Source organism: Streptomyces sp. NPDC043812, assembly GCF_056436245.1.
Genome location: NZ_JBWKCY010000030.1, coordinates 1 through 83,393 on the forward strand (window position 1 = coordinate 1; position 83,393 = coordinate 83,393).

Genomic DNA, 83,393 nt, shown 5'->3' on the forward strand with positions numbered 1-83,393 from the left:
CACCATGCCCAAGCCCGGAGAACTCACTTTCGTCGCGCCCCGCGGAGCCAAGAAGCCGCCGCGGCATCTTGCCGACCTCACGCCCGCCGAGCGCAAGGACGCCGTCGCCGCGATCGGCGAGAAGCCCTTCCGCGCCAAGCAGCTGTCGCAGCACTACTTCGCGCGGTACGCCCACGACCCCGCGCAGTGGACCGACATCCCTGCCTCCGCACGCGAGAAGCTCGCCACGGAGCTGCTGCCCGACCTGATGTCCGTCGTGCGGCACATCTCGTGCGACGACGACACCACGCGCAAGACCCTGTGGCGGCTGCACGACGGGACGCTGGTCGAGTCCGTTCTGATGCGTTACCCGGACCGGGTCACGATGTGCATCTCCTCGCAGGCGGGCTGTGGGATGAACTGCCCGTTCTGTGCGACCGGGCAGGCTGGGCTCGACCGCAATCTGTCGACCGCCGAGATCGTGCACCAGATCGTCGACGGCATGCGCGCCCTGCGTGACGGCGAGGTCCCCGGCGGGCCGTCCCGGCTGTCGAACATCGTGTTCATGGGCATGGGTGAGCCGCTGGCCAACTACAAGCGGGTCGTCGGCGCCATCCGCCGGCTGACCGACCCCGAGCCGGACGGCCTCGGTCTCTCCCAGCGTGGGATCACCGTCTCCACGGTCGGCCTGGTGCCCGCGATGCAGCGTTTCTCCGACGAGGGCTTCAAGTGCCGTCTCGCCGTCTCGCTGCACGCACCGGACGACGAACTGCGCGACACCCTCGTCCCGGTCAACACCCGCTGGAAGGTCCGCGAAGTTCTCGACGCCGCCTGGGAGTACGCGGAGAAGTCGGGCCGCCGTATCTCCATCGAGTACGCGCTGATCCGCGACATCAACGACCAGGCGTGGCGAGGCGACCTGCTGGGACGCCTGCTCAAGGGCAAGCGGGTCCATGTGAACCTGATCCCGCTCAACCCGACCCCGGGTTCGAAGTGGACCGCGTCGCGCCCCGAGGACGAGAAGGCGTTCGTGGACGCCATCGCCGCCCACGGCGTGCCGGTCACCGTCCGGGACACACGCGGCCAGGAGATCGACGGCGCCTGCGGACAGCTGGCGGCGCAGGAACGGTGACCGCAGGGCCCTCGGCCATGGCTGATACTGTGCCCTGTGCATTCGCACAATCGAACAAAGAAGCATTCCGACAGGGGAGCGCAGAACAGCGCTGAGAGTGCGGCGAGGCCTTCACGGCCACGGGCCGCAGACCCTCGGACCTGATCCGGGTCATACCGGCGTAGGGAGTCAGCACCATTATGAACAGCCAGCTTCGGCGTGCCATCGGCACCGCGCTCGCCGCCGCCGTCGGCGTCACCACCCTCGCGGCGTGCGGGGAGGAGTCCAAGGATTCCGGCACGGGCAAGGGGTCCAAGACCGTGACGCTCGTCAGCCACGAGTCGTTCGCCGCCTCCGACGCGGTGCTCAAGGAGTTCACCAAGCAGACCGGGTACACGGTCAAGGTGCTCAAGAGCGGGGACGCGGGCGCCGCGCTCAACAAGGAGATCCTCACCAAGGGCTCCCCGCAGGGCGACGTCTTCTTCGGCGTCGACAACACCCTGCTCTCACGGGCCCTCGACAACGACCTGTTCGTCCCGTACGAGGCCGAGGGCCTCGGCCAGGTCGCGGACGCGGTGCAGCTCGACGCGGACAAGCACCGTGTCACGCCCGTCGACACCGGCGACATCTGCGTGAACTACGACAAGAAGTACTTCGCCGACAAGAAGCTCGCGCCGCCGAAGACGTTCGCGGACCTCGCGAAGCCCGAGTACAAGAACATGCTCGTCGTGGAGAACGCCGCCACCTCCTCGCCCGGTCTCGGCTTCCTGCTCGGCAGCGTCGGCGCGTTCGGCGAATCCGGCTGGCAGGACTACTGGAAGAAGCTCAAGGCCAACGGCGTCAAGGTCGTCGACGGCTGGGAGCAGGCGTACAACGAGGAGTTCTCCGGTTCCGCGGGCGGCAAGAAGGCCAAGGCCGACCGGCCCCTCGTGGTCTCGTACGCCTCCAGCCCGCCCGTCGAGGTCCTCTATGCTGACCCGCAGCCCGCCGAGGCCCCCACAGGGGTCGCCACCGGCACCTGCTTCCGGCAGATCGAGTTCGCCGGACTGCTTCAGGGAGCCAAGAACGAAAAGGGCGGCAAGGCGCTGCTGGACTTCCTGGTCACCAAGAAGTTCCAGGAGGACATGCCGCTGAACATGTTCGTGAACCCGGTGATCGAGGGTGCGCAGCTTCCGGAGCTGTTCACCAAGCATGGTGTCGTCGTCGACGAGCCCGAGACCGTCGCCCCCGGCACGATCGCCGCGAACCGTGAGCAGTGGGTCCGGTCGTGGTCCTCGCTCGTCCTGAAGTAAGGAAGTCCCTGCGCGGGAACGCGGCGCGGCTCGCCCTGATCGCCGGGCCCGTCGTGTTCTTCGCCGTCTTCTTCGCCTACCCCGTCACCGCGATCGTGGGCAGGGGACTCCGCGCCGAAGGAACCTGGCAGTTCGGCCGGTTCGGCGAGGTCCTCGGGCGTTCCGACATCCTGCACGTCCTGTGGTTCACCACCTGGCAGGCCCTCGCCTCCACAGTGCTCACCCTGCTGATCGCGCTGCCCGGCGCCTATGTCTTCGCCCGGTTCGACTTCCCGGGCAAGCGGGTGCTGCGTGCCGTGGTGACCGTGCCGTTCGTGCTGCCGACCGTCGTCGTCGGCACCGCGTTCCTCGCGCTCCTCGGCCGGGGCGGCCTGCTCGACGAACTGTGGGGGCTGCGGCTGGACACCACGGTCTGGGCCATCCTCCTCGCACACGTCTTCTTCAACTACGCGGTGGTCGTCCGCACCGTCGGCGGCCTGTGGTCGCAGCTGGACCCGCGCCAGGAGGAAGCCGCCCGTGTGCTGGGCGCCGGACGGTTCGCGGCCTGGCGGCGGGTGACGCTGCCCGCCCTCACGCCGTCCATCGCGGCCGCCGCTCTCATGGTCTTCCTGTTCACCTTCACTTCCTTCGGCGTGGTGCAGATCTTGGGCGGCCCGGCCTTCTCCACGCTCGAAGTCGAGATCTACCGGCAGACGGCGGAGTTCCTCGACCTGCCGACGGCTGCCGTGCTCACGCTCGTGCAACTCGTGGCGGTCGTCGCGGTCCTCGTCGTGCACGCCCGGACCGTGCGCAAGCGGGAGAGCGCGCTGAAGCTCGTCGACCCGGCCCGCACGGCCCGCCGACCGCGGGGTGCGGCCCAGTGGTCACTGTTCGGCGGTGTCCTCGTCACCGTCGTCCTGCTCCTGATCGCACCGCTCGTCGTGCTCGTCGAACGGTCCTTCGACACCCCCGGCGGCTATGGCCTCGACTACTACCGCGCGCTCACCCGTCTCGACGAGAGCGGCGGGGCGTTCCTTGTCCCGCCGATCGAGGCCGTGGCCAACTCCCTTCAGTACGCGCTCGTCGCGACCGCCGTCTCGGTCGTGGTCGGCGGGCTCGCCGCAGCGGCGCTCACCGTCACCCGGACTCCGTCCGGACGGCTCGTGCGCGGGTTCGACGCCCTGCTGATGCTGCCCCTCGGGGTTTCGGCCGTGACCGTCGGCTTCGGCTTCCTGATCACCCTCGACGAGCCGCCCCTGGACCTGCGGGCCTCGTGGATGCTGGTGCCCCTGGCGCAGGCGCTGGTCGGCATCCCCTTCGTCGTACGGATCATGGTTCCGGTCCTGCGTGCCGTGGACGACCGGCTGCGCGAGGCAGCGGCCGTGCTCGGCGCATCGCCACTGCGGGTCTGGCGTGAGGTCGATCTGCCGCTCGTGCGCAGGGCGCTGCTGGTGGCCGCGGGATTCGCGTTCGCCGTCTCCCTCGGCGAGTTCGGTGCCACGGTCTTCCTCGCCCGCCCGGACAACCCGACCCTGCCCGTCGCCGTGGCTCGCCTCCTCGGCCGCCCCGGCGAGCTCAACTACGGGCAGGCGATGGCGCTCAGCACGATCCTGATGGTCGTGTGCGCGGTCGCACTGCTCCTCCTCGAACGAATCCGCACCGACACGACCTCCAGGGAGTTCTGATGACGCTGCTGGAACTGGAGGGCGTCAGCGTACGGTTCGGATCGCGCCCTGCGCTCGACGCGGTGGACCTCGAGGTCGCCGAGCACGAGATCGTCTGTGTGCTGGGTCCCAGCGGCAGTGGCAAGTCCACCCTGCTCAGGGTGGTCGCGGGACTTCAGCAGGCCGACGCCGGACGGGTGTTGCTAGCGGGAGCCGACCAGGCGGGCGTGCCCGCCCACCGGCGCGGCGTCGGGCTGATGTTCCAGGACCATCAGCTCTTCCCGCAGCGCGATGTGGCGGGCAACGTCGCCTTCGGTCTGCGTATGCGAGGCGTGGGTAGGGGCGAACAGGGCGGACGGGTCGACGAGTTGCTCGAGCTGGTCGGTCTGCCGGGGGCGCAGCGTCGCTCCGTCGCCGCACTGTCCGGTGGCGAACAGCAGCGGGTGGCGCTCGCCCGGGCGCTCGCGCCGGAGCCGAAGCTGCTGATGCTCGACGAGCCCCTCGGCCAGTTGGACCGCGGGCTGCGCGAAAGGCTCGTCGTCGAACTGCGCGGGCTGTTCGGCCGGCTCGGTACCACCGTGCTCGCCGTCACCCACGACCAGGGCGAGGCTTTCGCACTCGCGGACCGCGTCGTCGTCATGCGGGACGGGCGCATCGCCCAGGCCGGCACTCCGCTGCAGGTGTGGCAGCGGCCGGCGTCGGGATTCGTGGCCCGTTTCCTCGGCTTCGACAATGTCGTGCCCGCGACGGTGAGCGGCTCGGTCGCCGACACCGTCTGGGGCAAGGTCCCGGTCCCGGACGGCTCGCCGCAGGGCGAACGCACCCTTCTCGTACGGCCGCCCGGCGTCCGCCTCACGGAACCGGGCCAGGGCCTGGAGGCAGTCGTCGCCTCGCGCACCTTCCGCGGCAGCCATGTCGCGGTACGGCTCCGGCCCGCGGACGGTCCCGCGCTGGAGGCCGAATGCTCCCTGCGGGACGCTCCGGAGGAGGGGGCGGCCGTCGGCGTCGTCTTCGCCGCGGACGACGTGGTGGTCCTGGACCGGGACGACTGACGGACCGTATTCGGCGCCGTCCCTGTTACGTGCCGTCCCGCAGCCGCCGCAGCGCCTGCGGCGCCTCGTCGACCGAGTCGACCAGTGCGATACGGGTCTCCATCGACCGGTCCCGGGCGAGCGACTGCAGCAGCGGCCAGGCGGGCAGACACTCCGTCCAGTGGGCCCGGTTCACCAGCACCATGGGAGTCGGCTCGCCGCGCGATTCGTAGTAGTTCGGGGTCGCGTTGTCGAAGATCTCCTGCACGGTCCCGGCAGCGCCCGGCAGGAAGATCACGCCCGCGCCGGACCGGGCGAGCAGACCGTCCTCGCGGGTGGCGTTGGCGAAGTACTTGGCGATGTGCCCGGCGAACGCGTTCGGCGGCTCATGACCGTAGAACCAGGTCGGGATGCCGACGGAGTCACCGCCGTCCGGCCAGCGCCGGCACACCTCGAAGGCCGCCTGCGCCCAGTCCGTCACCGAAGGGGTGAACGACGGTGCCTTCGCGAGGAGTCGCAGCGCGTCCTCCAGCATCTCCTCCGGATGCGGGGCGGCGTAGGCGCCGAGGTTGGCGGCCTCCATCGCACCGGGCCCGCCGCCGGTCGCCACGGTGAAACCGCCGCGGGCAAGGTCCCTGCCCAGCCGCGCGGCACCCGCGTACGCCGGGGTGCCCCGGCCCATCGCGTGCCCGCCCATCACGCCCACCACCTGTGCGCCGACGAGGAGTTCGTCCAGGGCGTCGGAGATGGCGTCGTCGTGGATCGAGCGGAGCATCGAGGCGAAGATGTCACCGTCGGCCTTGGTGCGCTGGAACCATGCGTACGTGAGGGCGTCGGGCGTGGCGTCGTATCCGCCGTCGAGTCCCGAGAAGAGCTCGTCGGCGGTGTACAGCAGTCCGCGGTACGGGGAGAACGGCAGATCCGGCACCGGCGGGAAGACGAGTGCACCATCCGCGCGGACCTTGGCCGCCGCGTCGGCTTCCATGGCACATCCCAGGAACACCGAACCGCCGGTGTCGCGATCGAGCAGTGCGGCCGTGCGGTGCGTGAGATCGACCGCCTGAACCCGATGCCCGGTGAGCGGACCCCGCGAGACGACCTCGTCGAACTCCTCGAGTGATTCGATCTCGTTGTCGTGTGCATGGCTCCCGGAGTGCGTCATGGGCCCACGATAGGCATCCGGGACGGGTACGCGGCGCCGGGGCCCACGCCCCGAAGAGCCCGGACCGTCGGATCGGTCGCGGGCACGGGCTCCCGGGACGGGGCCTAGCCCTTCAGCGGCGCCGCCGCCAGGGCGGCCACCGTCCATGTCAGCGGCCCGAACAGCAGCAGCAGGGCCAGGGCGCGCAGCGCCGCCGCCTGACGCAGCGCCGTCGGGTGCGCGCCCAGCTGCAGCAGGGCGGCCGTCGTCGCGGTGCGCGACTGCCGGGCCTCCAAAGCCGCCGTCAGCAGCGTCGAGATGGTGCAGACGATGATCAGCGTCGCGCCCAGCGATGTCAGGGGACCCCAGGGGCGCGGCGTGTTCCCGTACAGCACGGTCGCCGCCAGCGTCCCCGAAGCCACCGCGCACACCACGCCGAGGGGCCGGCCGATGCGGCGGGACTCCTCCATGAGCACACGGCCGGCCAGCAACCGGGTCGCGCCGGGACGCACTGCCTGCAGTACGCGGCCGCACAGATGGGTGAGAGCCGGACCGGCCAGCCAGAGTCCGATCGCGGTCAGCGCCCAGCCTGCGAGCACACCGGCGGGGTGCCCGGCGACCTGGCCGGGTACGGGCAGTTCGTCGCCGGACGGGCGGCCGCTCGCGTACGTCTCGACGGCGAGTCCCACGGCAATCAGGGCGACACCCCACGGCAGCCCCGCGGGGGTGGTCGCGGGCGCCCCGTCCTCTCCCTGTTCGGACGACCGGGGCCGCAGCGCAACGGCGGCCGAGACCGACGCCGCAACGGGCACGAGCGCCAGCAGAGTCAGAGCCGCGCCCAGCGGAAGCGATTCGTCAGCCGCGAGCAGTTCGGCGGCCGCCCCGTCGAACGGCAGCCCGGCCAGGTCGCCCCGCAGATGCAGGAAGAACAGCAGGGCGACCGCGCTTCCGAGCGTCGCGGCCACGGCGGTGGTCGCCGCAGCGAAAACGGTCAGCCGGGCGGGGCCGAGGCCCACGGCCGACAGACCGGCCCGCGGGCGGGTCCCGGGGTCGGTGCGGGCCACGGCCACCGCGAAGTAGACCGTCGCGGCGAGCGGGATCAGGCACCACAGCAGACGCAGAGTGGCGGCCCCGGAGTCGGCCGGGTGGGACAGCGCGTACGTCAGCGTGCACAGAAGCAGAAACCCGACGCCCGCGGACGCCGCGGCCACCATCAGCCGCCGCAGTTGTACGAGGGCATCGGCGCCGCGGGCTAGACGGAGAGCGAGCACGCGGCGCGGCCTTCCGCGTCGTAGGAGGCCGGGGAGCCCGCCCGGCGCCCGTCCGCGATGACGACGGTCCGGTCGGCGATCGCCGCCACGTCGGGGTCGTGCGTGGCGAGCACCATGGTGATGCGGTGCGACCTGGCCGCCGCGGTGACCGTACGCAGGACATGGGCCCGGTCGATGCTGTGCAGCGTCGCGGTCGGCTCGTCGGCGAACAGGACGGATGGCGTGGTGACCAGGGAGCGGGCCACGGCGACGCGCTGCTGCTCGGCGCGGACGAGGGCGTAGGGCCGTTTCTCGGCAGCCGCGCCGATGTCCAGGCGCTCCATCCACTCCATGGCGGCGGTCTTGGCGGCGCGACGGGAGACCCCGCGCAGCAGCAGGGGGAGCGCCGCGTTCTCCCATGCCTTGAGTTCGGGGACGAGGGTCGGTTCGGGGTCGATCCAGCCGAACCGGTCGCGACGCAGCCGCTCGCGCTGCAGCGGGGGCATCGTGTGCACAGGGGCGCTGTTGAACCACACCTCGCCCTGCTGCGGGACGAGTTGGCCGGACAGGCACTGCAGCAGCGTGGTCTTTCCGCTGCCGCGCGCACCGCACACGGCGAGGATCTCGCCCTCCCGCACGCCGAGCGACACACCGACGAGCGCCGGCGAGCCGCGGTGGGCGTGGTGCAGGGAACGAGCCCAGATCACATCGTTGTCCGGCGGGGCAACCATGGCGTACACCTCGGTTCTGATCAGATTTCCGGCCCCCCGTACGGGGGAACGAAGACAGGGCCGATCGGTCACTGGGCACGCTAAGGAGTCACTGCCGGGGTCCTGGGAAGCACGCGGCCCGGGCACCGTCCATCTCACTCGGATGGAGGTACCCGGGCCGGTGACGCAGGGGCCGCAGCGGGGTCGGCGGGGAGACTAGAGCTTCGTCCACGCCTCTGTGAGCACGGCGCGCAGGATCTGCTCGATCTCGTCGAACGTCGACTGGTCGGCGATCAGCGGCGGCGCGAGCTGGATGACCGGGTCGCCACGGTCGTCGGCGCGGCAGTACAGGCCGTTGTCGTACAGCGCCTTGGAGAGGAAGCCGTACAGGACGCGCTCGGTCTCCTCGTCGTTGAAGGACTCCTTGGTGGCCTTGTCCTTCACCAGCTCGATGCCGTAGAAGAAGCCGTTGCCGCGGACGTCGCCGACGATCGGCAGGTCATGCAGCTTCTGCAGCGTGGACAGGAAGTTGCCCTCGTTGTCCAGGACGTGCTGGTTGAGGCTCTCGCGCTCGAAGATGTCGAGGTTGGCGAGGCCCACGGCTGCGGAGACCGGGTGGCCGCCGAAGGTGTAGCCGTGCAGGAAGGTGTTGTCGCCCTTGTAGAACGGCTCCGCCAGGCGGTCGGAGATGATGCAGGCGCCGATCGGGGAGTAGCCCGAGGTCATGCCCTTGGCGCAGGTGATCATGTCCGGCACGTAGCCGAACTTGTCGCACGCGAACGTGGTGCCGAGCCGGCCGAAGGCGCAGATGACCTCGTCGGAGACGAGCAGCACGTCGTACTGGTCGCAGATCTCGCGGACCCGCCGGAAGTATCCGGGCGGGGGCGGGAAGCAGCCGCCCGCGTTCTGGACGGGCTCCAGGAACACCGCGGCGACGGTCTCGGGCCCCTCGAACAGGATCTGCTGCTCGATCTGGTCGGCGGCCCAGCGGCCGAAGGCCTCGGGGTCGTCGCCATGGATCGGGGCGCGGTAGATGTTGGTGTTCGGCACCTTGTGCGCGCCGGGGACCAGCGGCTCGAACGGCGCCTTCAGGGCGGGCAGACCGGTGATGGACAGGGCCCCCTGCGGGGTGCCGTGGTAGGCCACCGCACGCGAGATGACCTTGTACTTGGTGTGCTTGCCCTGCAGCTTGAAGTACTGCTTGGCGAGCTTCCAGGCGGTCTCGACCGCCTCGCCGCCGCCGGTCGTGAAGAAGACCTTGTTGAGGTCGCCGGGCGCGTGGTTGGCCAGACGCTCGGCCAGCTCGATCGCCTTCGGGTGCGCATAGGACCACACCGGGAAGAAGGCGAGCTCCTGGGCCTGCTTGTAGGCGGTCTCGGCGAGCTCGTGCCTGCCGTGACCGGCGTTGACGACGAACAGGCCGGCGAGACCGTCCAGGTAGCGCTTGCCCTTGTCGTCGTAGATGTAGGTGCCCTCGCCACGCACGATGGTGGGCACGGGTGCGTGCTCGTACGACGACATGCGGGTGAAGTGCATCCACAGGTGGTCGTAGGCAGTCTTGGAGAGGTCCTGGCTCACGGCTATCGGGTTCCCCACATATAGGTCTGCTTCTTGAGCTTGAGGTAGACGAAGCTCTCGGTGGAGCGCACGCCGGGGAGCGCGCGGATCCGCCTGTTGATCACTTCGAGCAGGTGGTCGTCGTCCTCGCAGACGATCTCCACCATCAGGTCGAAGGAGCCCGCGGTCATCACCACGTACTCGCATTCGGCCATGGCCGTGAGCGCATCCGCCACAGGGTCGAGGTCGCCCGAGACCCTGATGCCGACCATCGCCTGGCGTCGCAGGCCCACGGTGAGCGGGTCGGTGACGGCGACGATCTGCATCACGCCCTGATCGAGCAGCTTCTGGACGCGCTGTCGCACGGCCGCTTCGGAAAGGCCCACGGCCTTGCCTATCGCGGCATAAGGACGGCGGCCGTCCTCCTGGAGCTGTTCGATGATTGCGAGGGAGACCGCATCGATCGTCGGGGTCGACGAACCGAATCCGGTCCCGTTCCTGGAGTCTGCGCTACGACTGGCCACGACGACACTCTGCACTGGGACTCGTCGGTCTGGCAAGCCCTGAGTGATGAAATTCGTTGTTGAAGGGCGCGAATCTCACGGAATCCGAAGGAGCAGGGGGTCGGGCCTGTTGAAAACGTCTGAGAAGCGTTTAGGGTGGGGTGTCTCACCCATCGGACATCTCAAGGAGGGGTGGCAACAGTGACCACCGAGCCGCGTCGTCTGCGCAACTACATCAACGGGGAGTTCAAGGACGCCGCCGACGGACGGACGATCGACGTCGTCAACCCTGCCACCGGCGAGGTGTACGCCACGTCGCCGCTCTCCGGCCAGGCGGACGTCGATGCCGCCATGGACGCTGCCGCGGCCGCTTTCCCCGCATGGCGCGACACCACGCCGGCCGAGCGCCAGAAGGTGCTGCTGAAGATCGCCGATGCCTTCGAGGAGCGCGCCGAGGACCTGATCGCGGCCGAGTCGGAGAACACGGGCAAGCCGCTGGGGCTGACCCGCACCGAAGAGATCCCGCCGATGGTGGACCAGATCCGCTTCTTCGCGGGCGCCGCGCGCATGCTCGAGGGCCGCTCCGCCGGCGAGTACATGGAGGGCATGACCTCCATCGTCCGCCGCGAGCCGGTCGGTGTCTGTGCGCAGGTCGCACCGTGGAACTACCCGATGATGATGGCGGTGTGGAAGTTCGCCCCGGCGCTGGCCGCGGGCAACACCGTGGTGCTGAAGCCGTCCGACACCACGCCCGCGTCGACTGTGCTGATGGCCGAGATCATCGGTGCGATCGCCCCCAAGGGCGTCTTCAACGTCGTCTGCGGCGACCGCGACACGGGCCGCGCGATGGTCGAGCACCCGACCCCCGCCATGGCCTCCATCACCGGCTCGGTACGCGCGGGCATCCAGGTCGCCGCCTCCGCGGCCAAGGACGTCAAGCGCGTCCACCTGGAGCTCGGCGGCAAGGCTCCGGTCGTGGTGTTCGAGGACACCGACATCGCCAAGGCCGTCGAGGACATCTCGGTGGCGGGCTTCTTCAACGCCGGACAGGACTGCACGGCGGCGACGCGCGTGCTCGTGCAGGACTCCATCCACGACGAGTTCGTCGCCGCGCTCGCCAAGGCGGCGGCCGAGACCAAGACGGGTGCGCCGGATGACGACGACGTGCTCTACGGGCCGCTGAACAACGCCAACCAGTTGGACCAGGTCACCGGCTTCATCGACCGGCTGCCGGCGCACGCCAAGGTCGAGGCGGGCGGCCAGCGGGTCGGCGACAAGGGCTACTTCTACGCCCCGACCGTCGTCTCCGGCCTCAAGCAGGACGACGAGATCATCCAGAACGAGGTCTTCGGCCCGGTCATCACCGTCCAGTCCTTCTCGGACGAGGCCCAGGCGCTGGACTGGGCGAACGGCGTGGAGTACGCGCTGGCGTCGTCGGTGTGGACGAAGGACCACGCGCGTGCCATGCGGATGTCCAAGTCGCTGGACTTCGGCTGCGTGTGGATCAACACTCACATCCCGCTGGTGGCGGAGATGCCGCACGGCGGCTTCAAGAAGTCGGGCTACGGCAAGGACCTGTCGTCGTACGGCTTCGACGACTACACGCGGATCAAGCACGTGATGACGTCGCTCGACGGCTGACCGGGCGCGCGGGACGCGGGGCGGGGAGTTCTTCCCCCGCCCCGCCTCTTGGAACACATCGCCGGCATACACATCTGGTCCGCACGATGGACCGAAAGAAACGCCCTAGCTAGCTTGAGAGGGTGTAACGGAACATGTGCAGGGTCCAGGATGGCTCGGCGGTCGGCTTCGTCGCATACTGCACGGCCCCCATGGCTGCGTAGAACGGAGCGGCGTTCGGATCCGAACCAACGATGAACTCCGATCGCCCAAGCTCGCGCGCCGTCTGGATCGCATGCTGCCAGAGAAGCTTGCCGTAACCCTTGCCGATCTCATCGGCGTCAACGAAGAGCTTGTCCAGGAGCAGGTCACCGTCCTCCTCGGTGAAACCGTAGAAGCCAAGACTCTTGCCGTCCTCCTCCAGGACGAAGACCGGGTTGTTCCGGACATAGGCATCTGGAATCGCCCGAGCCTCACCCGCCCAGTCGAAGTAGCCCGGTGGGTACCCCCAGTGGGTCGACGATCGATCCTGGAGCCCTTCAAGCTCGCCGGCCTCGTCAGGTTCGGCGCGTCGGATCCGCCAGGCACCGTTGGTTGACACGGCACGGACCACCCTTCTCGATCGCTGCCTGAAGCCGTCGATCCGACTAGATCACGGTTCCATGCCGGCGAGCCGCACCACCCGGAGAAGAGGACCAGCGCCGTCTACTACGCGAGCCGACAGGGAAGCGCGTATGGCGGCAGGTGGAAGACGACCAGCCAGTCCTTGTGCTCCTCGGCGAAGTCGAACAGCTCCTGCTGCAGGAGATCGCCACCCAGCGCACCCGCATCGGCGAACTCCTCGGTGAGATCCGAGACTTGGAAACCGCGTGGACCGAGGAGACCGTCCAACGGATCACCACCGACAACACCACCCTCAAGCAGCGGCTCCGACAGATCACCGCCGAAAACCGCACCCTCGACGAGCGACTCAAGGCCGGCCGTTCCAACCTCCGCTTCCAAGACCGGCGAGTCGCCGACCTCGAAGCCCGCCTCACCGAACCGGGACCCCCGACTGACCCTGTCCGGCCGGGCCCGCGGATGTCAGTGCTGCGGGCCATACTCGTGCCGCGGCGCCGCTCGGGCACCGGAACGAGGGGAGCAACATGGCTGAGGTGCTGGTCTTCCACCATGGACACGGGCTGACCGCCGGCGTTCGCGAGCTCGCCGAGCAGCTGCAACGGGCCGGACACACCGTCCACGTTCCAGACCTGTACGAGGGGCAGGTATTCGACAGCTTCGAGGAAGGCGTCGGCTACGCCGAGAACGCCGGGTTCGACACGATCACCGCGCGCGGAACCGCCGCCGCCGAGGGGCTGCCTGCGGAGCTCGTCTACATCGGGTTCTCGCTCGGCGTCCTGCCGGCGCAGAAGCTGGCCCAGACCCGCCCCGGGGCAAAGGGCGCACTGTTGCTCGAGGCATGCGTCCCGGTCTCGGAGTTCGGCGGTGCCTGGCCCCAGGACGTCCCGGTCCAGATCCACGGCATGGACGCAGATCCGTTCTTCGCCGGGGAGGGCGATGTGGACGCCGCCCGCGCGCTCGTCGAGACGGCGACGGATGCCGAGCTGTTCCTCTACCCCGGCGACAGGCACCTGTTCACCGACAGCAGCCTGCCGACCTACGTCGAACAGGCCGCGATGCAGGTCAACCATCGGGTGCTCGGCTTCCTCGACCGCATCAAGTAGGGCATCAACAACCTGATCCTGTCCGGCTGACGACCTCGCGGCCCGTCCACCGTTCCGGTGGACGGGCTGTCCCATGAGGTCACCCGGACGAGCTGCAGCAACGATCCCAACTCGCCGTCACGGACAGGTAGTCCGTGCATCGTCGAAGTTCAGAGCCGGTATCCGAGCTCCTGCGGTCGGTAGTTGCCTCCAAAGCATGGTCACCGATCTTGAACTGGATCTTCGTGTCGACCTCGATGAGCTTCCGGTCCACCGGGCGCGGGGCCGACGGTGGGCCGGTTCACCGCAGCGGGGTCGAATGGAGCGTGATCAGGACGCGCCAGGTGGACTCCGCCATGGCGCGCGGCGACGCTTCGATCGTGCCGTGGAGCCAGTCCGCCAGCAGGCCCGTGAACGCCGAGGCCACCGCCGAGGCGATCAGTTCCGGGGCGGGTGCACCCGCCAGTTCGCGTTCATGGCGGCTGCGGGCACGCAGCTCGCGGTGGAGCAGGGTGCCCAACGGGCCGCCGCCGCCCTCGCGCAACAGGCCGCGGTAGAGCTCCGCATGCGTCGACAGATCCGTGAAGAAGGCCGTCAGGGGCGCGGGCGGCGCCGCCGGGTCCGGCACGCCGCGCCAGGCGTGCAGCGCGTCCACCGCATCGCGTACGACCTCAGCGCAGGCGTCGACCGCCAGCGACTCGAGGTCCGCGTAGTGCACGTAGAACGTGGCCCGGCCCACCGAGGCCCGGCGGACGACCGCCGCCACACTGATCTCCTCCAGCGGATGCCCGGCGCACTCCTCGAACAGAGCGGCCCGCAGCCTCGACCTGGTGCGCTCCGCACGGGGGTCGGTCATCCCGCCACCAGCACGGCCGTGAGCGCGAGCGCGCCCGGCAGTGCCTGGGCCGCAAGGATGCGCCGGTTCGCCGTCAGGCCGCCGTACAGACCCGCGACGACAACGCACACGAGGAAGAAGACCTGGACGCGGTACCCCGTCGGGTCGGCGGCGATCATGCCCCATATCAGGCCCGCGGCCAGGAAGCCGTTGTACAGGCCCTGGTTGGCGGCCAGCGGGGCAGTGGCGCGCGCCATCTCCGCGTCGAAGCCGGAGAGTTCGCGGCCGGGCTTGCGCTGCCACAGGAACATCTCCAGGACCAGGATGTAGACGTGCAGCGCGGCCACCAGGCCGACAAGCACAAGGGCCGTTGCGTTCATCGCACACCTCGACTTATTGGACGTATGTCCATGAAGTATAGACACATGTCCACGATCGACAGGTTGTCGCCCAGTGTGCGCAGGCATCGACGCTGCGTCCATTGCCGCCATCGACGCGACCCGGCATCGTGCGGATCATGTCGGCGATCCGGAACAACCCCATGTCACGACGGTTCCTGCTGCGCGCCATCGGCAGCGGCGGTGCAGGTCTCGCACTGGCCGGCTGCGGGGTACCACCGGCCCGTGTGGCGCCCGGGGACCGGGCGCGCAGTGACCTCTCCGGGCGCGAACGGCGCGTCGACTTCGCCAACTGGCCGCTCTACATCGACACCGACGACGAGGACACGTCGCGGCGCCCAACCCTGGAGGCATTCACGGAGCTCAGTGGGATCTCCGTCCGCTACACCGAGGAGATCAACGACAACGACGAGTTCTTCGGGAAGATCAGTCCGGCGCTGATGAATCATCAGGAGACCGGTCGGGACCTGGCCGTCATCAGCGACTGGATGGCTGCACGGTTCGTCAGGCTCGGCTGGGTGCAGGAAATGGACCGGGACAGTCAGCCCAATGTCGCCAAGTACCTGGACCCCCAACTGCGTTCGCCCGCCTTCGATGAGGGACGGCGCCACAGTGTCCCCTGGCAGAGCGGGATCACCGGCATCGCGTACAACCGCCGCGCGCTCGGCCGGGAGATCGGCGGGACCGCCGATCTCTGGGCCGAGGACCTGCGCGGCAAGGTGACGCTGCTGTCAGGGCTCGACGAGTCGTTCGCCCTGCTGATGCAGGGCAATGGTGTCGACATCACGCGCTGGCGCGCCGACGACTTCCATCAGATGTGCGACCAGGTCGAAGCGCTCGTGAAGCGGCGGCACATCCGCCGCTTCACCGGCAACGACTACATCAAGGACCTCTCCACGGGGGACGTGCTCGCCTGTCAGGCTTACTCCGGCGACGTCATCCAGCTCCAGGCCGACAACCCCGACATCGAGTTCGTCGTCCCCGAGGAGGGCGCGGAGCTGTGGGCGGAGAGCCTGATGATTCCCAACCTTGCCCGGCACAAGCGCAACGCAGAGGCGTTGATCGACCACTACTACGACCCCGAGGTGGCCGCCGAGCTCGCCGCGTGGGTCAACTACGTCTGTCCCGTGCCCGCCGCCCGTGACGTGCTCGCCTCGTCCGGGGACGAGGAAACCGCCGCTCTCGCCGAGGACCCGCTGATCTTTCCGGACGACGCGATGCGCACCCGGCTCGCCATTGCGCGCGACATCACGGCCGGGGAGCGGCCCGAGTTCGCGAAGCGATGGAACGCGATCGTGGGCCTGTAGCAGACTCCTGATCATGAGTGAGGATCGACTGAACCCCGTCGTCGCCTACGGCCTGTTGGCGGCCTGGGCGCTGCACGACGCCGAGGAGCTGGCCACCGGCCCTCGCTGGGTGCGGGAGAACGTTCCCGTGCTGCGCGAGCGCTTTCCCGGGGTGCCCGAGCGGGTGTGGCGCTCGATGGAGGCCGTCGACGAGCACGAATTCGCCGTCGCCGTCGGCGTGATGGCCACGATCGTCGGCGCTGCCGCCGTCGCGGGCCACCGCACCGGCGGCCGGTCTGCCTTCTACCGCGGCGCCTTGGACGGCTTCGGGCTGCACGGTCTTGTCCATCTCGCCCAGGCGGCGGCCGTTCGCGGCTACACGCCCGGGTCGGTGACGTCGCCGCTGATCGTGGTGCCGTTCACCTTGTGGGCGCGTGGCCGGCTGCGGCGGGCAGGTGTGCTGCGGCCCGCACGGGCGCGGGACACGGTGACAGGCCTGTCGTTCGCAGCGGGTGCCACGGTGATCGCGCATCTGGTGGCGCGGAGGGTCACTCGACGACCCAGCTTTTGAACACGTTCATTTGTGGCGTAGGGTGGCGGCATGAGCGAGCGACAAGCCCTCTTGCGGGGGATACGCGTGTGGCTGGTCATCTTCATCGTGTGCCTGGTGCTGAGCGGAGCGACGGCCTTCCCGCTGGTGACCGAAATGCGGTGGCTGGAGGACCTGCTGACCTCCTCCATCTCGCCCGTCCCCGAGCACATGCCCGCGCTGATGGAGTGGATCGAACGCGTGCGGACCGGGCTCGACGCCACCGACGACACGTACCCCTTCGTGCTGTACGGAACGGACTGGCTGGCCTTCGCCCATTTGGTGATCGCCGTCGCCTTCTACGGCCCCTACCGCGACCCCGTGCGCAATATCTGGGTGGTCGAGTTCGGCATGATCGCCTGTGCCGGGATCATCCCGCTCGCACTGATCTGCGGTCCCATCCGGGGAATTCCCTTCTGGTGGTCGGTCATCGACATGTCCTTCGGGGTGTTCGGCGTGATCCCGCTGTACATCGTGCGCCGCAGGATCAAGCGTCTGGAGGCACTGGTGGCTGCGGCGCCCACCGCCTCGGCGGTGCCGGCCGCGGCCTGAGGCGCGGTGTCACGCCGAGGGCTCCCCGAAGGCGGCAACGGCGACGTCCAGCACGACCTGGTTGGTGTTCTGCCCCTTCGCGTCCGTGGAGTTGACGCTGTAGGCGAGGGTGCGTGAGAGGTCGCGGGTGGCGGCTATGCCCGCGTTGTAGCCCCACCGGCCGCCGGACTTGGCCCACACCTCGCGACCGCCCAGCCTCTGCATCGACAGTCCCGCGCTGTACCTGGCAGTGCCGTGCTCAAGTCGCGGCAAGGTGAACATTTCCTCCAGCAGCGGGCCGCGCACCACCTGCCCCCGGAAGAGCGCGTTCGTGAAGCGCTCCAGATCGGCGGTCGTGGAGACGATGTCACCTGCGGCCCAGCCGTCCGTGACACTCCAGACGCTCACATCGCGCAGCTCGGTCGAGCCGTCGGGGCGGTCGAACACCTGGTAGCCGTGGTTGTGGGGGCCGCGGATGCGGGGGTCCGTGCCCGGCTGGTAGGTGTCGCGCAGACCCAGCGGCTTCAGGATCCGCCGCGCGACCTGGCTCTCGTAGGAGTCGCCTGTGACCCGCTCTATCAGCAGGCCGGCGATCGTGTAGCCGATGTTGAGGTAGTGCTGGCGTTCCCCGGGGGCGAACTCCGGCTTCTTGGCGGTCGCCGAACGCACCATCTCCCGCGGATCGTGCCGTTCGAAGCGGTTCTCGTACCACTCCTCGACCGTCGTCCCACGGAAGTCGGGCGCCGGTATGCCGCTGGTGTGGTTGAGCAACTGCCGTACCGTCACGCCCTCGTAGGCCGCCGGGATGAGATCCGGCAGATAGTCCCGCACCCGCCGGTCCAGGTCGACCCTTCCTTCGCCGGCGAGCTGGAGAACCGTGGCCGCGGTGAAGACCTTCGTCACCGAACCGGCCCGGAAGCGCGCCCGGGGGTCCGCCGGGCGGCCGCTCCGCAGATCGTGGACACCGGCGCTGCCCCGCCAGTGGCCCTCGCCCCCGACTCGGACGAGCGCGGCGGTCGCGCCCGCGGAGTCCGGGTCGCGCACGGCGTCGACGGCCTCGCGCAGCGCAGCCGCGTCAGGCTCCGCTCCGGGTGAGACAGTCGCCGGTGGAGCGAAGGCGTCCGGTCCCCGGCCGGCGGCGTCCGGGGCGGCCGACGACGGCGCACGGCCGGCGGCAGGAGAGTGTGCCGCCGCGGGAAGGACGGAAGGGCCGGCTGCCACCCCCAGGACGAGGGCGGCGGCAAGAACAGTGCGGGTACGAGCAAGCATCGTGAGCACTCCAGGACGAGAAGCGCGCCAGGACTCGCGAGGTGCGAGCCGTGATGCGCAGGCGTTGTTCCGACCTGACTCATCCTGCTGACCGGCGGCGATCGACGGATCGCCGGAGCGGGCGGTCTTCGCCCGGTCAATTCCTCGCCGGTGCGGGGGAGCCGGCCCCATCCGATCCCCCGCGCGGGGGAGACCCGGCGGCGATCAGCCCCGACTCGTAGGCGCAGATGACCGCCTGAATGCGGTCCCGCAGCCCCAGCTTCGCCAGCACATTGCCGACATGCGTCTTCACCGTGTGCTCGCTCACCACGAGCTCCGCGGCGATCTCGGCGTTCGACAGACCCCGCCCCAACAGGAGCAGCGTCTCCCGCTCCCGCGCAGTCAGCACGTCGAGACGGGCGTGCGCACTCGCGGCACGGGGCGCGTGCCGTGTGTACTGCTCCACGAGCCGGCGTGCCACCGTCGGCGCCAGCAGTGAATCGCCCCGCGCCACCACCCGCACGGCGTGCGCGAGATCGTCCCGGCGGACGTCCTTGAGGAGGAAACCGCTCGCGCCGGCGTGCAGGGCCTCGTAGACGTACTCGTCGACGTCGAAGGTGGTCAGCATGACGGTGCGGCAGTCGCCCTCGGACGTGATCCTGCGACACGCTTCGATGCCGTCCATGACCGGCATCCTGACGTCCAGCAGCGCCACGTCCGGAGCGAGCCGACGTACGGCGTCGACCGCCTGCGCGCCGTCACCGGCCTCGGCGACCACCTCGATGTCCGGCTGTGCGTCCAGGATCATCGCGAAGCCGCTGCGGACCAGTTCCTGGTCGTCGGCCACCATCACGCGGAGCGTCAACTCCCCACCTCCTCACCGGAGCCTACGGGCTCGCGAGGCAGCACGACCCTGACCTCGAAGCCCCGGCCGTCCGGGCCCCGGCCGGCGGCTGCCGTGCCACCGTGGGCGGCAGCACGCTCCCGTATGCCCAGCAGGCCGTGCCCGGTGGTCTTCCCCGGGCCCCGGCCGTCGTCCGTGACAGTGATCTCCAACGCGTCGTCCGTGTTGACGAGTTGCACGCCCACCCGCGTCGCCGCCGCGTGCCTGACCACGTTGGTCAGCGCCTCCTGCACCACGCGGAACACCGTCGCCCCGGTCGCCGCCGGCAGCGGCCGGTGCGGGCCACCGACCTCGTACGACACCTCGAGCCCACTGGCGCGCACCCGGTCCACCAGCGCGGGCAGCTCCGTCAGATCCGGTTGCGGACCGCGTGGCGCCTGCTCGCCCTCCTCCCGCAGGACTCCCAGCATCCGGCGGAGCTGAGCCATGGCGTCCCGGCCGGTCGCGCCGATGGCGTCGAACGCCGCCTCGGCCCGCTCCGGAGCCGAACGGACCGCGACCGGTCCGGCCTCCGCCTGCACGATCATCAGGCTCACCGCATGCGCGAGCACGTCGTGCATCTCCCGGGCGATACGGGCCCGTTCACGGGCCGCCGCCTGCTCGGCCTCGATCCTGTTGGCGCGTTCCAGCTGTGCCGCACGGTCCTCGACGGCCGCGACATACGCCTGGCGGACGTCCGCCAGACGCCCGAAGGCATACGCGGCGCCCAGTACGAACAGGGAGAACGAAAGCTCCCGCAGCGAACGGGTGTTGAGCCACACGGACACGCCCACCACTGCCGGAAGCATCACCAGAACCCCCAGCCTTTTGCGCGGCGGGGAGACAGCGGCGATCGTGTAGACGATGACCAGTCCGGTGTACGGCAGCGGCTGGCCCGGACCGTCCAACGTGAGCACGTACAGCGCACTGGACGCGAGGATCGCGGCCAGCACGGTCACGGGCGCCCGCCGCCGCCACACCAGGGGCAGCACGGTCAGGGTCGTCAAGCCGTATGCCGCCCACGTCGCGGGCGGCTGATCGGCCGACCGCGGCACCACGAACGGCATCGTCATCGCCGCCTGCACCAGCAGCGCCGCACCGATGTCCACGGCCCAGGGGTTGGCGCCGCTCAGCGTGCGGATCCTGCCCCACTGCCCCCGTATGCCCATTACGGCTTGCGGCCCACCGCGCCGAACTGCGCGACCTCCGGTTCCGTGCCGTCCGCGCGCCACCGGGCGCACGAGACGATGCCCGGCTCCAGCAGTTCCAGTCCGTCCAGGAAGGACGCGAACTCCGCACGCGAGCGGGCGGTGATCGGCGGGGTCGCGTTCTCGTTCCAGAACGCCATCGCCTCGGCGTTGCCCTCGCCGCCGAGCTCCAGCGTCGGATGGGTCAGGACGAGGTGGCTGCCGGACGGCACGGCGTCCATCAACGTCCGCACGATCGACGTCGCTCTGTCCGTCTCCAGCACGAAATTGAGGATGCCGAGCATCATCACGGCGACCGGCTGCTTCAGGTCGAGGGTCGCCGAGACGGCATCGAGGATCTCCTCGGGCCGGTGGGCGTCCGCGTCGAGGTACTCGGTGACCCCCTCCGGCGAGCTGGTGAGCAGCGCACGCGCGTGGGCCAGCACGATCGGGTCGTTGTCCACATAGACGATGCGGGCGTCGGGCGCGATGCGCTGGGCCACTTCGTGTGTGTTGTCGGCGGTGGGCAGCCCGGTGCCGATGTCCAGGAACTGCCGTATGCCCGCCTCCCCGGTCAGCGCCGACACCGCCCGGCCGAGGAACGCCCGGTCCGCGCGGGCGACTTCGCCGATGCTCGGGTACATGGCGGTGACCTGGTCGCCGACCGCCCGGTCCACCGGATAGTTGTCCTTGCCGCCCAGCCAGTAGTTCCAGACGCGGGCGTTGTGCGCTATGTCGGTGCGAAGTCCTGCGCTCACGTGCGGGGTTCCTTCCTGTGCCGCAACGCGCCCAGTACGGAACCGAGCGTGTCCACACGGTTTGTGGTGATCGAGTCCACACCGCAGTCGACCAGCCGGCGCATCGTGCGCCGGGTGTCCGCGGTCCATGCCGACACCAGCATGCCCTGTGCGTGGATCCGATCGGTCAACTCCCGCCCGATGAGCCCGAACCGGTAGTTCAGCCAGCGCGGTGACACCGCGTCCAGCAGCACGGGCCGCGGCGGGGCGAGCGTCGTCCACGTCATCGCGATCTCCGCCGACGGATCGAGCGCCCGGACGGCGAGCATCGTCGCCGCGCCCGCGCAGTAGTAGACGCGGTCGCCCGCGCCGCATTCGCGGACCGTGCCCATCACCGTCCGTACCGACGCCGTGGTCGCGCCCGGGAGATCGATCATCAGCCGGTGCCTGCCCGCCTCCGTGAGAGCCTGCCGCAGAGTCGGCACCCCGCCGCCGGTCAGGGACTCGACATCGGCATGGGTGAGCCGCGCGAGCGGCCGGTCCTGCCCCCACAGCCGCTTGAGCGAGTCGTCGTGCAGCAGCACGGGCACACCGTCGCGGGTGAGGCGCACGTCGATCTCGACGGCGTCCGCGCCGCGGTGGAACGCCGACCGCAGCGACGCAAGGGTGTTCTCCCGGGCACGATAGGGGTCGCCGCGGTGGCCGACGACGGTGACCGCGCGCCGTGGGGCGCCGCGAAGGGCGGCGGCGGGCGGCTCACCGTTTGTGCGCTCGCGCCCGCCGCTCCCCGCGCCGCTGCCGGCCGTCCTCACCGGGCGAGCCACGTGCCCGTGTACGCGTCGATCTCCGAAGAGATCCGTGCCTTGCCCGCCGCGTCCAGGAAGGACGCCTCCACGGCGTTCTTCGCGAGGGCGGCAAGACCCCGCTCGTCGAGCGACAGCAGCCTCGCGGCCACCGCGTACTCGTTGTTGAGGTCGGTGCCGAACATCGGCGGGTCGTCGCTGTTGATCGTCACCAGCACTCCTGCCGAGACCATCTCCTTGATCGGGTGCTGGTCGAGATCGGTGACCGCGCGGGTGGCGATGTTGGAGGTGGGGCAGACCTCCAGCGGGATGCGGTGTTCGGCGAGATGCGCCAGCAGCTTCGGGTCCTGTGTCGAGCTGGTGCCGTGGCCGATGCGCTCGGCACGCAGGTCGTTCAGCGCGTCCCAGATCGTCTGCGGCCCGGTCGTCTCCCCGGCGTGCGGCACCGAGTGCAGGCCCGCCGCGATCGCACGGTCGAAGAAGGGCTTGAACTGCGGGCGGGGGACACCGATCTCCGGTCCGCCGAGGCCGAAGGAGACCAGGCCCTCGGGGTGCAGGTCCACGGCGAGCCGCGCGGTTTCCTCCGCGGCCTCCAGGCCGGCCTCGCCGGGGATGTCGAAGCACCAGCGCAGGACGACCCCGAGCTCCTTCTCGGCCGCCGTGCGCGCGTCCTCGATCGCGGCCATGAAGGCCTTGTCGTCGATGCCGCGGCGGGTGGAGCTGAAGGGTGTCACGGTCAGCTCCGCGTAGCGGATGTTCTGCCGGGCCATGTCCCGGGCCACCTCGAAGGTCAGCAGCCGCACGTCCTCGGGGTTGCGGATCAGATCCACGACCGAGAGATAGACCTCGACGAAGTGCGCGAAGTCGGTGAAGGTGAAGTATTCGGCGAGGGCTTCGGGGTCGGTCGGCACCTTCGAGTCCGGGTGCAGGGCCGCAAGTTCGGCGACGATGCGCGGGGACGCCGATCCGACGTGGTGCACATGCAGTTCGGCCTTCGGCAGCCCCGCGATGAATGGGCGCAGGTCGGACATCGGGTACCTCCGTGTGCGAGTGCCGCTGCTGGTCAGGAGATCATCGTAGGCGGCCCGGTGGGGGCCGGGACCGGCGTCGTAGCATGGCCGGACCACTCAGGGGGGAGACGCATGTCTGACAACGAGGGCCAGTCGGCGGGCGGTCCGCAGCCGAACGACCCGTGGGCGCCGCCGGCCGGAGGCGGCCCGCAGAACAAGGTGCCGCTGGACAAGCCGCAGGCGACGCCGGCGCAGCCGAGCGTGCACGACCAGCCGACGGTCATCGGGATGCCGGGCGTCGGTCCGGGCGATGTCGTGCCGCCGCCCCCCATTGCCCCGGGCGGACCCGCCCCCGCCCAGCCGGTCGCGGGCGCCTACGGCTACCCCGCGGCGCCGGGCTACCCCCAGCCCACCGCCGGCGGGACGTCGGGCGGCTTCGGCGTCCCCTCCGATCCGTACGGCGCCGGCTACCCCGGCTACCCGGCGTACGGCGGTCCGACCGCCGGCTGGGGACAGAGCCCCGCCAACGGCATGGGTGTCACCGCGCTGGTGCTCGGCATCCTCTCCGTGTGCCTCTTCTGCCTGTACGGCATCGTCGGCCTCATCCTCGGCGTACTCGCGCTGATCTTCGGCATACTCGGACGCAAGCGGGCACAGCGGGGTGAGGCGACCAACGGCGGCCAGGCCCTGGCGGGCATCATCCTCGGCTCCATCGGTATCGCGCTCGGCCTGATCATCCTCGGTCTTCTTGCGTGGGGGATCACCATGGCGGTCAACGAGGAGCAGCAGAACGACGACGCCGGGTACGACTCCGACTACTCGAACCATCTGGTCGTCGACACGGCCGAGTAGAACGCAGGGACACGCCCGCGGGTGCCTCCACCCCGCCGGGCCTACTCCCGGGCGTGCAGCTCCTGCCTCGCCTCCATCAGTGCGAACCCCAGCAGATTGAGCCCGCGCCAGCGCGAAGGATCCTGCGCGCGTTCGTCGTCGGCGGCCAGTCCGATTCCCCAGACGCGGTCCATCGGGCTGGCCTCCACGAGCACCCGGTCTCCGGTCGCCAGCAGAAAGTCGCGCAGTGCGGCGTCCTGGCCGAACTTGTGCACATTGCCCTCGCGCACGATGGCGAACCGCTCGCGCTTCCATATCGTCTCGTCGAAACCACGCACCAGACGACCGGCCTTCTTCGCCTCGGCCGGGCTCTTGGCGTCCAGCGCCCGGCGCTCGGCCTCCTGGTCCGCGAACAGCCTCGCCTTGGCCGCCATCATCCAGTGCTCCGCGGTCCCGTACCGCACGCCGTCGACCACGAAGGGTGACGGCCACCACTGACTGAGGCAGCTCGCGCCGATGGTGCCGTCACGGCGTGGCGCATGGCCCCAGAAGTGCAGGTATTTGATTCGCTGCCCCTCGGCAGCCAGCTTGATCAGCTCGTCCTTCCCCATGCACGCGAGTCTGGCAGCCGCCACTGACACTGCGTAGCGGAATATGGTCGTAGGGACGACACCTGGTCGACCGATTCCGTTGCGTAATCAAAAGGCAACAACGGAATCCCTTGTTGCGTGGGTCACCCTCTGCCAGGATCGGCAGTCAATTCGAGCCGGAGCAACGGAGAGCGTCATGAGTAACCGCAACCCGGTGCAGGACCGCTTCGCGGCGGGTGCGCAGTACATCGGCGGACGGCTGCGGCACGGCACCTCGGGACGTACGAAGGACGTGGTCGACCCCGCGACGGGGGAGACGGTCCACACCTATGGCCTCGCGGGCGCCGCGGACGTCGACGCCGCCGTCGCTGCCGCGCGTGAGGCGCTGCCGGGATGGGCGGGAGCGACCCCCGGTGAGCGCTCGGACGCACTCCACCGCTTCGCGGGCGTCCTCGCGGAGCGGTCGGAGGAGCTCGCGCACGCCGAGACGCTCCAGTGCGGCAAGCCGATCAAGCTCACCACCGAGTTCGACGTCCCCGGCACCGTCGACAACGCCGCGTTCTTCGCCGGAGCGGCCCGCCACCTCCAGGGGCAGTCCGCCGGCGAGTACAGCGGCGACCACACCTCGTACGTACGGCGGGAGCCGATCGGCGCCGTCGGTTCGATCGCTCCCTGGAACTACCCGCTCCAGATGGCCGCATGGAAGATCCTCCCGGCCATCGCCGCAGGTAATACCATCGTGCTCAAACCAGCCGAGATCACCCCGCTCACCTCGCTGATGTTCGCCGAGGCGGCCGCGGAGGCGGGCGTCCCGGACGGCGTCGTCAACATCGTCAACGGCGCGGGCAAGGACGCGGGCGAGCATCTCGTCGGCCATCCAGACATCGCCATGACCTCTTTCACCGGGTCCACCGCCGTCGGAAAGCGCGTCGCGGAGATCGCCACCGCGAGCGTCAAGCGACTCCACCTCGAACTGGGCGGCAAGGCCCCGTTCGTCGTCTTCGACGATGCCGACGTCGAGGCCGCAGCCCAAGGCGCGGTCGCCGGTTCCCTCATCAACTCCGGCCAGGACTGCACCGCGGCCACCCGCGCCTATGTGCAGCGGCCCCTGTACGACGCCTTCGTCTCCGCCGTCGCCGACCTGATGGCCACGGTCCGCCTCGGCGATCCCTTCGACCCGGCCACCGACCTCGGCCCGCTCGTCTCCCACCTCCAGCGGGACCGCGTCGCCGGTTTCGTCGACCGGGCCCGGGCGTACGCCACTGTCGTCACGGGCGGCGAGGCACCCCAGGGCGAGCTGACGAAGGGCGCCTACTATCTGCCGACCCTGATCACGGGCGCGGCGCAGGACAGCGAGATCGTCCAGTCCGAGATCTTCGGTCCCGTCCTCGTCGTGCTCCCCTTCGACACCGACGACGAGGGCATCGCCCTCGCCAACGACACCCCCTACGGGCTCGCGGCCTCCGCGTGGAGCCGTGACGTCTACCGGGCCGGCCGGGCGACCCGGGAGATCCAGGCGGGCTGCGTCTGGGTCAACGACCACATCCCGATCATCAGCGAGATGCCGCACGGCGGATACAAGGCATCGGGCTACGGCAAGGACATGTCGTCGTACTCCTTCGAGGAGTACACGCAGGTCAAGCACGTCATGTACGACAACACCGCGGTGGCCAGGAAGGACTGGCACCGCACGATCTTCGGGGACCGACCGTAACGAGATGCGGCAGCCGCCGCGTGGCCGAGGGCCGCGCGACGAGCGGCCCTCACCCGAAAGGGCACAGCGTCATGGAGCAGTACGAGCCCGAGCGTCTCTCGGCGGCCCAGATCGCCGCGATGCGACGCACCCTGACCGACGGACGGGGGGCCCTTTCCCGCCGCTCACTGCTGCGCGCGTCGGGCATCGGCGCGCTCACCGTGGGCGGGGCCGGTTTCCTGAGCGCCTGCGGCATCCCGCCCGCCAAGCGCGAGGAGGGGGCCGCGGCGGCCGACGACCACTCGGACGAGGAGAAGCAGCTCACCTTCTCCAACTGGACCGAGTACATGGACATCAGCGAGGACGAGAAGAGCCGTCCCACGCTCGAGGAGTTCACCCGGCGGACCGGGATCAAGGTCAAGTACACCGAGGACATCAACGACAACGTCGAGTTCTTCGGCAAGATCCAGCCGCAGCTCGCGGCCGGGCAGGACACCGGACGCGACCTGATCAACGTCACCGACTGGCTGGCCGCCAGGATGATCCGGCTCGGCTGGGCGCAGAAGCTCGACGCCTCGCTGCTGCCGCACGCCTACGCCAACCTCTCCCCGCAGTTCCGCAGCCCCGACTGGGATCCCGGCCGCGCCTACACCTACCCGTGGACAGGCATCCCGGCCGTCATCGCCTACAACATCAAGGCGACCGGCGGCCGCAAGGTCGACTCCGTCACGCAGTTGCTTGACGACCCCACCCTCAAGGGCCGGGTCAGTTTCCTCACCGAGATGCGTGACACGGTCGGCCTGACCCTGCTCGACATGGGCAAGGACCCCGGCAAGGTCAACGACGCCGACTACGACGCAGCTCTCGGCCGGCTCCAGAAGGGCGTCGACAAGAAGCAGATCCGCCGCTTCACCGGCAACGACTACACCTCGGACCTCGACAAGGGCGACATCGCCGCCTGTGTCGCCTGGGCCGGTGACCTCATCCAGCTCCAGGTCGACAATCCCGACATCCGCTACGCGATCCCGGCAGCCGGATACATGACGGCCACCGACAATCTGCTGGTCCCCGCGAACGCCCGGCACCAGAAGAACGCCACGCGGCTGATCGACTACTACTACGAACTCCCGGTCGCCGCGCAGCTCGCCGCCTACATCAACTATGTGACCCCGGTGGCCGGAGTCGGCCCCGAACTGGCGAAGATCGACCCGGAGTTGGCCAAGAACCCGCTGATCATCCCGGACGCGGCGATGGCGGCCAAGTCCCACTCCTTCCGTTCGCTCAGCAGCGAGGAAGAGACGGCGTACGAAGAGAAGTTCGCGAAGCTCATCGGCGCCTGACGCCCCTTTGTCCTGAAGAAACCCGACAGACCAGGGACCGCGACCCATGACCGAAAAGAAAGAGGGCGGCGACGTCCGCCTCTCCGGGATCAGCAAGACGTACGGCTCCTTCACCGCCGTGCATCCGCTGGACCTGACCATTCCGCAGGGCTCGTTCTTCGCCCTGCTGGGCGCCTCCGGCTGCGGCAAGACCACCACCCTGCGTATGATCGCCGGCCTGGAGGAGCCCACCACCGGCACGGTCTCGCTCGGCGCGCACGAGGTCACCGACCTGCCGCCCCACAAACGCCCCGTGAACACCGTCTTCCAGAGCTACGCGCTGTTCCCGCATCTGAACGTGTCCGAGAACATCGCCTTCGGCCTGCGCCGCCGCGGCATCAAGTCGGTGCGGAAACAGGTGGACGACATGCTCGACCTGGTGCAGCTCGGGGACTTCGCCCAACGCAAGCCGCACCAGCTGTCCGGCGGCCAGCAGCAGCGCGTTGCCGTCGCCCGGGCGCTGATCAACCACCCGCAGGTGCTCCTCCTCGACGAGCCGCTCGGCGCGCTCGACCTCAAGCTGCGCCGGCAGATGCAGCTGGAGCTCAAGCGCATCCAGACCGAGGTCGGCATCACCTTCGTCCACGTCACCCACGACCAGGAGGAGGCCATGACCATGGCCGACACGGTCGCGGTCATGAACGGCGGCCGGGTGGAGCAACTGGGCGCGCCCGCCGAGCTGTACGAGAACCCGCATACCACGTTCGTCGCCAACTTCCTCGGCACCTCCAACCTCATCGAGGCGGAGGTCGTCGGCAACAGCGGCGGCGAGGTCGTCGTCACCGCTGCCGACGCCAAACTGCGGCTGCCCGCCGCCCGCTGCGCCACCCAGCCCACCGCCGGTGGGAAGCTGCTGGTCGGTGTACGCCCCGAGAAGATCTCGCTGGCGCACGTGGATGACGCGGGCGACATCGCCGGGGGCCGCAACCGGTTCACCGGAAAGATCGCCGACTCCAGCTTCATCGGCGTCTCGACGCAGTTCGTCATCGACAGCCCGGTCTGTCCGGAGCTCGAGGTGTACGTGCAGAACGTCGAGCGCGACCCGCGGCTGGTGCCCGGCGCGGAAGTCGTCCTGCACTGGAACCCGGAGCACACGTTCGGCCTGGACGCGACTCAGGACATCGACGCGGGCGTGGAGACGGTGGAGGTGACGCCGTGACCGTCACCGAGGCGCCGCCCGCGGCACCGTCACCGGCCGAACCGGTCGTCCACAAGACGTCCGTGCGCCGCCGGCTCGTGCCGTACTGGCTCCTGCTGCCCGGCATTCTGTGGCTGCTGGTCTTCTTCGCGCTGCCGCTCGTCTACCAGGCGTCGACCTCCGTGCAGACGGGGTCCCTGGAGGAGGGCTTCGAGGTCACCTGGCACTTCGCCACCTACTGGAACGCGCTGACCGAGTACTACCCGCAGTTCCTGCGCTCGCTGCTGTACGCCGGCACGGCCACGGTCCTGTGCCTGCTGCTCGGCTATCCGCTCGCCTATCTGATCGCGTTCAAGGCGGGCCGCTGGCGCAATCTGCTGCTCGTACTGGTCATCGCGCCGTTCTTCACCAGCTTCCTGATCCGCACCCTCGCCTGGAAGACGATCCTTGCCGACGGCGGACCGGTGGTGGAGGTCCTGAACGCCGTCGGCTTCCTGGACGTGACCAGCTGGCTCGGGATGACCGAGGGCAACCGTGTGCTGGCCACGCCGCTCGCGGTCGTCACCGGTCTGACGTACAACTTCCTGCCGTTCATGATCCTGCCGCTGTACACCTCGCTGGAGCGGATCGACCCGCGCCTCCACGAGGCGGCCCGCGACCTGTACGCCAAGCCCGCCACGGTGTTCCGGAAGGTCACGTTCCCGCTGTCCATGCCGGGCGTCGTCTCCGGCACGCTGCTGACGTTCATCCCCGCGAGCGGTGACTACGTCAACGCCGAACTGCTGGGATCCACCGACACCCGCATGATCGGAAACGTCATCCAGTCGCAGTTCCTGCGGGTCCTCGACTACCCGACGGCGGCCGCGCTGTCGTTCATCCTGATGGCGATCGTGCTGATCACGGTCACCGTCTACATCCGCCGGTCCGGAACGGAGGACCTGGTCTGATGCGTTGGCTCAGGCGCAATCTCGTCGTGATCGCGGGCCTTCTCACGCTCGTGTACCTGATCGTCCCGAACATCGTCGTGATGGTGTTCTCGTTCAACAAACCGGCCGGGCGCTTCAACTACTCCTGGCAGGAGTTCTCGACCGCAGCCTGGCAGGACCCCTGCGGCGTCGCCGACCTGTGCGGCTCGCTCGGCCTGTCGCTGCAGATCGCCCTGTGGGCGACGATCGGCGCCACCGTCCTCGGCGCGATGATCGCCTTCGCGCTGGTGCGCTACCGCTTCCGCGCACGCGGCACGATCAACTCGCTGATCTTCCTGCCGATGGCGATGCCCGAAGTGGTCATGGCCGCCTCACTGCTCACGCTCTTCCTCAACCTGGGCGCGCAGCTGGGCTTCTGGACCATCCTCATCGCGCACACCATGTTCTGCCTCAGCTTCGTGGTGGTCGCCGTCAAGGCGCGCGTGATGTCGATGGACCCACGCCTGGAGGAGGCCGCGCGGGACCTGTACGCCGGACCCGTGCAGACCTTCCTGCGAGTGACGCTCCCGATCGCCGCACCCGGTATCGCGGCCGGCGCGATGCTCGCCTTCGCGCTGTCGTTCGACGACTTCATCATCACGAACTTCAACTCGGGCAACACCGTCACCTTCCCCATGTTCGTGTGGGGTTCGGCCCAGCGCGGAACGCCCGTGCAGATCAACGTGATCGGTACGGCCATGTTCGCCGTCGCCGTACTGATCGTGGTCGCCGGCCAGGCTGTCGGCAACCGACGGAAGAAGCACGCTCTGCCCAAGTAGGCAGGCCCAGAAGGAGTGGAAACCATGGCCCCAGCTGCCATGACCTTTGCCTCATCGCTCTCCGACGCCCAGCCCGTCCCCTTCTGGCTGGAAGACCCCGGCAAGCCCGGCGCACTGCCCGCCCTCACCGGCACCGAACGATGCGACCTGCTTGTCGTCGGCGGCGGCTACAGCGGCCTGTGGACCGCGCTGCTCGCCAAGGAACGCGACCCCGAAAGGGACGTCGTGCTGATCGAGGGCCACGAGGTGGGCTGGGCCGCCTCCGGCCGCAACGGCGGCTTCTGCGCCGCCTCCCTCACCCACGGCCTGGGCAACGGACTCGCCCGCTGGCCGGAGGAGTTGGCGAAGCTGGAGGAGCTCGGGGCACGCAATCTCGACGCCATCGGGGACACCGTCGCCCGCTACGGGATCGACTGCGACTTCGAGCGCACCGGCGAGATCGATGTCGCGACCGAGCCCCACCAGCTCGCCGAACTGCGCGAGATGCACGAGGAGGCGGGCCGCCTCGGCTTCACGGGGCTGGAACTGCTCGACCGGGAGGCGATGCGTGCCGAAGTGGACTCGCCGACCTTCCTCGGCGGGCTGTGGGACCGCGACGGCGTCGCGATGCTGCATCCCGCCAAGCTGGCCTGGGGCCTCAAGCAGGTCTGCGCGGACCTCGGCGTGCGCATCTACGAGAACACCCGGGGGCTCGAACTCACCCGCTCCGGCCCGGGAATGGCCGTCCGCACCCCGTACGGCAAGGTGCTCGCCCACCGGGTCGCGCTCGGCACCAACGTCTTCCCCTCGCTGGTCCGACGGGTCCGCTCGTACACGGTCCCGGTCTACGACTACGCGCTGATGACGGAGCCCCTCAGCCCGGCGCAGCTCGACTCGGTCGGCTGGAAGCGGCGGCAGGGACTCGGCGACAGCGCCAACCAGTTCCACTACTTCCGCATCACCGCAGACCACCGCATCCTGTGGGGCGGCTACGACGCGATCTATCCGTACGGCGGCAGGCTCAGTGCCGAGCGGGACCACCGGCCCGAGACGTATCTGAAGCTCGCCGGCCATTTCTTCGCCTGTTTCCCGCAGTTGGAGGGTCTCAGGTTCAGTCATGCCTGGGGCGGCGCCATCGACACCTGTTCGCGCTTCTCCGCGTTCTTCGGCTCCGCGCACGGGGGAAAGGTCGCCTACGCGGCCGGGTACACCGGGCTGGGGGTGGGGGCGACCCGGTTCGGCGCCGACGTGATGCTCGATCTGCTGGCCGGTGAGCGCACCGAGCGCACGGAGCTGAAGATGGTGCGCAGCAAGCCGCTGCCGTTCCCGCCCGAGCCGGTGGCCTGGGCAGGTATCGGACTGACCAAGTGGTCGCTGGCCAGGGCCGATGCCCACGGCGGCCGGCGGAATGTGTGGCTGCGGGCGATGGACAGGCTCGGTCTCGGTTTCGACAGCTGAGCGGCCTCCGCGACTTCGGCGCCGTTCTCTTCGCGGAACGGCGCCGAAGTCGCGTAATGAACGGGACTCCGTGCGCTCTCTCCGTGTGGAACACCGTCTTCGCACACGGAATGGAGGCCACGATGGGTGGCTCGGGGGCCAGGAGCGCGGTGGAGTGGCTGGCAGCAGCGGCGCCGGACCCGGACGCCTGCCGGTGGGAGTGGGAGCGCAATCCGCAGGGGGTCGCGCTGCTGCCCGCCGGCCGGAGCTGGGACGTGCTGATCCTGCCGGGGGTGCTGGGGTATCCCACGCTCGACGTGCTGACCCGGCTGGTCGCCCGGCCCGGCCCGGTCCTCGCCGGCTTCGGTGAATCACGCATGGGCTTCTTCGTGCCGCCGGGCACGGCGGGGCGATGGCTCGGGACGGGGGTCCGCGCGGCGGGACGGGGCACCTGGATCGTTGTGCCGTACCCGGGGCGTACGGCCGGCGGAGTGCGCTGGCTGATCACTCCGGACGGTTCGGGAACGCTCAACGACGCCTCGCTCCTGGAACTCGCGATGCACGAGGCCGCGGCAGGCATCGCGAGGGCGCACGAGCGTGAGGAGGGCGACGGCCGCTGGGGGCGGTGAGGGGCGGGAGCGCCAGAGGTCTTGACAACCGGATTGGTCTGGACCATGTTGTGCGCGCCGCACCACTCCAAAACCCCCATGCCCGGAGGCAGTTGTGGACCGCACCAGATTCAGTGCTGCCCTGGTGGCAGCCGTCCTCGCCGCAACGGGACTCGTCGCCACCGCATCGACAGCAACCGCGGCCGACACCGAACTCGCCCGCAACGGCGGCTTCGAGACCGGCCTGACCGGGTGGAGCTGTACGGCCGGCAGCGGCGTCGCAGTCTCCTCGCCCGTCCACGGCGGTACGTCCGCGCTCAAGGCCACGCCGGCGGGCAGCGACAACGCCAAGTGCGCCCAGACCGTCACCGTCAAGCCGAACTCCGACTACTCGCTCAGCGGCTGGGTGCAGGGCAGCTACGTCTATCTGGGCGCGTCCGGAACCGGCACCACCGACGTCTCCACCTGGACCGGATCCGCTCCCGATTGGCAGAAGCTGACGACCTCGTTCCGCACTGGGCCGTCGACCACCTCGGTGACGATCTACACCCACGGCTGGTACGGCACCCCCGCCTACCACGCCGACGACATCTCCCTCTTCGGCCCCGGCGGCGACCCGGCGACCGTCCCCGCCGCACCCACCAACCTCCGTGCCGGCAGCCCCGGTTCCACCTCGGTGCCGCTGACCTGGAACGCGTCCTCCGGCGCCACCAGCTACCACGTCTACCGCGGCGGCACCCGCGTCACGACCGTCACCGGAACCTCCGCCACCGTCACCGGGCTCACTGCGGCCACGACCTACAGCTTCCAGGTCTCCGCCGCCAACGAGGCGGGGGAGTCCCCGAAGTCCACAACCGTGAGTGCGACGACCACCTCGGGCGGCGGCACCGGCGGCGACCTGCCCGCCCATGCCCTCGTCGGCTATCTGCACGCCAGCTTCGCCAACGGCTCCGGCTATACGCGCATGGCCGACGTGCCCGACTCGTGGGACGTCATCAATCTCGCCTTCGGTGAACCGACATCGGCCACCTCGGGCGACATCCGTTTCGGCCTCTGCCCGGTGAGCGAATGCCCGAACGTCGAGTCGGCGGCCGACTTCAAGGCTGCCATCAAGGCCAAGCAGGCCGCCGGCAAGAAGGTCCTGATCTCCATCGGCGGTGCCAACGGCCAGGTGCAGCTGTCCAGTACGGCTGCGCGTGACGCCTTCGTCTCGTCCGTCTCGAAGATCATCGACGAGTACGGGCTCGACGGCCTGGACATCGACTTCGAGGGCCACTCCCTTTCGCTCAACACCGGCGACACCGATTTCCGCAGCCCCACGTCACCGGTCATCGTCAATCTGATCTCGGCGATCAAGACCCTCAAGGCCAAGTACGGCTCCGACTTCGTCCTGACCATGGCCCCCGAGACCTTCTTCGTCCAGCTCGGCTACCAGTACTACGGCTCGGGGCCCTGGGGCGGTCAGGACCCGCGGGCCGGCGCGTACCTTCCCGTCATCCACGCCCTGCGCGACGACCTCACGCTGCTGCACGTGCAGGACTACAACTCGGGCTCGATAATGGGCCTCGACAACCAGTACCACTCCATGGGCGGCGCCGACTTCCACATCGCCATGACGGACATGCTCCTCACCGGCTTCCCCGTCGCGGGCGACCAGACCAAGGTCTTCTCGGCCCTGCGCCCCGAGCAGGTCGCGATCGGCCTGCCCGCGTCCACCCAGGCGGGCAACGGCCACACCACGCCGTCCGAGGTCAACAAGGCGCTGAACTGCCTGACGAGGAAGGCCGACTGCGGCTCCTACCAGACCCATGGCACCTGGCCCGCGCTGCGCGGCCTGATGACCTGGTCGATCAACTGGGACCGTTTCAACCAGTGGGAGTTCTCGAAGAACTTCGACGCCTATCCGTGGAGTTGAGGCAGATCAGCAGCATCCCGCACAGGCACATGCTGCCGAGCACGTCCAGTGGCCAGTGATAGCCGCGCAGCACCAGTCCGATGCCCGTCGCCATCGTGAGCACCACGGCGACGGGCATCGGCCATCCGCGGCGGACGTACGGGGTGACGAGTATCGCCGCGGCGCAGTAGGCGACCATCGCGGTTGCCGTATGGCCGGACGGGTACCAGCCGGTCCCGGAGTGCAGCGGGCCCGATCGGGCGATCAACATCTTGAGAGGCACCACGAGCATGGGCACGGCGGCCATCGCGAGCCCGGCGGCGAGAGCCACCGGCCAACGGTGCCGGTCGCGCCACAGCATGAACACGATCGCGAGCGCCAGTACCGGCGGTGCGACGGTCATGTTGCCGAGGTCGGCGAGCGGTTCGGTCAGAGCGTCGGGGACGTGGCGGAAGACGGCCCGTCCCAGGCGCTCGTCCGCCGCCCGCACCGGGCCGTACGTGGCCACCTGCCAGCTGATCAGGGCGAAGAGCCCGCAGAACAGCGCGAAGGCGGCCGCTGCCCGAAGACGCCGAGAGGCCGGCCTCCTCGGAACAGGGGGGGTGGTTCCGAGGAGGCCGGCCGGACCGGTTTGCCGCGCGCCCCGGGGGGTTTGGGGCGGGCGGCCATCCGATCGGTGAGGAGTTCCGGAGCGTGATGCTCCAGTGGTGTGCGCGAGGGCACGATCAGGTCGGGGCTGGGGAGGCTCCGTCCCGGGCCGGCCCGCGGTTTCCCACGAGCCGGGTGTTTCTCTCATCTGCAGAAACCGTACGTCAGCGGCCGGGGTGACCGACAGACGGATTCCCATCCCGCCATCGGCCCCCCACACCTTCTTCACAGAGCTGCTCCGTCGTCGCCGGTCAGATGCCTGCGAACGCCTGCTCGATGACGTCCAGGCCCTCGTTCAACAGATCCTCGCCGATCACCAGCGGAGGCAGGAAGCGGAGCACGTTGCCGTAGGTTCCGCAGGTGAGGACGAGCACGCCCTCGGCGTAGCAGGCCTTCGCCAGGCCGCCGGCCGCCTCGGGGTTCGGCTCCTTGGTCGCCGGGTCCTTCACCAGCTCGATGGCGACCATCGCGCCGCGGCCGCGGATGTCGCCGATGACGTCGTACTTCTCCTGCATCGCGGCGAGGCGGCCCTTCATGACCTCCTCGATGCGCTTGGCCTTGGCGTTGAGGTCGAGCTCCTTCATCGTCTCGATGGAGCCGAGCGCACCGGCGCAGGCCACCGGGTTGCCACCGTAGGTGCCGCCGAGGCCGCCCGCGTGCGGGGCGTCCATGATCTCGGCGCGACCGGTGACGGCGGCGAGCGGCAGACCGCCCGCGATGCCCTTGGCCGTCGTGATCAGGTCCGGGACGATGCCCTCGTCCTCGCAGGCGAACCACTGGCCGGTGCGGCAGAAGCCGGACTGGATCTCGTCGGCGACGAAGACGATGCCGTTGTCCTTGGCGAACTGCGAGATCGCGGGCAGGAAGCCCTTGGCGGGCTCGATGAAGCCGCCCTCGCCGAGGACCGGCTCGATGATGATCGCGGCGACGTTCTCGGCACCGACCTGCTTGGAGATCTGGTCGATGGCCTGGGCGGCGGCCTCGGGGCCGCAGTTCTCCGGGCCGGTCGGCCAGCGGTAGCCGTAGGCGACCGGCACGCGGTAGACCTCGGGCGCGAACGGGCCGAAGCCGTGCTTGTACGGCATGTTCTTGGCCGTCAGCGCCATCGTGAGGTTCGTACGGCCGTGGTAGCCGTGGTCGAAGACGACGACGGCCTGGCGCTTGGTGTACGCGCGGGCGATCTTGACGGCGTTCTCGACGGCCTCGGCGCCCGAGTTGAAGAGTGCGGACTTCTTCGCGTGGTCGCCCGGGGTCAGCTCGGCGAGGGCCTCGCAGACCTCCACGTAACCCTCGTAGGGGGTGACCATGAAGCAGGTGTGGGTGAAGTCGGCGAGCTGCGCGGAGGCGCGGCGTACCACGGCCTCGGCGGAGGCGCCGACCGAGGTCACGGCGATGCCGGAGCCGAAGTCGATCAGACGGTTGCCGTCGATGTCCTCGATGATGCCGCCGCCGGCGCGGGCCGTGAACACGGGCAGCACGGACCCCACACCACCGGCCACCGTGGCCGTACGGCGGGCCTGAAGCTCCTGCGACTTCGGGCCGGGGATGGCGGTGACGACGCGGCGCTCCTGCGGGATTGCAGTCATGCGGGGCTCCTGGGGGTGTATCCGGACGCTTGTTGTCTTTCTCCGCAGGCTAGGCGCGGGGGACGGCGTCGGGCATGCGCCGTTCGGGAGTGTTGGGGGTGTGTCGTTGTCCGCGGCGGCCATAGGTGGGCCGTCGGGGTGATGTCGCCCCTGAACCGCCCCGCTTGGTCACCCCTGGACCCGCCCCGCTTCGTCACCCCCGGACCCGTCCCGCGCCCGCGAACGGGCGAGTCGGTGAACTCCCCGCGCAGGGGCACTAGATTGACCGTGCACAGAGCGGGCCTGGCTGGTCAGGGGGCAGCGGTTTCATGGAATCCGAAGGCACATTCGACGCACGCGGCACACGTGCCAATCCCGTGCCACGTCCCGCCGGGCCGCCGCCCGACGAACCGTCGATGCCGGCCGGAACCCCCGCGCGGCCGGCGCACGCGCCGGTCACCCGGCCCGCCGTCGTCGAGTGGCTGCGCACCCCGCGGCCGCTGGCCGCCCCCGGCATCTGGCGACTCGGCCACCGCGAGCGGCCGCAGGAGGAGCCGGACGTCGTGCCCGCCCGCCAGCTGTTCAGCGGCGCCTTCATCGCCTATCTCTGCGGCTGGCTGGTGTGGTCACTGCTGTGGAACGGCTACCTCGAGGGGTGGTGGATCTTCGTCGACGAGTGGTGGCTGCTGCCGATGCTGTGGCTGGTGCCCGACGAGTGGAGGTCGGCCTCCAGCCCTCATGTGGAGCTCTACGTCGCCGCGACCTACCTCTACAACGCCCTCGTTCTCACTCTGCTCGCCGTCGGCTTCGGCCGGGTCGGCAACTGGCGCGAGGTCTGGCAGCGCTACGGCGTGCCGGTATGGCCGCTCTTCGTGCTGCTCCCGGGCGTGTGGCGCGACATGCCCCGCACCGTCACCTGGCTCACCTGGGTGTCCAACATCTACTACGTGCTGCTCGTGGCCGCCGTGATCGCGGCCGTGGGACGCATCGGCACCTGGCCGCCCGTACGGCGCCGTCTGGGGACCGCCGGGCCGGCGGCCACGCCCCAGCCTCCCTCCGAAGGCGACCCCGCCGACTGGCCCGAGCTGCGCGCCGCCGGTCTGACCGAGGCCGCAGCCCGGCTCGCCGACGCCACGGCACGCGGAACGCTCGGCGACGTGGACTACGCCCGGATCCGGCGTGCCTGGCAGGGAGTGCACGCCCGGCCCGAACGGCTCGCCGCCTTCGCCGACACCGTGCGCCGGCACGGGCCCGCCGCCTGCGCCCACCCCTCCGGCCTGCGGGACCTGCCCGTGCGCAGTGCCACGCACGATCTCGCCACCGCACAGGTCAAGATCGGCACCGTGGTCGACGACCCGCGCAACCCCTACGCACGCCGTACCACCGGCGTTGCCCTGGAGCCCGCGCTGCTGGGGACCTCGCTGCTCGCCGTCGGGCCCTCCGGGTCCGGCAAGAGCGTGCGGCTCGTTCGGCCCGTCGTCGAGTCCCTGTGCCTCCAGGCCCTCGCCAACCGCGCCGCCGTCGTCGCCGTCACCGCGCAGGGGGCAGCCCCCGCGCCCGACGACGACTTCGATCTGGTCATCTCCGTCGGCCGCGCCGACGGAGCCCACGACCTCGACCTGTACGGCGGCGCCGACGACCCCGACGAGGCGGCCCGCATGCTCGCCGAGGCGCTCGTCGGCGACCTCGCCGTCACACTCCCCGGCGGCGACAGCAGGCGCGCCGCCACCGCGCTCGCCCAGCTCATCGGGCCCTACGCCAGCGTGCACGGTCACTTCCCGGCGGTACCCGAGCTGCGCGAGCTGCTGGGCGGTGCCCCGGCCGCGCTTCGTGAACTGCGCGCCTCGCTGGAGGCCGCCGGAGAGTTGTCCCAGCTGCGTGAACTGGACGCCCGTGAACGGCAGTCGGCCCGCGCCGACGACATCGGCGTCCTGCTGGCGGAACGGATCGCGTTCCTGGACCGGCCCGCGTTCGCCCGGTTCTTCCGCACCGAGGGCGACCAACGGCAGTTCTCGCTGAGCGCCATCGAGCATCCGCTGCGCGTCCGCATCGACCTGCCCGAACGCGGCCACGCCGAGGCCTCGCGGATCGTCGCCCGGCTGGTGCTGGCGCAGTTCACCGAGGCGGCGCTGGCCCGTACGGACCGCTCGTTGTTCGCCTGCCTCGTCCTGGACGACGCCACGTACACGGTCACCGGCGACTCGGTGCGCGCCGTGCAGCGGCTGCGCACCGCGAACGCCGGGGTCGTCTTCGCCCTGCGCACGCTGGAGGACGTCCCCGAACCGCTGCGCGGCCCGCTGCTCGGCGCGGTCGGCTGCCGGATGGCCTTCGCCGGCCTCGCGCCCTGGGACGGCGGCCGCTTCGCCGACACCTGGGGCACCGAATGGGTGCAGACCCGGGACGTCACCAACCGGCAGATCATCTCCGACGAGCCGCTGACCAAGGCCCTGCACCTGATGCGCCGCCTCGTCACCGGCAAGGCGGCCACCGCCGAGGCGGTCACCGTGCGCGAGGTCGAGCGGGCCCGATGGTCGGCGTCCGACCTGGCGCACGCGCTGCCCGCCGGGCATGCGGTGCTGTCGCTCACCAGCGTCCGCGGTGAGCACGCGCCCCCGCTGCTGGTGGACCTGCGGACCTGAGAGAACCCCGGACTGCTACGCCCTGGCAGAATCGAATGAGGCCGTTCATACGGGACGGCGAAATTCCCGCCACCTCTGCGCATCTGTCCGAAGGGCTCACGGTTCCATGCCGCCCACTCTCGCCTCGCTCGTCCAGCACTCGGCGCTCAAGCTCACCGTGCGCGCCGGTGAGGACCGGCTCGAGACGCCGGTGCGCTGGGCCCACGTCAGCGAGCTCGCCGACCCCGTGCCGTACATGGAAGGCGGCGAGCTGCTGCTCGTCACCGCCATGACGCTCGACGCCCAGGACCGCGAGGCGATGCGGCGCTATGTGCGCAGGCTGGTCGGTGCGGGCGTGGTGGGGCTCGGCTTCGCGGTCGGCGTGTACTACGACGACATCCCGGACGCCCTGGTCGACGCCGCGAGGGAGGAAGGGCTGCCGCTGCTCGCGGTGCCGCGCCGCACTCCGTTCATCGCCATCTCCAAGGCGGTCTCCGCGGCGATCGCCGCGGACCAGTACCGGGCCGTGACGGCGGGTTTCGAGGCGCAGCGCGAGATGACCCGCGCGGCGCTGGCGGAGGGCCCCGACGCCGTTCTCGCCCGGCTCGCCGCGCATGTGGACGGCTGGGCCGCGCTGTACGACGCGTCCGGCGCCGTGGTCGCGGCCGCGCCGGATTGGGCCGCCCGCCGGGCCGCCCGGTTCACCGGCGACGTCGAACGACTGCGGGAGCGGACCGCGCCCGCCAGCGCCGTCGTCGGCGGCGCGGAGGCCGACGACCGGGTCGAGCTGCAGTCCCTCGGCTCCGGCCGCCGGGTGCGCGGCGCGCTCGCCGTCGGTACCGGGGCGCCGCTGGGCACCGCCGAACGCTACGCCGTGCACTCGGCCGTCGCCCTGTTGACGCTCACCACCGAGCGCTCCCGCTCTCTCCAGGCCGCGGAACAGCGGCTGGGCGCCGCGGTGCTGCGGATGCTGCTGTCCGGGCAGCCGGACCACGCCAGGGCGGTGGCGGGAGATCTGTACGGCGGTCTGCTCGACGCCCCGTTCCGGCTCCTGATCGCCGAACCTGCGGGGGAGCCCGACCCCGGAGGTGCTCCCGGTCGGCTGAACGCCTTCACCGAGTCCCTGGAATCGGCGGCCGCCCGGGCCGGGGAGCCCTTGCTCGCGGTGCCCGACATAGACGACCGGCTCGTGGTCCTCGCCGCGGACGGCGGCGCGGTGGTCGCCGCGTGCGCCTCCGCCTACGGCGAGAAGGAGGCGGAGGACACCGAGACGATCGTCGGCATGTCCGCGCCGACCGGGCCCATAGCGGCGGCCGGGGCGTACAAGCAGGCGGAGCAGGCGCTGTCGGTGGCGCGTCGGCGCGGCCGGGCGCTGGTCGAGCACGAGGAACTCGCTTCCGGGTCGATCCTGCCCCTGCTCGCGGACGACGCGGTGCGTGCGTTCGCCGACGGCATGCTGCGCGCGCTGCACGAACACGATGCGACCGGCCGCGGTGACCTCGTCGCCTCCCTGCGCGCCTGGCTCTCCCGGCACGGCCAGTGGGACGCGGCAGCGGCAGATCTGGGCGTGCACCGTCACACGCTGCGCTACCGGATGCGGCGCGTCGAGGAGATCCTGGGGCGCTCCCTGGACGATCCGGACGTGCGAATGGAGCTGTGGCTGTCGCTGAAGACGACGTCCGGCACGACGGCCGAGCAGTGAGTCGCAGCAGCTTTTGACCTCATCCTGCCCGATGCCGGGCAGAATTCTTGCAGTTGAGGTCCGCGCTTTCCTATCTTCCTGCCTTGTGATCGCACGCACGATGCTGCGACCGCACCCCAGGGAGACGAGGGAACATTCATGACCCACCCCGCGGCCGACACGGACGCACCCGTCGCAGGAGCCGTGTCCGCGGCGGCGTCGCACGGTCGGCGCATCACCGGCGCCGTCTGGGCGGCCCTCGGCATCGTGTACGTCGTCTGGGGCTCCACGTATCTCGGCATCCGCGTCGCCGTCGAGACGATGCCGCCGTTCCTGTCCGCCGCTGCCCGGTTCGTCGTCGCCGGGCTCGTCCTCGGCGCGCTCGTCGCCTGGCGGTACGGGTCCGCGGCGCTGAAGGTCACCCGGGCGCAGCTCGCCTCCGCCTGTCTCGTCGGCCTGTTGCTGCTTCTGGGCGGCAACGGACTCGTCGTCCTCGCCGAGACGTCCATCCCCTCCGGACTCGCCGCCCTGCTCGTCGCGGTCGTCCCCGCCTGGGTCGTGGTGCTGCGCAGGGCGTCCGGCGAACGCCCGGGCACCGGCGCGTACCTCGGCGTCCTGCTCGGACTCGCCGGACTCGCCGTGCTCACCCTGCCCGGGCTCAGCGGCGAGGTGCGCATCGGTGGCGTCCTCACGGTGATCGTCGCGACGGTGATGTGGTCGGTGGGTTCCTTCACGTCGTCGCGCATCCCGATGCCGGCCAACCCCTTCGCGGCGAGCGCGTACGAGATGGTCGCGGGCGGTATCGGCTCGGCGGTCGTCGCCCTCGCCCGGGGCGAGCAGCACGGCTTCCGCATCGAGGACGTCTCGGCCCGGTCCTGGACCGCCCTCGCCTACCTCGTCGTCTTCGGCTCGCTGATCGGGTTCACGGCGTACGCCTGGCTGCTGCACTCCGCGCCGCTGTCCCTGGTCGCGACCTACGCGTACGTGAACCCCGTCGTGGCGGTGCTGCTCGGCGCGCTGGTCCTCGGCGAGACGCTGTCCTGGCCGATCGCCGTCGGCGGTGCGGTGGTGGTGGCGGGGGTGTGTCTGATCGTCACCACGGAACGCCGCCGCTGAACCCCGACGGCGTGGCGCGCCGCGAGCTCTGCGGCGCTGTCGGTCCCGCGGTCACGACCCCGGCCCCGCACACGCCAAAGCGTCCGAGACGCGAACGTCACCACTACACGCCGGACAAACACATCCGGCCCCTCCCGGTCCTACCGTGGGCACAGACACACGCCATCTACTTCGGAAGGGCCGGGATCCGGATATGACCTCCCTCCACGCCTTCTGGCTCGCCGGCCGCCAGGCCACCGGCGAGGCCGCCTTCGACGTCACCTCCCCCTGGGACGGCCGGCTCGTCGGCCGGGTCTCCGTCCCCACCGAGGCCCAGGTCGAGGAGGCCGTCGCCGCCGCGCACGCCGTGCGTGACGAGTTCGCCGCGACCCCGGCCCATGTACGTGCAGCGGCCCTCGACCACGTCTCCCGGCGGCTCGTCGAGCGCACCGAGGAGATCGCGCAGCTGATCTCCGCCGAGAACGGCAAGCCGATCAAGTGGGCCCGCGGCGAGGTCGGCCGTGCCGTCTCCGTCTTCCGGTTCGCCGCCGAGGAGGCCCGTCGCTTCAACGGCGGCGACGCCCAGCGCCTGGACACCGACGCCGGCGGCCAGGGCCGTCTCGCGCTCACCCGCCGCTTCCCCAAGGGCGTCGTCCTCGGCATCGCGCCGTTCAACTTCCCGCTCAACCTCTGCGCCCACAAGATCGCCCCCGCGATCGCCGTCGGTGCGCCGATCATCCTCAAGCCCGCCCCGGCCACCCCGCTGTCCGGCCTGATCCTCGGCGAGCTGCTGGCCGAGACCGAGCTGCCCGAGGGTTCCTGGTCCGTGCTGACGGTCCCGAACGACCAGATGCCGGCCCTCGTCCAGGACGAGCGCCTGCCGGTCATCTCCTTCACCGGCTCCGACAAGGTCGGCTACGCGATCATGGACTCGGTGCCGCGCAAGCACTGCACCCTGGAGCTCGGCGGCAACGGCGCGGCCGTCGTCCTCGCCGACTTCGCGAGCGAGCAGGACCTGGACTGGGCGGCGACCCGCATCGCCACCTTCTCCAACTACCAGGGCGGCCAGTCCTGCATCTCCGTGCAGCGGGTGATCGCCGACGCGACCGTGTACGACCGGCTGCTCCCGAAGATCGTTGCGGCCGTCGAGGCCCAGGTCACCGGCGACCCCTCAGACGCCGCCACCGACGTCGGCCCGCTGGTCAGCGAGGACGCCGCCAAGCGCGTGGAGTCCTGGGTCGACGAGGCCGTGCAGGGCGGCGCGAAGCTGCTCGCCGGCGGCAAGCGGGACGGCGCCGCCTACGCGCCCACCGTCCTCACCGACGTCCCCGCCGACGCCACCCTCGCCTGCGAGGAGATCTTCGGGCCGGTCCTGACCGTGACCAGGGTCGACGGGGAGACCGAGGCGTTCGCCGCCGTCAACGACTCCAAGTACGGCCTGCAGGCGGGCGTGTTCACGCACGACCTGCAGACCGCCTTCCGCGCCCACCGCGCCCTCGAGGTCGGCGGTGTGATCGTCGGCGACGTTCCGTCCTACCGCGCCGACCAGATGCCCTACGGCGGCGCCAAGCAGTCCGGCGTGGGCCGCGAGGGCGTGGCCTTCGCGATGGACGACTACACGTACGAGCGGGTCCTGGTCCTCACTGGACTGGCCCTGTAGAGCCGTACGCGCCACGACCGACGGCCGGAGCCCACTGTGCGGGGGCTCCGGCCGTCCCCGTCGGCCACCGCTGCCGTACGCGGGCTGGTGAAGGTGTCGGGAATCGGGTACTACGAACGAGTAGCACCGACCGGTAGACGCCCGGCAGGTCCCCGACTCGCGGCGAGGTGAACCTCATGTCCGCACCACCCGACAGGCCACTCGACAAGCCCCACGACAAACCGACGACGCCCCCCAAGGTCACGGAGCGCGAAGCGCGACAGGTCGCCGAGGCGGCACGTGAACAGGACTGGCGCAAACCCAGTTTCGCGAAAGAACTGTTCCTCGGGCGCTTCCGGCTCGACCTGATCCATCCGCACCCGATGCCCACCGGCGAGGCCGCCAGGCGCGGCGAGGAGTTCTTGTCGAAGCTGCGGGTCTTCTGCGAGACGAAGATCGACGGCGCGCAGATCGAGCGCGACGCGCAGATCCCCGACGACGTCATCAACGGCCTGCGCGAACTCGGCGCGCTCGGCATGAAGATCGACCCCAAATACGGCGGACTCGGCCTCACCCAGGTCTACTACAACAAGGCGCTCGCCCTCGTCGGCTCGGCGAACCCCGCGATCGGCGCACTCCTGTCGGCCCATCAGTCGATCGGCGTGCCCCAGCCTCTGAAGCAGTTCGGCACCCAGGAGCAGAAGGACGCGTTCCTCCCGCGCCTTGCCCGCCACGACATCTCGGCCTTCCTGCTCACCGAGCCGGACGTCGGCTCCGACCCGGCGCGGCTCGCCACCACCGCCGTCCCGGACGGCGACGACTACGTCCTCGACGGCGTCAAGCTGTGGACGACCAACGGGGTCGTCGCCGACCTCCTCGTCGTCATGGCGAGGGTCCCGAAGAGCGAGGGTCACAAGGGCGGCATCACCGCGTTCGTCGTCGAGGCGTCCAGCGAGGGCATCACGGTCGAGAATCGCAACGCCTTCATGGGCCTGCGCGGACTGGAGAACGGCGTCACCCGCTTCCACCGGGTGCGCGTCCCCGCCGCGAACCGCATCGGCCCCGAGGGCTCGGGCCTCAAGATCGCCCTCACCACGCTCAACACCGGCCGTCTCTCGCTGCCCGCGATGTGCGTCGGCGCCGGCAAGTGGTGTCTGAAGATCGCCCGCGAATGGTCCGCGGAGCGTGAGCAGTGGGGCAGGCCGGTCGCCAAGCACGAGGCGGTCGGGGCGAAGATCTCCTTCATCGCCGCCACCACGTTCGCCCTGGAGGCGGTGCTCGACCTGTCCTCGCAGATGGCCGACGAGGACCGCAACGACATCCGTATCGAGGCCGCACTCGCCAAGCTGTACGGCTCCGAGATGGCCTGGCTCATGGCCGACGAAATGGTCCAGATCCGCGGCGGCCGCGGCTTCGAGACCGCCGACTCGCTCGCAGCCCGCGGTGAGCGGGCCGTGCCCGCCGAGCAGTTGCTGCGCGATCTGCGCATCAACCGCATCTTCGAGGGTTCCACCGAGATCATGCATCTGCTGATCGCCCGCGAGGCGGTCGACGCCCATCTCGCGGTCGCCGGCGACATCATCGACCCCGACAAACCCCTGTCCGCCAAGGCGAAGGCGGGCGCGAACGCCGCGGCCTTCTACGCCCGCTGGCTGCCCAAGCTCGTCACCGGCCCCGGCCAACTGCCACGCACGTACGGCGAGTTCCACCCGGCCGGGCACGCCGACCTGTCCACCCACCTGCGCTATGTGGAGCGCAACGCGCGCAAACTGGCCCGCTCCACCTTCTACGCCATGTCCCGGTGGCAGGGCCGGATGGAGACCAAGCAGGGCTTCCTCGGGCGGATCGTGGACATCGGCGCCGAACTGTTCGCCATGAGCGCCGCCTGTGTACGCGCGGAGTTGCTGCGCACCTCCGGTGACCACGGCCGCGAGGCGTACCAGTTGGCCGACGTCTTCTGCCGGCAGGCCCGGATCCGGGTGGAGGAGCTCTTCACCCGGCTGTGGTCCAACACCGACGACATCGACCACAAGATCGTGAACGGTGTGCTGTCGGGCACGTACACCTGGCTGGAGGAGGGCATCATCGATCCCAGCGGCGAAGGCCCCTGGATCGCCGACGCCACCCCGGGACCGACCGAACGGGCCAACGTGCACCGGCCCATCCGCTGAGCGCGGTGCGGGGCGCGTCCTGCGGGACGCGCCCCGCATGCGTGCCCCGCCCCGGGCCGGTGGCGCGGGGACCGGCGGATGTCCCACAATCGAGCTTCGATCACGGTCAACCGGTGGACGGGGCAGGCATGTTCGAGGGGCAATCGACCGGGGACGGCACACGGGCAGCCCGTCGGAGGCCGTGGGCGTGGAGCGCCGTGGCGGCCGCACTGCTGGCGGCCACCGCCGCGTGCGGCAGCGGCGACGACACCGGCGCGGACAAGAACCGTGCCACCCCCTCCGCACCGGCGGCCGGCGGCGCGGCGCTCCGGGCCGCGGACCTGCGGGCCGCCGCCTTCGCCGACGGCGAGCGGATCGGCAGGTACACCGCGAGGGAGGCCGACGCAGCCCCGCTGGGCGAGAACTACACCGCCGATCCGGCGGAGTGCCAGCCCCTCGTGAGCCTCGCCCGCGGCGCGACCGCCCATGATCCTGTAGCCGAGGTGCATCGCGAGGTCGACGTCGCCGAGGAGGTCGCCGGGATCGGCGTCCTCGTCCAACTCCGTTCGTACGACGGCGAGAGTGCCGCCGCCGTCATGAAGGACCTCGGCAGCGCGGGCACCCGCTGCGCCGGGGGCTACACCGAGCAGCGCACCCTCGCGCGGGCGAAGGTGCTGAAGGTCGAGACCGTCCAGGCACCCCCGATCGGCGACGAGGCGAGGGCCTTCCGTTTCACGGTCCTCGATGTCAAGGGCGAGCTGAAGCTGTACGAGTACCTGACCGTCGTCCGGTCCGGCACGGCCACGCTCTCGTTCCGTGCCGACTTCCTGGGCACCGAGGACATCAAGGCGGTCCCCCAGAAGATCGTCGACGCCCAGTGGAAGAAGTTCTCGTCGGACAGGGGCGGGTCCTGAGCCGGGGGGACCTGTCCGGGCCGACAGGATCTGCGGCCACAATGGGGGGATGAGCGACAGCCCATCACCCCTCGCCGACCCGCATCTGACCTTCGACGCTTCGGAGGGCCGCCGGGACGTCGTCGTCCTCGGCTCGACCGGGTCCATCGGCACGCAGGCCATCGACCTGGTACTGCGCAACCCCGACCGCTTCCGTGTCACCGCGCTGTCCGCAGCCGGCGGACGGGTCGGTCTGCTCGCCGAGCAGGCCCGCCGACTGGGGGTCCGCAGTGTTGCCGTCGCCCGCGAGGACGCGGTGCCGGCGCTGCGCGAGGCGCTGAGGGAGCAGTACGGCACGGAGCCGCTGCCCGAGATCCTCGCCGGTCCGGACGCCGCGACCGAGGTCGCCACGTCCCCCTGTCACACCGTGCTCAACGGCATCACGGGCTCCATCGGACTCGCCCCCACCCTGGCCGCCCTCGAGGCCGGGCGGACCCTGGCACTGGCGAACAAGGAATCGCTCATCGTCGGCGGACCGCTGGTCAAGGCGATCGCCAAGCCGGGGCAGATCATCCCGGTCGACTCCGAGCACGCCGCCCTGTTCCAGGCCCTGGCAGCCGGGACACGCGCCGATGTGCGCAAGCTCGTCGTGACCGCCTCCGGCGGACCCTTCCGGGGCCGCAAGAAGGCGGATCTGGCCGCTGTCACCCCCGCGGACGCACTCGCTCACCCCACCTGGGCCATGGGCCCGGTGATCACGGTGAACAGCGCCACGCTCGTCAACAAGGGGCTGGAGGTCATCGAGGCGCACCTCCTCTACGACATTCCCTTCGACCGCATTGAGGTCGTCGTGCACCCTCAGTCGTATGTCCACTCGATGGTGGAGTTCACGGACGGTTCGACACTCGCGCAGGCCACCCCGCCGGACATGCGGGGACCGATCGCCATCGGTCTCGGCTGGCCGGAGCGGGTGCCCGACGCCGCCCCCGCGTTCGACTGGTCCACGGCCTCGACCTGGGAGTTCTTCCCGCTCGACAACGAGGCGTTCCCCTCGGTGGGACTCGCCCGGCAGGTGGGGGAGCTGGGCGGCACGGCTCCGGCGGTGTTCAATGCGGCCAACGAGGAGTGTGTCGAGGCTTTCCTGGCCGGGCGGCTGCCGTTCAACGGCATCATGGATACCGTCACACAGGTGGTTTCCGAACACGGCACCCCCGCACCGGGAACTTCCCTCACGGTGGCGGACGTCCTCGAAGCGGATGCCTGGGCCCGTGCCAGGGCCCGTGAGACGGCAGCGAAGTACACACACAGCAGCGATGAACGGCCTGCGGAGGCTCGCGCATGACGATGGTGTTGACGGTCCTCGGCATAGTGCTGTTCGGCGTGGGGCTTTTGTTCTCCATCGCATGGCACGAGCTGGGCCATCTGTCGACGGCGAAGCTGTTCGGCATCCGGGTGCCGCAGTACATGGTCGGCTTCGGGCCCACCCTGTTCTCACGGCACAAGGGTGAGACCGAGTACGGCATCAAGGCCATCCCGATGGGCGGCTACATCCGCATGATCGGGATGTTCCCGCCCGGCAAGGACGGCAGGATCGAGGCCCGGTCGACCTCTCCGTGGCGCGGCATGATCGAGGACGCCCGTACGGCCGCGTACGAGGAACTCCAGCCCGGCGACGAGACGCGGATGTTCTACACGCGCAAGCCGTGGAAGCGCGTGATCGTGATGTTCGCGGGGCCGTTCATGAACCTCGTCCTCGCGGTGGCAATCTTCGTCGGCGTGATGATGACGTTCGGCACACCGACGCAGACCACCGAGGTGGCAGGCGTCCAGCAGTGCGTCATCGAGCAGAGCGAGAAGCGCGACAAGTGCGCCGCGAGCGACCCCGAATCGCCTGCCGCCCTGGCCGGACTGAAGGAGGGCGACAAGATCGTCGCCTTCAACGGGGACCGGATCGATGACTGGCCCACCCTGTCGGAGCGCATCCGCGAGACGATCGGCCCGGCGAGCATCACCGTCGAGCGGGACGGTCAGGAACAGGTCCTCGAGGCGAAGCTCATCAAGAACCTCGTCGTCAAGAAGGACGAGGACGGCGAGGTCGTCGCCGGCTACGAGCCCGCGGGCTACCTCGGCTTCGCCGCCAAGACGGAGATCTTGCCCCTGTCGTTCGGTGACTCCGTCGACCGCATGGGCGGCATGATCGAGAACGGCGCCGAGTCGATCATCGCGCTGCCCTCGAAGGTTCCGGACCTGTGGGACGCCGCGTTCGGCGACGGGGAGCGCAAGGACGACTCCCCGGTCGGAGTCGTCGGCGCGGCCCGGCTCAGCGGCGAGGTGCTCAACCTGGACATGCCGACGACGAACATCGTCGCCACGTTCCTGATGCTGCTCGCCGGCTTCAACCTGTCGCTGTTCCTGTTCAACATGCTGCCGCTGCTGCCCCTGGACGGCGGGCACATCGCGGGAGCCATGTGGGAGTCCGTGCGACGGGGCATCGCCAAGCTGTTCCGGCGTCCCGACCCCGGCCCGTTCGACGTGGCGAAGCTGATGCCCGTGGCCTATGTGGTGGCCGGAATCTTCATCTGCTTCACCCTGCTCGTCCTGGTGGCGGACATCGTCAACCCGGTGAAGATCAGCTGACGGGAGCACCTTTGCGGCGGCCGGACACGCTTCGTGTCCGGCCGTCACCTTTGGGTGGACTTCTGGCGTGCGATGTGCCCGGCCGAACTCCAGTGCCGTAATCTCGGGTCCTGGAGCCCGCCGATCTCGGGACCTCGATCCATACCTTGGGGTTGCACAGCAGATGACTGCAATTTCTCTCGGAATTCCGTCCGTTCCGACGAAGCTCGCCGACCGGAGGGTCAGCCGGAAGATTCAGGTGGGTTCCGTTGCGGTCGGCGGGGACGCACCGGTCTCGGTGCAGTCGATGACCACGACCAGGACCTCGGACATCGGTGCGACGCTCCAGCAGATCGCGGAGCTCACCGCGTCCGGCTGCCAGATCGTCCGGGTGGCCTGCCCCACCCAGGACGACGCGGACGCACTGGCCACCATCGCCAAGAAGTCGCAGATCCCCGTGATCGCCGACATCCACTTCCAGCCGAAGTACGTCTTCGCCGCGATCGACGCGGGCTGCGCGGCGGTCCGGGTCAACCCGGGCAACATCAAGCAGTTCGACGACAAGGTCAAGGAGATCGCGAAGGCGGCGGGGGAGGCGGGCACCCCGATCCGGATCGGCGTCAACGCGGGCTCGCTGGACCGTCGCCTGCTGGAGAAGTACGGCAAGGCCACCCCCGAGGCCCTGGTGGAATCCGCGCTGTGGGAGGCGTCCCTCTTCGAGGAGCACGGCTTCCGGGACATCAAGATCTCGGTGAAGCACAACGACCCGGTCGTGATGGTGAACGCCTACCGCCAGCTCGCCGCCCAGAGCGACTACCCGCTGCACCTGGGTGTCACCGAGGCCGGTCCTGCCTTCCAGGGCACCATCAAGTCCGCGGTGGCCTTCGGCGCGCTGCTCGCCGAGGGCATCGGCGACACGATCCGCGTCTCGCTGTCCGCGCCGCCGGCGGAGGAGGTCAAGGTCGGCATCCAGATCCTGGAGTCGCTGAATCTGCGTCAGCGCCGGCTGGAGATCGTCTCGTGCCCCTCGTGCGGCCGGGCGCAGGTCGATGTCTACAAGCTGGCCGACGAGGTGTCCGCCGGTCTGGAGGGCATGGAGGTCCCGCTGCGCGTCGCCGTCATGGGCTGCGTCGTCAACGGCCCGGGCGAGGCACGCGAGGCGGACCTCGGTGTCGCCTCCGGCAACGGCAAGGGCCAGATCTTCGTGAAGGGCGAGGTCATCAAGACGGTGCCCGAGTCGAAGATCGTCGAGACCTTGATCGACGAGGCCATGAAGATCGCCGAGCAGATGGAGAAGGACGGCATCGCCTCCGGCGAACCCCAGGTCTCCATCGGCGCCTGACCACTCGTCCTCTGCCCGACCGTTCCCCCGAAGACCCCGTCGCCCACCGGCCGGGGTCTTTCGGCATTCACGGAATCGGCACGGCACCTGCCCGGCAGGTAAAGTGCCAGGATCAGCAAACCGTATGGTGAGGCCCCTCGTGTTGACGCAGACCACCACCCGGGTCCTCGACCCCGGCGAACTCGGCGCAGCGCTCGCCATCCTCGAGAGCGAGCCTGTGACGAATGCTTTCGTCACCGCACGGGTCCAGGTCGCGGGCCTCGACCCCTGGCGCCTCGGCGGCGAGATGTGGGGCTGGTACGCCGACGGCCGACTGCGTTCCCTGTGCTACTCCGGTGCCAATCTGGTCCCGGTCTGTGCCACCCCCGAAGCCGTACGCGCCTTCGCCGACCGGGCCCGCAGGGCCGGCCGCCGCTGCTCGTCCATCGTCGGTCCCGTGGAGTCGGCCACGGCCCTGTGGCGGCTGCTCGAACCGAGCTGGGGACCGGCCAGGGACGTCCGTGCGCACCAGCCGCTCATGGTCACCGAGAAGGTCCCCGACGACATCGAGCCCGATCCGTTCGTCCGCCGCATCCGCAAGGACGAGATGGACGTGATCATGCCGGCGTGCGTGTCGATGTTCACCGAAGAGGTCGGCGTCTCCCCCATGGCCGGTGACGGCGGACTGCTCTATCAGGCCCGTGTCGCCGAACTGGTCGGCGCGGGACGGTCGTTCGCGCGCATCGAGGACGGCAAGGTCGTCTTCAAGGCCGAGATCGGCGCGGCGACGGCCAAGGCCTGCCAGATCCAGGGCGTCTGGGTCGCCCCCGAATACCGCGGCCGCGGACTGTCCGAGACCGGCATGGCAGCGGTCCTGCGCTATGCGCTCGCGGACGTCTCGCCGATCGTCAGCCTGTACGTCAACGACTACAACACGGCAGCCAGAGCCTCCTACCGCCGGGTCGGATTCCGCGAGGTCGGGGCGTTCATGAGCGTGCTGTTCTGACGGCAGCGAAGGATCCCGGCGCAGTGTTCTGGCCGCGCCCGCCGACCAGTAGGGTTCCGTCATGGCAGCAGATCCCGGGCACACGTCTGAGGCCCGCGACGTCCTCATCGGACCGCTCGCCCTGGCCGACCGGGTCGACGAGGCGCTCGCCGTCCAGGCCCTCGCCTTCGGACTCAGCGACGAAGAGATCGACATCCGCCGCTACATCGTGCTGCGGCATCTGACGAACCCGGGCGCGTGTGCGCTCGGAGCCACCACCGGGGACGGCCGCCTCGTCGGATTCGTCTACGGAATGCCCAACGACCGCAGCCACTGGTGGTCCACCGTCGTGGAACCGTATCTGCGCGGCAACGGCAGCGACGGGTGGCTCGACGACTCGTTCGTCATCACCGAACTGCACGTCCACCCCGCCTACCAGGGCCGGGGCGTCGGCCGCGAACTGATCACCACGATCACGGACGCCGCCGACCAGCCGCGCTCCATCCTGTCCGCCATCGACATCGAGAGCCCTGCCCGCGGGCTCTACCGCCGACTCGGCTACCAGGACCTGGCCCGCCGCGTCCTGTTCCCGAGCGCGCCGAGTCCTTACGCGGTGATGGGCGCCGCACTGCCCCTGCTGCGCGGCAACTGATTTCCGCCTGCCGGTGCCACCCGGCTAACCTCCTGCACATCACACGTTCCGAGCAGGAGTTCACCATGGCCCAGGTCCAGCGCATGTCCCGTCTGATGGTCAAGACACTGCGCGACGACCCGGCGGACGCCGAGACGCTCAGCCACAAGCTCCTCGTCCGTGCCGGTTACGTTCGCCGCAACGCCGCCGGCATCTGGTCCTGGCTGCCGCTCGGCAAGCGCGTCCTGGAGAACGTCACCCGCGTCGTACGCGAGGAGATGGACGCGATCGGCGCCCAGGAGGTGCTGCTGCCGGCCGTGCTGCCCAAGGAGCCGTACGAGGCCACCGGGCGCTGGGAGGAGTACGGCCCCGAGCTGTTCCGCCTCAAGGACCGCAAGGGCGCGGACTACCTCCTCGGCCCGACGCACGAGGAGATCTTCACCCTGCTCGTCAAGGACCAGTGCACGTCCTACAAGGACCTGCCGGTGATCCTCTACCAGATCCAGTCGAAGTACCGCGACGAGGCGCGTCCCCGTTCGGGCATCCTGCGCGGCCGCGAGTTCCTGATGAAGGACTCGTACTCCTTCGACACCAGCGACGAGGGTCTCGGCGAGTCGTACGCCCTGCACCGCGAGGCGTACGTCCGGATCTTCGAGCGCCTCGGCCTGCAGCACAAGATCGTCTCCGCGGTGTCGGGAGCCATGGGCGGCTCGGCGTCCGAGGAGTTCCTCGCGCCCGCTGCGGCCGGCGAGGACACGTTCGTCTACTGCCCCTCCTGCGACTACGCGGCCAACACCGAGGCCGTCACCTTCGCCCTCGCCCCGGTCGAGGACGCCACCCACGGCGCCGTCGAGGAGCTGGACACCCCCGACACCCCCACCATCGAGACGCTCGCCGAGCACCTGGGCGTCCCGGCGTCCGCGACCCTGAAGAACCTCCTGGTCAAGGTCGACGGCGAGATCGTCGCGGTGGGCGTGCCCGGCGACCGTGAGGTCGACCTCGGCAAGCTCGGCGACCACCTGGCGCCCGCGACCGTGGAACTGGTCACCGCCGAGGACTTCGTGGGCCGCCCGGACCTGGTCCGCGGCTACGTCGGCCCGCAGGGCCTGGAGAAGGTCCGCTACATCGCCGACCCGCGCGTGGCGCCCGGCACCGCCTGGATCACCGGTGCCAACAAGGAGGGCAAGCACGCGAAGAACGTCGTCGCCGGCCGTGACTTCCAGGTCGACGACTACCTCGACGTCGTCGTGGTCGAGGAGGGCGATCCCTGCCCGAAGTGCGCCACCGGCCTGAAGCTGGACCGCGCGATCGAGATCGGCCACATCTTCCAGCTGGGCCGCAAGTACGCCGACGCCTTCCAGCTCGACGTGCTGGGCCAGAACGGCAAGCCGGTCCGCGTGACGATGGGCTCCTACGGCATCGGCGTCTCCCGTGCCGTCGCCGCGCTCGCCGAGCAGACGGCGGACGAGCAGGGCCTGTGCTGGCCCGCGGAGATCGCCCCCGCGGACGTGCACGTCGTCGCCGCGGGCAAGGCGCTCCAGACCGAGCTGGCCCTCGACGTCGCCGAACAGCTCGCCGCGGCGGGCCTGCGGGTACTGGTCGACGACCGGGCGGGAGTGTCGCCGGGCGTGAAGTTCACGGACGCGGAGCTCATCGGTGTCCCGAAGATCCTGGTGGCCGGCCGCCGCTCCGGCGAGGGCGTGGTGGAGCTGAAGGACCGCCGGACGGGCGAGCGCGAGGAGCTCACGGTGTCGGAGGCGGTGGCCCGCCTGCGCGCGTAGCGCGTTCCCGCACTTGGCGGGGGGCCCCGAACGCAGGACGGGCCGGATCTCGCACCACGAGATCCGGCCCGTCCGGCGTTCGGGGCTCCGCCGACCGTCCTACAACCAACTCGCGAATTCCAGCGCCAGTTCGCCCTCCGCGCGCCGCCCTTCCGCCACCGCCCTCGTGCCCGACTCCACCGCGCGGAACAGTGTCCAGCCCCGCAGCCGCTCCCGGTCCACCTCGAGCGAGTCCGCCAGTTTGTTGACCCGGCGGCGGGCCGACGACGCGCCCGCCGAGGCGGCGACCAGGTCCTCGACCCGGTCGCGCACCAACCGCGCCAGATCGTAGGCGCGTTCGCCGACCAGCGGTTCCGGGCCGACCGCGAGCCATGGCACACGGTCGGCCGCGAGTACCTTGCCCTGGCGGAAGTTGCCGTGCAGCAGCAGGAGTTCGGGCGACGCGGCCACCAGCTCCTCGCGTGCGTCGAGCGCCGCGGGGACCAGTGGCTCGTCGAAGGCCCGCATGGCTTCCGCCTGGCGTGCCGTACGTTCCGCCACTGTCTCGAAGGCATGGTCCGCGGGCGGCTCCACCCACAGTCGCCGTACCGTTCCGGCGGCCTCCAGCAGCGCCTTCGCCTCCGGCAGCGAGCGCAGCGAGACCTCCAGGTGCAGCCGCTCCAGCAGCAGCCCGGCCGGCCCGTCGACGTCGGCATCCAGGAGCTGTACCGCGCCCCAGCCGTTCCAGTGCGCCAGCGCCGCCCGTTCCAGGGCGGGCGCCGCGGCGGGCGGCGCGAGTTTCAGTGCGGCCTGGACGCCGTCGGCCTGCCGTACGAGGAGGACGAGACTGCTCCGGCCGCCCGGCGCCACCACCCGCTCGACGTCCAGCTTCCGCCGGTCAACCGCCTCCTGGACGGCGTTGGGCAGTTCCCCGAGCCACCGGTCGTTCTCACCGAGTGCCCGGACCAGCCGCTGCGGCGGTTCGAAAGCCATACGTCGTGTGTTCCCTTTCCGATTCAGCCGTTACGGCCGACGGCCCGCTCGGCGAGCCCAGGAAAGGCTACGCCGCTGCCCCGCCAACGCACCGCACGGACCGCCGCCTCGCGCAGCGCCACGGCCGCCTCGCGCCGCAGCGGACCCTCCGTCGCCCGCACGAGGTCGGAGCAGACGCCTGCCACCCGGTCCTCCAGGTGTGCGGCGAGCCGCACAGCCGCCGGGGCGTCGGTGATCTCGAACGGCAGGGCGTACGCGGCCGCCGCCGCGACCGGCTCGGCGCCCAGGTCGCGGACGGTGCGCACGAGCGCGTCCCGGCGTGCGCGGTGGGCCGCGTGCGCGGCGGCCGCTTCCTGTTCGCGGTCGTCGCCGATGCGGGCACCCACCACCCCGTACCCGTAGACGGCGGCGTGCTCGGCCGCGAGTGCGGCCTGGACCGCGTCCACCGCGCTCATCACGCGTCCCCCTTCGACAGAAGGTACGCGTGTGCCGCCCCGGCGGCGGCGACCGAGGCCAGCAGCCGGGCCAGTTCGGGATCGGCGTCGAGCAGGGCGGCGGCGTGCCCGTCGGAGGTACGGCGTTCGGCGGCGGCGAGCGCCTTCAGCGCGGCCGCCGGGTCGTCCGGGACCGGCCCGCCGGCGATCGCGGAAGGGCTCGCTGAGGCCGTCGGGGACGCCGAGGGCGCAGCCGGCGCGGGCTTCTTGCCCGACAGCGCCGTGACATGCTCCGCGACCGCCCCCCGAAGGGGTGTGAGCCTGTCGGCGAGAGCGGGATGCCGGGCGACGGCGGCGTCATACTCGGCCAGCAGCGCGGAACTCCTGGCGGCGAGCCGGCTGCGCAGCGCCCGCTCGGCCCGCGCCGGATCGGTGGACGTCCCTGCGGGGCGGTGTCCCGCGGGCGTTCCGTTCGAACAGCCCGTCAACGCGGCGGCCGCGGCGGCCCCCGCCGCCACCAGCGCACGTCTTCGTGTTGTCCCCGTGCGCCCCACGTGTGCTCCTCGGACCTCTTGGTGATCATCGCCGCAGGCGAGCGTACCCGCGGGTCCTGCGGCGGTGGACGGCAACACCCTCCCGGACCGGATACCCTTTCCTTCGACACGCGACGATCCCACAACAGCACACGCGGCCGAGGAGTCACCCGGATGAGCACCACCCAGAGCGACAGGCTGCGCGGGCTGCTGGAACCGCTCGTCAGCGCCGCCGACCTGGATCTGGAGGAGATCGAGGTCTCCCGGGCCGGCAGACGCCGCATGCTGAGGATCACCGTGGACTCCGACGACGGCGTGGAACTGGACGCGTGCGCGGAGCTGAGCCGCACTATCTCGGAGAAGCTCGACGAGACGGATGCGATGGGCGAGGGCGAGTACGTCCTCGAAGTCAGCTCCCCCGGCGCCGACCGCCCGCTGACCCAGCACCGCCACTACGTGCGCGCCACCGGCCGCCTGGTGAAGCTGCAGCTGCGCGAGGACGGCGAACTGGTGGCCCGCATCCTCACCGTGGACGACGAAGGACTCGATCTCGAGGTCCCGGGCGTGAAGGGGCGCAAGCCCACCGCCCGCCGGGTCGCTTTCGACGACATCGCCAAGGCGCGCGTCGAGATCGAGTTCAACCGCAAGGACAAGCAGGGCGAGAAGGACCAGAAGGAAGAGGAGGCGTAGCCGTGGACATTGACGTGAAGCTGCTGAAGGGCTTGGCGCAGGAGAAGGAGATCGCCTTCGACCTGCTGGTCGAGGCCATCGAGTCGGCCCTCCTCATCGCGTACCACCGCACCGAGGGCAGCCGTCGGCACGCCCGTGTGGTGCTGAGCCGCGACACGGGTCATGTGACCGTGTGGGCCAAGGAGGACCCGGCCGATCTGGAGGAGGGCCAGGAGCCCAAGGAGTTCGACGACACCCCGTCGGACTTCGGCCGGATCGCCGCCACCACCGCCCGCCAGGTCATCCAGCAGCGACTGCGTGACGCGGAGAACGACGTCACGTTCGGCGAGTACGCCCGCCGCGAGGGCGATGTCGTCGCCGGCATGGTCCAGCAGGGCAAGGACCCGAAGAACGTCCTGGTGAAGCTGGACGACAAGCTCGAGGCGATCCTGCCGGTGCAGGAGCAGGTCCCCGGCGAGGAGTACACGCACGGCCTGCGGCTGCGCACCTATGTGGTGCGCGTGGCCAAGGGTGTGCGTGGCCCGTCCGTGACCCTCTCGCGCACCCACCCGAACCTGGTGAAGAAGCTGTTCGCGCTGGAGGTTCCGGAGATCGCCGACGGAAGCGTCGAGATCGCCGCGATCGCCCGCGAGGCCGGTCACCGCACCAAGATCGCCGTCCGCTCGACCCGTTCCGGACTGAACGCCAAGGGCGCCTGTATCGGCCCGATGGGTGGCCGTGTGCGCAACGTCATGGCCGAGCTGCACGGCGAGAAGATCGACATCGTGGACTGGTCGGACGATCCGGCGGAGATGGTCGCCAACGCCCTCTCGCCCGCCCGCGTCAGCAAGGTCGAGGTCGTGGACCTCGGCGCCCGGTCCGCGCGCGTCACCGTTCCGGACTACCAGCTGTCGCTGGCGATCGGCAAGGAGGGCCAGAACGCCCGCCTCGCCGCCCGTCTCACCGGCTGGCGCATCGACATCCGGCCCGACACGGAGCAGGGCTCCGACCAGGGCTGAGGAATCGGCCGCCCCGGAATCCCGTTGCACATACGGCGGGGTCTCACCAGGATCAGGACAACAACCGTTCGATTTTTGCCCCAAAGGGGTGAGGTCGGTGCGGGGAGGTAGACTTAAGCGTGTCTGGCCGGACGCATGCCCGCGTGTGCCCTGAGCGAACCTGTGTGGGATGCCGGGAGCGAGCGGCCAAGAGCGATCTGCTGCGCATCGTGGTGATCGAGGGCGAGTGCGTCCCCGATGATCGCGGTACGCTGCCCGGCCGGGGTGCTTACGTGCACCCCGCCTTGGTCTGTCTCGACCTGGCGGTTCGCCGCCGGGCGTTCCCGAGGGCCTTCAGGGTCCAGGGACCGCTCGAGACCGCCGGAATCAGGCGGCATGTCGAGCAGGCAGCACCGTAGGAAGAAGTACGGCACGGAACACCGTGCGGTCAGGTACCTCGCGAGTTGGAAGTAGGTCGAGATTGCGATGAGCACTCGATGAGTACGCGATGAGTACGCCCATGAAGTAGCGACGGTCCGGCGGTAACCCGGACCTAAAAGGAGCGAAGTGGCTAAGGTCCGGGTATACGAACTCGCCAAGGAGTTCGGCGTGGAGAGCAAGGTCGTCATGGCCAAGCTCCAAGAACTCGGTGAATTCGTCCGTTCGGCGTCCTCGACGATCGAGGCGCCGGTTGTACGCAAATTGACTGATGCTTTGCAGGGTCCCGGCGGTGGCGCCGGCAAGTCCTCTGCCAAGCCCGGCGCGCCTCGCAAGGCGACGCCCTCCAAGCCCGCAGCGCCCTCCCCGGCCGCCGCGGCACGTCCTGCTGCCCCCAAGCCCGGTGCCCCGGCCCCCAAGCCGGCCCCGGCGAGCAGCACCCCCTCCGCGGCCCCGGCGGCTCCGGGCCCGCGCCCGACTCCGGGTCCCAAGCCCGCACCGGCCAAGCCCGCCCCGGCGGCTCCGGTGCCCGCGGCCGAGTTCTCGGCTCCGGCCCCGGCTCAGCCCAGCGCACCGCAGGCCCCGCGCTCGGGTGCCACCCCCGGTCCCCGCCCCGCCCGTCCGGCCCCGGCCGGCGGTCAGCGTGACGGCGGCCGCGGCGGCGAACGTCCGGCGCGTCCCGCCGGCGGCCAGGGCGCTCCGCGCCCCGGTGGCCGTCCGGCCGGTCCCCGTCCGGGCAACAATCCCTTCACCTCCGGCGGCTCCACCGGCATGGCGCGCCCGCAGGCGCCCCGTCCGGGCGGCGCTCCGCGTCCCGGTGGCGGTTCCGCCCCGGGCGCCCCGCGTCCGCAGGGCGGTCCCGGTGGTGCACCTCGTCCGCAGGGTCAGGGCGGTGCCCGTCCGACCCCGGGCGGCATGCCCCGTCCGCAGGCCCCGCGTCCGGGCGGTGCCCCCGGTGGCAACCGTCCCAACCCCGGCATGATGCCGCAGCGTCCTGCTGCCGGTCCCCGTCCTGGTGGCGGTCCCGGTGGTGGCGGCGGCGGTCGCGGTCCCGGCGGTGCCGGTCGTCCCGGCGGTGCCGGTCGTCCCGGTGGCGGCGGCGGCTTCGCCGGTCGTCCCGGCGGCGGTGGCGGCGGCGGTCGTCCCGGTGGCGGCGGCGGCTTCGCCGGTCGTCCCGGCGGCGGTGGCCCCGGTGGCGGTGGCGGCGGCTTCGGCGGTCGTCCCGGCTTCGGTGGTCGTCCCGGTGGTCCCGGTGGCCGTGGTGGCACGCAGGGCGCCTTCGGTCGTCCCGGCGGCCCGGCCCGTCGTGGCCGTAAGTCGAAGCGGCAGAGGCGCCAGGAGTACGAGGCCATGCAGGCCCCGTCGGTCGGCGGCGTGATGCTGCCTCGCGGCAACGGCGAAGCCATTCGCCTGTCGCGCGGTGCGTCGCTCACCGACTTCGCGGAGAAGATCAACGCCAACCCGGCGTCGCTCGTCGCGGTCATGATGAACCTCGGCGAGATGGTCACCGCGACCCAGTCCGTCTCCGACGACACGCTGGTCATGCTGGCCGAGGAGATGAACTACACCGTCCAGATCGTCAGCCCGGAGGAGGAGGACCGCGAGCTTCTCGAGTCCTTCGACATCGAGTTCGGCGAGGACGAGGGCGGCGACGAGGCCCTGGTCTCGCGTCCGCCGGTGGTGACCGTCATGGGTCACGTCGACCACGGTAAGACCCGACTTCTCGACGCGATCCGCAAGACGAACGTCGTCGCGGGCGAGGCCGGTGGCATCACCCAGCACATCGGTGCCTACCAGGTCGCGACCGAGGTCAACGGCGAAGAGCGCGCCATCACCTTCATCGACACCCCGGGTCACGAGGCGTTCACCGCCATGCGTGCCCGTGGTGCGAAGTCGACCGACATCGCGATCCTCGTGGTGGCGGCCAACGACGGCGTGATGCCCCAGACGATCGAGGCGCTGAACCACGCCAAGGCGGCCGAGGTGCCGATCGTGGTCGCGGTCAACAAGATCGACGTCGAGGGTGCCGACCCGACCAAGGTGCGCGGCCAGCTCACCGAGTTCGGTCTGGTGGCCGAGGAGTACGGCGGCGACACCATGTTCGTCGACATCTCCGCCAAGCAGGGTCTGAACATCGACTCCCTGCTGGAGGCCGTGGTCCTCACCGCGGACGCCTCGCTCGACCTGCGGGCCAACCCGGAGCAGGACGCGCAGGGTATTGCGATCGAGGCCCACCTGGACAAGGGCCGCGGCGCCGTCGCGACCGTCCTGGTCCAGCGCGGCACGCTGCGTGTCGGTGACACGATGGTCGCCGGTGACGCGTACGGCCGTGTCCGCGCGATGCTCGACGACAAGGGCGAGAACGTGGAGGTGGCGGGTCCCTCGACCCCCGTCCTCGTGCTCGGTCTCACCAACGTCCCGGGCGCCGGCGACAACTTCCTGGTCGTCGACGAGGACCGTACGGCCCGTCAGATCGCCGAGAAGCGTGCCGCCCGTGAGCGCAACGCCGCGTTCGCCAAGCGCACCCGCCGGGTGTCCCTCGAGGACCTCGACAAGGTGCTCAAGGCCGGCGAGGTCCAGCAGCTCAACCTCATCATCAAGGGCGACGCGTCCGGTTCGGTGGAGGCTCTCGAGTCCTCGCTGCTCCAGCTCGACGTCGGCGAAGAGGTCGACATCCGCGTGCTGCACCGCGGCGTGGGTGCGGTCACCGAGTCGGACATCGACCTGGCGATGGGCTCCGACGCCATCGTCATCGGCTTCAACGTCCGCGCGGCCGGCCGTGCCTCGCAGATGGCGGAGCGCGAGGGCGTCGACGTCCGGTACTACTCGGTGATCTACCAGGCCATCGAGGAGATCGAGGCGGCCCTCAAGGGCATGCTCAAGCCGGAGTACGAAGAGGTCGAGCTCGGCACGGCGGAGATCCGCGAGGTCTTCCGCTCGTCCAAGCTGGGCAACATCGCGGGTGTTCTCATCCGCTCCGGCGAGGTCAAGCGCAACACCAAGGCCCGGCTCATCCGCGACGGCAAGGTCATCGCGGAAAGCCTCAACATCGAGGGTCTGCGCCGCTTCAAGGACGACGTCACCGAGATCCGCGAAGGCTTCGAGGGCGGTATCAACCTCGGAAACTTCAACGACATCAAGATCGACGACGTCATCGCGACGTACGAGATGCGCGAGAAGCCGCGCGGCTGACGCGACAGGCACAGCCCGTGCGTAGCACGGTCCACCAGGGGTGGTGGTCGGGCGACGGGCGGGAGCGTCCGGGGCCGGTCGGCGGAAGTATTTCCGTCGATCGGCCCCGGCCGTTGCGTGTACGGTTTGGATGTCCCTGCCAAGCAGCCGCAGGGGCCCCGGACCGTGCCGGACAGGGGGCGACCACCCCCGAGGACGACGGCACGACAAACCCGGACCGGCGGGATATCCGGACACACATGTATGTGGGGACACTGTCCTTCGATCTGCTCCTCGGCGACGTACGGTCGCTGAAGGAGAAACGCTCCGTGGTCCGTCCGATCGTTGCCGAGCTCCAGCGCAAATACGCGGTGAGCGTGGCCGAGGTGGGCGGTCAGGACCTCCACCGGCGGGCCGAGATCGGCCTCGCGGTGGTGTCCGGGGACACGGGGCACCTCACAGACGTACTGGACCGGTGCGAGCGCCTCGTCGCAGCCCGGCCCGAAGTGGAACTGCTGTCGGTGAGACGCAGGCTCCACACTGACGAAGACTGAATGAGCAAGGCACAGCAGGAAAAAGGGAGAAGGACCAGTGGCCGACAACGCGCGGGCGAAGAAACTGGCAGACCTCATCCGGGAGGTGGTCGCCGAGAAGCTGCAGCGCGGCATCAAGGACCCTCGCCTGGGTACGCACGTGACCATCACGGACACCCGCGTCACCGGTGACCTGCGGGAGGCCACGGTCTTCTACACGGTCTACGGCGACGACGAGGACCGGGCCAGTGCGGCGGCGGGCCTGCAGAGCGCCAAGGGAATCCTGCGCTCGGCGGTCGGCGCGGCGGCGGGCACCAAGTTCACGCCGACCCTCACCTTCGTGGCCGACGCGCTGCCCGAGAACGCCAAGACGATCGAGGACCTCCTCGACAAGGCGCGCGCCTCGGACGCCAAGGTGCGCGAGGCGTCCTCGGGTGCCGCGTACGCCGGCGACGCGGACCCGTACCGCAAGCCCGAAGACGAGGACGAAGCCTCGGAATGACACAGCGCACCACACCGCCCGACGGCCTTGTCATCGTCGACAAGCCGTCGGGCTTCACTTCGCACGACGTCGTCGCCAAGATGCGCGGGATCGCCAGGACCCGCCGCGTGGGGCACGCGGGGACGCTCGACCCCATGGCCACCGGCGTGCTCGTGCTCGGCGTGGAGAAGGCGACCAAGCTTCTCGGTCACCTCGCGCTGACCGAGAAGGAGTACCTGGGCACCATCAGGCTCGGGCAGAACACGGTCACCGACGACGCCGAGGGCGACGTGACCTCCTCCACCGACGCCTCCGGGGTCACCAGGGAGGCGATCGACGCCGGCGTGGCCGAGCTGACCGGCGACATCATGCAGGTGCCGTCCAAGGTCAGCGCCATCAAGATCGACGGCAAGCGGTCCTACGCACGGGTGCGCGGCGGCGAGGAGTTCGACATCCCGGCCCGCCCGGTGACCGTCTCCTCCTTCCAGGTCTACGACGTGCGGGAGGCGACCACCGAGGACGGGCTGCCCGTCGTCGACCTCGTCGTCTCCGTGGTCTGTTCGTCCGGCACCTACATCCGGGCGCTCGCTCGTGACCTGGGCGCCGGCCTCGGCGTCGGCGGTCATCTCACGGCGCTGCGGCGCACCCGGGTCGGGCCGTACGGACTCGACGCGGCGAAGACCCTGGACCAGCTCCAGCAGGAACTGACCGTGATGCCGATCGCCGACGCGGCGGCCGCGGCCTTCCCGCGCTGGGACGTCGACGCCCGGCAGGCGAAGCTGCTCACCAACGGTGTGCGGCTGGACATGCCCGCGCAGGACAGGTCCCCGGTCGCGGTATTCGGGCCCGACGGACGCTTCCTCGCGCTCGTCGAGGAGCAGAAGGGCAAGGCCAAGAGCCTCGCCGTCTTCGGCTGACCCGGCGCTTCCGCCGCTACAGGGACGCCTCGCGGCACGGGCAGCAGCGCTGCCCGTGCCGCGATCCCCCTCGCTTCCCCCACAGGACTCTGTCCACCGCACCCCCGGGATTCACCTCATCGTGCAGGCGCTCGGAGTACCTGTGGGCGCACTGGGGGGCGCTTTCGGTCCGCGGCCCCTGTCACTGATCATCAACGACCTACCGTCGGACGCATGGGATGCGGCAACCCGGCGACGCTGGTAAGGATCTGCGATCTGGCCGGGCGGCCACTGGGCGCCGGCTTCGTCGCCGACGGCCGCGGCACGGTCGTCACCGGCCGGGAGACCGTGGAGGGCCTGAGCGGCGGGCTTGTCGTGACGTCCGCCGACCGCCGCTGCACCGCCACCACCGGGCCCGACGCCGTCACCCTCCTGCCCGAGGCCGGTCTCGCGCTGATCCGCACCGGCGGCCTCGCCGTACCCCCTCTGCCGATCGGCGCCCGCGAACGTGTGGCCCCCGGGACGTACGTACGGCTCGAGGCGGGCGGCTGGCGTGAGGCCCGCGTCCTCGGTGCCGCCCGAGGCGTCCCGCACGGGGACATCGCGTCGCTCGAGCTGGCGATGGGGGCGGACGGCAGCGACGCCGTCAGGCTCGTCCGGGCGTCGGCGGGCGGCCCCGTGCTCGACACCGCCACCGGTGCGGTGATCGCCGTCCTGGGCCCGCCACCGCCACCGGAGCATCCCGCCGCCGCCCTCGTCCGCCCGCTCCGTACCGCGGACATGGCGCCCGACGGACCGCTCGCCGCGCTGCTGCGGCGCAACGCCGGGACCGTCCCCGCCTACGGCGACGATCTCAACCTCGCGGCCGTCCTGGAGATCACCGCGACGACGGGCGGCGCCGGCCGCCGTGGCAGCTGGCCCGACCCTGTCGAACGGCCCGAGATCGCACGGGAGTTGGATGCCTTCGCCGACCGGGCCCCGGGTGTACTGGGGCTCGTCGGTGACCCGGGCACCGGCCGTACGACGGAACTGGCCGCGCTCGCGGCCCGACGCACGCTGGGCTCCGCGCCCGCCCCGACCCTGTGGCTGCGCGGAGCGGACCTGAGGGCCGAGGACAGGTCGGTCGCCGACGCCATGGCACGTGCGCTGCGGCAGGCGACACGTATCCGCGCCGCCGCGGACGGGACCGACCTCGCGGGCCCCGACCTCGTGGGCCCCGACCCGGAACGGGTGGCGCGCGTGGCCGACGTGTCGGGCCGCCCCCTGCTCGTCCTGCTGGACGGGCCCGAGGAGATGCCGGCCGACCTCGCGCACCGGCTGGCCCGCTGGGCTCCTGCCACCGCGGAGTGGACCGCCTCGCACCGGGTCCATCTGGTCATCGGATGCGGCCCCGAACACTGGGAACAGGCAGCAGCGCTGTACGGAACGGCGGCATCCGCCCCGGCCGACGCCCGTCCGCTGCCTCCCGCCGTACGCATCGGCGAGCTGAGCCCCGGCCGGGCGCGGCGCATGCGCGAGCGGTACGGACTGCCCGACGGCGCGGTCGCGGACCGGGACGCGAGCCACCCGCTCGTCCTGCGTCTGCTCGCCGAGGTGCACCGGGCCCTGCCCGCTCCGGCTCCCGCTTCCGGCGACGGCCCTCCCGGGCGCGAGGAGGTCTTCACGGCCTGGCTGGACCTGCTGTGCCTGCGCATCGCCGTCCGCATCGCCGCCACGTCCGCCGCCCCGCTGCGCGGGACCGCGGTACGGCGGCTCGCCGCCAAGGTGGCCGGGCAGGTGCACGAGACCGCACGGCGCTGTCTCGTGCGGGGCGAACTGGACCGGGAGTCGTTCGAGGAGCACTTCCCGTGGGCCACGGGCTGGGCCCCGGCCGTGCTCGCCGAAGGACTGCTCGTGCCGGCCGGGACGGGCTACCGGTTCGCCCACGAGGAGTTCGCCCACTGGATCCAGGGCGCCCACCTCGACCTCACCGGTGCGCTGCGAGCCCTCGTGCACCACCGCACCGACGTGCCTGCCGCCGCCCCGTCACCGACGCCGACGCCGACCCCGGCGCCTGTGCCCCGCCATCGTCTCGGCACCGTCGTGCACGCCCTGCTCCTGCTGGCGCGGCAGCAGGGAACGGACCGACTGGCGTGCGAACTGGACGAGTTGACCGACGTACTCGACCGCGCGTCCGGGGAACACCACGAGGCTCGGTGGTGGGCGTCCCGGCTCCTGACCGGGGTGCTGTGCCGCGTCCCGGACGCCGAGCCGTATGCGGGCGTGCTGCGACGCATCGCCCAGCACGTCGTCGCCACCCCCGGCGGCCGAGATGTCTTCCGCCCCTCGTTCTGGGCGGGCCTGCCCCTCGGCGACGCCTCCCGGCTCGACCTGCTCCGCCGCCTCGTGCCCGCCGACCCGGCGCCGGACACGCCGGGCGGGCCCCCTCGCCATCTCGATCTCGTCGCGACGCTGCTCGCCGCCGACCCCGTGGCCGTACAACCCCTGCTGTGCCGCTGGTTCACCGACGACACGCCCCTCGCTGCGGGGCCCGGCGCCGCGGTGCGGCCCACGGTCTCCGCCGCCGCGCAGGCGCTGCTGTACGCCCGCCGCCTCGACGCCGCTGACGACCTCACCGAGGCGCTCGCCGACACCGCGCATCCACGGGCAGCCGAGCTGCTTCTGGCGCTCGCCGACGACGAACCGTCGGCGTACTGCCGTGCTGTGCACCGCTGGGCGCGTGACCCCAGGCCGGAGCGCCGTGCCGCTGCCGCCGCGCACCTCCCGTTCGCCGACGCACGCGTCACCGCCGGAACCGACCGCGCCCTGCTGCGTGCCGCGGCGCGCGCCCTGCTCGACCACCGGGGTGCGCACGACGGTGCGGCCCTCACCCTCCTCGTCCGGGATCCGGTCAGCCGCGACCGCCATCTGGACCGGGCGCTCGCTCGTTTCGTGGCCGGCGACCCGGTGCCGCCGCCGACCGTCCTCGCCGATGCGCTCGCCTCCCACCCCGGTCCGGTAATCGACGCGTTCCGGACCCGTCTGCTCCGGCCCGGCGCGCAGGACTGCGGCGAACTGCTGGACCTGCTCGCCCGCGCCACCACGCCTGCCGCCGCCCGCCGCGCCGCCGCCCTCGTGTGCGAGTACGTCGACCACCGGCCGGACGGCGCAGTGCACGCGGCCGCCCACGTCGACAGCAGCCTCGAGCAGCGCCCGGCCGACCGCGCAGTCCTCTTCCCCCTCGTCACCCGTCTCCTGCACGGCCGCCCGGCCCGCGTACGCAGCGCCCTCGCACCCGTGCTCGCCGCCCCCGGCAGCACCGCCTCCCGCCCGCTGCGCGCCGAGCTGCTCGACGTGCTGCTGCGCTACGAGCAGTACGAGGCCCGTGATCCGGACGTGCTGGAGGCCGTGGTGCGCGCGCTCGCGCGCGGCTGCGCCAACCGCGGCGAACGCACCACGGCGGCGCTGCTGCACCGCGTCGGCCTGCTGCTCGTCCGCACGCCCCAGGGTGCGGCCCGACTGGACCGGCAGCTGGTCGAGCTCGCGGCGGAGGTGCCCCGCTTCGGTGCGGCGCTCCAGCGCTGGCTCTCCGACGACCCGCAGAAATGGGCTCTGGTGGCCGGTCAGCACACCTGGCAGATGCTGTGTGCCCCGGGCAGCGCGGTGCCGATGCGAACGGGCGGCGGCGGGCATGGCAGTCTTAGACCTGCGTAATCGGTAATGACGTACACGTACACGGGTTCGGGCGAGGAGCGGTCACAGTGCAGCGGTGGCGTGGCTTGGAGGACATCCCCCAGGACTGGGGACGCAGCGTCGTCACCATCGGCTCCTACGACGGAGTGCACCGCGGGCACCAGCTGATCATCGGCCACACCGTGGACAAGGCGCGCGAGCTGGGCGTGCCGTCGGTCGTCGTCACCTTCGACCCGCACCCCAGCGAGGTCGTCCGCCCCGGCAGCCACCCGCCGCTCCTGGCGCCGCACCACCGTCGCGCCGAGCTGATGGCGGAACTGGGCGTCGACGCCCTGCTCATCCTGCCGTTCACCCTTGAGTTCTCGAAGCTGTCGCCCGCCGATTTCATCGTCAAGGTGCTGGTCGACAAGCTCCACGCGCGCGCGGTCATCGAGGGCCCGAACTTCCGCTTCGGCCACAAGGCGGCCGGCAACGTGGCCTTCCTCACCGAACTGGGCGCCACCTACGACTACGAGGTCGAGGTCGTCGACCTCTACGTGCGGGGTGAGGCGGGCGGCGGTGAGCCGTTCTCCTCCACCCTGACCCGCCGCCTCGTCGCCGAGGGCGACATGACCGGCGCCGCCGAGATCCTCGGCCGCCCGCACCGCGTCGAGGGCGTCGTGGTGCGCGGTGCCCAGCGCGGCCGCGAGCTCGGCTTCCCCACGGCGAACGTGGAGACGCTGCCGCACACGGCGATCCCGGCGGACGGCGTGTACGCGGGCTGGCTGACGGCCGACGGCGAACGGATGCCGGCGGCGATCTCGGTGGGAACGAACCCGCAGTTCGACGGCACGGAGCGCACGGTCGAGGCGTACGCGATCGACCGGGTCGGACTGGACCTGTACGGCCTGCACGTGACGGTGGACTTCCTGGCGTTCGTGCGCGGCCAGGAGAAGTTCGACACGATCGACGCGTTGCTGGTGGCGATGGCGGACGACGTGAAGAAGTGCCGCGAACTGACGGCCTGATGCCGTGACCGGGCGGCGGGCGCAGCCCCCGCCTCGCCTCAGCGTGCCGCGTCGACCCAGCCCCCGCCTCGCCTCAGCCCACCGCGTCGACCCAGTGGCACGCCACCCGGGTACCCGGCGTGTTCGGGAGGACCGGGAGGTCCTTGGTGCGGCACAGGTCCGCGACTCCCGCCTTGGCCGCCTCGCCCGACGACAGGACCTGGCAGCGGGCGTGGAAGCGGCAGCCCGGCGGGACACGGGACGGGTCCGGCGGCTCGCCCGTCAGCACCACCGGGTCGCCCCCGGACTCCGGCAGGACCGACAGCAGCGCCTTCGTGTACGGGTGCCGGGGCGCCGTCAGCACCTCCTCCACGGGGCCGGACTCCACGATCCGCCCCAGGTACATCACCGCGACCCGGTCCGCGATGTTCCACGCGAGGCCCAGGTCGTGCGTCACCACCAGCGCGGACAGGCCCAGTTCGTCGCGCAGACGCAGCAGCAGCGCGAGGATCTCGCCGCGTACGGAGGCGTCCAGCGAGGCCACCGGCTCGTCCGCGACGATCAGTTCGGGCTCCAGCACCAGCGCCCCGGCGATCACCACGCGCTGCCGCTGACCGCCCGACAGCTCGTGCGGATAGCGCAGGAAGAAGCGCTCCGGCGGACGCAGCCCCGCCCGGGCGAGCGCCCCGGCGACCGCGTCCCGCTCGTCGCCCTCGTAGCCGTGGATGCGCAGACCTTCGGCGACCGCGTCGTACACCGTGTGCCGCGGATTGAGTGAGCCGCTCGGGTCCTGGAGGACCAGCTGCACCCGCCTGCGGTACTTCTTCAGCGCGCGGGAGGCGTAGTCCAGCGGCCGACCGCCGAAGGTGATCCGCCCCGACGTCGGTGCCACGAGGCCGAGCAGCGAGCGCGCGAGCGTGGTCTTGCCGCAGCCGGATTCGCCGACGAGCGCGACGATCTCACCCGCGCCGATGTCGAGATCGACGCCGTCGACCGCCCGGGCCGGAGCCCCGCCCCGCCGCCCTGGGAAGGCGATGTGCACACCGGCGGCAGACAGCAGGGGAGGGGTGGTCATGACCGGCTCCTCGGTACGTGCAGACAGGCGGCGCGGTGCCCCGCACCGGCCGGCACCAGCACCTGGTCCTCGTCGGCGCAGGTGTCCACGGCAACGGGACAGCGCGGGTGGAACGTACAGCCGCCCGGCAGCGACGCCGGATCCGGCGGGTCGCCCGGCAGACCGCGCGGTGCCCGGCGCGAGGCAGGGTCGCCGATCCGCGGGAAGGCGGCCGACAGCGCCTTGCCGTACGGATGCCGGGCCGCGCCGTACACGGTGCGGGCCGGGCCCTCCTCCACGATCCGTCCCGCGTACATCACCGCCAGCTCGTCGCACGTGTCGGCGAGGACCCCCAGGTCGTGACTGATCATCAGCAGGCTGATGTCCTTCTCGGCGACGAGCTGTTCGATGAGCCGCAGGATCTGGGCCTGGATCATCACGTCGAGCGCCGTGGTCGGTTCGTCGGCCACGATCAGCCGGGGATCGCAGGCGAGCGCCATCGCGATCATCACGCGCTGGCGCTGTCCGCCGGACAGCTCGTGCGGATAGGCGTCCGCGCGCGAGACGGGCAGGCCCACGTGCTGGAGCAGCTCACCGACCCGTCTCCGCGCCTCGGCCGCCGTCGCCCTGCGGTGCAGCAGCACCGGCTCGGCGATCTGGTCGCCGATGCGGTGCACGGCGTTCAGCGAGTGCATCGCGCCCTGGAACACGATCGACGCCCCCGCCCACCGCACCGCACGCAGCCGTCCCCACTTCATGGTGAGCACGTCCTCGCCGTCGAGCAGGATCTCGCCGGTCAGTCTGGCGGACGCGGGCAGCAGCCGGAGCAGCGCCAGGGCGAGCGTCGACTTGCCGCACCCCGACTCGCCCGCGATGCCCAGCTTGCGCCCGGGCGCGAGCGTGAGGTCGACGCCCCGTACGGCGGGCACGGCCGCTGCCCCCGAGCCGTACGTCACATGAAGATTCCTGACGTCGAGCAGGCTCAACGCGCCACTCCCAGCCTCGGGTTGAGTACGGACTCGATGGCGCGTCCGCAGAGCGTGAACGCGAGCGCCACGACCGCGATCGCGATTCCGGGCGGTGCCAGGTACCACCAGTGGCCCGAGGAGACCGCGCCCGCCTCCCGTGCGTCCTGGAGCATTCCGCCCCACGAGACGACCGTCGGATCGCCCAGCCCCAGGAACGCCAGGGTCGCCTCCGTGAGGATCGCGCTGGAGATGCCCAGCGTGGTCTGGGCGAGGACCAGCGGCATCACATTGGGCAGCACATGACGGTTCATGACGTGGCCGTGGCCGCCGCCGAGGGCGCGGGCGCGCTCGATGTACGGCCGCGACTCCACGGCGATGGTCTGCGCCCGCACCAGCCGGGCCGTGGTCGGCCAGCTGGTGACGCCGATGGCGACGACCACGGTCCACATGCTGCGCGACATCACGGTGGCCAGCACGATGGCCAGCACCAGCGCCGGCATCACCAGGAACCAGTCGGTGACCCGCATCAGCACGGTGGAGGACCAGCCGCCGTAGTGCCCGGCGACGACGCCGACGAGGGTCCCGATGGCCACTGACAGACAAGCCGCCAGCAGCCCCACCGTGAGGGAGATCCGCGCCCCCCACACGAGCAGGCCCAGCAGAGAACGCCCGAACTGGTCGGTCCCCAGCGGGAATTCACCGCTCGGCCGTTCCAGGGCCGCCCCCGGGGCGTTCGTCACGCTCTGCACGTCCGCGCCGACCAGCAGCGGCGCGGCGAGCGCCGTCGCCGCGATCAGCGCCAGCGCGGCGAGACCGAAGAGACCCGCCCGGTGCGAGCGGTACTCCTTCCAGAAACGGGCCGCCGAACGGCGGCGGCGCGCCCACGCCAGCGAGGCCGCGGACTGTGCGGTCTTCGTGACCGGGGTCGTCGTCATCGGCCCACCCGGGGGTCGAGCAGCGGATACAGCAGATCGGCGAGGAGGTTCATCAGGATCATCGCGCCGGCGAACACGACGAACAGACCCTGCACGAGCGGCAGATCGGGCACGCTCAGAGCCTGGTAGAACAGCCCGCCGAGCCCTGGCCAGGAGAACACCGTCTCCACCAGGATCGAACCGGCCGCCACATGACCGAGGTTGATGAAGACCATGGTCACCGTCGGCAGCAGGGCGTTCGGCACGGCGTGCCTGCGGCGCACCACGTCGTCCCGCAGCCCTTTCGCACGGGCCGTCGTCAGATAGTCGCCGCCCATCTCGTCCAGCAGCGAGGACCGCATCACGAGCAGCGTCTGCGCATAGCCGACAGCGACCAGCGTGATCACCGGCAGCACCATGTGGTGGGCGACATCGGCGACGTACGCGAAGCCGGTCTCGTCGCCCGACTCCATGCCGCCGGTCGGGAACAGGCCCGGGATCGGACCGACACCGACCGCGAAGGTGATGATCAGCAGCAGTCCCAGCCAGAAGGAGGGCACCGACCACAGCGTCAGCGCAACGCCCGTGTTCGCCCGGTCCAGGGTGCTGCCGTGCCGCCAGGCGGAGCGGGTGCCCAGCCAGAGCCCGAGGGCCGAGTAGATCACCACCGCGACACCGGTCAGCAGCAGCGTCGCCGGCACCTTCTGGGCGATCAGCTCGCCGACGGGCGCGTGGAACTGGTACGACGTCCCGAGATCGCCCGACAGAGCCTTGGCGCAGTAGTCGGTGAACTGCTGCCACAGCGGCAGGTCGAGCCCGAACTGCCGGCGCAGCGTGGCCATCTGTTCCGCCGACGTCGGCATGCCGTGGGTCATGGCCTTCACCGGGTCGCCGGGAATGATCCGGAAGAGGAAGAAACTGGTGACGAGCACAGCGAGCAGGGACACTGCCGCACCGCCGAGCCTGCCCGCAGCATGGACGAGATAGGCGCGTGCGGTGCCGCTGGTGGCGCGGGCCTCGGGAACCCGCGCCACAGCGGTCGTGCCGGTGGTGCTCGTGGTGGTCATCGGCTATTCACGGTCTTCCGCGGTGGAACGGCGACGCATCGCGACGAAGAATCCGAGTGCGGCGGCGAGCACGGCGACCGCACCGATCCCGACCACGACGCCCGTCGAGGAACCGCCGCCGGATCCACCGTCGTTCGCGGCCGGCTCGGCCGACCACCAACTCCAGTAGCCGTCCTGGCCGTAGATGTTGCCGGCCGCCGCCGGCATCGTCGTGATGGACTTGATCTGGTCGGTACGGTACGCCTCGAGTGCGTTCGGATACGCGAGGACATTCATGAATCCCGTGTCGTACAGCCGCGATTCCATCTTCTTGACCAGTTCCGTACGCCTGTCCGTGTCGTACTCCACGGCCTGCTGCGCATACAGCTCGTCGAACTGCTTGTCGCAGATGAAGTTGTCCGTCGCCCCGGTGTCCTTCGGCGTGGCCGGCAGCGCCGCGCAGGTGTGGATCGACAGCACGAAGTCCGGGTCGGGGTTGACGGACCAGCCGTCGAAGGCCAGGTCGTAGTCGCCCTTGAGCCAGGGGTCGGAGACGTTGTCGAGGCACTCGACCTTCAGCCCGATGCCGAGTGCGCCCCACCACTCCTGCAGATACTTGCCGACGGCCTTGTCGTTGGGGTCGGTGGCGTGGCACAGGATGCGGAAGTCCAGCGGCTTGCCGTCCTTGCCGACGCGCTTCCCGCTGCTGTTCTTGCGGTAGCCGGCGCCGTCGAGAAGGCTTGCCGCCCGCCCAGGGTCGTAGGAGATCCGCCGGCTCGCCTCCGGCTTCCAGAAGTACGGCGCGAAACGCGGCGGGATGTACCCCTCGCCCTCCACCGCGTGCCCCTGGAAGACCTTGTCGACGATCGTGCTGCGGTCGGTCGCGTGGAAGAGCGCCTTGCGGACGGCCGGATCGAGCAGGGCCTTGTGCCCGTTCCCGAACCTCTTGCCGTCCTTGGACCGAGCTCCCGGGTTGGCGGCCAGCGCGAAGAACCGGCGCCCCGGCGCATCGTTGACCTTGATGTCGTCGGCGCTGCGCAGCGCTGCCGCCTGTGCCGGGGTGAGCCCCTGCACGAAGGAGACCTCGCCCTTGCGCAGAGCGGCGACGGCGGCGTCACCGTCCTTGTAGTACTTGAAGACCAGTTCGTCGAACTTGGGTGCACCGCGCCAGAAACCCTTGTTCGGCGCGAGCCGCACGTACTGGTCGACCTTGAAGTCCGTGATGACGAACGGGCCGTTGCCGACGACGGGGAACTGCTTGTCGTTGTTGAACTTCGAGAAGTCGCCGACCTTCTCCCACACATGCTTCGGGACGATGGGCACATCCAGTGCCGTCATCGTGGCCTGGGGCTTCTTCAGCTCGATGACGAGCGTCCTCGGATCGGGCGCGGTGACCTTCTTGAAGTTGGCCGTGAAGCTGCCGTTGGCGGTGGCGGCGTTCGCGTCCGTCATCATCTTGTTGAACGTCCAGGCCGCGTCCTCGGAGGTCGCCTGCCGGCCGTCCGACCATTTCGAGTCGTCGCGGATGGTGTACGTCCACGTATGCTTGTCCGCCGACGGTTTCCATGCGGTCGCGAACCCGGGGACAGGACGGCCGTCCTCGGGGTCGTAGTTCGTCAGGTACTCGTACGCCAGACGGTGGATCGACGTGCTCACCAGGCGCGCGGCGAGGAACGGGCTCAAGGAGTCCACGCTCTGCGACACGGCGACGGTGAGGACCTTCTTCCCCCCGTCGTCGGCCTTCGCCTGCACCGGGGCGGGAGCGCGGTCGGGGGGCGTTGCCCGGGCCTGTGGGGCCACCCCGCCTGCCGTCACCAGCACGCAGGCGGCGGCGCCGGCGGCGAGGACGAGTCGGGGGTGGGGAGGATGCCGGAGGAGGTGGAGCGGAGTCTTCATGCCCATAGGAAGGTGACCTCGCGTCATGACTCGCGTGCAGAAGGCGGGTTGATACCGAGTGTTCGCCAGCTGGTGAGCGAAGGTCTACCAGGGCGTTCAGGCCGCGTCAACGATCCCTGAAACCCCGCGTGGGCTGCGGGAATACGCCGAGGGCCCGCACCGGTGAACCGGTGCGGGCCCTCATTGGGCGAGACCTCTGCCGCCTTACTGCTGAGAGGCCGGCGGTGCCTGTGGAGGCTGCTGCTGCCACCCGGCGGGCGGCTGCTGAACCTGCGGATCCTGCTGCCCCGGCGCCCCGGGATGCGCGGGCGGCACCGGCGCCCCCGGGTGACCCGGCGCCTGCGGCGGCCCGGCCGGCGTGGCGGGGGACTGCGCCTGGGACGGCGGCGACTGCTGCCACCCCTGCGGCGGGTAGCCCTGCTGCGGACCGCCGTACGGGGGCTGAGGCTGCTGCTGGGGGTGGTTCGGCTGCTGCGGGTAGGGCTGCCCCGGCATGGGCTGACCGGGAATCGGCTGGCCGCCCTGTCCCTGCGGCTGCCCGTACGGCTGGCCCTGCCACTGCTGCTGACCCTGGTGACCCGGCATCGGCGGTGCGGCCTGCGGAGGCGGATTGCCGTTGGCCGTCCACAGCCCCTGCTGCTGCTGGGCGCGTACGAAGTCCTCGGCGATGAGCGCGGAGAGGTTGAAGTAGGCCTCTCGGGTCTTGGGACGCATCATGTCGAGGTCGACCTCGGCACCGGCGGCCAGGTGCTCGTCGAAGGGCACCACGACCACACCGCGGCAGCGGGTCTGGAAGTGCTGAACGATGTCGTCGACCTTGATCATCTTGCCGGTCTCGCGTACCCCGGAGATGACCGTGATCGAACGCTGCACCAGCTCGGCATAGCCGTGCGCCGACAGCCAGTCGAGAGTCGTGGACGCGCTGCTCGCACCGTCGACGGACGGTGTCGAGATGATGATCAGCTGGTCGGCGAGGTCCAGAACGCCGCGCATGGCGCTGTACAGCAGTCCGGTTCCGGAGTCGGTGAGGATGATCGGGTACTGCTTGCCCAGCACGTCGATCGCGCGGCGGTAGTCCTCGTCGTTGAACGTCGTCGAGACGGCCGGGTCCACGTCGTTGGCGATGATCTCCAGGCCGGAGGGCGCCTGCGAGGTGAAACGGCGGATGTCCATGTACGAGTTGAGGTACGGGATCGCCTGGACGAGGTCACGGATGGTGGCCCCGGTCTCGCGGCGCACCCGGCGGCCGAGCGTGCCGGCGTCCGGGTTGGCGTCGATCGCGAGGATCTTGTCCTGCCGCTCGGTGGCCAGCGTCGAGCCCAGAGCGGTCGTCGTCGTGGTCTTGCCGACGCCGCCCTTGAGGCTGATGACCGCGATCCGGTAGCAGGAGAGCACCGGCGTCCGGATCAGGTCGAGCTTGCGCTGCCGCTCGGCCTCCTCCTTCTTGCCGCCGATCTTGAAGCGGGCGGCGTTGGACGGGTTGCGGCTGGACTTGGGCTTCTGCCTGTTGTTGCGCAGCAGCCGGTCGGACGAGAGCTCCACCGCCGCGGTGTAACCGAGGGGGGCACCCGGGACGGAACGCTCGCGCTGGTCGTGCGTGACCGGCGTGGGCCAGGCCCCGCCGGTACGGGGATCGACGGGAGCGTCGGGGGCGCCAGGAGCGCCGTGCGCCTGGGGAGGCATCTGCCCGGGCTGGGGCTGTGCCTGCTGTTGTTGCGGCTGGGCGGGCGGCTGCATGTGCGGCTGCCCGGGCGCCGGCTGCTGCTGGGCCTGCGGGGGAACGGGGGCGTGGGGAGCGGGCTGGGGCTGGCCGTGCTGTCCGGGTGTGCCCGGCTGTCCCGGCTGGGGGAAGCCGTAGCCACCCGGCTGCTGGCCCACCGGGGCTTGCGGCGTCTGGTCCGTCTGCTGGGGGAAGCCGTAGCCACCCGGCTGCTGGCCCACCGGGGCTTGCGGCGTCTGGTCCGTCTGCTGAGGGAAGCCGTAACCGCCCGGCTGCTGGGCCTGCTGCGGGAAGCCGTAACCGCCCTGCGGGGCAGGAGGGTTGACGCCGGGCTGGGGCTGGGGCTGGGGCTGGGGCTGCGGGTGGGGCTGAGGCTGCGCGGGCGCGGGCGGCTGCGGGAAGCCGTAGCCGCCGGGCTGCCCGGGTGCAGCCCCGGGCCACTGGGCTGCGGGCTGCGCCTGCGGCGGCGCGGACTGGTCCGCTGTCGGCGCGGGGGCGGAGACGGGCCATTGCGGTGCGGCAGCGGGAGCGGCGGGCTGGTAGGCGGGCGGCAGCGGCGGCAGTCCGGCCTGCGGCGCGGCCGGAGCCGGGGCCGGGGCCGGAAGAGCGTCCTGGGGCTCCGGGGCAGCGGAGGGCACGGCGTCCTGGACGGCGTCGGTGGGCACGGCACCGGCAGGCACGGCGTCGGACGGCTCGTCGTCGGCCTCGGCGCCTTCCTCCGTGTCGCCGGCGGCGTCAGCGACGGACACGTCGTCGGTGGCGTCGGGCGCCCCGCCGGTCTCGTCCGCGTCATCCATGTCGGAAGGCGTGGCGACCACGTCCGGAGCGGTGACGCCCTCAGCGGCTCCCTCCGGTACGTCGTTGTGCGCGTCGGCGTCGGCGTCGGCGTCTGCGTCTGCGGGGTCGAGTACGAAGTCGCCGCCGGCCGAGGGCCGGGCCTCGGCGGAGTCATCGGCCTCGGCGGCCGGCCCGGCCGCTTCGGCGTCCTGGGCGGCGGCTCGCTCGGCCATCTCGCGCTTCAGAGCGGCGGGGGAGAAGCGCATGGTGGCGCCGCTCTCCAGGTCACCTCCGCCGAACGGCTCGGGGGCGGCCTCGGGTGCCACCGGCGGGACGGGGGCGGGTGCCACCGGCTCCGGAGCGGGCTCGGGCGCCGGCGCGGGAGCCGGAGGGGCGGGCTGAACGGCAGGTTCCTGGGCGACGGGCGGCGCGGGCGGCCCCGGCGCCCAGTTCGGCTCGAACCCGCTCCCGGCAGGCAGTCCGGGCACGGCCACGGGCGCTCCCTGCGGGGGTGGGGGGCCCTGCTGGGCGGAGCCTCCGCCGGAAGTGTCGCCCGACGCGTTCTGCGTGTACCAGGCAGGCGGGGTGTAGTCGATGGTGAACTCACCCGTCATCTCTGCGGGCTCCGCGTCGGACTCGTCGACGGGAAGGTTCCAGCCCCCGTGGATGTCGTCCCGATCGCCGTTCACTTTGCCTCCTGGTGTGGTCGAGCACCCTTGTGCCGTCGTGGGTGGGGGCCACCGTTGACTTCCGATCGGCCCGGCTCTCCCCCTGGGACGCTGCGGACATGCCCGAAGGTTCTTCTGCCGCGCCCTGACCCACCCTAATCGTCAACGACGTCGCTCCGGCAGGCCCGCCCACCCCTGGCCGTTGTCCCGTGCGTCACGCCCTGCCCCCACGTGACATCGGCACGCCGGAGCGTAAAGTCCCGCACGGGTCAAACCGGCACAACTGTGCACGGAACCAAGGCTGATCGGCCCATCGGACGGGCGCTGCCCAACAATCCGGTCTCGGCGTCGGTGGCCTGTCCTCGGTGACCCGTCTCGGCGGCCCGTGAGATGACGAACCGGCGGCCGCGACCTCGCGAAGGTCGTCGGAACCGCCGGCTCCTGGTCCGGATCGTTGTCGCCCCGGTCTCAGCGCAGATCGAACTCGCCGTCCCGAGCCCCGAGCACGAACGCCCGCCACTCGGCCTCGGTGTAGCGAAGGACCGTGTCCGGGTCCAGTGACGAGCGCATGGCCACTGCTCCCCCCGGCAGGTGAGCGATCTCGACGCGCTCCTCGTCCGGGCTCGTACCGGGGGCGCCCTGCCATGCGACGCCGGAGATGTCGAGGGCGTACAGCTCGTCCTTTTCCTGCTGGCTCCCCATCAGGGTTCCTTTCGCTCACAGCCGGATGAACGGCCCAAGTGCCGCCTGGCGCTTCACCGTTCGGCGTCGCTCTGCGTCACTGAACGCATACTAGGACAGCTCGGCGGTGCTGCGAGGGGCACTTCTGCCGGCCTTCCGCCCCCGGCAACCGACTGCCCCCGCCGCGGTGTCGTCGCCCGCGAATGTTCTCGGCGCCGCGCGAGACGACCTGTCCGTCGACGCGGATGACCGACTCCTTGTTCACCTTGTGGAGATCCGGGAACGATTCGGTGTGCGGGATCAGTCCATCCGTCGGGCCACACCGAGCAGCCCCGACTCCGCGTCCGTCGCGCTCGTCATGACCCAGTGCCGCTCCCGCCCAGCGCACCACAGCGTCACACCGTCCGCCAGGGTGGGCAGAGCGTCGACCTCGCTCTGGGCCAGGCCCAGGATCTGTCCGATCTGCTGGGCCTCCTGCGGTGACACCCGCTGGATGCCGACGAGGGTGGCGGCCCTCAGCATCCGCGGTGCCACCGGGCTGAGGTAGGGCAGCAGCGTCAGTACGGATTGCCACGGCGACGAGACTACGCGGCCGCGCGGCGGCCGCATTCCGCAGTCCCGAATCACCACGACCGGGCTGCCGACCGTCGCACCCATGGGAGGTACCCGCCCCACGTCGTGCAGTGTGATGCACTCCAGGCCCGCCCCTGCCGCCTGAGCCAGCACGCTCCACTCCCGGGCGCGTCCCGTCTCCACCGCCACACGGGCTCCCGTGCCCGCCGCTCGGAGCGCCAGCACCTGGGCGGTCCACAGGCCGCCGATCAGCAGTACGTCGTAGGGCGTCGACCGGTGGAAGCCCACCATCTGGGGGCGGCGCTCGGCGTCCTCGCCGATGACCACACCGTCGTCGCCGACGGGCAGGGACAGTGCACCGAGGTGGTCCGCGGGCATCGTGTGCCCCGCATGCCGCGGACCGATGAGTCCGCGCAGTCCCTTCGTACTCGCCGTACGACCCATCACCGAGCTCCCCCCAGGGGCATTGTCGCCAGTACGCCCGGCAGTTGTTCGCGGTCCAGCCGCAGCAGACCGACCTTCGCCGTGCGGGCTGCCTGCTCCAACGCCCGCCGTACGCCTACCAGTTCGGTGTCCGATCCACCGGTGATCCGGACATGGCCACTCACGTCCATGGCGCCCTGGCGTACCCCGTGCCGCACCGTGAGGCTGAACGTGGTCGCATACGCGGGCACTGCCGTGAGCAGGGAGACGAGCTTGGGCAGGGGTGATGCACCCCGGCCGAGTTCGGGCCAGCGGCCGACCGCGTAGGTGGTGTGCCAGCGGTCGTCGCACCGCCAGACCCGCGAGGTCTCGGCGGTACGGCGCTGAGGCGCCGAGTCGGGCCTGGCGGTACGGGCGGCCGCACGGGGACTCGCGCAAGCCGCTGTGGCCACGGTGGAGTTGAGTTCGTCCTGGTCCAGCACGACGGCCTGGAACCCCGCTCCGGTGATCCGGCTGGCGACATGGTCCGCCACGCGCACCAGGCAGCGCTGAGCGCCCTCGATTCCGCCGCCGCGAGCCTCCACCGCCTCGGCGCACAGCTCCGGATCGAGCTTCACGGCCACCCATGTCATCCGCAGAGCGGGCGCACCGGTCTGCTCCTGCAAGGGGGCGTAGGAGAGTCGGGCAACGGACTGCGCCGGCAGATGGGGCGCGGGCGCCGCACGTACCTGCTGCACCAACTGCACCGACTCCACCACGATGTCGTCCACGGTGAGTGCGTTGCCCAGCAAGGACAACGGCAGCGCGCGGGCGCCGAAAGCGGGTCGCAGCGCGGAGCCACTGGCCTCGACCCGCACCACAGCAGTCAGGAATGTGCCGTCGCCCAGCATGCCGACGGTACGGCGCTTCCGGTCGACGAACGGAGCAGGGCGGAACCCGGGCATGCTCTCGCTGACCGGCGCCAGGGAAGGATCCGTACCCGGGGCGGCGGGACCCGCCATACGCCTGCGCCCACGTAGCGCGACGGCGGTCGCCAGCCATTCCTGGATGGCGTGCCCGCGTCTGCGGATCACGGCGAACAGCGCAAGGGAGCCGGCAACGATGCAGGTGGGGACGAGCCAGAGCCCTCCCAGCACGAGGCCCACCGCGACGAGAGCCAAAGCCAGTTCCACGAGCACCAACTGGCGCAGCTGCACCGGGCCGATGCGGCTCGTGCGCGACAGAGGGCGCAGAGTCGTGGAAGCGGGGACGCCCTGCGGCGGTGCCCCTCGCTCATTGCTGCGTTGCCGCCGGGAAGATTCAGGGGCCTGACCCGTGGTCCGCCCATTTCGCGCACGCGTCGCCGTACCCATCGCCGCGATGCCCCCTCGTGTCCGTAATTACCAAATTCTTATGGGCGTTGACCGGGCGATCACCCTACCTGAGCAGTAAGACGCAAGCGCCAGCAGGCATAGTAGGGGCGGCACGACACCAGGCCCTCCTGAAGGGTGTGGGAACCTGGTCGCCCAGCGGGGAGAGGGACAGCGAACAGATGGCATCACGACGGGACGAACTGAACGCCTACACCTTCGCGAAGCGAAGGTTGATTGCACAGTTCGTACAGCCGAATGCGACCGGCTCGGAGGAGGGTGCACCGCGTCCTCTGCGAGCGGTGGTTCCCGGAGCCATCGTCGGCGTGGTGGTCCTCGCGATTTTCGGCGCATGGGGAATGTTCAAGCCTGTCGCACCCAAGCTCTGGGACAAGCCGGGCGAAAACGTGATCATCGCCAGCAAGTCGACCACTCGCTATGTGGTGTTGCGGACGGGGAAGAAGACTCAGCTCCACCCCGTCCTGAACATGTCGTCGGCCAAGCTGCTGCTCGACCCCGACAAGGGCAAGGTCATCAACGTCGACGAGTCCGTCCTCGACAACGGCAAGATCCCGCACGGCGCCACGCTCGGTATCCCGTACGCCCCCGACCGCCTGCCCGACTCCAAGGAAGCCGGCGCGGCCAAGCGCTGGGCCGTCTGCGAGCGGCCGGGCGAAGGGGGCCGGGCCATCCAGAAGGCCGCCTTCGTCCTTGCCGAACGCGAGGAGAAGAAGACGGAAGGCGCCAACCGCCTTGGCAGCGGTGAACTCCTCTACGTGGAAGGGCCCGACAAGACCCGCTACGTGGTCGACGCAGGAGGCACGGCGTACAGCGTCGACCAGGACGACGAACTGCTCCAGCGCGCGCTGGTCGGCCAGGGCCGCGTGGCCCAAAGGGTGTCGGCCGCCTGGCTCGACACCCTCCACAAGGGCGACCCCATCGCCTTCCCCACCGTCCCCGGACAGGCCGGGACGCCCGCCGGTGTCCCGGGCGACCTCGATCCCGAGGTCAACAAGGTCGGCATGGTCCTGGTCGCGACCGACGGGACGCGGCAGCAGAAGTACGTCGTGCTGCAGGGGCGAGTGGCGCCTGTGTCCGACTTCACGGCGAAGCTGCTGCTCTTCAGCAAGCAGCTCGTCCAGCTCGATCAGGCCGGCAAGGCGCACTCCGTGAGCGCGGGCGCGTTCCAGCCGGGGCAGGGGTTCGGGCAGGAGTGGAAGTGGCCCCGCTTCGAACCGGCGGCCGTCAACGACGCGAGCACGGGGGACGGCAGCCGCAACACCGTGTGCAGCGTTCTGCGGAACGTCGACTCGGACAGCGGCGCCACCACGCTCAGCACGTGGGCGGGCACCGACTTCCCCGCCACGCTGCCCACCGGTTCCAGCAGCGCGTACGTCACGCCCGGATCCGGGCAGCTGTTCCGGCAGGTCAAGGGATCCACGACGGACGCCGGCTTCCTCTTCCTCGTCACGGACACCGGCCTGCGGTACGCGATGCAGTCCAACGGTGACAGTGCCACGGACGACTCCGGCATCGGCTCCTCCGGCTCGGCGAAGGAGCGGGAGCAGCGCCAACAGGAAGCGCAGCAGGCCCAGAACCGGCTCGGTTACAAGGATGTCGACCCGCTGCCCATCCCGGCCGAATGGTCGACGTTCCTGCCGACCGGGCCGCGTCTGTCCACCGGGGCGGCGCGTCAGCCGCAGGGCTCGTGAGCGGCGGGGCCGAGATGACGCACACCTACCGACGCCTGCTGACGGCAGCCGCCGCTGCCGCCCTCGCCGTCGTCGCCCTGCCGGCCGGCACGGCAGCGGCGGACGACAGCACCCAGTGCACCTTCGGGGGCAAGAAGTACGAGGGGCGTCCCTGGTCCCTCCAGCGGGTTCTCCTCGACGAAGTGTGGAAGCAGTCCACGGGCAAGGGCGTGCGGGTCGCCGTCATCGACACCGGAGTCGACGTCAAGAACCCGCAGCTGGCGAAGGCCGTCGACGCCAAGAGCGGCGTGAACCTGATTCCGAAGAACGCCAAGGACGACAACGGAAACAAGATCGAGCGGGGCAAGGAGAACGGCACCACGGACACCGTGGGCCACGGCACCAAGGTCGCCGGCATCATCGCGGCCCGCCCTGCCAAGGGCACGGGCTTCGTCGGGCTCGCGCCGGCCGCCACGATCATCCCGGTGCAACAGAACGACGCGGACGGCCGCGGCACCACGGGGACGCTGGCCCAGGCCATCCGGCACGCGATCGACAAGAAGGCCGACGTCATCAACATCTCGCAGGACACGGCCAATGCGGTCGAACCTGCCCCTGCGCTGAAGCAGGCCATCGACGCGGCCCTCGCCGAAGAGATCGTCGTCGTCGCCTCGGCGGGCAACGACGGTCTGGGCGGCAACGTGAAGCAGACGTACCCCGCGTCGTACGAAGGCGTCCTGGCTGTCGCCTCCTCGGACCGCAACAACGAGCGGGCGCAGTTCTCGCAGTCGGGCGATTTCGTCGGCGTCGCCGCCCCCGGAGTGGACATGGTCTCCACGGTCCCCGGCGGCGGACACTGCGTGGACAACGGAACGAGCTTCTCCGCGCCCTATGTTGCAGGAGTTGCAGCGCTGATCAAGGCCAAGCACGGCGAGTGGACGCAGGAACAGATCGTCGCCCAGATCCAGCAGACGGCCGAGCGTTCCATCCCCGGCCACGACCGCCTCGTGGGCTGGGGCGTGGTCGACCCCGTCCGCGCGCTGACCGAGGACGACAAGCCCATCGACAAGCCGGTGGCCGACAGGGGAGCGGCAGGCGCGAAAGCCCCGGTCCCGGCCGCACTCCACCTGGGGGAGACCCCCGAGGAGCGCACGGCCCGCCTGGCGACGTACGTGATGGTGGGCGGCGGTGTCCTGGTCGCGGCGATCGCGGGCGGAGCGGTGGCCTTGAGGGACGCCCGCCGGAGAACGAGAAGGATCGCCCGCGGGCAGTCCGGCTGACAGGTTGTGTCAAGATCCGTACGAGACCGTGACGATTGCAGCCGCACACCCCGCCGACGGGCCGAACTGTCGAAGTCTCGTGACGTATAAGACACTTGGCCTGTCAGAGCCGGTGGATAGACTGGGTTCCACGCGATTGGTGAACGGCGGATCACCGCGAACGCAATGCGTGACAGCTGTAGCAAACGGGGAGGAAAGACTCGTGGTCGAGGTAGTGCGGTACGGGGGCGGGCATGGCTGACCTCGAGACCGGTGTGGGCGAGCTGAGAAAGTTCCGCGACCGGGTCAACTCGGTCCTCACGACCCTGGAGAGCAGCGCCGGGGGCAAGAGCAAGGTTGCCGCCGAGCGCGTCACGCGCGGTTCGTTCGGCGTCGGGCTGCAATTTGATGAGGCCGAGACCTTCTACAAGGAGTACAACCGCGTCCACAAGGCGCTGGTTTCCCTGTCGAAGTCGCTCAGCGATCAGATCGAGCTGCTCACCATCGGCGTGCACGCTGCCGACGTCGGCTACGGCAACGTCGAGGAGGAACAGCGCGCCCGCTTCCACGAGATCAAGTCGCGCCTGGACAAGGAGCGGGACGAGGCGCTCGAGCGCGAGCAGGCCCG

General features: G+C 70.6%; 72 protein-coding genes and 1 riboswitch. Of the genes, 42 read left to right on the forward strand and 30 right to left on the reverse strand.

What is annotated here, in order from left to right; translation table 11 throughout:
- Nucleotides 1-4 precede the first annotated feature (4 nt).
- From rlmN to AC067Z_RS32460, 4 genes are all read left to right on the forward strand, one after another.
- Nucleotides 5-1,111, forward strand: coding sequence for a dual-specificity RNA methyltransferase RlmN (rlmN, locus tag AC067Z_RS32445; RefSeq protein ID WP_478793296.1), 1,107 nt, complete (start codon nucleotides 5-7; stop codon nucleotides 1,109-1,111).
- 62 nt (nucleotides 1,112-1,173) lie between these two features.
- A riboswitch (TPP riboswitch) is annotated at nucleotides 1,174-1,295 on the forward strand.
- Nucleotides 1,291-2,382, forward strand: coding sequence for a thiamine ABC transporter substrate-binding protein (locus tag AC067Z_RS32450; RefSeq protein ID WP_478793229.1), 1,092 nt, complete (start codon nucleotides 1,291-1,293; stop codon nucleotides 2,380-2,382). (Overlaps the previous riboswitch by 5 nt.)
- Nucleotides 2,383-2,420: 38 nt before the next feature.
- Nucleotides 2,421-4,046, forward strand: a complete 1,626-nt coding sequence (locus tag AC067Z_RS32455; protein WP_478793297.1) for an ABC transporter permease — start codon at nucleotides 2,421-2,423, stop codon at nucleotides 4,044-4,046.
- Nucleotides 4,046-5,077: an ABC transporter ATP-binding protein gene (locus tag AC067Z_RS32460; RefSeq protein ID WP_478793230.1), complete on the forward strand. Its 1,032-nt coding sequence runs from the start codon at nucleotides 4,046-4,048 to the stop codon at nucleotides 5,075-5,077. Before AC067Z_RS32455 ends, AC067Z_RS32460 begins: the two co-directional genes overlap by 1 nt.
- Nucleotides 5,078-5,102: 25 nt before the next feature.
- On the opposite strand, the gene AC067Z_RS32465 is transcribed toward AC067Z_RS32460, so the two are convergent.
- The 5 genes from AC067Z_RS32465 to AC067Z_RS32485 form a co-directional block, all read right to left on the reverse strand.
- Nucleotides 5,103-6,218, reverse strand: a complete 1,116-nt coding sequence (locus AC067Z_RS32465) for an LOG family protein (protein WP_478793231.1) — start codon at nucleotides 6,216-6,218, stop codon at nucleotides 5,103-5,105.
- A 104-nt stretch (nucleotides 6,219-6,322) separates the two neighbouring features.
- Complete coding sequence (locus AC067Z_RS32470; RefSeq protein ID WP_478793232.1) at nucleotides 6,323-7,468, reverse strand: hypothetical protein; 1,146 nt, start codon at nucleotides 7,466-7,468, stop codon at nucleotides 6,323-6,325.
- Entirely contained in the window at nucleotides 7,450-8,178 is a 729-nt protein-coding gene (locus tag AC067Z_RS32475; RefSeq protein WP_478793233.1) for an ABC transporter ATP-binding protein, read from the reverse strand. The genes AC067Z_RS32470 and AC067Z_RS32475 overlap by 19 nt, the downstream gene beginning before the upstream one ends.
- 195 nt (nucleotides 8,179-8,373) lie before the next feature.
- A complete protein-coding gene (locus AC067Z_RS32480; protein ID WP_478793234.1) occupies nucleotides 8,374-9,753 on the reverse strand; it encodes an aspartate aminotransferase family protein in 1,380 nt (459 codons plus the stop codon).
- A complete protein-coding gene (locus AC067Z_RS32485; RefSeq protein WP_478793235.1) occupies nucleotides 9,738-10,253 on the reverse strand; it encodes an Lrp/AsnC family transcriptional regulator in 516 nt (171 codons plus the stop codon). The genes AC067Z_RS32480 and AC067Z_RS32485 overlap by 16 nt, the downstream gene beginning before the upstream one ends.
- Before the next feature lie 165 nt (nucleotides 10,254-10,418).
- On the opposite strand from AC067Z_RS32485, the gene AC067Z_RS32490 reads away from it, so the two are divergent.
- A complete protein-coding gene (locus AC067Z_RS32490) occupies nucleotides 10,419-11,858 on the forward strand; it encodes a gamma-aminobutyraldehyde dehydrogenase (RefSeq protein ID WP_478793236.1) in 1,440 nt (479 codons plus the stop codon).
- A 109-nt stretch (nucleotides 11,859-11,967) separates the two neighbouring features.
- Here AC067Z_RS32490 and AC067Z_RS32495 read toward each other — a convergent pair whose 3' ends face one another.
- Together AC067Z_RS32495 and AC067Z_RS32500 are read right to left on the reverse strand one after the other, a co-directional pair.
- Entirely contained in the window at nucleotides 11,968-12,438 is a 471-nt protein-coding gene (locus tag AC067Z_RS32495) for a GNAT family N-acetyltransferase (RefSeq protein WP_478793237.1), read from the reverse strand.
- A 107-nt stretch (nucleotides 12,439-12,545) separates the two neighbouring features.
- On the reverse strand, nucleotides 12,546-12,839 hold the full coding sequence (locus AC067Z_RS32500; RefSeq protein ID WP_478793238.1) for a hypothetical protein: 294 nt from the start codon (nucleotides 12,837-12,839) through the stop codon (nucleotides 12,546-12,548).
- 143 nt (nucleotides 12,840-12,982) lie between these two features.
- Between AC067Z_RS32500 and AC067Z_RS32505 the strand changes: the two genes are divergently transcribed.
- The gene (locus AC067Z_RS32505) at nucleotides 12,983-13,561 is read left to right on the forward strand and encodes a dienelactone hydrolase family protein (protein ID WP_478793239.1); all 579 of its coding nucleotides are present in this window, start codon (nucleotides 12,983-12,985) and stop codon (nucleotides 13,559-13,561) included.
- Between the two features lie 280 nt (nucleotides 13,562-13,841).
- Here the strand turns inward: AC067Z_RS32505 and AC067Z_RS32510 are convergent, their stop codons facing one another.
- Complete coding sequence (locus tag AC067Z_RS32510) at nucleotides 13,842-14,396, reverse strand: TetR/AcrR family transcriptional regulator (protein ID WP_478793240.1); 555 nt, start codon at nucleotides 14,394-14,396, stop codon at nucleotides 13,842-13,844.
- The gene (locus tag AC067Z_RS32515) at nucleotides 14,393-14,755 is read right to left on the reverse strand and encodes a DUF1304 domain-containing protein (RefSeq protein WP_478793241.1); all 363 of its coding nucleotides are present in this window, start codon (nucleotides 14,753-14,755) and stop codon (nucleotides 14,393-14,395) included. Before AC067Z_RS32515 ends, AC067Z_RS32510 begins: the two co-directional genes overlap by 4 nt.
- A gap of 161 nt (nucleotides 14,756-14,916) precedes the next feature.
- Here AC067Z_RS32515 and AC067Z_RS32520 point away from each other — a divergent pair, with 161 nt between their 5' ends.
- Genes AC067Z_RS32520 through AC067Z_RS32530 form a run of 3 tightly spaced genes read left to right on the forward strand, consistent with a single transcriptional unit; the run spans nucleotide 14,917 to nucleotide 17,200 of the window.
- The gene (locus AC067Z_RS32520) at nucleotides 14,917-16,080 is read left to right on the forward strand and encodes an ABC transporter substrate-binding protein (protein ID WP_478793298.1); all 1,164 of its coding nucleotides are present in this window, start codon (nucleotides 14,917-14,919) and stop codon (nucleotides 16,078-16,080) included.
- A gap of 13 nt (nucleotides 16,081-16,093) precedes the next feature.
- Nucleotides 16,094-16,630 (forward strand): HXXEE domain-containing protein, encoded by a 537-nt coding sequence (locus AC067Z_RS32525; RefSeq protein ID WP_478793242.1) that lies wholly within the window; start codon nucleotides 16,094-16,096, stop codon nucleotides 16,628-16,630.
- 30 nt (nucleotides 16,631-16,660) lie between these two features.
- Nucleotides 16,661-17,200 carry a hypothetical protein gene (locus AC067Z_RS32530; RefSeq protein WP_478793243.1) on the forward strand — a complete coding sequence of 180 codons (540 nt, stop codon included), beginning with the start codon at nucleotides 16,661-16,663 and terminating at the stop codon, nucleotides 17,198-17,200.
- A 9-nt stretch (nucleotides 17,201-17,209) separates the two neighbouring features.
- On the opposite strand, the gene AC067Z_RS32535 is transcribed toward AC067Z_RS32530, so the two are convergent.
- The 6 genes from AC067Z_RS32535 to AC067Z_RS32560 form a co-directional block, all read right to left on the reverse strand.
- Nucleotides 17,210-18,448, reverse strand: coding sequence for a serine hydrolase domain-containing protein (locus AC067Z_RS32535; protein WP_478793244.1), 1,239 nt, complete (start codon nucleotides 18,446-18,448; stop codon nucleotides 17,210-17,212).
- Between the two features lie 136 nt (nucleotides 18,449-18,584).
- Complete coding sequence (locus AC067Z_RS32540) at nucleotides 18,585-19,292, reverse strand: response regulator (protein ID WP_478793245.1); 708 nt, start codon at nucleotides 19,290-19,292, stop codon at nucleotides 18,585-18,587.
- The gene (locus AC067Z_RS32545) at nucleotides 19,289-20,479 is read right to left on the reverse strand and encodes a sensor histidine kinase (protein ID WP_478793246.1); all 1,191 of its coding nucleotides are present in this window, start codon (nucleotides 20,477-20,479) and stop codon (nucleotides 19,289-19,291) included. The genes AC067Z_RS32540 and AC067Z_RS32545 overlap by 4 nt, the downstream gene beginning before the upstream one ends.
- Nucleotides 20,479-21,255 carry an SAM-dependent methyltransferase gene (locus AC067Z_RS32550; RefSeq protein WP_478793247.1) on the reverse strand — a complete coding sequence of 259 codons (777 nt, stop codon included), beginning with the start codon at nucleotides 21,253-21,255 and terminating at the stop codon, nucleotides 20,479-20,481. The genes AC067Z_RS32545 and AC067Z_RS32550 overlap by 1 nt, the downstream gene beginning before the upstream one ends.
- On the reverse strand, nucleotides 21,252-22,058 hold the full coding sequence (locus AC067Z_RS32555; protein ID WP_478793248.1) for a glycerophosphodiester phosphodiesterase: 807 nt from the start codon (nucleotides 22,056-22,058) through the stop codon (nucleotides 21,252-21,254). The genes AC067Z_RS32550 and AC067Z_RS32555 overlap by 4 nt, the downstream gene beginning before the upstream one ends.
- Entirely contained in the window at nucleotides 22,043-23,068 is a 1,026-nt protein-coding gene (locus AC067Z_RS32560; RefSeq protein ID WP_478793249.1) for an adenosine deaminase, read from the reverse strand. The genes AC067Z_RS32555 and AC067Z_RS32560 overlap by 16 nt, the downstream gene beginning before the upstream one ends.
- A 111-nt stretch (nucleotides 23,069-23,179) precedes the next feature.
- Between AC067Z_RS32560 and AC067Z_RS32565 the strand changes: the two genes are divergently transcribed.
- A complete protein-coding gene (locus tag AC067Z_RS32565; RefSeq protein WP_478793250.1) occupies nucleotides 23,180-23,899 on the forward strand; it encodes a DUF4190 domain-containing protein in 720 nt (239 codons plus the stop codon).
- 41 nt (nucleotides 23,900-23,940) lie between these two features.
- Here the strand turns inward: AC067Z_RS32565 and AC067Z_RS32570 are convergent, their stop codons facing one another.
- On the reverse strand, nucleotides 23,941-24,489 hold the full coding sequence (locus AC067Z_RS32570; protein WP_478793251.1) for an NADAR family protein: 549 nt from the start codon (nucleotides 24,487-24,489) through the stop codon (nucleotides 23,941-23,943).
- Nucleotides 24,490-24,664: 175 nt separating this feature from the next.
- On the opposite strand from AC067Z_RS32570, the gene AC067Z_RS32575 reads away from it, so the two are divergent.
- The 8 genes from AC067Z_RS32575 to AC067Z_RS32610 all read left to right on the forward strand — a co-directional run bounded on the left by AC067Z_RS32575 (nucleotide 24,665) and on the right by AC067Z_RS32610 (nucleotide 34,361).
- Nucleotides 24,665-26,182: a gamma-aminobutyraldehyde dehydrogenase gene (locus AC067Z_RS32575; protein WP_478793252.1), complete on the forward strand. Its 1,518-nt coding sequence runs from the start codon at nucleotides 24,665-24,667 to the stop codon at nucleotides 26,180-26,182.
- A gap of 71 nt (nucleotides 26,183-26,253) precedes the next feature.
- On the forward strand, nucleotides 26,254-27,501 hold the full coding sequence (locus tag AC067Z_RS32580; RefSeq protein ID WP_478793253.1) for an ABC transporter substrate-binding protein: 1,248 nt from the start codon (nucleotides 26,254-26,256) through the stop codon (nucleotides 27,499-27,501).
- 46 nt (nucleotides 27,502-27,547) lie between these two features.
- Nucleotides 27,548-28,699, forward strand: coding sequence for an ABC transporter ATP-binding protein (locus tag AC067Z_RS32585; RefSeq protein ID WP_478793254.1), 1,152 nt, complete (start codon nucleotides 27,548-27,550; stop codon nucleotides 28,697-28,699).
- The gene (locus AC067Z_RS32590; protein ID WP_478793255.1) at nucleotides 28,696-29,625 is read left to right on the forward strand and encodes an ABC transporter permease; all 930 of its coding nucleotides are present in this window, start codon (nucleotides 28,696-28,698) and stop codon (nucleotides 29,623-29,625) included. The genes AC067Z_RS32585 and AC067Z_RS32590 overlap by 4 nt, the downstream gene beginning before the upstream one ends.
- The gene (locus AC067Z_RS32595) at nucleotides 29,625-30,422 is read left to right on the forward strand and encodes an ABC transporter permease (protein WP_478793256.1); all 798 of its coding nucleotides are present in this window, start codon (nucleotides 29,625-29,627) and stop codon (nucleotides 30,420-30,422) included. Before AC067Z_RS32590 ends, AC067Z_RS32595 begins: the two co-directional genes overlap by 1 nt.
- 24 nt (nucleotides 30,423-30,446) lie before the next feature.
- Nucleotides 30,447-31,859, forward strand: a complete 1,413-nt coding sequence (locus tag AC067Z_RS32600) for an NAD(P)/FAD-dependent oxidoreductase (RefSeq protein ID WP_478793257.1) — start codon at nucleotides 30,447-30,449, stop codon at nucleotides 31,857-31,859.
- Nucleotides 31,860-31,981: 122 nt separating this feature from the next.
- Nucleotides 31,982-32,467, forward strand: coding sequence for a hypothetical protein (locus tag AC067Z_RS32605; RefSeq protein WP_478793299.1), 486 nt, complete (start codon nucleotides 31,982-31,984; stop codon nucleotides 32,465-32,467).
- Nucleotides 32,468-32,561: 94 nt separating this feature from the next.
- Complete coding sequence (locus AC067Z_RS32610) at nucleotides 32,562-34,361, forward strand: chitinase (protein ID WP_478793258.1); 1,800 nt, start codon at nucleotides 32,562-32,564, stop codon at nucleotides 34,359-34,361.
- On the opposite strand, the gene AC067Z_RS32615 is transcribed toward AC067Z_RS32610, so the two are convergent.
- Both AC067Z_RS32615 and gabT read right to left on the reverse strand, forming a co-directional pair.
- Nucleotides 34,312-34,848 (reverse strand): phosphatase PAP2 family protein, encoded by a 537-nt coding sequence (locus AC067Z_RS32615; RefSeq protein WP_478793259.1) that lies wholly within the window; start codon nucleotides 34,846-34,848, stop codon nucleotides 34,312-34,314. The two genes, AC067Z_RS32610 and AC067Z_RS32615, sit on opposite strands and share 50 nt — an antisense overlap.
- A gap of 391 nt (nucleotides 34,849-35,239) precedes the next feature.
- Complete coding sequence (gene gabT / locus AC067Z_RS32620) at nucleotides 35,240-36,574, reverse strand: 4-aminobutyrate--2-oxoglutarate transaminase (RefSeq protein WP_478793260.1); 1,335 nt, start codon at nucleotides 36,572-36,574, stop codon at nucleotides 35,240-35,242.
- 395 nt (nucleotides 36,575-36,969) lie between these two features.
- Here gabT and AC067Z_RS32625 point away from each other — a divergent pair, with 395 nt between their 5' ends.
- From AC067Z_RS32625 to AC067Z_RS32680, 12 genes are all read left to right on the forward strand, one after another.
- Nucleotides 36,970-39,192, forward strand: a complete 2,223-nt coding sequence (locus tag AC067Z_RS32625; RefSeq protein WP_478793261.1) for a type IV secretory system conjugative DNA transfer family protein — start codon at nucleotides 36,970-36,972, stop codon at nucleotides 39,190-39,192.
- Between the two features lie 106 nt (nucleotides 39,193-39,298).
- Nucleotides 39,299-40,873, forward strand: coding sequence for a PucR family transcriptional regulator (locus AC067Z_RS32630; RefSeq protein ID WP_478793262.1), 1,575 nt, complete (start codon nucleotides 39,299-39,301; stop codon nucleotides 40,871-40,873).
- 138 nt (nucleotides 40,874-41,011) lie between these two features.
- The gene (locus tag AC067Z_RS32635; protein WP_478793263.1) at nucleotides 41,012-41,968 is read left to right on the forward strand and encodes an EamA family transporter; all 957 of its coding nucleotides are present in this window, start codon (nucleotides 41,012-41,014) and stop codon (nucleotides 41,966-41,968) included.
- Nucleotides 41,969-42,161: 193 nt separating this feature from the next.
- On the forward strand, nucleotides 42,162-43,607 hold the full coding sequence (locus AC067Z_RS32640; RefSeq protein WP_478793264.1) for an aldehyde dehydrogenase family protein: 1,446 nt from the start codon (nucleotides 42,162-42,164) through the stop codon (nucleotides 43,605-43,607).
- Nucleotides 43,608-43,783: 176 nt separating this feature from the next.
- Nucleotides 43,784-45,757 carry an acyl-CoA dehydrogenase family protein gene (locus tag AC067Z_RS32645; protein WP_478793265.1) on the forward strand — a complete coding sequence of 658 codons (1,974 nt, stop codon included), beginning with the start codon at nucleotides 43,784-43,786 and terminating at the stop codon, nucleotides 45,755-45,757.
- 197 nt (nucleotides 45,758-45,954) lie between these two features.
- Nucleotides 45,955-46,650 (forward strand): hypothetical protein, encoded by a 696-nt coding sequence (locus AC067Z_RS32650; protein ID WP_478793266.1) that lies wholly within the window; start codon nucleotides 45,955-45,957, stop codon nucleotides 46,648-46,650.
- Nucleotides 46,651-46,699: 49 nt separating this feature from the next.
- Nucleotides 46,700-47,971 carry a 1-deoxy-D-xylulose-5-phosphate reductoisomerase gene (dxr, locus tag AC067Z_RS32655; protein WP_478793267.1) on the forward strand — a complete coding sequence of 424 codons (1,272 nt, stop codon included), beginning with the start codon at nucleotides 46,700-46,702 and terminating at the stop codon, nucleotides 47,969-47,971.
- Entirely contained in the window at nucleotides 47,968-49,266 is a 1,299-nt protein-coding gene (locus AC067Z_RS32660; RefSeq protein WP_478793268.1) for a M50 family metallopeptidase, read from the forward strand. Before dxr ends, AC067Z_RS32660 begins: the two co-directional genes overlap by 4 nt.
- Nucleotides 49,267-49,429: 163 nt before the next feature.
- Complete coding sequence (gene ispG, locus AC067Z_RS32665; protein WP_478793269.1) at nucleotides 49,430-50,587, forward strand: flavodoxin-dependent (E)-4-hydroxy-3-methylbut-2-enyl-diphosphate synthase; 1,158 nt, start codon at nucleotides 49,430-49,432, stop codon at nucleotides 50,585-50,587.
- A gap of 124 nt (nucleotides 50,588-50,711) precedes the next feature.
- Nucleotides 50,712-51,572: a GNAT family N-acetyltransferase gene (locus AC067Z_RS32670; protein WP_478793270.1), complete on the forward strand. Its 861-nt coding sequence runs from the start codon at nucleotides 50,712-50,714 to the stop codon at nucleotides 51,570-51,572.
- Between the two features lie 61 nt (nucleotides 51,573-51,633).
- Entirely contained in the window at nucleotides 51,634-52,203 is a 570-nt protein-coding gene (locus AC067Z_RS32675) for a GNAT family N-acetyltransferase (protein WP_478793271.1), read from the forward strand.
- Nucleotides 52,204-52,268: 65 nt separating this feature from the next.
- On the forward strand, nucleotides 52,269-53,963 hold the full coding sequence (locus tag AC067Z_RS32680) for a proline--tRNA ligase (RefSeq protein ID WP_478793272.1): 1,695 nt from the start codon (nucleotides 52,269-52,271) through the stop codon (nucleotides 53,961-53,963).
- Between the two features lie 99 nt (nucleotides 53,964-54,062).
- On the opposite strand, the gene AC067Z_RS32685 is transcribed toward AC067Z_RS32680, so the two are convergent.
- Genes AC067Z_RS32685 through AC067Z_RS32695 form a run of 3 tightly spaced genes read right to left on the reverse strand, consistent with a single transcriptional unit; the run spans nucleotide 54,063 to nucleotide 55,923 of the window.
- Nucleotides 54,063-54,935, reverse strand: a complete 873-nt coding sequence (locus AC067Z_RS32685; RefSeq protein ID WP_478793273.1) for an aminoglycoside phosphotransferase family protein — start codon at nucleotides 54,933-54,935, stop codon at nucleotides 54,063-54,065.
- Between the two features lie 23 nt (nucleotides 54,936-54,958).
- Entirely contained in the window at nucleotides 54,959-55,390 is a 432-nt protein-coding gene (locus AC067Z_RS32690) for a ferritin-like domain-containing protein (protein ID WP_478793274.1), read from the reverse strand.
- Nucleotides 55,390-55,923: a hypothetical protein gene (locus tag AC067Z_RS32695; RefSeq protein ID WP_478793275.1), complete on the reverse strand. Its 534-nt coding sequence runs from the start codon at nucleotides 55,921-55,923 to the stop codon at nucleotides 55,390-55,392. Before AC067Z_RS32695 ends, AC067Z_RS32690 begins: the two co-directional genes overlap by 1 nt.
- 153 nt (nucleotides 55,924-56,076) lie before the next feature.
- Here AC067Z_RS32695 and rimP point away from each other — a divergent pair, with 153 nt between their 5' ends.
- The 9 genes from rimP to AC067Z_RS32740 all read left to right on the forward strand — a co-directional run bounded on the left by rimP (nucleotide 56,077) and on the right by AC067Z_RS32740 (nucleotide 67,767).
- Complete coding sequence (rimP, locus tag AC067Z_RS32700; protein WP_478793276.1) at nucleotides 56,077-56,592, forward strand: ribosome maturation factor RimP; 516 nt, start codon at nucleotides 56,077-56,079, stop codon at nucleotides 56,590-56,592.
- A 2-nt stretch (nucleotides 56,593-56,594) separates the two neighbouring features.
- Nucleotides 56,595-57,590, forward strand: a complete 996-nt coding sequence (nusA, locus tag AC067Z_RS32705; protein ID WP_478793277.1) for a transcription termination factor NusA — start codon at nucleotides 56,595-56,597, stop codon at nucleotides 57,588-57,590.
- Between the two features lie 119 nt (nucleotides 57,591-57,709).
- A complete protein-coding gene (locus AC067Z_RS32710) occupies nucleotides 57,710-57,988 on the forward strand; it encodes a YlxR family protein (protein ID WP_478793278.1) in 279 nt (92 codons plus the stop codon).
- 148 nt (nucleotides 57,989-58,136) lie between these two features.
- Nucleotides 58,137-61,199 carry a translation initiation factor IF-2 gene (gene infB, locus AC067Z_RS32715; RefSeq protein ID WP_478793279.1) on the forward strand — a complete coding sequence of 1,021 codons (3,063 nt, stop codon included), beginning with the start codon at nucleotides 58,137-58,139 and terminating at the stop codon, nucleotides 61,197-61,199.
- A gap of 239 nt (nucleotides 61,200-61,438) precedes the next feature.
- Nucleotides 61,439-61,732, forward strand: coding sequence for a DUF503 domain-containing protein (locus AC067Z_RS32720; protein ID WP_468706352.1), 294 nt, complete (start codon nucleotides 61,439-61,441; stop codon nucleotides 61,730-61,732).
- A gap of 37 nt (nucleotides 61,733-61,769) precedes the next feature.
- A complete protein-coding gene (gene rbfA, locus AC067Z_RS32725; RefSeq protein ID WP_478793280.1) occupies nucleotides 61,770-62,213 on the forward strand; it encodes a 30S ribosome-binding factor RbfA in 444 nt (147 codons plus the stop codon).
- Complete coding sequence (truB, locus tag AC067Z_RS32730) at nucleotides 62,210-63,109, forward strand: tRNA pseudouridine(55) synthase TruB (protein WP_478793281.1); 900 nt, start codon at nucleotides 62,210-62,212, stop codon at nucleotides 63,107-63,109. Before rbfA ends, truB begins: the two co-directional genes overlap by 4 nt.
- A gap of 213 nt (nucleotides 63,110-63,322) precedes the next feature.
- Entirely contained in the window at nucleotides 63,323-66,781 is a 3,459-nt protein-coding gene (locus AC067Z_RS32735; protein ID WP_478793282.1) for a serine protease, read from the forward strand.
- Nucleotides 66,782-66,828: 47 nt separating this feature from the next.
- Nucleotides 66,829-67,767, forward strand: a complete 939-nt coding sequence (locus tag AC067Z_RS32740) for a bifunctional riboflavin kinase/FAD synthetase (RefSeq protein ID WP_478793283.1) — start codon at nucleotides 66,829-66,831, stop codon at nucleotides 67,765-67,767.
- Nucleotides 67,768-67,840: 73 nt separating this feature from the next.
- Here AC067Z_RS32740 and AC067Z_RS32745 read toward each other — a convergent pair whose 3' ends face one another.
- From AC067Z_RS32745 to eccE, 9 genes are all read right to left on the reverse strand, one after another.
- Nucleotides 67,841-68,821 carry an ABC transporter ATP-binding protein gene (locus tag AC067Z_RS32745; RefSeq protein WP_478793284.1) on the reverse strand — a complete coding sequence of 327 codons (981 nt, stop codon included), beginning with the start codon at nucleotides 68,819-68,821 and terminating at the stop codon, nucleotides 67,841-67,843.
- Complete coding sequence (locus AC067Z_RS32750; protein ID WP_478793285.1) at nucleotides 68,818-69,786, reverse strand: ABC transporter ATP-binding protein; 969 nt, start codon at nucleotides 69,784-69,786, stop codon at nucleotides 68,818-68,820. Before AC067Z_RS32750 ends, AC067Z_RS32745 begins: the two co-directional genes overlap by 4 nt.
- Nucleotides 69,783-70,703 (reverse strand): ABC transporter permease, encoded by a 921-nt coding sequence (locus tag AC067Z_RS32755; RefSeq protein ID WP_478793286.1) that lies wholly within the window; start codon nucleotides 70,701-70,703, stop codon nucleotides 69,783-69,785. The genes AC067Z_RS32750 and AC067Z_RS32755 overlap by 4 nt, the downstream gene beginning before the upstream one ends.
- Nucleotides 70,700-71,749, reverse strand: coding sequence for an ABC transporter permease (locus AC067Z_RS32760; protein WP_478793287.1), 1,050 nt, complete (start codon nucleotides 71,747-71,749; stop codon nucleotides 70,700-70,702). The genes AC067Z_RS32755 and AC067Z_RS32760 overlap by 4 nt, the downstream gene beginning before the upstream one ends.
- A gap of 3 nt (nucleotides 71,750-71,752) precedes the next feature.
- Entirely contained in the window at nucleotides 71,753-73,624 is a 1,872-nt protein-coding gene (locus AC067Z_RS32765) for an ABC transporter substrate-binding protein (protein ID WP_478793288.1), read from the reverse strand.
- Between the two features lie 204 nt (nucleotides 73,625-73,828).
- Nucleotides 73,829-76,810, reverse strand: a complete 2,982-nt coding sequence (locus AC067Z_RS32770; RefSeq protein ID WP_478793289.1) for an SCO5717 family growth-regulating ATPase — start codon at nucleotides 76,808-76,810, stop codon at nucleotides 73,829-73,831.
- Between the two features lie 447 nt (nucleotides 76,811-77,257).
- On the reverse strand, nucleotides 77,258-77,491 hold the full coding sequence (locus AC067Z_RS32775) for a DUF397 domain-containing protein (RefSeq protein WP_478793290.1): 234 nt from the start codon (nucleotides 77,489-77,491) through the stop codon (nucleotides 77,258-77,260).
- 279 nt (nucleotides 77,492-77,770) lie between these two features.
- Nucleotides 77,771-78,487, reverse strand: coding sequence for a hypothetical protein (locus AC067Z_RS32780; protein WP_478793291.1), 717 nt, complete (start codon nucleotides 78,485-78,487; stop codon nucleotides 77,771-77,773).
- The gene (gene eccE, locus AC067Z_RS32785; RefSeq protein WP_478793292.1) at nucleotides 78,487-79,818 is read right to left on the reverse strand and encodes a type VII secretion protein EccE; all 1,332 of its coding nucleotides are present in this window, start codon (nucleotides 79,816-79,818) and stop codon (nucleotides 78,487-78,489) included. Before eccE ends, AC067Z_RS32780 begins: the two co-directional genes overlap by 1 nt.
- 179 nt (nucleotides 79,819-79,997) lie before the next feature.
- On the opposite strand from eccE, the gene eccB reads away from it, so the two are divergent.
- The 3 genes from eccB to AC067Z_RS32800 all read left to right on the forward strand — a co-directional run.
- Nucleotides 79,998-81,527: a type VII secretion protein EccB gene (eccB, locus tag AC067Z_RS32790; RefSeq protein WP_478793293.1), complete on the forward strand. Its 1,530-nt coding sequence runs from the start codon at nucleotides 79,998-80,000 to the stop codon at nucleotides 81,525-81,527.
- Between the two features lie 14 nt (nucleotides 81,528-81,541).
- Nucleotides 81,542-82,786 (forward strand): type VII secretion-associated serine protease mycosin, encoded by a 1,245-nt coding sequence (gene mycP, locus AC067Z_RS32795; protein WP_478793294.1) that lies wholly within the window; start codon nucleotides 81,542-81,544, stop codon nucleotides 82,784-82,786.
- A gap of 233 nt (nucleotides 82,787-83,019) precedes the next feature.
- Nucleotides 83,020-83,393: hypothetical protein (locus tag AC067Z_RS32800; protein WP_478793295.1), on the forward strand; the 374-nt coding region annotated here is incomplete at its 3' end.

Excerpts from the sequence above, each read along its gene's own strand:
- rlmN (WP_478793296.1), top strand. The coding sequence starts at position 5 with ATGCCCAAGCCCGGAGAACTCACTTTCGTCGCGCCCCGCGGAGCCAAG.
- AC067Z_RS32450 (WP_478793229.1), top strand. The coding sequence starts at position 1,291 with ATGAACAGCCAGCTTCGGCGTGCCATCGGCACCGCGCTCGCCGCCGCC.
- AC067Z_RS32460 (WP_478793230.1), top strand. The coding sequence starts at position 4,046 with ATGACGCTGCTGGAACTGGAGGGCGTCAGCGTACGGTTCGGATCGCGC.
- AC067Z_RS32465 (WP_478793231.1), bottom strand. The coding sequence starts at position 6,218 with ATGACGCACTCCGGGAGCCATGCACACGACAACGAGATCGAATCACTC.
- AC067Z_RS32475 (WP_478793233.1), bottom strand. The coding sequence starts at position 8,178 with ATGGTTGCCCCGCCGGACAACGATGTGATCTGGGCTCGTTCCCTGCAC.
- AC067Z_RS32505 (WP_478793239.1), top strand. The coding sequence starts at position 12,983 with ATGGCTGAGGTGCTGGTCTTCCACCATGGACACGGGCTGACCGCCGGC.
- AC067Z_RS32510 (WP_478793240.1), bottom strand. The coding sequence starts at position 14,396 with ATGACCGACCCCCGTGCGGAGCGCACCAGGTCGAGGCTGCGGGCCGCT.
- AC067Z_RS32515 (WP_478793241.1), bottom strand. The coding sequence starts at position 14,755 with ATGAACGCAACGGCCCTTGTGCTTGTCGGCCTGGTGGCCGCGCTGCAC.
- AC067Z_RS32520 (WP_478793298.1), top strand. The coding sequence starts at position 14,917 with ATGTCACGACGGTTCCTGCTGCGCGCCATCGGCAGCGGCGGTGCAGGT.
- AC067Z_RS32525 (WP_478793242.1), top strand. The coding sequence starts at position 16,094 with ATGAGTGAGGATCGACTGAACCCCGTCGTCGCCTACGGCCTGTTGGCG.
- AC067Z_RS32530 (WP_478793243.1), top strand. The coding sequence starts at position 16,661 with ATGAGCGAGCGACAAGCCCTCTTGCGGGGGATACGCGTGTGGCTGGTC.
- AC067Z_RS32535 (WP_478793244.1), bottom strand. The coding sequence starts at position 18,448 with ATGCTTGCTCGTACCCGCACTGTTCTTGCCGCCGCCCTCGTCCTGGGG.
- AC067Z_RS32545 (WP_478793246.1), bottom strand. The coding sequence starts at position 20,479 with ATGGGCATACGGGGGCAGTGGGGCAGGATCCGCACGCTGAGCGGCGCC.
- AC067Z_RS32560 (WP_478793249.1), bottom strand. The coding sequence starts at position 23,068 with ATGTCCGACCTGCGCCCATTCATCGCGGGGCTGCCGAAGGCCGAACTG.
- AC067Z_RS32565 (WP_478793250.1), top strand. The coding sequence starts at position 23,180 with ATGTCTGACAACGAGGGCCAGTCGGCGGGCGGTCCGCAGCCGAACGAC.
- AC067Z_RS32570 (WP_478793251.1), bottom strand. The coding sequence starts at position 24,489 with ATGGGGAAGGACGAGCTGATCAAGCTGGCTGCCGAGGGGCAGCGAATC.
- AC067Z_RS32575 (WP_478793252.1), top strand. The coding sequence starts at position 24,665 with ATGAGTAACCGCAACCCGGTGCAGGACCGCTTCGCGGCGGGTGCGCAG.
- AC067Z_RS32580 (WP_478793253.1), top strand. The coding sequence starts at position 26,254 with ATGGAGCAGTACGAGCCCGAGCGTCTCTCGGCGGCCCAGATCGCCGCG.
- AC067Z_RS32585 (WP_478793254.1), top strand. The coding sequence starts at position 27,548 with ATGACCGAAAAGAAAGAGGGCGGCGACGTCCGCCTCTCCGGGATCAGC.
- AC067Z_RS32595 (WP_478793256.1), top strand. The coding sequence starts at position 29,625 with ATGCGTTGGCTCAGGCGCAATCTCGTCGTGATCGCGGGCCTTCTCACG.
- AC067Z_RS32600 (WP_478793257.1), top strand. The coding sequence starts at position 30,447 with ATGGCCCCAGCTGCCATGACCTTTGCCTCATCGCTCTCCGACGCCCAG.
- AC067Z_RS32605 (WP_478793299.1), top strand. The coding sequence starts at position 31,982 with ATGGGTGGCTCGGGGGCCAGGAGCGCGGTGGAGTGGCTGGCAGCAGCG.
- gabT (WP_478793260.1), bottom strand. The coding sequence starts at position 36,574 with ATGACTGCAATCCCGCAGGAGCGCCGCGTCGTCACCGCCATCCCCGGC.
- AC067Z_RS32625 (WP_478793261.1), top strand. The coding sequence starts at position 36,970 with ATGCCGGCCGGAACCCCCGCGCGGCCGGCGCACGCGCCGGTCACCCGG.
- AC067Z_RS32630 (WP_478793262.1), top strand. The coding sequence starts at position 39,299 with ATGCCGCCCACTCTCGCCTCGCTCGTCCAGCACTCGGCGCTCAAGCTC.
- AC067Z_RS32635 (WP_478793263.1), top strand. The coding sequence starts at position 41,012 with ATGACCCACCCCGCGGCCGACACGGACGCACCCGTCGCAGGAGCCGTG.
- AC067Z_RS32640 (WP_478793264.1), top strand. The coding sequence starts at position 42,162 with ATGACCTCCCTCCACGCCTTCTGGCTCGCCGGCCGCCAGGCCACCGGC.
- AC067Z_RS32645 (WP_478793265.1), top strand. The coding sequence starts at position 43,784 with ATGTCCGCACCACCCGACAGGCCACTCGACAAGCCCCACGACAAACCG.
- dxr (WP_478793267.1), top strand. The coding sequence starts at position 46,700 with ATGAGCGACAGCCCATCACCCCTCGCCGACCCGCATCTGACCTTCGAC.
- AC067Z_RS32660 (WP_478793268.1), top strand. The coding sequence starts at position 47,968 with ATGACGATGGTGTTGACGGTCCTCGGCATAGTGCTGTTCGGCGTGGGG.
- ispG (WP_478793269.1), top strand. The coding sequence starts at position 49,430 with ATGACTGCAATTTCTCTCGGAATTCCGTCCGTTCCGACGAAGCTCGCC.
- AC067Z_RS32670 (WP_478793270.1), top strand. The coding sequence starts at position 50,712 with ATGGTGAGGCCCCTCGTGTTGACGCAGACCACCACCCGGGTCCTCGAC.
- AC067Z_RS32675 (WP_478793271.1), top strand. The coding sequence starts at position 51,634 with ATGGCAGCAGATCCCGGGCACACGTCTGAGGCCCGCGACGTCCTCATC.
- AC067Z_RS32680 (WP_478793272.1), top strand. The coding sequence starts at position 52,269 with ATGGCCCAGGTCCAGCGCATGTCCCGTCTGATGGTCAAGACACTGCGC.
- AC067Z_RS32685 (WP_478793273.1), bottom strand. The coding sequence starts at position 54,935 with ATGGCTTTCGAACCGCCGCAGCGGCTGGTCCGGGCACTCGGTGAGAAC.
- AC067Z_RS32690 (WP_478793274.1), bottom strand. The coding sequence starts at position 55,390 with ATGAGCGCGGTGGACGCGGTCCAGGCCGCACTCGCGGCCGAGCACGCC.
- rimP (WP_478793276.1), top strand. The coding sequence starts at position 56,077 with ATGAGCACCACCCAGAGCGACAGGCTGCGCGGGCTGCTGGAACCGCTC.
- AC067Z_RS32720 (WP_468706352.1), top strand. The coding sequence starts at position 61,439 with ATGTATGTGGGGACACTGTCCTTCGATCTGCTCCTCGGCGACGTACGG.
- truB (WP_478793281.1), top strand. The coding sequence starts at position 62,210 with ATGACACAGCGCACCACACCGCCCGACGGCCTTGTCATCGTCGACAAG.
- AC067Z_RS32735 (WP_478793282.1), top strand. The coding sequence starts at position 63,323 with ATGGGATGCGGCAACCCGGCGACGCTGGTAAGGATCTGCGATCTGGCC.
- AC067Z_RS32745 (WP_478793284.1), bottom strand. The coding sequence starts at position 68,821 with ATGACCACCCCTCCCCTGCTGTCTGCCGCCGGTGTGCACATCGCCTTC.
- AC067Z_RS32755 (WP_478793286.1), bottom strand. The coding sequence starts at position 70,703 with ATGACGACGACCCCGGTCACGAAGACCGCACAGTCCGCGGCCTCGCTG.
- AC067Z_RS32760 (WP_478793287.1), bottom strand. The coding sequence starts at position 71,749 with ATGACCACCACGAGCACCACCGGCACGACCGCTGTGGCGCGGGTTCCC.
- AC067Z_RS32765 (WP_478793288.1), bottom strand. The coding sequence starts at position 73,624 with ATGAAGACTCCGCTCCACCTCCTCCGGCATCCTCCCCACCCCCGACTC.
- AC067Z_RS32775 (WP_478793290.1), bottom strand. The coding sequence starts at position 77,491 with ATGGGGAGCCAGCAGGAAAAGGACGAGCTGTACGCCCTCGACATCTCC.
- AC067Z_RS32780 (WP_478793291.1), bottom strand. The coding sequence starts at position 78,487 with ATGGGTCGTACGGCGAGTACGAAGGGACTGCGCGGACTCATCGGTCCG.
- eccE (WP_478793292.1), bottom strand. The coding sequence starts at position 79,818 with ATGGGTACGGCGACGCGTGCGCGAAATGGGCGGACCACGGGTCAGGCC.
- eccB (WP_478793293.1), top strand. The coding sequence starts at position 79,998 with ATGGCATCACGACGGGACGAACTGAACGCCTACACCTTCGCGAAGCGA.
- mycP (WP_478793294.1), top strand. The coding sequence starts at position 81,542 with ATGACGCACACCTACCGACGCCTGCTGACGGCAGCCGCCGCTGCCGCC.